The 115343-nt window shown below is 37.0% G+C and carries 99 protein-coding genes, 1 pseudogene and 1 other annotated feature (1 of these 101 cut by a window edge); of the genes and pseudogenes, 16 read left to right on the top strand and 84 right to left on the bottom strand.

The window, feature by feature from the left end; genetic code table 11:
- The 3 genes from bsdcttw_RS12905 to bsdcttw_RS12895 all read right to left on the bottom strand — a co-directional run.
- Window positions 1-55, bottom strand: the beginning of a protein-coding gene (locus bsdcttw_RS12905) for an ABC transporter ATP-binding protein (RefSeq protein ID WP_330602182.1). 1838 nt of this gene lie to the left of the window's left edge; the window shows 55 of its 1893 coding nt (coding positions 1-55); it begins with the start codon at window positions 53-55; the stop codon falls past the left edge of the window.
- Window positions 56-111: 56 nt separating this feature from the next.
- Entirely contained in the window at window positions 112-1869 is a 1758-nt protein-coding gene (locus bsdcttw_RS12900; protein ID WP_225903648.1) for an ABC transporter ATP-binding protein, read from the bottom strand.
- A gap of 109 nt (window positions 1870-1978) precedes the next feature.
- The gene (locus tag bsdcttw_RS12895) at window positions 1979-2557 is read right to left on the bottom strand and encodes a xanthine phosphoribosyltransferase (protein WP_185255278.1); all 579 of its coding nucleotides are present in this window, start codon (window positions 2555-2557) and stop codon (window positions 1979-1981) included.
- 193 nt (window positions 2558-2750) lie between these two features.
- On the opposite strand from bsdcttw_RS12895, the gene bsdcttw_RS12890 reads away from it, so the two are divergent.
- Entirely contained in the window at window positions 2751-4430 is a 1680-nt protein-coding gene (locus tag bsdcttw_RS12890) for an FAD-dependent oxidoreductase (RefSeq protein WP_185255277.1), read from the top strand.
- Window positions 4431-4473: 43 nt separating this feature from the next.
- Here the strand turns inward: bsdcttw_RS12890 and bsdcttw_RS12885 are convergent, their stop codons facing one another.
- Window positions 4474-4794 (bottom strand): rhodanese-like domain-containing protein, encoded by a 321-nt coding sequence (locus bsdcttw_RS12885; protein ID WP_185255276.1) that lies wholly within the window; start codon window positions 4792-4794, stop codon window positions 4474-4476.
- A gap of 280 nt (window positions 4795-5074) precedes the next feature.
- On the opposite strand from bsdcttw_RS12885, the gene bsdcttw_RS12880 reads away from it, so the two are divergent.
- The gene (locus bsdcttw_RS12880; RefSeq protein ID WP_185255275.1) at window positions 5075-5494 is read left to right on the top strand and encodes a YjdF family protein; all 420 of its coding nucleotides are present in this window, start codon (window positions 5075-5077) and stop codon (window positions 5492-5494) included.
- Window positions 5495-5650: 156 nt separating this feature from the next.
- Here bsdcttw_RS12880 and trpA read toward each other — a convergent pair whose 3' ends face one another.
- The 17 genes from trpA to bsdcttw_RS12795 all read right to left on the bottom strand — a co-directional run bounded on the left by trpA (window position 5651) and on the right by bsdcttw_RS12795 (window position 23962).
- Window positions 5651-6427: a tryptophan synthase subunit alpha gene (trpA, locus tag bsdcttw_RS12875; protein WP_185255274.1), complete on the bottom strand. Its 777-nt coding sequence runs from the start codon at window positions 6425-6427 to the stop codon at window positions 5651-5653.
- On the bottom strand, window positions 6420-7604 hold the full coding sequence (gene trpB / locus bsdcttw_RS12870; RefSeq protein WP_185255273.1) for a tryptophan synthase subunit beta: 1185 nt from the start codon (window positions 7602-7604) through the stop codon (window positions 6420-6422). Before trpB ends, trpA begins: the two co-directional genes overlap by 8 nt.
- Before the next feature lie 197 nt (window positions 7605-7801).
- Window positions 7802-8428 (bottom strand): phosphoribosylanthranilate isomerase, encoded by a 627-nt coding sequence (locus bsdcttw_RS12865; RefSeq protein WP_185255272.1) that lies wholly within the window; start codon window positions 8426-8428, stop codon window positions 7802-7804.
- The gene (gene trpC, locus bsdcttw_RS12860; protein ID WP_185255271.1) at window positions 8415-9212 is read right to left on the bottom strand and encodes an indole-3-glycerol phosphate synthase TrpC; all 798 of its coding nucleotides are present in this window, start codon (window positions 9210-9212) and stop codon (window positions 8415-8417) included. Before trpC ends, bsdcttw_RS12865 begins: the two co-directional genes overlap by 14 nt.
- A gap of 16 nt (window positions 9213-9228) precedes the next feature.
- Window positions 9229-10236, bottom strand: coding sequence for an anthranilate phosphoribosyltransferase (gene trpD / locus bsdcttw_RS12855; protein ID WP_185255270.1), 1008 nt, complete (start codon window positions 10234-10236; stop codon window positions 9229-9231).
- A 146-nt stretch (window positions 10237-10382) separates the two neighbouring features.
- On the bottom strand, window positions 10383-10982 hold the full coding sequence (locus bsdcttw_RS12850) for an anthranilate synthase component II (protein ID WP_185255269.1): 600 nt from the start codon (window positions 10980-10982) through the stop codon (window positions 10383-10385).
- On the bottom strand, window positions 10966-12435 hold the full coding sequence (trpE, locus tag bsdcttw_RS12845) for an anthranilate synthase component I (protein ID WP_185255268.1): 1470 nt from the start codon (window positions 12433-12435) through the stop codon (window positions 10966-10968). The genes bsdcttw_RS12850 and trpE overlap by 17 nt, the downstream gene beginning before the upstream one ends.
- A 104-nt stretch (window positions 12436-12539) precedes the next feature.
- Window positions 12540-12788, bottom strand: a binding site (T-box leader).
- A gap of 53 nt (window positions 12789-12841) precedes the next feature.
- Complete coding sequence (locus bsdcttw_RS12840; protein WP_185255267.1) at window positions 12842-13210, bottom strand: MmcQ/YjbR family DNA-binding protein; 369 nt, start codon at window positions 13208-13210, stop codon at window positions 12842-12844.
- The gene (locus bsdcttw_RS12835; protein ID WP_185255266.1) at window positions 13210-13548 is read right to left on the bottom strand and encodes a hypothetical protein; all 339 of its coding nucleotides are present in this window, start codon (window positions 13546-13548) and stop codon (window positions 13210-13212) included. The genes bsdcttw_RS12840 and bsdcttw_RS12835 overlap by 1 nt, the downstream gene beginning before the upstream one ends.
- A 143-nt stretch (window positions 13549-13691) precedes the next feature.
- On the bottom strand, window positions 13692-14888 hold the full coding sequence (locus bsdcttw_RS12830; RefSeq protein WP_225903647.1) for a sugar ABC transporter permease: 1197 nt from the start codon (window positions 14886-14888) through the stop codon (window positions 13692-13694).
- Between the two features lie 77 nt (window positions 14889-14965).
- Window positions 14966-16495, bottom strand: a complete 1530-nt coding sequence (locus bsdcttw_RS12825; protein ID WP_185259800.1) for an ATP-binding cassette domain-containing protein — start codon at window positions 16493-16495, stop codon at window positions 14966-14968.
- A 144-nt stretch (window positions 16496-16639) separates the two neighbouring features.
- Entirely contained in the window at window positions 16640-17749 is a 1110-nt protein-coding gene (locus bsdcttw_RS12820; protein WP_185255265.1) for a substrate-binding domain-containing protein, read from the bottom strand.
- Window positions 17750-18155: 406 nt separating this feature from the next.
- Window positions 18156-19205, bottom strand: a complete 1050-nt coding sequence (locus tag bsdcttw_RS12815; RefSeq protein WP_185255264.1) for a sugar ABC transporter substrate-binding protein — start codon at window positions 19203-19205, stop codon at window positions 18156-18158.
- Window positions 19206-19304: 99 nt separating this feature from the next.
- The gene (locus tag bsdcttw_RS12810; protein ID WP_207726400.1) at window positions 19305-20912 is read right to left on the bottom strand and encodes a response regulator; all 1608 of its coding nucleotides are present in this window, start codon (window positions 20910-20912) and stop codon (window positions 19305-19307) included.
- Window positions 20896-22431, bottom strand: a complete 1536-nt coding sequence (locus tag bsdcttw_RS12805; protein ID WP_185255262.1) for a sensor histidine kinase — start codon at window positions 22429-22431, stop codon at window positions 20896-20898. The genes bsdcttw_RS12810 and bsdcttw_RS12805 overlap by 17 nt, the downstream gene beginning before the upstream one ends.
- Complete coding sequence (locus bsdcttw_RS12800) at window positions 22428-23438, bottom strand: sugar ABC transporter substrate-binding protein (RefSeq protein WP_185255261.1); 1011 nt, start codon at window positions 23436-23438, stop codon at window positions 22428-22430. Before bsdcttw_RS12800 ends, bsdcttw_RS12805 begins: the two co-directional genes overlap by 4 nt.
- A 14-nt stretch (window positions 23439-23452) precedes the next feature.
- On the bottom strand, window positions 23453-23962 hold the full coding sequence (locus bsdcttw_RS12795) for a hypothetical protein (protein ID WP_185255260.1): 510 nt from the start codon (window positions 23960-23962) through the stop codon (window positions 23453-23455).
- A 707-nt stretch (window positions 23963-24669) separates the two neighbouring features.
- Between bsdcttw_RS12795 and bsdcttw_RS12790 the strand changes: the two genes are divergently transcribed.
- Window positions 24670-25767, top strand: a complete 1098-nt coding sequence (locus bsdcttw_RS12790; protein WP_185255259.1) for an aldo/keto reductase — start codon at window positions 24670-24672, stop codon at window positions 25765-25767.
- 142 nt (window positions 25768-25909) lie between these two features.
- Here bsdcttw_RS12790 and bsdcttw_RS12785 read toward each other — a convergent pair whose 3' ends face one another.
- Window positions 25910-26752 carry a patatin-like phospholipase family protein gene (locus tag bsdcttw_RS12785; RefSeq protein ID WP_185255258.1) on the bottom strand — a complete coding sequence of 281 codons (843 nt, stop codon included), beginning with the start codon at window positions 26750-26752 and terminating at the stop codon, window positions 25910-25912.
- 301 nt (window positions 26753-27053) lie between these two features.
- Here bsdcttw_RS12785 and bsdcttw_RS12780 point away from each other — a divergent pair, with 301 nt between their 5' ends.
- Entirely contained in the window at window positions 27054-27533 is a 480-nt protein-coding gene (locus bsdcttw_RS12780; protein WP_185255257.1) for a MarR family winged helix-turn-helix transcriptional regulator, read from the top strand.
- On the top strand, window positions 27530-28375 hold the full coding sequence (locus bsdcttw_RS12775; RefSeq protein ID WP_185255256.1) for a DegV family protein: 846 nt from the start codon (window positions 27530-27532) through the stop codon (window positions 28373-28375). Before bsdcttw_RS12780 ends, bsdcttw_RS12775 begins: the two co-directional genes overlap by 4 nt.
- Before the next feature lie 217 nt (window positions 28376-28592).
- On the opposite strand, the gene bsdcttw_RS12770 is transcribed toward bsdcttw_RS12775, so the two are convergent.
- Window positions 28593-29768 (bottom strand): ISL3 family transposase, encoded by a 1176-nt coding sequence (locus bsdcttw_RS12770; RefSeq protein WP_185255255.1) that lies wholly within the window; start codon window positions 29766-29768, stop codon window positions 28593-28595.
- Between the two features lie 625 nt (window positions 29769-30393).
- Here bsdcttw_RS12770 and glmS point away from each other — a divergent pair.
- Complete coding sequence (gene glmS / locus bsdcttw_RS12765; RefSeq protein WP_185255254.1) at window positions 30394-32226, top strand: glutamine--fructose-6-phosphate transaminase (isomerizing); 1833 nt, start codon at window positions 30394-30396, stop codon at window positions 32224-32226.
- Window positions 32227-32327: 101 nt separating this feature from the next.
- On the opposite strand, the gene bsdcttw_RS12760 is transcribed toward glmS, so the two are convergent.
- A complete protein-coding gene (locus bsdcttw_RS12760; protein ID WP_185255253.1) occupies window positions 32328-35105 on the bottom strand; it encodes a coiled-coil domain-containing protein in 2778 nt (925 codons plus the stop codon).
- Window positions 35106-35445: 340 nt separating this feature from the next.
- On the opposite strand from bsdcttw_RS12760, the gene bsdcttw_RS12755 reads away from it, so the two are divergent.
- Window positions 35446-35862, top strand: a complete 417-nt coding sequence (locus bsdcttw_RS12755; RefSeq protein ID WP_185255252.1) for a GNAT family N-acetyltransferase — start codon at window positions 35446-35448, stop codon at window positions 35860-35862.
- A 102-nt stretch (window positions 35863-35964) separates the two neighbouring features.
- On the opposite strand, the gene yicI is transcribed toward bsdcttw_RS12755, so the two are convergent.
- The 17 genes and pseudogenes from yicI to bsdcttw_RS12670 all read right to left on the bottom strand — a co-directional run bounded on the left by yicI (window position 35965) and on the right by bsdcttw_RS12670 (window position 60493).
- Complete coding sequence (gene yicI / locus bsdcttw_RS12750; RefSeq protein WP_185255251.1) at window positions 35965-38301, bottom strand: alpha-xylosidase; 2337 nt, start codon at window positions 38299-38301, stop codon at window positions 35965-35967.
- Between the two features lie 504 nt (window positions 38302-38805).
- Window positions 38806-39552: a tRNA pseudouridine(38-40) synthase TruA gene (gene truA, locus bsdcttw_RS12745; protein WP_185255250.1), complete on the bottom strand. Its 747-nt coding sequence runs from the start codon at window positions 39550-39552 to the stop codon at window positions 38806-38808.
- 271 nt (window positions 39553-39823) lie between these two features.
- On the bottom strand, window positions 39824-41929 hold the full coding sequence (locus bsdcttw_RS12740; RefSeq protein WP_185255249.1) for a glutamine synthetase III family protein: 2106 nt from the start codon (window positions 41927-41929) through the stop codon (window positions 39824-39826).
- A 297-nt stretch (window positions 41930-42226) separates the two neighbouring features.
- Window positions 42227-43072 carry a mechanosensitive ion channel family protein gene (locus bsdcttw_RS12735; protein ID WP_185255248.1) on the bottom strand — a complete coding sequence of 282 codons (846 nt, stop codon included), beginning with the start codon at window positions 43070-43072 and terminating at the stop codon, window positions 42227-42229.
- A gap of 53 nt (window positions 43073-43125) precedes the next feature.
- Window positions 43126-45351 (bottom strand): annotated as a pseudogene (gene glgB / locus bsdcttw_RS12730) (1,4-alpha-glucan branching protein GlgB); the annotation flags it as partial.
- 27 nt (window positions 45352-45378) lie between these two features.
- The gene (locus tag bsdcttw_RS12725; protein ID WP_185255246.1) at window positions 45379-46029 is read right to left on the bottom strand and encodes a YesL family protein; all 651 of its coding nucleotides are present in this window, start codon (window positions 46027-46029) and stop codon (window positions 45379-45381) included.
- 77 nt (window positions 46030-46106) lie between these two features.
- Window positions 46107-47039 carry a mannose-6-phosphate isomerase, class I gene (gene manA, locus bsdcttw_RS12720; protein WP_185255245.1) on the bottom strand — a complete coding sequence of 311 codons (933 nt, stop codon included), beginning with the start codon at window positions 47037-47039 and terminating at the stop codon, window positions 46107-46109.
- A gap of 345 nt (window positions 47040-47384) precedes the next feature.
- Window positions 47385-49565, bottom strand: a complete 2181-nt coding sequence (locus bsdcttw_RS12715) for a YcdB/YcdC domain-containing protein (protein ID WP_185255244.1) — start codon at window positions 49563-49565, stop codon at window positions 47385-47387.
- A gap of 159 nt (window positions 49566-49724) precedes the next feature.
- On the bottom strand, window positions 49725-50978 hold the full coding sequence (locus tag bsdcttw_RS12710) for a DUF1015 domain-containing protein (RefSeq protein WP_185255243.1): 1254 nt from the start codon (window positions 50976-50978) through the stop codon (window positions 49725-49727).
- 79 nt (window positions 50979-51057) lie between these two features.
- The gene (locus bsdcttw_RS12705) at window positions 51058-52230 is read right to left on the bottom strand and encodes a phosphoglycerate dehydrogenase (RefSeq protein ID WP_185255242.1); all 1173 of its coding nucleotides are present in this window, start codon (window positions 52228-52230) and stop codon (window positions 51058-51060) included.
- Between the two features lie 15 nt (window positions 52231-52245).
- Window positions 52246-53331, bottom strand: a complete 1086-nt coding sequence (gene serC, locus bsdcttw_RS12700) for a 3-phosphoserine/phosphohydroxythreonine transaminase (protein ID WP_185255241.1) — start codon at window positions 53329-53331, stop codon at window positions 52246-52248.
- A gap of 142 nt (window positions 53332-53473) precedes the next feature.
- A complete protein-coding gene (gene ilvB / locus bsdcttw_RS12695) occupies window positions 53474-55159 on the bottom strand; it encodes a biosynthetic-type acetolactate synthase large subunit (RefSeq protein ID WP_185255240.1) in 1686 nt (561 codons plus the stop codon).
- A gap of 99 nt (window positions 55160-55258) precedes the next feature.
- On the bottom strand, window positions 55259-56929 hold the full coding sequence (gene ilvD, locus bsdcttw_RS12690; protein WP_185255239.1) for a dihydroxy-acid dehydratase: 1671 nt from the start codon (window positions 56927-56929) through the stop codon (window positions 55259-55261).
- 286 nt (window positions 56930-57215) lie between these two features.
- A complete protein-coding gene (gene pepT / locus bsdcttw_RS12685; protein ID WP_185255238.1) occupies window positions 57216-58454 on the bottom strand; it encodes a peptidase T in 1239 nt (412 codons plus the stop codon).
- 102 nt (window positions 58455-58556) lie between these two features.
- Entirely contained in the window at window positions 58557-58970 is a 414-nt protein-coding gene (locus tag bsdcttw_RS12680) for an EamA family transporter (RefSeq protein ID WP_185255237.1), read from the bottom strand.
- A 98-nt stretch (window positions 58971-59068) separates the two neighbouring features.
- Window positions 59069-60049 carry a GNAT family N-acetyltransferase gene (locus bsdcttw_RS12675; RefSeq protein ID WP_185255236.1) on the bottom strand — a complete coding sequence of 327 codons (981 nt, stop codon included), beginning with the start codon at window positions 60047-60049 and terminating at the stop codon, window positions 59069-59071.
- A 9-nt stretch (window positions 60050-60058) separates the two neighbouring features.
- Window positions 60059-60493, bottom strand: coding sequence for a hypothetical protein (locus tag bsdcttw_RS12670; protein WP_185255235.1), 435 nt, complete (start codon window positions 60491-60493; stop codon window positions 60059-60061).
- Between the two features lie 292 nt (window positions 60494-60785).
- On the opposite strand from bsdcttw_RS12670, the gene bsdcttw_RS12665 reads away from it, so the two are divergent.
- Both bsdcttw_RS12665 and bsdcttw_RS12660 read left to right on the top strand, forming a co-directional pair.
- Window positions 60786-62057, top strand: a complete 1272-nt coding sequence (locus bsdcttw_RS12665) for an IS110 family RNA-guided transposase (protein ID WP_185255234.1) — start codon at window positions 60786-60788, stop codon at window positions 62055-62057.
- A gap of 304 nt (window positions 62058-62361) precedes the next feature.
- The gene (locus bsdcttw_RS12660) at window positions 62362-63402 is read left to right on the top strand and encodes a helix-turn-helix domain-containing protein (protein ID WP_185255233.1); all 1041 of its coding nucleotides are present in this window, start codon (window positions 62362-62364) and stop codon (window positions 63400-63402) included.
- 227 nt (window positions 63403-63629) lie between these two features.
- Here bsdcttw_RS12660 and bsdcttw_RS12655 read toward each other — a convergent pair whose 3' ends face one another.
- The 10 genes from bsdcttw_RS12655 to bsdcttw_RS12610 all read right to left on the bottom strand — a co-directional run bounded on the left by bsdcttw_RS12655 (window position 63630) and on the right by bsdcttw_RS12610 (window position 71651).
- Complete coding sequence (locus bsdcttw_RS12655) at window positions 63630-64097, bottom strand: HIT family protein (protein WP_185255232.1); 468 nt, start codon at window positions 64095-64097, stop codon at window positions 63630-63632.
- Between the two features lie 33 nt (window positions 64098-64130).
- Entirely contained in the window at window positions 64131-65069 is a 939-nt protein-coding gene (locus tag bsdcttw_RS12650) for a helix-turn-helix domain-containing protein (RefSeq protein WP_185255231.1), read from the bottom strand.
- A gap of 303 nt (window positions 65070-65372) precedes the next feature.
- Complete coding sequence (locus tag bsdcttw_RS12645) at window positions 65373-65756, bottom strand: VOC family protein (RefSeq protein WP_185255230.1); 384 nt, start codon at window positions 65754-65756, stop codon at window positions 65373-65375.
- Window positions 65757-66070: 314 nt separating this feature from the next.
- The gene (locus bsdcttw_RS12640) at window positions 66071-66412 is read right to left on the bottom strand and encodes a hypothetical protein (protein ID WP_207726398.1); all 342 of its coding nucleotides are present in this window, start codon (window positions 66410-66412) and stop codon (window positions 66071-66073) included.
- Window positions 66413-66735: 323 nt separating this feature from the next.
- Complete coding sequence (locus bsdcttw_RS12635; protein WP_185255228.1) at window positions 66736-67569, bottom strand: AraC family transcriptional regulator; 834 nt, start codon at window positions 67567-67569, stop codon at window positions 66736-66738.
- Window positions 67570-68075: 506 nt separating this feature from the next.
- Entirely contained in the window at window positions 68076-68921 is an 846-nt protein-coding gene (locus bsdcttw_RS12630; protein ID WP_185255227.1) for an AraC family transcriptional regulator, read from the bottom strand.
- A gap of 542 nt (window positions 68922-69463) precedes the next feature.
- Window positions 69464-70021, bottom strand: coding sequence for an elongation factor P (gene efp / locus bsdcttw_RS12625; RefSeq protein ID WP_185255226.1), 558 nt, complete (start codon window positions 70019-70021; stop codon window positions 69464-69466).
- Window positions 70022-70150: 129 nt separating this feature from the next.
- The gene (aroQ, locus tag bsdcttw_RS12620; protein ID WP_185255225.1) at window positions 70151-70585 is read right to left on the bottom strand and encodes a type II 3-dehydroquinate dehydratase; all 435 of its coding nucleotides are present in this window, start codon (window positions 70583-70585) and stop codon (window positions 70151-70153) included.
- A gap of 35 nt (window positions 70586-70620) precedes the next feature.
- A complete protein-coding gene (locus tag bsdcttw_RS12615) occupies window positions 70621-71130 on the bottom strand; it encodes a shikimate kinase (protein WP_185255224.1) in 510 nt (169 codons plus the stop codon).
- An 11-nt stretch (window positions 71131-71141) separates the two neighbouring features.
- Window positions 71142-71651: a YqeG family HAD IIIA-type phosphatase gene (locus bsdcttw_RS12610; RefSeq protein ID WP_185255223.1), complete on the bottom strand. Its 510-nt coding sequence runs from the start codon at window positions 71649-71651 to the stop codon at window positions 71142-71144.
- 210 nt (window positions 71652-71861) lie between these two features.
- Here bsdcttw_RS12610 and bsdcttw_RS12605 point away from each other — a divergent pair, with 210 nt between their 5' ends.
- The gene (locus bsdcttw_RS12605) at window positions 71862-72752 is read left to right on the top strand and encodes an aldose 1-epimerase family protein (protein ID WP_185255222.1); all 891 of its coding nucleotides are present in this window, start codon (window positions 71862-71864) and stop codon (window positions 72750-72752) included.
- 115 nt (window positions 72753-72867) lie between these two features.
- Entirely contained in the window at window positions 72868-73587 is a 720-nt protein-coding gene (locus bsdcttw_RS12600; RefSeq protein ID WP_225903646.1) for a gamma-glutamyl-gamma-aminobutyrate hydrolase family protein, read from the top strand.
- Window positions 73588-73723: 136 nt separating this feature from the next.
- On the opposite strand, the gene bsdcttw_RS12595 is transcribed toward bsdcttw_RS12600, so the two are convergent.
- The 6 genes from bsdcttw_RS12595 to bsdcttw_RS12570 form a co-directional block, all read right to left on the bottom strand.
- Window positions 73724-74692: an ROK family protein gene (locus tag bsdcttw_RS12595; RefSeq protein WP_185255221.1), complete on the bottom strand. Its 969-nt coding sequence runs from the start codon at window positions 74690-74692 to the stop codon at window positions 73724-73726.
- A 91-nt stretch (window positions 74693-74783) separates the two neighbouring features.
- Window positions 74784-76802 (bottom strand): YgiQ family radical SAM protein, encoded by a 2019-nt coding sequence (locus bsdcttw_RS12590; protein WP_185255220.1) that lies wholly within the window; start codon window positions 76800-76802, stop codon window positions 74784-74786.
- Between the two features lie 106 nt (window positions 76803-76908).
- The gene (locus bsdcttw_RS12585; RefSeq protein ID WP_185255219.1) at window positions 76909-77604 is read right to left on the bottom strand and encodes a P-II family nitrogen regulator; all 696 of its coding nucleotides are present in this window, start codon (window positions 77602-77604) and stop codon (window positions 76909-76911) included.
- Window positions 77605-77639: 35 nt separating this feature from the next.
- Window positions 77640-79325, bottom strand: a complete 1686-nt coding sequence (locus bsdcttw_RS12580; protein ID WP_225903645.1) for a DUF1538 domain-containing protein — start codon at window positions 79323-79325, stop codon at window positions 77640-77642.
- Window positions 79326-80349: 1024 nt separating this feature from the next.
- Window positions 80350-80580: a hypothetical protein gene (locus bsdcttw_RS12575; RefSeq protein WP_185255217.1), complete on the bottom strand. Its 231-nt coding sequence runs from the start codon at window positions 80578-80580 to the stop codon at window positions 80350-80352.
- Between the two features lie 564 nt (window positions 80581-81144).
- Entirely contained in the window at window positions 81145-83235 is a 2091-nt protein-coding gene (locus bsdcttw_RS12570; protein ID WP_185255216.1) for an elongation factor G, read from the bottom strand.
- 372 nt (window positions 83236-83607) lie between these two features.
- Here bsdcttw_RS12570 and aroF point away from each other — a divergent pair, with 372 nt between their 5' ends.
- The 3 genes from aroF to aroA all read left to right on the top strand — a co-directional run bounded on the left by aroF (window position 83608) and on the right by aroA (window position 87192).
- Complete coding sequence (gene aroF, locus bsdcttw_RS12565) at window positions 83608-84621, top strand: 3-deoxy-7-phosphoheptulonate synthase (RefSeq protein ID WP_185255215.1); 1014 nt, start codon at window positions 83608-83610, stop codon at window positions 84619-84621.
- Between the two features lie 14 nt (window positions 84622-84635).
- Window positions 84636-85739, top strand: a complete 1104-nt coding sequence (locus bsdcttw_RS12560) for a prephenate dehydrogenase (protein ID WP_185255214.1) — start codon at window positions 84636-84638, stop codon at window positions 85737-85739.
- Between the two features lie 151 nt (window positions 85740-85890).
- Window positions 85891-87192, top strand: coding sequence for a 3-phosphoshikimate 1-carboxyvinyltransferase (gene aroA / locus bsdcttw_RS12555; protein WP_185255213.1), 1302 nt, complete (start codon window positions 85891-85893; stop codon window positions 87190-87192).
- Between the two features lie 90 nt (window positions 87193-87282).
- On the opposite strand, the gene queA is transcribed toward aroA, so the two are convergent.
- The 3 genes from queA to bsdcttw_RS12540 form a co-directional block, all read right to left on the bottom strand.
- Window positions 87283-88341, bottom strand: a complete 1059-nt coding sequence (queA, locus tag bsdcttw_RS12550; RefSeq protein ID WP_185255212.1) for a tRNA preQ1(34) S-adenosylmethionine ribosyltransferase-isomerase QueA — start codon at window positions 88339-88341, stop codon at window positions 87283-87285.
- 101 nt (window positions 88342-88442) lie between these two features.
- Complete coding sequence (locus bsdcttw_RS12545; RefSeq protein WP_185255211.1) at window positions 88443-89315, bottom strand: tRNA 2-thiocytidine biosynthesis TtcA family protein; 873 nt, start codon at window positions 89313-89315, stop codon at window positions 88443-88445.
- A 135-nt stretch (window positions 89316-89450) separates the two neighbouring features.
- A complete protein-coding gene (locus bsdcttw_RS12540) occupies window positions 89451-90569 on the bottom strand; it encodes a cysteine desulfurase family protein (RefSeq protein ID WP_185255210.1) in 1119 nt (372 codons plus the stop codon).
- 193 nt (window positions 90570-90762) lie between these two features.
- Between bsdcttw_RS12540 and bsdcttw_RS12535 the strand changes: the two genes are divergently transcribed.
- Entirely contained in the window at window positions 90763-91107 is a 345-nt protein-coding gene (locus bsdcttw_RS12535; protein WP_185255209.1) for a hypothetical protein, read from the top strand.
- A 46-nt stretch (window positions 91108-91153) separates the two neighbouring features.
- Here the strand turns inward: bsdcttw_RS12535 and bsdcttw_RS12530 are convergent, their stop codons facing one another.
- The 15 genes from bsdcttw_RS12530 to bsdcttw_RS12460 all read right to left on the bottom strand — a co-directional run bounded on the left by bsdcttw_RS12530 (window position 91154) and on the right by bsdcttw_RS12460 (window position 104930).
- A complete protein-coding gene (locus tag bsdcttw_RS12530) occupies window positions 91154-91906 on the bottom strand; it encodes a hypothetical protein (protein WP_185255208.1) in 753 nt (250 codons plus the stop codon).
- Window positions 91907-91933: 27 nt separating this feature from the next.
- The gene (locus bsdcttw_RS12525) at window positions 91934-92623 is read right to left on the bottom strand and encodes an ABC transporter ATP-binding protein (protein WP_185255207.1); all 690 of its coding nucleotides are present in this window, start codon (window positions 92621-92623) and stop codon (window positions 91934-91936) included.
- A 19-nt stretch (window positions 92624-92642) separates the two neighbouring features.
- On the bottom strand, window positions 92643-93017 hold the full coding sequence (locus tag bsdcttw_RS12520; RefSeq protein WP_185255206.1) for a GntR family transcriptional regulator: 375 nt from the start codon (window positions 93015-93017) through the stop codon (window positions 92643-92645).
- A 199-nt stretch (window positions 93018-93216) separates the two neighbouring features.
- Window positions 93217-93762: a Fur family transcriptional regulator gene (locus bsdcttw_RS12515; protein WP_225903644.1), complete on the bottom strand. Its 546-nt coding sequence runs from the start codon at window positions 93760-93762 to the stop codon at window positions 93217-93219.
- A gap of 102 nt (window positions 93763-93864) precedes the next feature.
- Complete coding sequence (locus tag bsdcttw_RS12510; RefSeq protein ID WP_185255205.1) at window positions 93865-94011, bottom strand: FeoB-associated Cys-rich membrane protein; 147 nt, start codon at window positions 94009-94011, stop codon at window positions 93865-93867.
- A 73-nt stretch (window positions 94012-94084) separates the two neighbouring features.
- Window positions 94085-96235 (bottom strand): ferrous iron transport protein B, encoded by a 2151-nt coding sequence (gene feoB / locus bsdcttw_RS12505; RefSeq protein WP_185255204.1) that lies wholly within the window; start codon window positions 96233-96235, stop codon window positions 94085-94087.
- Between the two features lie 27 nt (window positions 96236-96262).
- Window positions 96263-96487, bottom strand: coding sequence for a FeoA family protein (locus tag bsdcttw_RS12500; RefSeq protein WP_185255203.1), 225 nt, complete (start codon window positions 96485-96487; stop codon window positions 96263-96265).
- 47 nt (window positions 96488-96534) lie between these two features.
- The gene (locus tag bsdcttw_RS12495; protein WP_185255202.1) at window positions 96535-96747 is read right to left on the bottom strand and encodes a FeoA family protein; all 213 of its coding nucleotides are present in this window, start codon (window positions 96745-96747) and stop codon (window positions 96535-96537) included.
- Window positions 96748-96874: 127 nt separating this feature from the next.
- Window positions 96875-98200 (bottom strand): ATP-binding protein, encoded by a 1326-nt coding sequence (locus tag bsdcttw_RS12490; protein ID WP_185255201.1) that lies wholly within the window; start codon window positions 98198-98200, stop codon window positions 96875-96877.
- A gap of 111 nt (window positions 98201-98311) precedes the next feature.
- Window positions 98312-100501, bottom strand: coding sequence for a methyl-accepting chemotaxis protein (locus bsdcttw_RS12485; protein ID WP_185255200.1), 2190 nt, complete (start codon window positions 100499-100501; stop codon window positions 98312-98314).
- 134 nt (window positions 100502-100635) lie between these two features.
- Window positions 100636-102396, bottom strand: a complete 1761-nt coding sequence (argS, locus tag bsdcttw_RS12480) for an arginine--tRNA ligase (protein WP_185255199.1) — start codon at window positions 102394-102396, stop codon at window positions 100636-100638.
- Window positions 102397-102483: 87 nt separating this feature from the next.
- Window positions 102484-102675 carry a PspC domain-containing protein gene (locus bsdcttw_RS12475; protein WP_185255198.1) on the bottom strand — a complete coding sequence of 64 codons (192 nt, stop codon included), beginning with the start codon at window positions 102673-102675 and terminating at the stop codon, window positions 102484-102486.
- 106 nt (window positions 102676-102781) lie between these two features.
- On the bottom strand, window positions 102782-103837 hold the full coding sequence (locus tag bsdcttw_RS12470) for a DUF4097 family beta strand repeat-containing protein (protein ID WP_185255197.1): 1056 nt from the start codon (window positions 103835-103837) through the stop codon (window positions 102782-102784).
- Complete coding sequence (locus bsdcttw_RS12465; RefSeq protein ID WP_185255196.1) at window positions 103834-104610, bottom strand: HAAS signaling domain-containing protein; 777 nt, start codon at window positions 104608-104610, stop codon at window positions 103834-103836. The genes bsdcttw_RS12470 and bsdcttw_RS12465 overlap by 4 nt, the downstream gene beginning before the upstream one ends.
- A complete protein-coding gene (locus tag bsdcttw_RS12460) occupies window positions 104607-104930 on the bottom strand; it encodes a PadR family transcriptional regulator (protein ID WP_185255195.1) in 324 nt (107 codons plus the stop codon). Before bsdcttw_RS12460 ends, bsdcttw_RS12465 begins: the two co-directional genes overlap by 4 nt.
- A gap of 299 nt (window positions 104931-105229) precedes the next feature.
- On the opposite strand from bsdcttw_RS12460, the gene bsdcttw_RS12455 reads away from it, so the two are divergent.
- The gene (locus bsdcttw_RS12455) at window positions 105230-105676 is read left to right on the top strand and encodes a hypothetical protein (protein ID WP_185255194.1); all 447 of its coding nucleotides are present in this window, start codon (window positions 105230-105232) and stop codon (window positions 105674-105676) included.
- Between the two features lie 195 nt (window positions 105677-105871).
- Here bsdcttw_RS12455 and sdaAA read toward each other — a convergent pair whose 3' ends face one another.
- The 9 genes from sdaAA to bsdcttw_RS12410 all read right to left on the bottom strand — a co-directional run bounded on the left by sdaAA (window position 105872) and on the right by bsdcttw_RS12410 (window position 115187).
- Window positions 105872-106744 carry an L-serine ammonia-lyase, iron-sulfur-dependent, subunit alpha gene (gene sdaAA, locus bsdcttw_RS12450; protein WP_185255193.1) on the bottom strand — a complete coding sequence of 291 codons (873 nt, stop codon included), beginning with the start codon at window positions 106742-106744 and terminating at the stop codon, window positions 105872-105874.
- A 131-nt stretch (window positions 106745-106875) separates the two neighbouring features.
- Window positions 106876-107556, bottom strand: a complete 681-nt coding sequence (gene sdaAB / locus bsdcttw_RS12445) for an L-serine ammonia-lyase, iron-sulfur-dependent subunit beta (protein WP_185255192.1) — start codon at window positions 107554-107556, stop codon at window positions 106876-106878.
- Window positions 107557-107713: 157 nt separating this feature from the next.
- A complete protein-coding gene (locus bsdcttw_RS12440) occupies window positions 107714-109738 on the bottom strand; it encodes an FtsX-like permease family protein (protein WP_185255191.1) in 2025 nt (674 codons plus the stop codon).
- Complete coding sequence (locus tag bsdcttw_RS12435) at window positions 109731-110498, bottom strand: ABC transporter ATP-binding protein (protein ID WP_185255190.1); 768 nt, start codon at window positions 110496-110498, stop codon at window positions 109731-109733. Before bsdcttw_RS12435 ends, bsdcttw_RS12440 begins: the two co-directional genes overlap by 8 nt.
- Window positions 110499-110710: 212 nt before the next feature.
- Window positions 110711-111694, bottom strand: coding sequence for a sensor histidine kinase (locus bsdcttw_RS12430; RefSeq protein ID WP_185255189.1), 984 nt, complete (start codon window positions 111692-111694; stop codon window positions 110711-110713).
- The gene (locus bsdcttw_RS12425; protein ID WP_185255188.1) at window positions 111675-112361 is read right to left on the bottom strand and encodes a response regulator transcription factor; all 687 of its coding nucleotides are present in this window, start codon (window positions 112359-112361) and stop codon (window positions 111675-111677) included. Before bsdcttw_RS12425 ends, bsdcttw_RS12430 begins: the two co-directional genes overlap by 20 nt.
- Window positions 112354-113352 (bottom strand): Gfo/Idh/MocA family protein, encoded by a 999-nt coding sequence (locus bsdcttw_RS12420; RefSeq protein ID WP_185255187.1) that lies wholly within the window; start codon window positions 113350-113352, stop codon window positions 112354-112356. Before bsdcttw_RS12420 ends, bsdcttw_RS12425 begins: the two co-directional genes overlap by 8 nt.
- Before the next feature lie 370 nt (window positions 113353-113722).
- Window positions 113723-113959, bottom strand: a complete 237-nt coding sequence (locus bsdcttw_RS12415) for a response regulator transcription factor (protein WP_185255186.1) — start codon at window positions 113957-113959, stop codon at window positions 113723-113725.
- A gap of 136 nt (window positions 113960-114095) precedes the next feature.
- On the bottom strand, window positions 114096-115187 hold the full coding sequence (locus bsdcttw_RS12410) for a radical SAM protein (protein WP_185255185.1): 1092 nt from the start codon (window positions 115185-115187) through the stop codon (window positions 114096-114098).
- Window positions 115188-115343 lie beyond the last annotated feature (156 nt).

Genomic DNA, 115343 nt, shown 5'->3' with positions numbered 1-115343 from the left:
CTTGAAAAAGATCCTTTTCTGTTATATTCCGATCTGGTTTTATCCGATTTTTCAACGTTACACTCCCTTTTTCTCATAGACTATTACCATACGCCAGGTACATTTTTTCTATTATTCTCCCATCTGGGATTGATATATCTCATTATAAACGGAGCAGCTATGTAAAAGCACATCATGGTTTCCATAACCAATCATCTTGCCGTCTTCCATAACCAGAATATGATCCATATTCATAATTGAACTGATTCTCTGAGCTATCATGATAGTAGTTGTATTCTGATAATGCTCTCGTAAGGCTGTTCTTAGATTAGCATCTGTTTTATAGTCTAAGGCACTAGAGGAATCATCTAATACTAATATTTCCGGATGGGAGGCTAAGGCTCTTGCGATGAGTAATCTTTGCTTCTGGCCTCCGCTTAAATTGGCTCCTTTTATTGCAGCGGCATATTCATAGCCGTCATTATCAGAAGTTTGAAGCTGCTCAATGAATTCGACAGCTTGAGCGTCTTTGGCAGCTTCACGGATTCTTTCCTTTGTAAGTTCTCGGTGAAATCCAATATTACCGGATATTGTATCAGCAAAAATAACATCGTTTTGGAAGACTACACCGAATTTTCTTCTTAATTCCTTAAGGGTATAGCTTTTTACATTCTTACCGTTGATATAGATTCCTCCTGCTTCAATATCGTAAAATCGCAGCAGAAGATTTATTAATGTTGTTTTTCCTGAACCAGTTGCGCCGATAATTCCTAAGGATTCACCAGCTTTTATCTTAAAATCTATATTTTCTACATTTGTAGACTCTTCGTCATTGCCTTCTTCTTCCTTCCTTTGAGGGTAAGAAAAGCTTACATTTTGAAAAACTATATGAGAGTTGCTTTCTTCTTCCGGTAATTCTTCTTGAACTTTTAAGTCTTCTTCCATGTGAAGCACTTCAAAGATACGATTGGCTGAAGCATTGGCTTTTGATGTAGTAACAAAGATTCTGGTTATCATAAGCATAGCATTTAAGATCATGGTAAAATATGAAAGAAAAGCGACAATCTTACCGACTTCTGAGGCACCACTGTTAACACGGTATGCCCCGATTATAACAACTAAGGTCAAACCGCCGTTTAACAAAAGGTTCATGACAGGGTTAATGATTGCCATTGTGGAGCCGGCTTTTAATTCATTTGCTACAACTTCTTCATTTGATTTCTCAAAACGTATTTTTTCATGTTCTGACTTAGATAAGGCTTTAATTACACGAATACCATTTACATTTTCACGGACAATTCGAACCATTTTATCAGCGGACGCCTGACTCTTTGCATATAAGGGAATTCCTTTTTTAGAAACAATATATACTGTGATGGCAAGAAGGGGAAGAATGCCCACTAATACCAGAGTAAGCACCGGTTCCAAAGTGAAGGTTAAGATCATTCCGCCTGTTAGTATGATAGGCGCTCTAACACCAAGCCGCTGCATCATTCCAACCATTTGATGAATATTGTAGGTGTCGGAAGTCATTCTGGATATGAGGGAAGGAATAGAGATAAAATCTACCTGTGCCCCGGATAATTGTTCTATCTTTAGGAATAAATCATGACGAAGACGCTTAACTGTATCGCCTGCTACTCTGGAAGCCATACGATTGGCTGTGATATTAAATTGCCTGGCTCCTATGGATAACAACAGCATTAAGATACCCCATAGCAGTATGTACTTGATTTCTTTTAAAGGTATAACCTCATCAATAATATACGCCAATACCCATGGTAATCCTAAATCCATAAAAGTACCAAGTACCTTTATCAGAAAGCCCATCAGCATGCGAAAACCATAGGGTTTTATATAGGTAAAAATATGTTTCATCTTTCTAACCATGCCTTTCTAAAACCTGCAACTTCAGGCGCAGGCACATATTTGTTTGAATTATGACAGATGCAGTACATAAAAAATCCGCTCTTTTTCAAAAGCGGATTCCTGATTATTATTATTCGCGAAATTCAATAGAACCGTCTTCTGCATTCATACTTTCGACAATTGCAAGGGATTCTAGTTTTACACCCATATTACGAATTAACTCCCCGCCGCTTTGGAATCCTTTTTCTATTACTATTCCGATACCTTCAATGGAAGCACCGGCACTGCGTACGATTTCAATAAGTCCGGCCAGTGCACAGCCATTTGCCAGGAAATCGTCAATAATAAGGATTCTGTCTTCCGAACTAATAAATTTTTTGGATACTATAACATCATAGGTTTTCTTATGGGTGAAGGATTCAATTTTTGCAGAATATACAGCACCGTCTATATTTATACTCTGTGCTTTTTTAGCGAAGACTACAGGAACTTTGAAATACTGGGCGGTTATACAAGCAATTCCTATGCCGGAAGCTTCTATGGTAAGTATCTTGTTAATGGAACATTCTTCGAAAATCCTCTTAAATTCCTTACCAATTTCATTAAGTAATTCTATATCCATCTGATGGTTTAAGAAGCTGTCCACCTTTAATACATTTCCGCTCTTGATGACGCCGTCTCTTCTGATTCTATCCTGTAGTAGTTTCATATTTTACAGCCTTCCTTTATATGTATAATTATTTAATTAATTTTAAATAAATTATACAATAGAAATTTTCTGATTACAATTCCTTTTCTTATATTTTGCATTCAATTAATATGGAATAGAACCCTGTAATTATAAGAATATTTCTGATTCTTCTAAAATACATTACACTAAGATAAACAGCAGGAATATTATAATGGCAAATACACAGACAGGTCCCGTCATTAATCCGACGGATACACAAAGATATCAGATGTTAGCGAATGCTTTAAGCAACGCAGGCAGATCAGAGGATTTTGAAAATATTATTGAATTATTGAATCCGCCTCCGGATATAACTGCATATGCAGATTACGGAGATTTTAAAGGGGTAAAGATCGGAATTATCGGTGCAGGTTTAGCGGGCTTGTCAGCGGCTTTTGAACTTCGTAAAACCGGTGCTGATATTACAATTCTGGAAGCCAGTGATAATCGTGTAGGGGGCCGGGTTTATACCCATTACTTTGACAGAAACAGGAAGTATTACGGAGAATTAGGCGCTATGAGAATACCGGTATCTCATGGGACTACCTGGCATTATATCAATATGTTTAATCTAATTACTGTTCCGTCTTCTGCGCGTAACCCAAATAATTTTATCTACTCCCATAATACAAGGATACGCAGAGATCCGGATGGGTCAAATATTGAACAATATCTTTATCCACTGTATAATTTAACAGAAGCAGAAAAAAATACTTCTTGGAATGCACTGAACGATTATGCTTTTGTTTCTCCTCTAAAAGCGTTATCGCCGGATATCCGAAGAGAACTGCTACAGATTCTTCCTGATTATAACCCTGAGCTTCATCCATATATTAATCATAGTATACGTCAGATATTAGAAGGATTAGGACTAAGTCAAGGAGCTATTACCCTTTTAGCCAGTGTAAATTCATTAACAGGCGATTCTCTGGCAAGTAATTATTTTGAGAATCTGAATGAAGAATATTCATTGGATTATATGAATATATACCGGATTTCCGGCGGTATGGAATATCTGCCATATGCTTTCTATGATTCTCTTACAAGCACAGCTCCGAAAGAATATACCCAGGCTTCTGATACTATCGGAAATTGTACAATTAAATTTGGTCATTATGTAACCGGTATTTACCAGGTTTCCAATGATTCCATTACTCTTAGATATGATACCAGATCAGTAAAGGATCAAATGGAAGAATTTGATTATGTGATTTGTGCAATTCCATTTTCTATGTTGCGAACGATAGATATTAATCCATTTTTTTGCAATCAGAAAATGCAGGCTATCAGAGAATTAAATTATTACAATGCATTAAAATCAGCCTTTTTCTGCAAAGATAGATTTTGGGAAGAAAATACGGATTACGGAAGAATGAACGGTGGTTATTCAACAACGGATCTGCCAATACGTTCTATTTTCTATCCTACGGACCATTTATTTTGTCCGGATGATGCGGATTGCTCTCCTGGCACTCCCGGTGTGATGACAGCTGCCTATAATATCGGACTTGACGCTGTCAGGGTTGGTGGATTTGGAGACAGACAGCGATTTAATTTTATTAAAAGAAATGTAGAGGAAGTTCATGGTCTTCCGATGGGATATCTGGATAAATTAGTGGATGGCCACAAGACAATAAATTGGAATGAAGAACCTTACGCAAAAGGTGCATTTTCTTCGAATCTTCCAGGACAGTTACTGAATTTTGGCTATGATAGTTTAACACCGGAATATAATAATCGTATGTTTTTTGCAGGAGAACATACCTCATCAAAGCATGGCTGGATGCAGGGAGCTTTATATAGTGGTATGCTGGCTGCTAATTTTCTTAGCTACAATACAAAACATCATTAATCTACCCTATACTGTTATTTTCATTACGACCCTTTCTATCATATTAGTGTCTCTTTGTTCCGACATAAGATCCAACACCTCCTGCTACATTGATAACCTTATATCCGGCCTTTGTAAGTGCTTTGGAAGTAGCCATACTTCTGCCGCCGGATTGACAAATGATATAGTACTCCTTCTCCTTGTCCATAAATTTCTCAGGAGTATTCAGTAACTTGTCCATAGGAATATTTTTAGAAGATTTAAGGCTGCCGGTTTTGTACTCATACGGTTCTCTGATATCAAATAATTCAATTTTTCCTAAAAGATTCTCAATATCGTTTACATGAATGGATGTTACCTCTGTTTTTCTTAAAAAATCAAGCATATATATAATATCCTCCTTTTTACTTATAAGTGATGATATTAGTATATCCGAGTTTATAAATATAACTGTAACTTTATCACATCTGAGATAAAATTCTAAGATTATTTTTGCTATAATTAGTATAATATGTCTGGCATTAAAAGTCGTTTTAATATATAATCCTTTTGTACAAAGATAAAAACACAGTCCCGGTTGGTAGTCCGGGCGCAGCGTATGCTGTCAGTAACCTGCCTCCTTGGTTGTCCGCTCTTTGTGATACAAAACAAAAGGAGGAGTTATTATGGATACAGTTGTATCAAAGCTTACTGTCTTATTTGAAGACCCGTTCTGGTTAGGAATTTATGAAAGAGAAAATGAAGGTAAATATGAAGCTTGCAGGATGATTTTTGGTTCAGAGCCAAAAGATTATGAGATTTTTGCCTTTCTTCTAAATCATTATAGTGGTTTTCGATTTAGCCCATCCATGAAAACTGAAAGAAAGTCTGATAGCCGCGTAAATCCAAAACGTTTGAAGCGAATAATTAATAAAGAACTTCGTGATAGAGGATTTCCATCAAAAGCTAAGCAGGTTTTAAAGCTTCAACAAGAAGAGAACAAAACAGTTCGAAAAAGTCATTCCCGCCAGCAAAAGGAAGAGGAAGAAAACCGGCAGTTCTTGTTACATCAGCAAAAAAGGAAAAATAAGCATAAGGGACATTAGTTAGGCTAAATATAAAGGAAGGTAAGGCTTGATGTTGATAAGCTTACCTTCCTTTATATTTAAAGCATATTTATCTTTAAACAGAAGCTATTATGAACCGGTATCCACCTTAAATAAGTAATAGCCTTTTCGAGATAGACAGATTAACAGGTGGTCTTATGCTTTACTAACAGCTGCTTTCATATCTCTTACATATGTTTTTACCGGCTCAATACTTTCTTTTCCGTATTGTGCAACCAGCTTTACAATGGCACTGCCAACAATAGCACCGTCAGAAAGGGCTGCGAATTTCTTAGCCTGGTCCGGGGTTGATATACCAAAGCCTATGGCGCAGGGGGTATCTGTAACTTCACGAACCATTGAAATCATTGAGGTAATATCCGTTTGAATGTCTGTACGAACCCCTGTTACTCCAAGAGATGAAACACAATAGATAAAACCTTCGGCTTGTGAGGCAATCATCCTTATTCTTTCATTTGAGGTAGGAGCTATCAGTGAGACTAAATTAACTTCATATCTGCTGCTCTCTTGTGAAAGCTCCTCCTTTTCTTCAAAGGGAAGGTCGGGTACAATGATTCCGTCTATGCCGCATTCTACACATCTTTTAAAGAAACGTTCTTTACCATAGGTATAAATGGGGTTAATATAAGTAAGAAATACCAAGGGAACGCTTACTTTTTCTTTGATTTCATGGATTGCATCAAAAAGTTTGTCCGTAGTACAGCCGGACGACAAAGCTCTTTCATTTGCCTCCTGAATAACAGCTCCTTCTGCAATCGGATCGGAAAAGGGGATACCGATTTCGATTAAGTCGGCACCTGCCTCTTCCATGGCAAGAATAAGTTCTTTCGTTGTTTCTAAGTCCGGGTCTCCGCCGGTAATAAAACTTATAAACGCTTTGCCATTAGAAAATGCCTTTTTTATTCTATTCATAGATATTAACCCCCCTGTATCTTGCAATAGCAGCTACATCTTTATCACCGCGTCCGGATATATTAATTACAATAATTTTATCTTTTTCCATCTGAGGAGCCAGAATTCTCGCATATGCGACTGCATGGGCACTTTCAATGGCCGGAATAATTCCTTCTGTTCTGGATAGATATTCAAAAGCTCTAACTGCTTCCTCGTCGGTGATAGGCACATAAGAAGCTCTCCCTGTCTTATATAGCATAGCATGCTCCGGGCCGATTCCGGGATAATCCAAACCCGCAGAGATAGAATACACCGGTGCAATCTGACCATACTCGTCCTGACAGAACAAGGATTTCATACCATGAAAAATTCCTTCCGTACCATTTGCTATGGTAGCTGCATTCTTTTTAGTATCAACACCAAGACCGGCAGCTTCACAACCGATAAGCTGGACGGAGGAGTCTTCTATAAACTCATAAAATGCGCCCATTGCATTACTTCCTCCACCTACACAGGCAATAACTGCATCAGGTAGTCTGCCTTCCTGAAGTTTTAATTGTTCTTTTATTTCTTTGCCAATTATTTTCTGAAAATCCCGTACTATCGTGGGAAAGGGATGGGGACCCATAACCGACCCAAGTACATAATGGGTATCTTCCACTCTCTTCGTCCATTCCCGCATAGTCTCATTTACCGCATCCTTTAGGGTTTGGGTGCCACTTTCCACCGGATGTACCTTAGCACCTAAGAGTTCCATACGATATACATTTAAAACCTGTCTGTCCGTATCTTCCTTTCCCATAAAGATTTCACATTCCAAGCCCATAAGAGCTGCTGCTGTGGCGGTGGCTACTCCGTGCTGTCCGGCACCGGTTTCTGCGATAACCCTTTTCTTTCCCATCTTTTTCGCTAAAAGTACCTGCCCAAGTACATTATTAATTTTATGAGAACCGGTATGGTTCAAATCTTCTCTTTTTAAGTAAATTCTGGCTCCGCCTAAATCTTTACTCATCTTCTCTGCATAATACAAAAGGGAAGGTCTTCCTGCATAATTTCGGTATAACTCCTCAAGTTCGTTTACAAATTCAGGGTCATTTTTATAATGCTCATAGGCCTCCTCCAATTCATTCACTGCATTCATCAGTGTTTCCGGTACGTATTGGCCTCCATATTCTAAAAATCTGCCTTTTTTCATCTTATCATCATCTGGTACCGAATATACGGTACCGCCATATAAGAAGCTGAAAGAACTTCGATGGCTTCCTTTCTTGATTTTTTTCTCTCAGTCTTTTTGTTGTGATATGTTACTTAAAATTTCGGGATAATCCATAATAATTTCATATAGAACTTAAAATATATCCCATAGAAATAGTCTAATGCTATTCTTCCGTTTTAATTAATATTTTGGGTTACATTTCTTACAATGTCTATAAATGCTTTGACTTTAAGGGCATCCTTTAATCCATCTGTTTCTACTCCACTGCTCACATCCAAGCAGTATGGACGGCAGGTTAATATAGCATCTTCGGCATTACCAGCGTTTAAGCCTCCTGCCAGAAAGATTTTTTCTGCCTTCCCAGGAAGGATACTCCAGTCAAAAGTCCTTCCACTGCCTCCGAACTGTCCTTCTATATAAGTATCAACAAGGAGATAATCCGAGGGTAAAGTGAGGCTTTTTTCAATGTTCTCTTTTGAGTCAGGTCTGAGCGCTTTTATTATTGGATGCGGCAGCTTATTTTTTAGTTCAAGTATATAATCTTCCTTTTCATTACCATGGAGTTGTATCATATCAATAATATTTTCATTGCAAAGGTCCAAAATATCCTGAATAGGCGTATTAACAAACACTCCCACTGCTTGAATATTTGTATCCAGCTGCCTCTTTAATCTGGCAGCTTTTTCTTTGGTAACCTTTCTCTTACTCTCTGCGAAGACAAAACCAATATAATCCGGCTGATAGTAGTTAACTATATTTATGTCTTCTTCTCTGGTAAGTCCGCATATTTTAACCTTTGCCATTAATTGCTTCACCTCTTAATTCCGCTAACTTCTGTTTTTTATCCGAAGTTCTCATAAAAGTCTCTCCGATAAGGGCTGCATTTACTTTGTTTTCCTTTAAGATACGGATATCTTCTGCAGTTTTAATTCCGCTTTCTGCAACAAAAAGAATATTGTCTGGTGCGTATTTTCTTAAAGTAGTGCTTAAAGTTACATCTACATCAAAGGTTTTTAAGTTTCGATTATTTACTCCTACAATGGATGCACCGGCATGTACAGCTCTTTTTACTTCTACCTCATCATGTGCTTCCACCAGAGCAGATAGACCCAAGTATTTACAAAGGTTAAGATACTCTGTTAGTTCTTTGTCATTCAATATAGAACATATCAGGAGTATGGCATCCGCACCTATGACTTTTGCCTGGTATATCTGATAAGGTTCAAGAATAAAGTCTTTTCGAAGTAATGGAAGGGTGACAGTTTTTCGAATTTCTGTCAAATAAATATCCTTTCCGAGAAAAAAATAAGGTTCTGTTAAAATTGATATACAGCTTGCACCGGCCTCTTCATATTCTCTCGCTATAGCGAGGTATGGAAAATCCTCAGCAATAACTCCTTTGGAAGGAGAAGCTTTCTTTACTTCGCAGATAAAATGAAAGAGATCTTTTCTCAAAGCAGCTTCAAAGGGATAGTTTTCGAGCCGGGGCATTTTTTGTGCCAAATCTTCTATGGTATTCAGAGGGATTTCCTGTTTTTCCTTTTCAATTCTGATTTTTGTTGCTGAGACAATGGTATCAAGAATCATCTTTATCCTTTCTGTATTATTGATTAGAGAGCCTAATAAAAGCTTCCAATTGTTCTAAGGCTTTTTTGCTGTCTATGGTTTCTTCAGCAATTTTTACAGCCTCATTGAAGGTGATATTGTCTTTTACAAGATAGATACATGCAGCTGCATTCAATAGTACAGCATCTCTTTTTGGGCCTTTTTCCCCGGAGAGGATTTGCCTGGTTATCCGTGCATTTTCTTCCGGTCCCCCGCCTACTAAGTCCTCTTTTAGACACTTTTTCAGACCAAATTGTTCCGGGGTCAGTATATAAGTAGAAAGTTGACCATCTCTTATCTCACAGCAGAAGGTTTCCCCACTTAAGGAAATCTCATCAATCCCGTCTCTGCCGTGTACTACCATCGCGCGTTTTACACCTAGATTGTTTAAAACTTGAGCAAGGGGTTCTACAAGGTTTTCATCAAATACTCCTAATAGCTGCATATTAGCGCCGGCCGGATTGGACAGCGGGCCAAGGATATTAAAGATTGTTCGGATGCCCAGTTCTTTCCTTACGGGAGAGGCATACTTCATAGCAGTATGATAGGTCTGGGCAAACATGAAACATATTCCGGTCTCAGAGAGTATTTCTGCACTTTTTGCAGGACTTATCATAATATTTACACCCAATGCCTCAAGCACGTCCGCAGCACCACATTTACTGGAAACACTACGGTTTCCATGTTTGGCAACTGGAATACCTGCTGCCGATACTACAAGGGCAGAGGTGGTGGAGATGTTAAAAGTATAGGCTTCATCACCGCCGGTGCCCACAATCTCCAGAACATCCATATTGTGAAGAAGCCTGACACAGTGTTTTCTCATGCCTGCCGCACTGCCGGTTATCTCTTCAATGGTTTCACCTTTCATGCGCAGAGCTGTTAGATATGCACCTATATGAATATCCGAGGCTTCTCCGCTCATGATTTCATCCATAACACCTTCTGACATTTCAAAGGTAAGATTCTCTTTATTCGTTAGTTTATAAATGGCTTCTTTAATCATCCTGACTCCTTTCTTGTAACCATATATAATTTATATAATTTGATTTTCTAAAGTTAATTTTAGATCTTAATCTAACTACTTCCAGCATAATTGATTGAGTATATCGAACGTATTGTTAAAACTATATTATGAACTATAAAAGAGGTTCATATATCAAGGAAATTCTCCATTATCCTTCGACCATTAGGTGTTAGTACGGATTCCGGATGGAACTGCACACCATATATATCATAATCTCTATGTTTTACAGCCATAATATCTCCGTCGTAGGCCATTGCGATAATGGTAAGTTCATCAGGCAGATTATTCTGATAAACTGCCAGAGAGTGGTATCTTCCAACCATAATTTCTTCATTAAGCCCTTGAAACAATGGGCTTATAGTATCAAGCTTCACCAGGCTCTGTTTGCCATGCATCAATGTATTGGCGTAAGTAATAACTCCGCCAAAGGCTTCACAGATACCTTGATGTCCAAGGCATACTCCAAGAATTGGGATTTGGCCTTTTAATACTTTTACGGCATCCTCACAAATTCCTGCATCAGCTGGTCTGCCAGGACCCGGAGAAATAATTATATGAGAAGGATTAAGTTTCTTAATATCCTCCGCCGTCATTTCATCATTTCGGATAACCAGGATTTCTTCCGGCGCCTTATTCTCTATAATGGATTTTTCCTTTATAATACTTCCGATTAACTGCACCAGATTGTAGGAAAAGCTGTCATAATTATCAATGAGTAAAATCATAATCCATTACCTCCCCAGCTCTCTTTACCGCATCCATGACTGCCATTGCTTTGTTAGCACATTCCTCGTATTCTTTCTCCGGGATACTGTCGGCTACAATACCGGCGCCTGCCTGTACATATACAGTATCCCCTTTTTTTACTGCTGTACGAATAGCAATACATAAGTCTAAATTGCCGGAGAAATCAAGGTATCCGATAGCTCCTCCGTAGATGCCTCTTGCATCCTTCTCCAATTCATCAATAATTTCGCAGGCCCGAAACTTTGGCGCTCCGGATAATGTACCTGCTGGCAGTAAGGCACTGATGGTATCACAAATGTCTTTGTCCTCACGTAATGTTCCACTGACAACGGAAGCAATATGCATTACCTTTGAGAAACGATGTATCTTCATATATTCTTCTACTATTACGGTCCCATACTCTGCAATACGTCCCACATCGTTTCTTGCCAGGTCAACAAGCATGTTGTGCTCAGATAACTCTTTCTCGTCATGTAAAAGCTCTTCTTCCAGAGAATTATCTTCTTCTTTTGTCTTGCCTCTGGGTCTGGTACCTGCAACCGGAAAGGTTGTAAGCTTTTTATTCTCCAACTTTATCATAGTTTCCGGTGACGTACCGGCAATCTGTAAATCCTCGCATTGTATAAAATACATATATGGGGATGGATTGGTAGTACGAAGAATTCGGTATGCATTAAGAAGACTGCCCTTATATGCGGCTTCAAATCTTCTGGAAATAACTCCTTGAAAAATATCTCCCTCCCGGATATACTGCTTGGTTCTTTCCACCATTTCATAGTATTTATCCTTAGAGGTATTACAGATAAATTCGCCGATCGTTTCCGGTGAAAGATCCGGAAGAGGAGTATTGTTAAATATACGGGTAATCATAGTATCAATGTTTTTTACTGCTTGTTCATATCCCTTTATCCCATCTCTTGCCCTGTAATTGGCAATGACCATTATTTTTTGCTTCAGATGGTCAAATACGATGAGTTTATCAAAAAGGGAAAGATCATAATCGTAAAAATTACTCGGTTTCAATCTTAGTTTCGGCTCCGCATAGCCGATCATTTCATAAGAAAAGTAACCTACCATTCCACCGGTAAAGGTGGGCATTCCAGATATCTTTGGAGATTTATATTCTTCTAAAAGATTTCGAAGTGCTTCAACAGGTGTGACAGTCAGTGTTTGTTCGACTAAATCAGTTATTCTAACTGCTTTGCCTTCTTTGGCGAATAACCTTAGGGATGGATGTACTCCTAAAAAGGAGTATCTTCCAAAGTGTTCTCCCCCTTCTACACTCTCTAAAAGAAAGAAGTTATCACTTGAATCTGCGAATCTTTTCAGCAGTAGAATAGGCGTTAGCATATCCGATAATATTTCTTTGCATATGGGAATAAAGCTGTATTCTGTCTCATATTTTGAGACCTCTTCATAACTTGTAACCATAGATACCTCCTTTAATAGAGAACGATTATAAAGAATTCCAATAGGGGTAAAACGGGCGGCTAAATTCAAAAAAGAGCAATAAAAAAAGCCTCCATCCCTAAAACTTAAGGGACAAAGACTACTCTCTGCGGTACCACCCATATTGATGCTATTGCATCCACTCAGTTTGTATACTATCATATACACCTCGCTGATAACGGTTGAGGTTCCCGTTGACGTCTACTTACAGTGCTCACTGCGTTCGAGTCACCCTCACAAGTCCATTCAGTAATTATCTCCCTGCCGCTCTTCCACCAGTAAGCCGCTCTCTGTAAGGCACTTCATTACCTACTTCTCTTGTTCATCGGTTTAACGCTTTAATTTACCTAAGTATATTGCTTTTGGATATGATTGTCAAGTATAATTTTTATCTATTTTCTGTTACACGTTTACTTTTTTGTTTACCCTTAGGTTTTACTAAATCATAACTTTCTGCAATCATTCGTTTTATATCTTGTTCCGGAATTACTCCATTTAAGATAAGAGAATTCCAATGATTCTTATTCATATGGTAAGCTGGAATGACCGATGACCAGGCATTTCTCCAAAAGTCAATCCATTCCGGAGAAGCTTTAATGTTCACCCATATATCATCTCCACGCAAAAAGATACAGGCAAAGATTTTTTTGTTATCTTTACAGCGCATAATCGTCCAGTTCTCATCATGAAAAGGATAATCTTCATAAACATCTTTAAAAGTCATACAATAATCTATGACTTCTTTCCTGTTTTTCATCAGTGCTCTCCATCCTTTTTAATATACTTATCTGCAACAATCGCTTCGTATAAAATGATCATAAGAATCGCTCCAAAGAAGGTGGAGAATATAATAAGGAACTCTATTTCTTTCTTAGTTGCATTCAGGAGCAGTATTCCAGTCAAGGCTTGAAGCAGGGCATATCCAGCCAATAATTTTCCAACCGCTTTGTTATAAGCCTTTAAATCAGTGATTCTTTCTATATCCGGTGCCTTTATATTGGAATAAATACTGACAGGCTTTTTACTTCGGTAAGTGAAAAAAGCTAATACAAAAAAGATTACAGCAATGATCCACCATGCAATCGATATAACCATATATAACACCTCCGTCTTTCAGTATAATTTGTAATTTTATTATACCATATTCCTCCAGTAAATTAAATGAAAAAAGAAGACTGCAGGATTATTTATTAATCTTACAGTCTTCTTAAAAAAAGTCTTATTCAAAGTTACTAAAATTATTTTCTTCTGCCTCTTGTTCTTACATCAAAAGCAACAGCTAAGATAAAGATAGCACCCTTTACAATATACTGGTATGAAATATCCACACCCATAAGGTTCATACCATTTGTAAGGGACATGATAACCAAAGCACCGATTATCGTATTGGTTACACGACCAATACCACCATTAACAGATACACCGCCGATGTAAGAAGAAGCAATGGCGTCAAGTTCGAAACCAAGACCGGCCTGGGGAGTTGCGGAGGAAAGTCTTGAGGTATAAAGCATTCCTGCTAAAGCAGCTAACATACTCATGGATGCAAAAGCAAAGAATGTAATTTTCTTAACATTAACACCGGATAACTCTGCAGCTTCAGCATTTCCGCCGATACCATAGATATATCTGCCAAGTTTCGTTTTGTTTAACATAAAATTATAAATGAATAATACGGTTCCAACGATAACTGCTGTCCAAGGCACACCTTTATATCCTGCAAGGATGGAAAAGATTACAATAATAATCAAGGTTATAAAGGCAATCTTAAAGAAAAATATCGGAGTGGAACTAACTTGGAAATTGTATTTTTGCATGTTCTTTCTGGATTTAAACTGGCTGTATGTCATAAGAATTACAGCTACAATACCAATAAGAAGAGTCAGGCCGTGAATATTTCCAATGTTAAAGATGGAAGGTATAAATCCGTTGGAAAGGGCTTTAAAAGTCTTATCGGATACAATAATCGTTCCGGTTCCTTGTGTAACCAGGGAAAGAAGACCTCTAAAGATAAACATACCGGCAAGTGTGGTTACAAAGGCAGGAACGCCTATTTTAGATACTAAGAATCCCTGATAGATACCAACCACAATACCAAGACACATGATAATGGGAATTACCAACCATACATTCAGTCCTGTTTTTAATAAGATCGCTGATACAGCACCAAGGAAACCTGCTACATATCCAACGGATAAGTCAATGTGTTTAATAATAAGTATAATGGTCATACCAATAGCAAGTACTGCTACATAACCTGTTTGATTAATTAAATCGGATAAATTTCTAGATGATAAAAATAATCCGCTAGTTTTGATTCCAAAGAAAATAAAAATAACTACTAAAGCGATATACATGGCGTAATCCCTGATATTGCTTTTTAACATAGTAGCAATCTCTGTACCAAGGGACATTTTAGCCTTGCTGTTTTCGTTCATACTAATCCTCCGTCCTGCTGACAATCTGTGAATATAATGTCTGCATTAATTTGTGTAGAAAAATGCTTTTTATTTTCCTACTTTACTCTTGTAGCCATTGCCATGATTTTCTGTTCTGTTGCCTCTTCTGCCAATACTTCTCCGGTTATAGTACCTTCTGACATTACGTAGATTCTATCACTCATACCAAGTACCTCAAGAAGTTCAGAAGAAATCATAATGATGCTCATACCCTCTTCCACCAAACGATTCATTAAGGAATAGATTTCGAATTTCGCACCTACATCAATACCTCTTGTAGGCTCGTCAAGGATTAATACCTTGGGTCCAACAAAGAGCCATTTAGCAAGGGAAACCTTCTGCTGATTACCACCGCTTAAATTTCCGACATATTGCTTAATGGAAGGAGCCTTTATACCAATGGACTTCTTGAGATCATTTGCAACTGTAATCTCTTCGTTTTCGTTAATGACAAGGCCTTCTGTTAATTTATCAAGATTGGCAATCGTTGTGTTATATTTAATGTCCTGGATAAGAACAAGACCATTTCCTTTTCTGTCTTCAGTTACATAAGCAATACCGGCATCCATGGCTTCCCTTGGGTGTTTTAACTGCTTTTCTTTACCATCTACAAATACCTGTCCGCTTGAAATCTTGTAGCCGGGAGTATTACCGAAGATACTTAAGGCAAATTCTGTTCTGCCCGCACCCATAAGTCCTGCAATTCCTACGATTTCACCTTTACGAACTTTTATATTAACATCATGAAGGATTTCTCTGCCGGCTTCCTGGTCAGTTACTGTCCAGTTCTTAACCTCAAGACATACTTCTCCTCCCTGGTATTTCTCTCTCTTAGGATAGATATTTTCTATTTCTCTTCCTACCATGTATTTGATAATATCCTGCTCCGTAATCGTCTGTTCCTTTGCATCGATGGAACAGATTGTGGAACCGTCTCTTAATACAGTTACTGTATCTGCGATGGATACAATTTCTTTTAATTTATGGGATATCATAATACTGGTAACACCCTGCTCTTTTAATTCTCTTAACAGGTCAAGAAGATTGGCACTGTCATCTTCATTTAATGCTGCTGTTGGTTCATCCAGAATTAACAACTTTACATTCTTGCTTAAAGCCTTTGCTATTTCTACGAGCTGTCTGTTACCAACACCTAAATCCTTTATTTTAGTAGAAGGATTAATATTTAACCTTACCTTTTTCAGCATTTTACTGGCTTCTACGATTGTCTGGTTCCAGTTAATTAATCTTCCTTCCATGATTTCATGTCCGAAGTATATATTCTCATAAACACTAAGTTCAGGAATTAATGCAAGCTCCTGATAAATAATTGCTATACCTGCAGTCTCACTGTCTGCAATAGATTTAAACTGTACAATATCTCCGTTATAAACGATATCACCGCCATAGGTGCCGAAGGGGTATACCCCTGATAATACCTTCATGAGGGTGGACTTGCCGGCTCCGTTTTCCCCGACAAGGCAATGAATTTCTCCGCGTTTAACTTTGAAATTAACATTGCTCAAAGCTTTTACACCGGGAAATTCTTTGACAATATTCCGCATTTCTAAAATATAGTCACTCATTCTTTCACCCATCTTTCTCTTCTATTTTTCATTGACTTTTAGTTCCGATAAGTATAGTATTTCATGAAATTAACCGGTAAAAGGGCAGGTCACTCGTTCAGGCGTTCCCTTACTAACTTGCCCTTTTAGCCGGTTCTTAATGAATTATTGTAATCCTGTAAAATCAGATGCCTGATAGTATCCGGAATCAATTAATGCTGCTTTTACATTATCCTTTGTTACAACAACGATAGGTGTCTGTTTAGCAGGAACATCTTTATTTCCGTTGTTATAAGTAGTATCTGTAGCAGGTGTTTTTCCGTCGATTACGGAAATAGCCATATTCATAGCATCTGTTGCAAGTGTACGTGTATCTTTAAATACTGTCATGGACTGTTTTCCGTCGATTACATACTGAACGGAAGCTTTTTCAGAATCCTGTCCGGTAATGAAGTACTGAGAAACATCTGCATCTGCTGCAAATACATCAGCGATAGAACGTGCTGTACCATCGTTAGGAGCTAATACATAGCATTTGCCTTTATCAGCTGCAGTAACTGCTGTTAAGTGAGCTTCTGCTTTGGATTTTGCTTCATTGAAATCCCAGTTGGTAGTTACCTGTCCGATAATGGATGCTAACTGCTCATGGGAGAGATCTTTCGTTGCCTGTAAGCCAACAGCTTCTGAGGAATTCTTGATTACGAATGTTCCGTCAGCAATCTTAGGCTGTAAAATATTCCATGCACCCTGGAAGAAAAGGAAAGCGTTGTTATCGGTTGCAGCACCTGCATACAGATAAAGAGGATTTCCAGTACCGGTTGCATTGTCAGCAAGATACTGACCCATAGCAGCACCAACAGCTAAGCTGTCGAAAGTTACATAATAATCAACTGCATCGGTTCCGGTGATTAATCTGTCATATGCGATAACTGTTATTCCGGCATCTTTTGCTTCTTTCACAGTTTCTGCTGCGGCAGCAGCATCCTGAGCACAGATAATTAATACTTTGATACCTTTATTGATTAAAGTTTCAACGTTTGTTTTCTCATTAGCTGAGGAACCCTGGCTGAATAAAACTTCTACAGATTTGTTGGATTTCTTGATTACTTCTTCGAATTTTGCCTTGTCCTGTAACCATCTGGGTTCATCCTTTGTAGGAAGTACGATACCTACATCTACTTTTCCGCCCTTGCTGCCTGAGCTGTCTTTGGTGCCGCACCCTGCCAATGACACTACCATCATAAGGCATAACAGCACTGCTATCATTTTTTTCATAAATTCATTCCGCCCTTCTTTTTCATAGTTTTTGCTTTTGCTTACCAAAAAGTAATCATTGCTTCTCCAGTATGTGCAGGAAATATGTGTTTCTATACTACCTTACACTTTCAATGTTGATGGTAAGTTCTGCTCTATTTGTTACATCCATATGTTACTATATACAAAAAAAATTAACAATGAACTGAATTGTTGTGTAGTATTACTTTATTGCGCAGATAAAGCTTCCAATATATGTAAAGGGTAAAATATTGCGCTCAATAATTTACAGAGCAAAATAATGCAGTTCCGTAATTCCTTATCAGGAATACATAACAAAATCTTTGTCTAAGCGGAAACAGAAAAGAAAAAAGGCTGAATTTTCAGCCTTTTTCGATAACTTCATTATAATGCATAGTTGTGCATTTTATTCAGTTTGATAGACATCCTCATACAAGTGAAAGCCGTCTTTAATTACTGTATCATTAATATTATCCTTAGTGACTGCCTGTACACCGATAAAGATATAGGGAACATCATAGGTGCCGTCATTGAGAAAATTATCCGTCTTAACCTTTTCACCTTTGTATAGCTGCATACATACTTCAACAGTCTTTTCTACTAAATTTTTGATTGGTTTGTAAACTGTAAGTGCCTGCTTTCCGGTTACGATTCTCTGACAGGCTACCAGGTCAGCATCTTGTCCGGCTACTTGAACTTTCTCTGCAATCTGAGCCTCGGATAATGCATCAATTGCACCCCAGGCCAATGAATCATTGCCGCAGATAACAGCTTTGACGTCATTTTTATAGTTTTTTAGGTCCTTACGCATGAAGTCATATGCACTTTCTCTTATCCAGCCGTCTATCCAAGTCTTGTCAAGAATTCTGATGTTTCCTTTTTCAATAAAGGGGTCAAGGACTTTCATGGCCCCGTCATAAAGCATCTTACTGTTGCTGTCATTTTCTGAACCGCCAATAATAATATATCCGCCTTTCGGTACATTTTTAGTCAGGTATTCGGCCATAATCTGTCCTACCTGGTAATTGTCAAAGGATATATAGACATCCACATTGCTATTGGATACCAGCCTGTCATAAGAGATAACGGGAATCTTTTTTTCCTTTGCTGCTTTCACACACCTGGCTTCTGTATTACAATCGTTCGGCGCAATAACAAGGACATCAATACCTTGGTTTAACATTGTTTTCACCTGCTGATATTGCAGATCAGAATCTTTGTTAGCATTATTGACGATAACTTCAATATTTTCCTGCTCAGCTTTGGAAATAAAGATGTCCCGGTCCCTGATCCAGCGGTCCTCCATTAATGTTCCAAGGGAGAATCCCACTACCATTTTTTTGTCTTCCTTTGGTATTACTCTTCTATCCTCTTTTTTTTCGCACCCCACGCTTAAAAACAGAATAACAAATGTCAACCCCAATGCTGCAACCCTTGTAAGTAAGCTCCTTTGCATATTTCCTCCTCCTTTAATACCTGCCTACTTTTATACAACTTAAGTTTACACTGAGGATTTTCAGACGTAAACTTCTACAGAAAAACATTTCATTTCCTGCTAATCGCCAAATAATCTTTTGTACTCCGTAGGAGTAGCTCCTGTAACTTTCTTAAATATCTTAGAAAAGTAATTTGGCTCGGTATAACCTGTCATATAGCATACATCTTTAATGGTATACTCATCTTTCTTTAAAAGCTCTTTTGCTGTTTCCATACGGATTTCTGTAAGACGGTCGCTGAAATTAACTCCGGTTTCTTCTTTATAAAACCGGCTGAAATAATAAGGGCTAAGATTCACCTCTCTTGCAACCTCTTCCAGAGATATCTCCCTGGCAAAGTTTTGCTGCATGTATTTGTTGGCTTTATCGATTATGGAATTTACCTTTATCTTTCGGCCTTCTTGAATTCTGCCTGCGGTTCTTTCAAGAAAGTTTCTGACAATTGTATAAAGTCTGTCTTTGCTTTCAGTACCAATTATATCTTTTAAAACGTCATAATAATTTCCGACAGCACTTTTCCATCTTGAGGCAAAGCTTGTTACCAATCCTATCATGCTGTTTTTCACCACTTCTAAGGTCATAGAACTATCCCTAGACATTTTGCCGTATACTTCATGAAATAATGCGGTTAATTCATTTTCCTCCTGTTCAGCGGCATGAAGGCAGATTTCTTCCAGCTGGTCTTCATAATCACTGTCTGTATATTCAATTCTTTCAAGGATATCATCTACATGAAGAATCTGAGCTTCTTCCCCTTCTTTATCACTTGTGAGAACCCCCAGTGCAAATAAAGCTTCCTGATAGGACTTTTTTGCTTCTTCAATATTTTCATAGTAGCGCCCGATACCAATAAAGATATCCGGGTATATTCTTATTGCTCTTTCCAGAATTCTGCCTGCTTCCTCGACGGAATGGCTTTTCTGTTCGTAATCCTGTGTTTTATTTTCATCAAATACATAGACAATAATACGGTTTAACATAATGGGACCAACGATAGCCTTTAGCCTTGATTGGATAATCTTCTTATATTCACCGTACATCTTTTCGCCGTAGACACCGGCACCTATCTTATTCTCGATTTTATGACTTTTTTTCTGTCCGAATTCCAGAGCCATCACATAACCGCCGCCATTCATAAATCCAAATAACTGACAGTAGCTCTTCAGTTCTTCGGTGCTGCCGGAATAAAGGCAGAGGGAATTCATAAAACCGGTCTCCAGCACAGGAATAATCATCTCCATACGTTCCTGCTGTTCAAGAGTCTTTTGGATATTAGTCTCTCTAACCCGGATTTGCTCCAGTGCCTTTGTCATCGTCTCTGTAAGGGTAACTTCTTTTACCGGTTTCAAAAGATACTCTACTACGCCGAGATTTAGTGCTTCTACCGCATAATCAAAATAATCGAAAGCAGACATAATGATAAAAAGTACATTCGGATTAACCCCGCGAATCTGCTTCATGGCTTCCAATCCATTAATACCCGGCATATTTATATCCATGATTATGATATCCGGATGGAGATTATAAGCCTTTTCAATAGCATCTTTACCGGATCTGGCACTTCCGCATATTTCAATTTCTCCAAAATTTTTGTTTAGCATGTATATGACAGATTCTACCGCAATCGGCTCATCATCCACTACTAACACCTTATATCGCATTCTCATATTGATTGTTATCCACTTCTCTCTTGTTGTTAATAGGCAACAGCAATATAACTTTTGTAACGCCGTCTTTGCTGACGATATTCATTACATCTTTTTTATCATAGAATAATCGCAGCCGTTTCAATACATTATCCATGCCGATACCCGTGGTATGACCTTTTTGTCCATGGCTTTTCTCAACCTTTTTACTCCTGCCAAGAATTCGCTCAATTGCTTCTTTTGGAAAATGATCACCGGAGTTTGAAACTTCAATAACTACACGGCCTTTTTCTTTTATGACTTTAAGCTCAATCCGCCCGCCTTCTTCCAATTTACTGATTCCATGGATGTAAGCATTTTCCGTCAGAGGCTGCAGGGTCATTCTTGGCATCTTAAATTCCAAGATATCAGGGTCCTCCGGTATGTCCATATGAAAGGTGACAAAATCCCCGAAGCGGGTTGTTAAAAGGCTCATATAGGAGGAAACATTATTAACTTCTTCCGATAAAGTAGCATTATAATCAAGGCCTTTTAGATTATAACGGAAGATATCAGCAAAATTCTCCAGGTATTCACAAGTTACACTATCTCCCTGAAGCATGGCAACCTTTGCTCCAATATTGATAGAATTAAAGATGAAATGAGGGTTGACCTGAGATTGAAGGGCAAGAAGTTCGGCTTCATGTAAAGCATTCTTCATCTTCAGATTATCATACTTCTCCTGAATCAGAACACGTTCCAAGCGCTCCTTTTCCTTTAACTCATTAATATATTCTCTGATACTTTTCGTCATCTTACTAAAAGCACGGTAAAGAACTCTTATCTCACTGCTGGTACCTTCTTCCGTTATATCTACTTCAAAGTTACCCTCTGAAACTTCCTTGGCATAAGAAGAAAGCTTTGTAATCGGTCTTGTAATTTCGTAACTGAATAGAACTATGATAACAAGAATCAAAGCAAAGCTAATACCGAACATGGTGTAACTTAAAACAGTACTATTATTTGCTTCTGTCTGTATTTCCTGATATCTCTGAGCGCTGTCGCTTAAATCCGAGCTCATAATTTCCTTGATGTAGCTTCCGATAAAATTATATTCTTTTACAGCTTGCTGGTACCCCTTGGTGTAATCACTGATTTTACGGTTTCGCTTGTCTACTATTGTTTCATCTAAGGTCTTTAGGTAATGCTCAATCATTCCGGTCAGATTCATAATCCGGACACCTCTGTCAGAATATTCAGCATCCTGCTTTAGAATATCATTATCGGAGCTAATGGAATTACTGTGATTATAGAAAGACTGTAAACTTTCGGAACTTCTGGTGGACAAGTATACCTCCAGATCGTTTTGTATCTCATCTACCTCTTTATAAAGAGCGGTAAGTTCCTGACTCTTGTTCAGAAGGTCCGTCATATCCTCCATTAACATACGTGAAGAAATATAATTATAAAGACCAACAATTATGGTAATAGCAGTTGCAAGAAGAAAGAAGCTGGTAAGCTTTGTGCGATAGGATAAATCCCGTCTTTTTCTATTCTTCATTCTCCACCATCCTTTTTCACTGCTCCACTATAAAAACTTGCCACATTAGATTCATCTATTGAATATAGAGGGGTACTCTTGTAATTACTTATTTGTACCCCATTTAACTCCTGGGCTAATTGTTTTACCGTATAATAGCCAATCTTATAAGCATCAGGGCTTACGGTTCCGTATATAACACCTCTCTCAACATAATCCAGTGTCAGCGGCATACTTCCATAACCTACCAGCTTGATATCACCTACAAGGTTATTATCTACTAAAACCTGAGCTACACCCGGAGTACTCTTTTCATCCAGGCATATAATCAGATTCACATCCTTATGTTTGGTGATGATAGAGTATGCTACCTTCTCTACATCAAACATATTTTGCTTTAAGGTATAAATCTCTTCAATCTCAATATTTCCCTTTAAGGAAAAAGATTCTGCAATACCCTGTATACTAAGGTTTCGATAGGAAATATCGCCTTCTTCTCCAGCTTCGTTCATAATAATGACAGCCTTCGTTCCATTTCCGATAGCTTTAGCTCCCATGGTTCCAGCCATAGTTCCAATGGTATAACTGTTTGAGCCTACAATGGGCAGATCCGAAATATTATAACTATCATTCTCATATATCAACAGAGGAATGTTCTTATCCTTCGCCTCTTTTGCGATTTCCTTGGTGCCAAATGCATCGGCAGGTTTCAGAGCGATACCATTAACTCCGCTGAAAATACCTTTTTCCACAGCGTCTTTAATCGCTTCACTGTCTTTACCGGCGATAGGAACAAATTCTGCATATACACCCATTTCTTCCGCAGCCGTTTTTGCGCCATCTTTAAAATATTGCCAGAAATATTCGTCTGTATTTTGTACAAGGATTTGCAGATGATAATTTGCTGTAGTTGCTTTACTTACGGTTTCGCGATTCTTATCTTCTCTTACGATTAAAGTTATAAACATAATACCAAGGATAAGAAGCATTCCAAGTAACATGCCGAATATTCCTCGTATCATCCTCATGTGTTTACCTGCCTTTACCTTCTGCCTAGAATACTGGGTTTAAAGTCTGCTGTATCTGCATAGAATCCGCCAGGAAAATGTTCCAGAATGGCATTAAACATTTCCCTTGTTTGTTTGCTGTCATTGCTTAAGGTAACAGAAAATACGGTTTTGTAGCCATTTTCCTCTAAAAACAATCTGTCTTTCTTATCCGGAAAACCATCTTTTAGACCTTCAAAGTCTATACTGGTCTTATCCTCCAATTGAAGCGAAAGGATATCCATCTCTTCCCATAGATCAATCTCACCTAAGTTCAAGGAGGATATAAAGGTGGAGAATTCTTTCGCGGTAATCTCAGATGGTGACATAAAAAACCAATCTGTTATTGGGTCGGAAGCTGGTACGGTATTTTGGATTTTTTTCTTATTATTAATGTTTTGGCTGTTTTTATGAATACTTTGTGTGGTTTTTCCGATTGCTTTAGTAGTTGTATTCTTTTTGTAAGAATTATTCATGTTTTTGTTATCTGTACCGATGTTTTTCACGTAAACCCCTTTCATGATTTTGAAATCAATTTTAAAGTCTAATATTTATTATACTACTTTTATTTTAAAAGGAAAAGTATTATAAAATACATTCGATGTAAATAGATGGAAACGTACGATGACCCAGGGAATTTCTTTCTGTTTGATTATTCGAGAACCCTTATTCCACTAAAGGGACAGAAAACGTAACTTGACAGGTAAAACAGTACCAAACTCGCCGAACATAACTGGAAACGGTATTTTACAAAGCTCAAACATGGCACTGTTTTACCTAGTTACGTTTCCTGTACCTTAAGTGTCATTAAGGGTCCTCTCAAGATCAAACAGAAAGAAATCCCCTGCGTCATCTGTGTACTGAAATATCTATAGCTATAATTGCTTCAATTGTAAATAAGCTTGAAAATCTTGTCCAAAATGGTTATAGGAAATTTACCCAAGGCAGAAAGAACGAATGCGCCTTGGAACCAGCGCATAAGTCTTTCTGCCTTGGGTAAATTTCCGTCCCTTTGTGAAAGACTCATCATTATTGTTTTTATTCGAGTATACATTACTATAAAAAGGGTTTGGAAGTAAGTATAATAAATTTTAGTTGAGGAATGTTCTTTTCTTATGTTATACTTGTCTGGATGATAAAGAAACAGAATAATCTGACGAGGAGGCTCTATTACATAATGCCTGTCAGAATTTTTTATGGAGGTATGAAATCTATGTATTATAAACAGTATGGTAATACGGATATGAAAGTATCCGCTATTGGTATGGGCTGCATGCGTTATGATGATGAGGATGTTAAGGCGGAGAGATTTGAGAAATGTGCAGAGGTTGCTTTGTATGCACACGAGAAAGGTATTAATTACTTTGATACTGCCCCTTTTTATTGCAATGATAAAAGTGAAATCATAACCGGTATTGCACTCTCACAATTACCCAGGGATAGCTATTATGTTTCTTCTAAGATGAATCTGGGCACTATTGGCGGAAAAGCTACAAGGGATGCTTTTCGCAGCAGGCTTGAGACTACCTTAAGTCGTCTTAAGGTGGATTATTTGGACTTTTATCATTTATGGTGCTTATTAAATCTGGAGTCCTTCGAGAGCCAGTGTGAGTCTCTTTATGGATTTTTTGAGGAAGCCAAAAAAGACGGACTGATAAGAAATATCGTTTTTTCTTCCCATATGCAGGGAAATGACTTAGAAGGTGCTGTAGCTACTGACCGCTTTAAGGGTATGTTAATTGGCTATAATGCTCTGAATTATAGATTCCGTCAGACCGGTATTACTGCTGCTTATGAAAAAGGAATGGGCGTTGTTGTCATGAATCCGTTAGGCGGAGGTCTGATTCCAAGCAACCCTAAGACCTTTGAATACCTTACAGAAGGAACAGATCTAACCGTTGCACAGGCAGCTTTAAATTTTGTAGCTTCACATAAGGAAATTACTATCACCCTTGCAGGATGTACTACAAAAGAACATGTTGATGATGCTTGTAAGGCTGTTGAGAATCTGAAAGAAAGACCGGCAAAGGAAATCTTTGAGGAATATGAAAGCAGAGGTGTTGCTCTGAATAATCTCTGTACCGGATGTGGTTACTGTAAACACTGTCCAAAGAATATTGATATCCCCAAATATATGGATGCTTACAATGAAAAACTTCTTGGTAACAATATGTTTGATAGATTGAAATATCATTGGGGAATTCCTGCTGAAATAGCAGCTGAATGTATTAAGTGCGGTAAATGTGAAAAATTGTGTACACAGCATCTTCCCATTATTGACCGATTAGAGGAAATCTCAAAAGGTGCATAATTAAAACTTATAAGAGTCGGTATGTCAGGAAGTTTTCATATTTTTGTTCCTGGCATACCCTTTTATTTTTCAATACATGAATATAAACGATATTTAACATGAACAACAAGTACGTAATATCAGCTACTGCTCATCAATGTTTCTAGTCTTCAACTAAGAGCTTCTTAATTTCATTCATCTGACGTTTTGCCATATCATAACCATGCTTGTAATTTCGCTCTAGTGCGGCAAGGTCCTTTTCCATACTTTCAACATTATATTCCGGCCTTAAGATTATCGCCTTACCTTCTCTTTCAAGCTTTTCACAATACTCCACGGTTTTATTATACATGTCAGGTCTTTTTCGGATTACTTCAACCATTTCAGGATATTTATTTCGTAATAATCTCATGGCTAATTTACTGTCTCTGCCAAGGGTTCGGTAATATCCTTTGGGTCGGGTCAGGATTATCAGATTCTTTTGATTGCCGTCTTCTATGGATTTTTTAATGGGTATAGAATCTGCAAGGCCTCCGTCATAGTAGAGATTTTCCTTCCAATTGATTGCAGGAAAAAAAAGCGGCATGGCACATGTAGCCTGGAGAATGGTGCATTTTCGATCTGTCTCAAGAGCGTTTAGATATTCAGCTTTACCGGTTTTGGCATTGGTCACGCCTACTAATACCTTGCCCTCATATTTCAGAAAAGTGTCCCAGTCAAAGGGAAAGAGTTTATTAGGCACTTCATCATAGACAAAGTCCAAGCCGAACAGACTTCGGCACTTTATAAGGTTTCTTGTGCTGATATAGCGCTTATCCTTTCTGCATTTTAAAAGAACCTCAAGATTCCTGCCCTTTTGTTTGGAAATATAGGAAACTCCAAAGCTGATACCAGCTGATACACCGATACAGTAAGGAAACATAACATCTTCTTCCAGCAGGGCGTCCATAACTCCTGCACTAAAAATCGGGCGGAAGGTTCCACCCTCTAAAATAATTCCGGACATAATTACCTCTCATTCTTACGCTAGCTGTGGCGTTATTAAAAGTTTATACTTATATTCTAAACTTGATCTATGAGTACACAAAAAGACTATACTATTTATGTATAACAGCAAACCACTCCCCTTCTGAACCTACCTTTATTATAATGAAAGATTTTCCAAAGAGCAAATTAATTTCAATAAAGTTATTCAGAATAAATACTTTGAATATCAAATTAATATTGACAAAATAAATTCCGTTTGATAGACTGTTAATACTTTGAAGTTCAAAGTATATACGCTCGTTTTTCATGAAAGGAGCCAAATGGAACAATATAAAGATAATATTAACAGCTTTCTGGTGGATGCATTTCATGATTTACTCCGTCTTGAAGAGGCTGCCTTGGCAAAGGACGAATTCCAGAATCTATCTGTTCATGAAATGCATGTTATAGAAGCGGTTTATGATGGTAACAGTGCTGGCTTGTATGCCATGAATGAAATAGCCGCTAAGTTATCTGTTACAGCAAGTACACTAACTACTTCCGTAAAAACCCTTGAGAGAAAAGGGTACCTTATTCGCCAGAAACTACCTGAAGATAAAAGGTATGTAAAAGTATGTCTCACTCCTTTAGGTGAAAAGGCTTATGACAGCCATCATACATTTCATAAAGAACTGGTAGAGGAGATTTCTCTCAAATTAAATGAAGAGGAGTTGAAATCACTCTCTACTGCTCTCTCCACGCTTCATATTTTTTTCAATAATTTCTTTCATAAAATTATCAGTCCAAAGGAGGACAAATGAGCATAAAAATAATTACAGATTCTACTTCGGATATTAATCTTGATTTGGCAAAAGAATTGGATATCACTATTGTACCCTTAAGGGTTATCTTTGATGAACAAGAATATTTTGATGGCGTAGACATTACAAATGAACAATTTTATGAAAAACTGGTGATTTCTAAAAATCTACCTACCACCAGTCAACCGGCACCGGAGCAATATATTCCTTATTTTGAAGAAGCAAAGGCAAAAGGTGACTCAGTTATAGTGATTACGATTTCTTCCAAGTTAAGCGGTACCTATCAAAGTGCTGTTATTGCCAAAGATATGGTGGAATATGAAGATATTCATATTGTTGATAGTTTGACAGTAACTCTTGGTCTTCAGTTGCTCGTGAGGAAAGCAATAACCCTTAAAAATCAAGGGATGTCGGCTGAAGCTATTGCAGTTCAGCTAGAAAATACCAAAACAAAAGTAAAATTATATGCCCTTCTTGAAAGCTTGGAATATCTTAAGAAAGGCGGACGCTTATCCGGTATGAGTGCTTTTGCAGGGGGGTTACTAAATATTAAACCGATTATAGAAGTAAGGGATGGAGAAGTATCCCTGGCAGCCAGAGCAAGAGGCCTTTCCGGCGGCTACTCAAAGCTTTTTGAACTCATTACACAGGATAAGGGAATCAACAGAAATGAGGAAGTCTGTATTGGTTACTCCGCTAAAAAAGATAATATGAAAGCTTTTATTAATAATTACAAAGAGACCCTTAATCTGCACGACTTCATTGAAAGCCCTATAGGGTCGGTTGTAGGTACTCATACAGGACCTGGGGTCTGCGGCTTTGCTTTCTTTCAAAACGAATAAAAAATAATTAGAAACCTGGTAACAGCAGTTAGGTTTTACTTTGAGCTAGTGAATCAAGGTGAAGCCCGGCTGCTGTATTTTTGGCTCTTTGTCAATGATGGGGGTGGGATTCATTTGAATCCCACTCCATCACTGAGTTTAGAGCTATTTTAATGTACTGGTCTATAATCCATGTTTTAGGGCATGAGAAATAAACCTCCTGCCGTCTTCTTTTTATTTAGATAGAACTATGTATAATCCTTGTACGGAACCTCTCGAAATTCTTCATGCCAAAAGATACCCTTTTTAATACTTTTATCTTGTTATTATACCCTTCTGTAGGTCCGTTGGTATATTTGTACTTAAAGGCATTCAAAATACCTTGTGACCAATTCCGATAAGTCTTCGCACAGGCTTCAAATTCGGGAATACCTGATTTTTCAGCTGTCTTCACCCATTCCCAGAATCCTTCCCGTTGATACTTATACTTCTCGCTCTGGCAGATTTCATAAAACCATTCCTTAAGTCGGTGGGCAGTCCTCAGATCATCATTATAAAGTAGCATCAGATCGCAAGCCTTCTTGTTCTCCTCTTTTAGTTTATTATATCTTGTAAGTATCAGCTTCCGGCTTCTCTTGTAGTACCTGCGCAAATTCGAAGGCATCTTCTTTTGAAGGCGTTTTCTTACATTTTCAATCGCCCAAGTAACATATCGAATGAAGTGATATTTGTCAATTATAATAGTTGCATTAGGAAAATAGGCTTTCGCCAAGTCTACATACGGTTCCCACATATCACAGATAAAGAACTTCACTCGATACCTTTGGGTGCGGTTCCATGTACGGAAATAGGCGGATAAATGCTTCTGAGTTCTGTCAGGTAGAATATCAAGAATACGATGTTTCTTTGCATCTACCAGAATACACTGGAACTTTCCAGCATCCGTATTACCTTTAAACTCATCAATTGAGATGCACTCAGGAACAGAAGGGGAGGAGTAGTTGATGGTATCCAATAACCGGGAAACGGTACTAACGGAAACATTCGTATCAACAGCAACGGACTTCATGCTGCGTAGATTCCTGAGTAGGTCGATGATTTTATAAGACAATCTAAGGGTACGCCTTTTGTAAGGAGCGAGAAAAGTATATTTCTCGAGGAACCTTTTCCCGCAACTACAGGAATAACGTCTCTTTCTCAACACCAAATAAGTGTGCTTAAGCTGAAATGGGAGGTCCTTAATTGTCTGAGAGCGGTAATCATGAATGCGTTTTGTCTGTTTGCCACAATGAGGACAGATCTGTGTCGATGGCTTTGTTTCGATATAAATACGGACAAAAGAGTCAGCTTGAATTACATTTTTAATTAAAATATCTTCTAATCCTAAAAGTTTTCTGGTACAATTAGAATGCATTGAGAGATCCTCCTTTGAAAGTGGTTGTTTGGTAGACGGCATTTTCGAGGGAGGTTTCTTTTATTATAAAACATAAAAATAAAAGTTGGAATGTGTTTTATTTACACACCCCAACATTTATTATAGAACCGTATTTTTCTGGATTAAACTACTCTTTTATTTTTTCTTTCACATTCAAAAGCAAAAAGTTGACTTACCCAATTATAAATGTTAATATGTTAAAGTAACTTTTGGGATTAGTACATATCCTTGACATCTATGCACAGAAAGGAGTCGTAAGCATATAATAATTTTGTACTGAAACTATTAACGGACCGCCCAAGGTTCTCCAAACAGAAATGTTTAAATTAGCGCCATGTACCTCTTTGGGAGAAATACAGAGGTTAACGAGGTAGAGAGTTAGCGAAATGTTCGGCGGATGCTCTCTCATAGGCTTGGCTGTGTGAATTGTCGAAAAATCTTTGGGTAACTAAAGGACAACAGCGGCAATACCAAGATAATTGAATTAGGAAGCCAAAAAACTGTCTATATTCAGGCTATATTTATGCCTTGAACTTAGATTTAAGTTTGCGCCTTCTATGAATTCATAATTAGAACTTTGAAAATAGAATAAAGGAGAAACATTATGTGTGGAATTATTGGCTTTACAGGTTATACTGAGGCAAAGAAGGTTCTGATTGACGGTCTTACAACCCTGGAATACAGAGGTTATGACAGCGCGGGCATTGCATTTTATCAACAGGGAACCATTAATACTATCAAAACTACCGGGAAGGTGTCTAATCTTGCTGAGAAGGTGAAAGCACTAGATACCCTAGAATTACAAGCAGAAAGCAGCTGCGGTATCGGTCATACCAGATGGGCAACCCATGGAGGGGTTACTGATACCAACGCACATCCTCATACCGCTGGAAAGGTCACATTAATTCATAATGGAATAATAGAAAATTATAGAGAACTGGAACTCCTATTGAAAAAAGAAGGCAGAAATCCCATCTCCCAAACGGATACGGAAATTGCTGCTCTTCTTCTTGACAGTCTTTATGAAGGAGATGCTATAAAGGCTATTAAGCAAACCGTTGAATTAATTGAAGGCGCTTATGCTTTTTGCATCCTCTTTGCCGATCAGCCGGAAGTTATCTATTCCTTAAGAAACAGCAGTCCCCTTGTGGCCTGCCACACAAAAGAAGGGTCAATTATTGCATCAGATATGGTTGCGCTGATTGATTATTCCAAGGATTATTTTGTTGTGCCAGAGATGCATATCGTAACTCTCATGAAGGATAAAGTTAAATTGACAGATCTTGATGGTAATTTGGTATGCCCTAGAATGCTCCATGTTACCTGGGATATGACGGCAGCAAAAAAAGGCGGATATCCTCATTTTATGTTAAAGGAAATCCATGAGCAGCCGGAATCCTTAAGAAATACAATCCTGCCCAGAGTTCAAAACAAATTACCGGATTTTACTGCTGATAATATCCCGGACTCCCTCTTCCATGGTATATCCAGAATAATTATTACAGCCTGCGGAACCGCTATGCATGCCGGACTTATCGGTAAGATGATGTTAGAGAAACTCCTTCGAATTCCTGTCAGTGTTGAGGTTGCGTCAGAATTCCGTTATCAGGATCCTATTATTGATAAAGGGACATTAGTTATTACAATATCTCAATCAGGAGAAACTGCAGATACGCTGGCTGCACTGAAGTTATCAAAAGAAAGAGGTGCCGCAACGCTCTCCATTGTCAATGTCAAAGGCTCCTCCATAGCACGAGAAAGTGATTATGTTCTCTACACCCATGCCGGTCCTGAAATTGCAGTTGCCAGTACAAAAGCGTATACAGCGCAGTTATCCTGCCTCTATCTCCTTGCCTTTCGATTTGCTTATGCAACCGGTAAAATGGAAAAGGATGCTTGCATAGATGAACTGCAGCAGCTCCTGCATGCGGTTTCAGTATTGGAAGAAGTGCTGTCCCAGGATAAAATAATAGAAGAAATCAGCATACAAGTGAAAGATAAGGAAGACCTTTTCTTCATCGGCAGAGGTTTAGATTATGCACTTTCCTGCGAAGGGTCTATTAAATTAAAGGAAATCAGCTACATTCATTCAGAAGCTTATGCCGCCGGGGAATTAAAGCACGGTACTCTCTCACTGGTAACAGAAGGAGTTCCTGTTGTAGCACTTGCGACTCAGCAAAAAGTTTATTCCAAGATGATTTCTAATATCCGAGAGGTCAAAGCAAGGAATGCTTTTGTAATATTAGTTACCGTTGAGGATCAGGAAGCGGAAGCATCTATATATGATTATCATATAGTTCTACCAAAGATCAAGGATGAATATGCTCCATTTCCGGCAGCTGTCGTGTTACAACTCTTAGCATACTATACTTCACTGCATAGAGGATTAAACGTAGACCAGCCAAGAAATCTGGCAAAATCCGTAACGGTTGAATAAATATATAAAAGTATGTCAGCAGAGTCATTTGGAGCTGCCGGCATACTTTTTTATTTGGTGCAAATTGTGGTTTAGTGAACTCTTTTAAAGGGAAGAATATCTTATACTACCCTATCTTCCTTCCTCTCTAGTTCGATCATCATTTCAAGTACTTGTGTTTCAAGATTATCAATGAGTTTGTCCTTTTCTATTAACGCTTCATTTAAATCCGTGTCTTCAATTGATTTATTTGCAGTTAATTGTAACTTATTAAAGTCAGTAAGTAAGGAAGCATATTTGATTTCTAAATCCTTATTTTTATCATATAATTGCTGTATTACTTCTGTTTGCTCTTCTATTTTTTCATTCTGCTTTGCTAAAGCTTTATATTGCTCAAATGAATTATCTTTCTGTTCCTCTAAATTATGGGTGAAAAGATTTATCTTCTCTTCTTTCTCCCTGATTTGGTTCCATAAGCTCTCTCTCTCAGATTCCAGATCTTTAAGCTGATGCTGTAATAACTCATAAGAGTCCTCAGACTGCTTGGCTTCTTCGGATAATATCTCATTTTCTTTCATTAATTGCATTATCTGTTCTAGTTTTACATTGAATTCTTCATCCTTCTTTTCCTCCTCCAGATGAAGCTCATGCAGCTTTTGTTCTAATCGATAAACATGCTGTTTTCTTTGTTCGAGCTGTTCATTTTTTTCTTTTATTAATAATTCATATTCCTGAAGTCTCAGTACCTCTTCTGAAAGTTCTTTTCCGGAAGTTTGAAGAGTATCTATTTGATTTTGTTGCTGTTCTATTACGGAAAGTGTCTCCTCGTATTCCTTCTTAAGTTCCATTAATTCTATTTCATGTTGTTCTATATGATGATTGAGTTGCTTCGTGTATTGAGTCTGCAAAGAAGTTTTTTCTGTTTCGAATTCTTTGCGCAGAACATTTATTTCAGTTTCGAATTCTTTACGCAGAACATTTATTTCAGTTTCATTAAGTTCTTTTAACTCTTCCTTATCCATTTGTAAAGAATGATTCACATCCTCCAGCAGGTTAAGTTTTTGATTGAGTTCGCTGATGAAATCTTCTGCAGCATTGAGTAGTTTTTGCAATTTGTCTTTTTCATTATTAGAATCGGATAACTGTTTTTCTAGAGATGATTTTTCTTTTTCAAACTCGTCAAATATTCTTTCCTGTTCAATAATTGTCTGTTTCTTTAGTTCCGTTAATTTATTCTCAGCCTGTTCCTTTATAAGATTTTTATCCAACTCAGCCTGGTTTTTATATTCTTTTAACTCTAAGGTTGCAAGCTCTTTTAATTCAATCTTTTCTTGTTCCAGCTTTTTCTTAAATTCTTCAAACTTCAGTTCTGTAAGGGTCGCAAAATCAGTTTTTTCTTGTTCAACATATTTTTGATAGTCTTCCAGCTTTTGTGCTGCAAGCAATTCAATATTAGCTTTTTCCTGCTCAGCCTGTTTTATATATTCTCCAAGTTCTTGCTCTGATTGGGTCTTTATTTTTTTCTTTTCTTCTTCGAACTGATTCCTGAAATCTTCTAATTTCTGTTGGGTAAGGGATTCATATATGATTCTTTCTTGTTCAGCATATTCCTTATACTCTTCCAATTCCTGTATAGCGGCAGCTTTTGCTGAATCCAATTCTCCTTCAAGTTCTTTTATAGTATTAGAAGCCTTGGATATTTCTTGCTCATATTTCGACTGCTGCTCGGATTTTTCAAGCTGGAACTGTTCTGTTAATAAGTTAATTTGTTGTTCAGATTCCTCTGAAATTATTCTTTTTTCCTCCAGAAGATTCTGAACTTCTTTCTTTGCAGTATCCAATTGACTAGATACTGTAAGATTCTCTTCCCCAGACAATTCCAGTAGATCATTTAACTCCTTAATTTTGGCCCTTAACTCCTCGGCTTCTGTAAATTTACCCTCTAACTGGCCCAGCAAATCAGATTTTTCTTTATCCGTGATACTTAATATAGAGGTCAATTCTGCTATTTTCTGAGAACTTGTATGTATAGTTTCTGTTAGACTGTTAATCTCTTCTTTTTGATTGTTTAGAATCTTTTCAGTAGTCTGAGTATGAGTGTTTAAAGTATCATATTCTTCTGCCTTGCGATTATACTCTTCTCTGGAAATAGCTAATTGTTCTCTGGATACTTCTAGTTCAGCTTCTTTATCCTGTAGCTGTAAAGTTATTGATGCATGGTTTTGCTTAACTTCTTGCATCTCCTGCTGAATTTCTTCCAATTGGGTCTGTAACTTTATGAATGAGCTCTTGTTTACTTCTGCATTTGTTTCTAATTCCTGAATAAGTAAGAGTTTACTTTCTAGTATAGATGTTTTTTCTTCGAGCTTTGTTTCATTCTCTTTTGAACTTATTAAAAGCCTTTCAATCTCATTTTCTTTTTCAGAAAAAATAAGCTTAGCCTCTTCCAATAGTTTTATGTATTCATTAATTTGCTTGTCTTTTTCATCCAATTCTTCTCTGTCGGCTTTTAAGGCAGTCTCATGCTGGTCTTGCTTTTCCTCCAGAGAATGAATATCCATTTGGAGCTCTTGGATAATAGCTGATAGACTTTCTTTTTCAATTAGCATGGATGATATTTTTGCTTTATAATCCATTACATCCTGACTTAAATTGGTAAGCTGTTTTTCTCTTTCTTTAACATACTCCTCAATTTCAGTAGTAATCTCATTATATTTTGATATCTCCCCTTGTAAATAAGCTGCTTTTTGCTGAAGTTGTTTGTTTTCCTGCTCCCGCTTTACTAACTGTGCTTTACTTTTATCAAAATTGTTACTTAATTCCTCTATCAAATACAAACTGTTTTCATAGTCTTGTTCTACTTTTAATAAACGCTGTAATTCCTGCTTTGAAACAATCATTTATGTCTTTCCCTTCTGTATGCTGTCGATAATAATCTTAATATAATAATATAATTCACCCGAATATGTTAGGTCATAAGGACTATATTATACTTGTTTTTCCTGCAAAAATCCATGATTTTATAAAAGATAATTTCAGCTTTCAAATTTTAGATGCTGTTAAGGTTATAAAGATGGCAGGAGTTATTTTAATTCTTTTTCTACCAATCTATTTATTTTCAAAAAATCATGGTAAAATAATGAAGTCTGTAAAAAGTATCATTGATAAAGAAATTCAATTAATACGTATTAACAAATTTGGGAGAATCACATCATAATTATTAATCAGAGGAGTTTTTGGATGAACTACAATTTAAAAGAAAATATAATACCAGCTTTACCTGATCTACTTACGCTTTATAACGATGCAGGATGGAGTAATTATACCAAAGATGAAGAGCTGCTCTTAAAAGCGTATCATCACTCCATGTATGTTTTAACCGCATGGTCTGATGATAAACTTGTAGGTATACTGCGTATTGTAGGTGATGGATATACGATTGTTTATATACAGGATTTACTTGTATTAAAAGATTATCAGCACATGGGTATAGGCTCTGCGCTTATGAAGAAGGCGTTAAATAAATACAAGGAGGTATATCAAGTTATATTAATGACAGATGATAATCCAACCTTAAGAGCATTCTATGAAAAAATGGGACTGATGCTGGGTGGGGCTTATGGCTGTATTCCATTTATGAAGTTCAATTTTACATAAAGAATTGTTATATAATCTTGATAAAAAACAAGGACTAAGCTGATTTAAGCTTAGCCCTTGTCTTATATTCTTGGTAATTAAAATTATGCGATGAAGCGGGTATTATAAAATAATAAAACTTACTTCTGTATTATTCTTTTGAGGGATAAGTTTTACTCCCAGTTTGTTTTCTTCCAGTATAGCACCGTTTAATTCACCAATTTTTTCAATATTTCTCATAATTACAGAGTAATTTTCTAGACCGTTCACAGAAAGGGTAACCTTATTTCCTTCTTTTACAGCTTTTACTGTTCCTTTCGCTTCTCCCTCCATATCGTAAACAATAGTGGTTGCAGCTTCGAAATCCGATAACTCAAATACATGTAACACAGTACCATCAAGATAATTATAATCCGGCACATTCTCATTATTGCCGACCGATATAATGGAATTTGGTCTTACCATAAGGGGAAGGCTCATAAAATCATGAGTTTCATATTGCCAAGTCCCGCCTTCTACACGCTTATTGGTTAAGAAATTAGTCCAAAGACTGCTTCCCTTACTTGGGTCTTTGGGAAGGTAATAATCAACGGTTCCATCAGGTCTGAAAACAGGTGCTACAAGTAAGGAATCTCCTAACATATACTGGGTATCCAGATAATCACAGGCTCTGTCCTTTGTAAATTCAAGTATCATAGAACGCATTGCCGGAACGCCGGTATTAGCAGTTTCAGTGGCAACACCATAGAGGTATGGCATTAAGCTGCATTTTAATTTACTGAAATAGCGTACTACATCCACAGATTCTTCATCAAATAACCAGGGCACACGATAAGAACTGCTTCCGTGAAGTCTGCTGTGGGTGGATAAAAGACCAAAAGCAGACCATCTCTTATAGAGGTCAGGTGAAGCGGTATTTTCAAAGCCGCTGATATCATGGCTCCAGAAACCAAAGCCTGACATACAAAGAGACAATCCTCCTCTAAGGCTTTCACCCATGGATTCATATTTGGAAACACAGTCTCCGCCCCAGTGCACCGGGAACTTCTGGGAACCTACTGTAGCACTTCTGGCAAAAAGGATTGCTTCTTTTTTACCAAATCTCTCTTCCAGTACCTCATAAACCACCTTATTGTAAAGATAGGTATAATAGTTATGCATTTTAACAGGGTCCGCACCATTGCTATAAACAGCATTTATTACAGGAATTCTTTCACCAAAATCCGTTTTAAAGCAATCTACACCCATATCAATAAGGGCATGCAGCTTGCTGGCGAACCATTTACAGGCCTCTGTATTTGTAAAATCTACAATCCCCATACCAGGCTGCCACAAATCCCATTGCCAGGCTTCCCCGTTAGTTTGTTTGATAAGATATCCTTTTTCAGCAGCCTCATCAAACAATTTGGATTTTTGGGAGATATAAGAGTTGATCCAAACACATATTTTAAGACCTTTTTGCTTCAATCGCTTTATCATATTTACAGGGTCAGGAAATACTTCATTGTCCCATTCAAAATTACACCATTCGTACTCCTTCATCCAGAAACAATCAAAATGGAATACTCTTAGAGGAATATCTCTCTCAGCCATACCGTCTACAAAGGAAGATACGGTAGCTTCGTCATAATTGGTGGTAAAAGAAGTTGTCAACCACAGACCAAAGGACCAGGCCGGTGGCAATGAAGGTCTTCCGGTTAAAGCAGTATAATTACTAATTACTTCTTTTAAGCCATTTCCGCCAACTACAAAGTACTCTAATTTTTCACCGGGAACACTAAACTGTACTCTTGATACCGCTTCGGAGGCAACTTCAAAGGATACTTTCTCAGGATGGTTTACATAGATACCGTATCCTTTGTTAGTTACATAAAAGGGAATATTTTTATAAGACTGTTCTGAAGAGGTTCCGCCGTCTTCATTCCAGATATCAACGCTCTGTCCATTTTTTACAAAAGCAGAAAAACGTTCACCAAGTCCATATACACACTCTCCTACAGCAAGATCCAGCTGTTCACGGAAGTGAGGACCATCATCAGTCGTAATATAGCCCATTTGTCCATTTCCACTCTTGGTAAGAAGCTTGTCTCCATAATAAAAACTTAATGAGAAGTCTTTTTTTACAATGGTTACGGATGTATTACCGCTTTTTAAAACGATTTCATCTTCGCTTTCTACGATTTCTGGAACAAATGCATCATCTGAGTTTAACTCAAAAGTCGGATACACCGGAAGTTTTGCTATATAGTGCTGGGATTTTACCTTTATGATGTCACAGCTAGGAGAACTAATCTCAAGAGTAAGCAAAGGGCCTTGCAAAGTTTGCCCTCTGTGATTGATTTTTACTACTGGAGCATATAAGATAACTGATTTTTCATTGATAACATAGTCTCTTACTTCGGCAGGGGAAAAAACAGTAACTCCCTTTCGTTTCAACCAAAATCCGTCTGTAAATTTCATGACAACCTCCGTTAATTCGTATTTGTTTATCAAATAAACAATAGTTATATTTTATAGCATAATAACAATAAAGTAAACAGTTGATTCACGAAAACAAATAGAAAATGTTTAGTACTGTATGATGTATAAGGCTCTGTGTAACTTTTTTTCTATGTAAGGCTGTGTACCTGACATAGTATTATTTAATTGTATTATTGCAGAATTCTTCAATGTTAATTCTAAAGAATGAACGGTAAAAAAGGGCAGCGTAAAAACTGAAATTGAAATAAAAATTGAAATTGAAATAAAAATTGAAATTGAAATAAAAAATAACCCTTCCCTTTCAGATATATATATCCCTTCACTGGTATTGTCCAGTAAAGGGATATATATATCTGAAAGGGAAGGGATGGGGTTAGCTTATTAAAAATATCATCCTCACTCTGGTCATTGATAATCCATTCTTCCTGTAATAAGAACATTAGATAATAATTTTTAACATTAGCTAAATTTATTTTATTATGATTATTCGTATTTTACATCCAACAGGAAAAGTCCTCTTGCCTCAGCAGTTTCTCCGGCTTTGCTTCTATCACCACTTAAAAGTACCTCTTCCATATATTCAGGTGCGATATTACCTTCTCCGATTTCTATTAGCGTTCCTACAATGATTCGTGCCATATTGGGCCAGAAATCATCGGCAGTCAGGGTAATATCAATGCTGTTGATACCTGTCTTGAATTCAATACTGCTCATCTTACGAATTGTAGATTTCTTCATTCGTTTATTATCGGAAAAAGCTTTAAAGTCATGTTCACCTATTAGTGTTTGTGCTGCTTTTTTCATGAGAGAAACATCTAATTTATGAAAACAATAATAATTAAATTTGCGATCAAAAACAGAAGGGACTTCCCCGGTGGTTATCTTATAGACATACTGAAAGGATTTGGCACTGAAACTGCTGTGAAAGCGTTCGGGTACCTCAAATACTTCAAGAACTGCAATATCTCTTGGAAGATAACGGTTTAGGTAATGTTTAATCTCATACAGCTTCATATCCGTATTTGTTTTGAAGTTTGCAATCTGACCATAAGCATGTACACCTGCTTCCGTTCTGGCTGCACCTATCAGCTCAACAGTTTCATTTTCCATCTTACTTAATACAGATTCTATTTTATCTTGTATTGTAATACTTTTATTGTTTCCCGGTTGTTTTTGCCATCCGTCGTATCGGGAACCGTCGTATTCAAGGACTAATTTAATGTTTCTCATCTAATGTAGAATCCCTTTCTAAACATTTGTTTATGGGAAGCGCACCAGATCAGCATACAACCCATTCCTTTTCCATTATTATATACTACAAGTAAATTGTAAATAGTAAATTGCATTAATTTATAGAAATATAGAAATACTTCGAAAACCGAACTTAATAATACAAAGTGATGGGAATCAAAGAAAGGCTGCCGTATTAACAGCAGCCTTTCTTTATTACAAGAAGAGAATTATTCATTTAATATAATGGCAAGTAACAGAAACAATCTGATTATATTTCGAATAATAAGTCGCCATAAGTAGGTACAGGCCAAATGTCCTTATCTACGATTAATTCTAATTCATCAATAGGTTTTCTCAAAACTTCCATGGCAGGGAATACAACTTTCTTAAAGAAAACAGCCTGCTCTTGGCCTTCTTTTTCGGCAGCTTCTGTTACTACTGTCTGAAGGCTGGCTAGTGCAGCATTTGCCTCAGCTAATAAAGCTGAAGTTTCCTTTAATAAACCTGCCTGAACAGAAACATCTGCTTCTGGAACAGCAGCTTTTATTGAATTAATTGAGCTTGCAAGACCTGAAGCATATTTGATAACAGCAGGAATAAATAACTTATTAGCCATTTCAATCATAGTCTTAGCTTCGATATTAATTGTCTTGGAATAAGCTTCAAATTCGATTTCAGCACGGGAATGAAGCTCAACTTCGGATAATACATTATACTTGCCAAATATCTTTATTGATTTTTCAGAAGTCATTGCAGGAATTGCTTCAACAAGAGATTTTAAATTAGGAAGACCTCTTCTTTCAGCCTCTTCAACCCAAGCATCGGAGTATCCGTTGCCGTTAAAGATAATTCTCTGATGCTCTGTTAAAGTCTTCTTTATTAAATCGTGAACTGCTACATCAAAGTCTTTTGCCTCAGCTAATTCATCAGCAAACTGGCTTAATACATCAGCTACAATTGTATTTAAGGTAGTGTTAGGACCTGCGATAGACATGGAAGAACCAACCATACGGAATTCAAATTTATTACCGGTGAAGGCAAAAGGTGAAGTACGGTTTCTATCAGTTGCATCTTTCTTTAATTCAGGAAGAGTATGAACACCAATATTTAATTTTCCGCCCTGCTTACTGCTCTTAGCATCACCAGTTTCAACAAGCTGCTTAACTACATCTTCTAACTGTTCGCCAAGGAAGATGGAAATAATAGCCGGAGGAGCTTCGTTAGCACCTAATCTGTGGTCATTACCAGCATTGGATGCAGAAAGACGTAATAAGTCTGCATTATCATCTACTGCTTTAATGACAGCAGATAGGAATAATAAGAACTGTATATTCTCATGAGGGGTCTTTCCGGGATCTAAAAGGTTCTTTCCGGTATCAGTTACAATTGACCAGTTGTCATGTTTACCGGAACCATTAACGCCTGCAAAAGGTTTCTCATGAAGGAGACAAACAAGACCATGACGGTTAGCAACTTTCTTCATAGTCTCCATTACTAACTGATTGTGATCTGTTGCAATATTTGCAGTAGAATAAATTGGAGCTAATTCATGCTGAGCGGGAGCAACTTCATTGTGCTGTGTCTTGGCAAGAATTCCAAGCTTCCAGCATTCTTCATTTACTTCTTTCATGAAAGCCGCAACTCTTTCTTTTAAGCTTCCGAAATAGTGATCTTCCATTTCCTGACCTTTAGGAGGCTGTGCACCAAATAAAGTACGTCCGGTAAAGATTAAATCTTCTCTCTTTAAATATTTTGATTTATCTATTAAGAAATATTCCTGTTCAGGACCAACGGAACAGGATACTGATTTCACTTCATCATGTCCGAATAATTTAAGAACACGTACTGCCTGATCGCTGATGGCTTCCATTGAACGAAGAAGAGGAGTCTTCTTATCAAGGGCTTCACCGGTATATGAACAGAATGCAGTAGGAATGCAAAGGGTAACACCGGCTGCATCTTCTCTTAAGAAAGCAGGTGAAGTACAATCCCAAGCTGTATATCCTCTAGCTTCAAAGGTTGCTCTTAAACCGCCGGAAGGGAAGGAAGAAGCATCTGGCTCGCCTTTAATTAATTCCTTACCGGAGAACTCAAGTATAATCTTTCCATCAGATGTAGGGCTTATAAAGGAATCATGCTTTTCAGCAGTAATACCTGTCATTGGCTGAAACCAATGGGTATAATGAGTTGCTCCTCTTTCGATTGCCCAGTCCTTCATAGCATTTGCAACAATATCTGCTACCTCCGGATCCAGTTCCTCTCCGTTTTTAATTGTTTTCTTTAAAGCGGCAAAAACTTTTTTGGGTAAACGTTCTGCCATGGTGGCTTCATTAAATACATCAACGCCAAAGATATCAGTCAATTTCTCTGCCATAAAAAAGCTCCTTCCATACATTTATATTTTGTCTTTAAATATATTTATTTCAAATACAAGCATCATAGACCAGACATAAACATTATACGTTAATGCAGGGTAAACGGCACTCGCACTGTAAAAAGCACTTGTACTATTAAGGATACCTGTATAAAAAAAACGTCCCCTAATAAAACATGGGAACGTCCTCGCTCCGGCTTAAATTTTGCCTACAGATAAAATACCACTTTTTCAGTAAAAAGGAAAGCTTTTTTTGAAAAATCTTTCGATACTTTATTTTATTAACAAAAAAGCCGTTTATACTTTATTTTTTAAGTTCATCTCTGCAAAACTGATAGGAACTCTAACGTTATGAGCTTCAAATTCTTTTTTGATACTTTCCAGAATCTCAGATTTACCGGATGCATAGTCTTCTATCTTAACCCATGCACGGATTCCCATGCTGATAGCCCCCGGTTCAAAGCTATTTACCAGAATTGAATTTGCTGCTTCCTTTACAATCTTTTCATTCTCTGTAATGATTCTATTCAGAATTTCCTTTACTTTATCTATATCCTCACTGAAGGAAATTGATATATTGATATCAAGTCTTCTCTGAGTTTCATTAGTGGTATTTATTATATTAGAATTCGAGAGTGCTCCGTTTGGCATAACTACCAGACGGTTGTCAGCTGTAAGCATCTTGGTATAAAAGATATCAATTGAAATTACAGTACCCTCATTACCGGCATAGATGATGTAATCACCTACTTTAAAAGGGCGAAGAAGCAGAATAATAACGCCTCCTGCAAAGTTTGACAGTCCGCCTTGCAAAGCCAGACCGATACTTAAACCAGCTGAGCCTAAAACAGCAACCAAACTTGCATCCTTTACACTAAATACCTGTACTAAGATAATCCAGATTAATATAATGTAGAGTACGGCATTTAAAAGTGCAAGCAGAAAGCTCTTAACCCCTGCTTCCATTTTACCGCGGTTAAAGGCTCTCTCAGCCATGGCAAGAAATATCTTAATAATCTTTTTTCCGATAAAGAATACCAATAGGGTTATGAGGATTTTAAGAATCAAATCAAAACCATTGTCTACAAAGCTTTTCCAGATGCTTCTTAAGGATGTAAGCACATCACCTTTTATTAATGTCATTATATCCACCGGTGTGTTTACCTCCTTTTCTCTCTGACGATATCCTTTACTGTTTTCTTCGTTTTAACTGCGTCAGTGGGTACGCAGGAATACACACTGATTCCAAGAGGCGGAACTATGACAGAAAGAGAATGTTCTCTTCCATCCGCTTCTTTGTGCTTTGATTGTTTCAAGCGCTTATTGCAATATCCTTTACCGCCAAAACGTTCATAATCACTGCTGAAAATCTCTTTATATTTTCCCGCAAATGGAACACCTATCAGAAAATTTTCATATGGTACCGGTGTAAAATTACAGACCACAAGCAGTGTGTCATTTATATTTTCAGTTTTTCGGGTGAACACTACAATACTGTGGTCGGCATCTAAGCTGCTGATCCATTCAAAGCCCTTTTCCTCAAAATCCAATGCATAAAGAGCGGCATTTTTTTTGTAAAGGTTGTTCAGCTCTTTTACGTATAAATTTAAGGCAGCATTAGGTTCTTCCTTTAATAATTCCCAATCAATTTCTTTCTTCTCATCCCATTCCTTAAATTGGGCGAAGTCCTGTCCCATAAACAACAATTTTTTACCCGGATGGCACATCATGAATCCATAGGCGGCTCTAAGATTGGAGAATTTATCTTCCGGATTTCCTGGCATTTTCTGTATCATGGAACCTTTTCCATGAACGACTTCGTCGTGAGATAATACAAGGATGAACTTCTCGCTATATGCATATACCATACTGAAAGTAAGTTCACCGTGGCGGCCCTTACGGAATAAAGGGTCAGTCTTCATATAACCAGTAAAATCGTTCATCCAACCCATATTCCATTTTAAGTCAAAACCTAAACCGCCTTCCTCCAAAGCTCCTGTAATCTTTGGCCATGCGGTTGATTCTTCTGCGATGAGTACAACTCCATCTTTTCTTTTCTTTACAATGGAATTTAAATGTTTTAGCATCTCCATGGCTTCCAGATTCTCATTTCCGCCATGCTTATTGGCAACCCATTCACCTGAATTTTTGCCGTAATCTAAATATAGCATGGAAGCAACGGCATCCATACGGATTCCGTCAATGTGGTATTTCTCAATCCAGAATAGGGCATTTGCTATCAGAAACAAAGAAACCTGCGGCCTTCCATAATTGTATATTAAGGTTCCCCAATGAGGGTGAGTGCCCTGTCTTGGATCTAAATGTTCATAGAGACAGGTGCCGTCAAAGGAGGCAAGACCAAAGCTGTCCTTGGGAAAATGGGCTGGTACCCAGTCTAAAATTACACCAATCCCTTTTTCGTGCAGGAAATCAATAAAATACATAAAATCATCGGGAGAACCATATCTGGCTGTAGGGGCATAATATCCGGTAACCTGATAACCCCAGGAACCATCAAAAGGATGTTCCATCACAGGCATTAACTCTACATGAGTATAACCCATCTCTAATACATAATCAGAAACCATGGGAGCTAATTCTTTGTAGTTATAAAATTCTCTATCACTGCTAATTGGTTTTCGAAAGGATCCAAGGTGCAATTCCAGTATGTTCATTGGCTCATTTTTATAGTTCTTAATTTTTCTGGTATGCAGCCAATCCGAATCCTTCCATTGATAAGTAGTTAAATCATATACTATTGAGGCGTTATTGGGCCTTAACTCGGCTCTGTTGGCATAAGGGTCGGCTTTTAAAACAACCATACCGCCTTTTACTTTGATTTCGTATTTATAGATTTCCCCTTCCGTAAGGCCAGGGATGAAGAGTTCAAAGATACCGGAATCCTTTAATCTGTTCATAGGATGTCTTCTGCCGTCCCAAAGATTAAAATCTCCTACGACACTTACCCTAACGGAATTAGGAGCCCAAACGGCAAAGTGTACGCCTTTAACCCCATTTATCTCCATGGGATGAGCACCGAGTTTATCGTATATAGTATAATGAATACCTTTTGAGAACCGATTCAAATCAATATCTGTCAATATCTGCTGATAAAAATAAGGGTCAATTATTTCTTTTGTTTCACCATTATCATAAGTAACAATCAGCGTATAGGCAGATATCCGTTTTAGTTTTGGAATAAGAACGGCATAAAAGCTCTCTTCTTCCATTACCATTGAATATTCTTTTTCAGTCTTTTGTAATTTGACCTTTACCTCTATCGCTGTGGGTATATAAGCTTGAATTAACAGACCTTCGTCTATAAGATGAGGACCTAAAATGTCACGGGGGTGATCCTCTTCCGAAAAAATGATTGCCTCAATTCCGGCCCAATCCATTAAACTATATAGAATATCCTCCATCATACAGCCTCCGCTCTAAGTTTATTCTTATTCCATATACCACTCATCTACGCCATTTGATTCTTCCTCTTCTGACTTCTCCGGCATATATTTCTTAAAGATACGTTCCATCAGGAATGAAACCAGCAGAGTACATAAAGCCGGCGCAAATACAATAGGGATACGAAACAGGTAAACTAATAAACCAAAGAAAATAACTATAATAGCCATTAGTATCGTACTGGGCAGATGTCTCATTGACATAAAGAATGCTGTTTTAAACAGGTGCAGGGTCTTTGTCTTAAATCTGGATAATACCGGAAATATATAGATTGTAATAAAAAACAGGACAATAAATAAAGCAGTAAAGATGCTAAAAAGAATAACTCCTGTAGTATTATGGAGATTTTTTGCATATCTCCAGTCGATAGCAAGTATAGAGGAAGCTGCAATTAATATAAGTCCGCTGACAAGACCTTGTAAAAAGTTTAACTTAAAAGCTTTAAAATACTCTTTTGAGATATAACCTCTGTCTCTGCGCAGAGATTTGGCAGTCGCATAATAAAGAGCTGTTAAAGCAGGACCAATGGTAATAATAGGAATACAGGTAATTAAAAATATAATACTTAAAAAGAATGCATCTACAATCTTATTCAGTCCTGAAAAAAATGGGTTGTCCAAGTTAAAAATACTGCTCATGAGTTATCTCCTTACATGTGGTAACATACTTTATTTGGTATATATAAAATAATTTATATTTATTTAACTGGTGGTACTTAGATGTGAGATGCGATACACTCCAAATTACCTTCCAGCACATAGCTTCCAAATCCGGATGGAAGAATAAAATGGTCACCTTTGGTGATTCGTTCACCATCTAAATATCCTTCACCATTAATAACACTCATAATGGTAAAAGGCTCAACCTGCTCTAAGGCTGTGCTTCCATTTATTGTTATCTTTTCTACGGTATAAAATTCACAGTTTACCAGCTCTTCTATCTGTCCGCCTTTTATGTCCCATATTTTTCTTACTGGCTCAGTAAGCTTTTGAGGGCAGGTAATAACATCGATACTTTTATCAATATGCAGTTCACGGGGTTTGCCGTTTTGTAATCGGCCATAGTCGTAAAGCCGATATGTTATATCACTGTTCTGTTGGGTTTCTAAGATTACGGTACCGGCTTTGATTGCATGTACGGTTCCGGGTATAATCTGAAAGAAATCACCTTTTTTAATGGGGATTACACGAATAAGTTCTTCCCACTGGTTATTATGGATCATGGAAGACAATTCTTCTTTGTTGTTAGCATTATGTCCGATAACAATTTTACCATCATCTTTGCAATTTAAGATATACCAGCATTCTGTTTTACCAAGTGAGCCATTCTCGTGGGTTTTTGCATAATTATCATCCGGATGAACCTGAATACTTAAATCTTGTTTGGCATCTATAATTTTAATTAAAAGCGGAAATACGTCACCTTCTGCATTACCAAAAAGCTCTCTGTGATTTGCCCACAGACTGCTTAAGGTCTCTCCTTTATATTCACCTGCTTTTATCTTGCAATCTCCATTAGTATGAGCACTGACAGCCCAACATTCCCCGGTATTATCACTTGGGATATCATAGCCGAAATCTGTGTTCAGCCTGTTACCGCCCCAGATCATTTCTTTAAATACTGGTTCTAAAAATAATATATCTTGCATCTTTTCCTCTCATTCCGCCGCTGATAGCGGCATATATCAATAGCTTATATACTTATACTTATATTACCACAAAAGCTTGGCTTAAAAAAGTGAAAATTATCTAAATAAAACATGTAATTTTTAAATTCTTAAAAAAGGGCTGTTGCTAAGGAAGCACTGCAGAGGATAAATGCTTGATTAAACAATTGATCGGCAAACGATATGATTGGCATACTAAAATCTTACATAAAATGTTAGATCTAGTATGCCAATTCGTATCAACTGTCGGTCAAACAGTCCATTCTGGCAAGTTATGCTCTACAGGGTTCATCTTGCAACAACCCTTTAGATATACATATTATAAAATTATTCCTGACTATTTAACATTGCTACGATTAAATCAGCAGCATCCTGACGTGTAAGGTTATCACTTGCATGTAATTGGTTACTATTATTAGGCACTAAAAGCTTAAGTCCAAATGCGATGGCTGCATAACCTAAATCAGACTGGTTAATTAATGACTGGTCTGCTACATTAAGTGTATAGATTCCGCTGATTTTAGCTGCTTTTTCAAGACCTAATACTTGAACTGCATATTTTGCAGCATCCATACGGCTTACTGAAGTTCCTGTGAGTTTATATTTAGAGGAATCGGCATAGAAGCCTGCTTTTGAAATAAAATCATTTAATTCTGTAGTTGTAATTGCCTGAGTAGGTTTAAATAACCCACCTTCAAAACCAATTCCCATATTAGCAAGAAGAATTATATTTCTGGCTGAGGAATTCCCCTGAATATCCGTATAGTTATAAAGACTAGTAGGCTTTACATATTCTTTGCCATCATAATCAAGCTGCTTTCCGGTAAATGGAGAGATATAATCCGGAGAGATATCGGTACGGTATACAAGTCGAACCAAAGGAGTCTGAGTATAAGAAGAACTGGAAACTGCATTCTTATAATATACTTCATAAACCAAGTGGTATCCTTCGTTAGCAATATAGTTCGTGAAAGCTTTATCTGCGGAAATGATATTAGTAGGTGCTTCAAAAGTTAACTGGGTATCCCAATTATAATTGAAGTTATAAATCTTTCCGGTTACACCGTCAACGGCACCACTAATATTGTTACCAGCATACGGAATATTTTCATTCATTCGCTGATAATTATAGGTGTAACCGCCATATACCGGCTTGCTGTCTTTGTAGGCAATAATGTAATCATTGGAAGTACCGGTATAGGATGAATTCTTAAAATAATCCGGTATTTCTGTCTTTAAAAAGCCTTCAAAGATGCTCTTTCCCTGCTTAGCAGTATATTTGATTTTAGTATCGTTCCACTTATCTTTCGTGGTATTATAATAATTGTTTGTGCTGGAATAATAAGACATTATCTTACCAGTCTTAGCATCTACCGATGCATAAGCATATGCACGGTAAGAATTTGTGGAACCCTCTTTTACCTCTCTTGGATCAGAAAAGCTAACATTCCAAACATAAGCTGTAGTACCATTTATATTCGTATTTTTATAGAGATTGGCTGTTATTGATGTCATGTTTTTATCAAAAAGCAGCTTTGTATTACCTTTAATAGCATTTATAGCATCGTTTTTAGAAATCAGACCCTTTATACTGTCAACTTCAGCAGATTCCTGTGGTGTCAGATTACCTGCTTTGGCACTGCCCATATCAAGGCTTGCTTCTTCTTTTGAAGAATAGGCTGTATTCCAAAGGTTCTGAGTGTCATATACTTTTCCTGTTAAAGCATCAACAGCGATATAGGACTTTTCAGGGCTGTATACCAGAAATGCCTTGGCAGTACTTTTGCCATTGTTATCAGTTGTATATGCGCTTTGATAAGATAAGGTCATTTTGCTATTCTTTCCAATTAAGGCAGCTGCCGCATCCTTCGTTATCTTGGCATTGGAAGAAGGTATTGTGACATCATAAAGCCAATTGCTGGAATAGGTGGTTACAACACCTGTCTGATAATTAACACTTACACTGACAGTATTATCCGGCATGGGTATTCCGTTCTCAACTCTTTGATACTGATAGGTATAAGAACCGTTATAGGATGCTGTAGAAGAAGTCTGGATATATTGAAGCTTACTGAAGATATCCGGTGTAATCCCCTTTATAAATGCATCAGCCTTATCTTTTAATTCGCTTTGAAGATAAACCGGTTTATAACTCTGGTTCGTATAATAACTATAATAGGTTATATGACCTTTTGAATCAGAATTTACATTGATACTTTTACTGCCGTCTTTCGTAGACCAGATCAGGTTCCAAGTATTGTTGGAATAAGGATCGCCAGTATAATAATTGTAGGAAAACTCTGATAATTCGGAAGGTATGGTAATTTTAGATTTCACAGTATTTATCATACTTTCTAAATCCTCTGACGACACAGCCGCACCTGATTGTACACCTGCTGCTATTTTAGTTGTTTGAATAAGATCTGCCGCTGCTAAAGATTGAATCGGCAGGGCACTTACTATAAGGGCACTGCTTAGGATTACAGCCCCAATTTTTTTTGATATCATAAAAATTCCTCCTTTACTAGATTTTTATATTATTTCCTAGTTCAACCATTAGACGATGCAAAATATGGTATCGTTCCATAAATTTTAAATAATTTTTTATTTTTAGTAAAAGAATTTATGATTTCTCTTAAATTAGTAATTTCCTATTCCTAGAAATACTTAAATCTTGTGAATGAAAAGACCGCTCCTAAGTTTTGGCTCAAACCAGGTGGATTTTGGCGGCATTAATTTATCTTTGTCGGATACTGCTATTAATTCTTGGATGTCTGTTGGATACATCGAAAAGGCAACTGCCATATCCTCTTGTACTCTCCGCTCTAATTCTCTCAGTCCTCTGATACCGCCAACAAAATCAATTCTCTTATCACTGCGGGGGTCTTTGATTCCAAGCACCGGCTCGAGGAGATAATCCTGTAATAAAGAAACATCCAGCCCTGCCACCGGATCCTTCTTTTCGTATTCTTTTTTTATTTTAAGTTTATACCATCCATTTTTGAGATACATACCAAACTCTCCTTTTCCTGTTGGTTGGTAAGGTTCAGCACCTAAAAACGTAATTGTAAAATATTCAGACACTTTAGCATGAAATTCTTCGAGGGTATTACCATTTAAATCTTTTACAACTCGGTTATAAGGCATAATCATAAGTTCTTCAGAGGGGAAGATTACAGACAAGAAGTAATTAAATTCTTCTTTTCCGGTATAGTTTGTATGCTCTTCTCTGCGTTTCATACCCACTTTTATCGCAGAAGCAGCTCTATGATGACCATCAGCTATATAAATAGAAGTAATATGTTCGAATTCCTCTTTTATTGTTGTAATCTCTTCTATATCATCAATCTTCCATACATTGTGAGTAATGCCATCGGGTGAAGTAAAACAGTAGAGTTTTTCCTTTGTTTTATTGAGATTAAGAATATTCTTAATCCTATCGGATCCTCGAAAGGTTAAAAAAATAGGACCGGTCTGGGCATTACAGCTGTCAATGTGTCTTATCCTGTCCAGCTCTTTATCGGTTCTTGTATTCTCATGGCGTTTAATAACTCCATTTTGATAGTCGTCAATTGATGCACAGGCAACAAGTCCGGTTTGACTTTTTCCATTCATGATGAGTTCGTAGATATAAAAGCATTCTTTTTCTTCCTGAATAAACTGTTCTTTGTTAATCATTTCTTCCAGTAGTTCCTTTGCCCTATCATATACCAAATCATCGTAGGTAGATATGTTATCTGGAAGTGTGGTCTCAGCTCTGTCTATTCTCAGAAAGGACAGAGGCTCTCTTATTATCTCTGCTTTTGCTTCTTCTCTATTGTAAACGTCGTAGGGTAATGCTGCTATTTTCTCCGCCAGAGCAGTTGTAGTATTATTTGTATTTCCTGGTCTTATTGCACGAAAAGGTTTGATAGTTGCCATTTTGCCTCCTTTTATTAAAAAAGGTCAATACCAAAAGCCTGTTTTCTCTTGGTATTAACCTGTCTTTCTCGTAATATTTTTATTCGGATATAGTTCTGACCTTTAATACTCCGTCTATTGTTTCTAATTTAGCCGAAGTACCGGAAGCGATACTTCCTTCTATATCAATTACGGTGTAAGCATAATCGCCTTTACTTTTATTGATAAGGTTTGATATATTGATATTCTCTGAAGAAAATACACCGGTGAACTGCGTTAACATATTAGGAATGTTTTTATGGTTAATGGTTACTCTGGTTCCGCCAGTGAAGGTTCCTGCATCACAATCCGGATAATTAACAGAATTCTTAATGATACCATGTTCTAAATAATCCTTGATTTGCTTTACAGCCATGACAGCACAATTATCTTCCGACTCTTCTGTGGAGGCTCCAAGATGTGGAATTGCTATAACCCCTTCCATAGCAGCGGTCTTATCATTTGGAAAGTCTGTTACATAGGCTCCTACTTTTCCGGATTTTAATGCTTCTTCCATATCTTCATCATTTACCAGCAGATCTCTTGCGAAATTAAGGATAACAACTCCGTCTTTACATTTTGACAGGGTTTCTTTATTGATCATCTTCTTGGTATCGTCTAATAAGGGAACATGAAGGCTTATATAATCACATTCTCTATAAATATCATCTTTGGATTTTACAGATATTATATCGCGGGATAAGTTCCAAGCATGCTCTACTGAAATATAAGGATCGCAGCCGTAGACTTCCATACCAAGGCGGTTAGCAGCGTTAGCAACCAGTACCCCTATGGCTCCAAGTCCGATGACACCAAGCTTTTTACCTTGGATTTCCTTGCCGGCGAATTTGGCTTTTCCTTTTTCCACCAGCTTAGCAATATCTTTTTCTTCTTTTATAGTCTGGACCCAGTTAATACCGCCTACTATATTTCTGGAAGCAAGCATAAGACCTGCAATCACAAGCTCTTTCACACCGTTGGCATTTGCTCCCGGGGTATTAAATACTACAATTCCATCTCCGGCACATCTATCCAAAGGGATATTATTTACACCGGCACCAGCACGTGCAATAGCTGCAATGTTATCAGTGAGTTCCATCTCCAGCATAGAGGCACTTCTTACCAGAACTGCATCTGATTCCTTTATATCTTCAGTTGTCTCATAATTTTCTGAAAAAAGCTTAAGTCCCACTCCGGCAATTGGATTCAGGCAATGATATTTAAACTTCGGCATAAGTACTCCTCTCTGCTATTTTAGATTTTTAGCTTCAAATTCCTTCATGAATTCAACTAATTTTTCAACACCTTCTATGGGCATTGCATTATAGATACTGGCACGCATACCACCTACGGTTCTGTGACCCTTTAAGTTTTCAAAGCCTGCGGCCTTTGCCTCTTTAACAAATTTAGCATCCAATTCATCATCTCCTGTTATAAAAGGAACATTCATCAATGAACGGTCTTCTTTTACAACAGTGCCCTTAAAGAGTTTACTCTCATCTAAGAAATTATAGAGAATAGCTGCTTTTCTCTCATTGATTTCTTTCATTGCTTCCAAACCGCCCAGTTTCTTAAGCCATTTAAAGACTTTTCCGCAGATATAGATACCATAAGCGGGAGGCGTATTATACATAGAACCATTATCCAGATGAATTTTATATTTGAACATAGTTGGAGTACCGGGTAAAGTATCCTCTGTTATCAAATCCTCTCGGATAATAACGATAACAACACCGGCAGGTCCCACATTCTTTTGTACTCCGCCGTAGATTATACCATACTTTGTTACATCTACCGGCTCTGAAAGAAAGCAGGAAGAGACATCTGCAACAAGGGGTTTTCCTTTCGTATTAGGAAGGGTCTTAAATTTTGTACCATATATGGTATTATTTTCACAAATATAAACGTAATCAGCATTCTCGCTTATAGGAAGATCGGAACAATCGGGTATGTAAGTAAAAGTTTTATCTTCGGAAGAAGCAATTTTATTCGCTGTGCCATATATTTTAGCTTCCTGAAATGCTTTTTTTGCCCATAACCCTGTGACAATATAGTCTGCCACCTTATTCTTCATCAGGTTCATCGGAATCATGGCAAATTGTGAAGAAGCGCCACCTTGCAAAAAGAGTACTTTATAGTTATCAGGAATATTCATCAGTTCTCTTAAGTCAGCTTCTGCTTCGTTAATGATTGTCTCATAAGCCTTTGATCTGTGACTCATCTCCATAACTGACATTCCGGTTCCCCTATAATCCAGCATCTCTTCTGCTGCTTCTTTAAGTACTTCTTCCGGCAATACGGCCGGGCCTGCTGAAAAATTATAAATTCTCGCCACTTACATATCCTCCTTATTATTATTCAGTCAGAGCAAAGAAGATAGGCCTCTTTGCCCCGCTGGTTTTTTGACGCGTGAACGCTTTAATCCATTACATTATAAAACTAAGTTAAAATTTAGTCAATATAATCTTATATCTTTCCTATTTATTACCGGCTTCCAAATCTTCTTCCGTAAAAACTTCCTCGATAGCAGCACCGGGAGCAACCATAGGCCAGACCTTATCATCACTCTCCAATTGACAGTCAATTACTACCGGGATGTTCAGACTGATGGCTTCTTTTAAAACAGTTTCTGCTTCTTCTCTTTTGGTTATACGATATGCCTTTGCTCCCATAGCTTCAGCCAATTTAACAAAATCCACGGAATCATTTAAGGTGGTATAGGAGTAGCGTTCGCCATAGAATAAGGATTGCCACTGACGTACCATACCAAGTACATGATTATTAAAAATCACCTGAATGATAGGGATGTTATATCTGGTAGCGGTGGCAATCTCGTTCATATTCATTCGAAAGCAACCGTCTCCGGCAATATTTATAACCGTTTTGTCTGTATTTCCTACTTTTGCTCCTATACAAGCACCTAACCCGTAGCCCATGGTACCAAGGCCGCCAGAGGTTATAAAGGTCCTCGGGTATTTGTAGTTAAAATACTGGGCAGACCACATCTGATGCTGGCCGACCTCTGTCGTTATTATAGCTTCTCCATTCGTAAGCTCATAAAGTTTATTTAAGATAAATGGTCCGGTAAGACCTCGCTCGTGGTATTTTAAAGGATATTTCTTCTTCATATCCATCACGTGATCAAGCCAGTCCTTATGTTTTTGTTCTGGTAATCTGTTATTGATTGCTTTTAAAACCTCTTTGATATCACCGATAACTGCATGGTCAACTAAGACATTCTTGTTGATTTCCGCGGGGTCTACATCTATTTGCAGAATTTTGGCATTTCTTGCGAAACGCGCTGTATTGCCTGTTACTCTGTCACTGAATCTGGAACCTACCGTGATTAAGAGATCACATTCGGTAACACTATAGTTCGCTGTTTTCGTACCATGCATGCCTAACATTCCGGTGTAATAGGTATCCTCACCACTAAAAGCACCCTTTCCCATAAGGGTATCCGTTACCGGTGCATCTGTTCTTTTTACAAATTCTCTTAATTCTATCCAGGCATCAGATATTACTGCTCCGCCGCCGACAAAGATTACGGGCTTTTTTGATTCCACAATCATTGAAATTGCAGTAGAAATATCTTCTGCTGTAAAAGTATCTGTAATTCGATTTATTATTGGAGGCGTGACTCTTTGGTATTCTGTTTTATTTGCAGTAACATCCTTCGCAATATCAATCAAAACCGGACCCGGTCTTCCTGTCTGGGCAATGAGAAAGGCTTTCCGGATGGTATCGGCTAATTGTGTTACATCTTTCACAATATAATTATGTTTGGTAACAGGCATTGTAATACCTGCGATATCAACTTCCTGAAAACTATCCTTTCCTAAGAGATTAACGGCAACATTCCCTGTTATTGCAACCATTGGGACGGAATCCATATAAGCTGTTGCGATACCTGTTACTAAATTAGTAGCTCCGGGTCCGCTGGTTGCCAGGCATACACCTACTTTACCGGTGGATCTGGCATAACCGTCTGCAGCATGGGAGGCTCCCTGCTCATGGGAGGTTAATATATGCCGTATCTCGTCCTGATGTCTGTATAATTCATCATAGATATTTAGGACAGCTCCGCCCGGATACCCGAAGATGGTATCTACGCCCTGTTCTTTTAAACATTCTACTAAAATCTGTGATCCTGTTAACTGCATCTTTGCACCTCTCTTTTAGCCTTTTCATTTGAAACCGTTGCCGGTATGTTATATCTATATCTGTTTTATGTTAAGATATGGTAATATTCGTTGTTATTATTATCTTGTTGGCACCTCTAAGATAGCACCTCTGCTGGCAGATGTAACCATAGCTGAATATCTTGCCAGATAGCCGGTTGTTATCTTAGGCTGTTTAGGCTGCCATTTCTCCCTGCGTTTATTAAGCTCATCTTCTGAGAGAGCTACATTTAAGGAATTCGATGTAATATCTATTTGAATGAGGTCTCCTTCTTCTAGAAGAGCGATATTACCGCCTACGGCAGCTTCGGGGCACACATGTCCGATACAGGCACCTCTGGAAGCACCAGAGAATCTTCCATCTGTAATTAAGGCTACACTGGATCCAAGTCCCATTCCCATGATAGCTGAGGTTGGATTGAGCATCTCCCTCATTCCGGGGCCGCCTTTGGGTCCTTCATAACGGATAACTACGACATCTCCTGGATTAATTTTGCCCTCTTTTATAGTCTTAATAGCATCATCTTCAGAGTCGAATACTCTCGCAGGACCTTCGTGTTTTAACATTTCAGGAGCTACAGCAGACCTTTTAACTATAGCGGAGTCAGTAGCCAGATTCCCTTTTAAAATTGCTATGCCACCTGTTTCACTATATGGATTATCAATGCTTCTTATGACATCCGTGTCCAAATTCCTGCAGTGAGCAATATTCTCCCCTACGGTTTTACCGCTTACTGTTATTAAATCTTTCTCGATGAGACCCTTTTTGTCAAGCTCATTCATAACGGCATAAACTCCGCCTGCTTCATTCAAATCTTCTATATAGGCATGACCTGCCGGTGCCAGATGGCAGAGATTCGGGGTCTTTGCACTGATTTCATTTGCTATCTCGAGATTTAGTTCTACTCCTGCTTCATGTGCAATTGCCGGAAGATGGAGCATACTATTGGTGGAGCATCCCAATGCCATATCTACAGTTAAAGCATTCATAAAGGCTTCTCTTACCATAATATCTCTAGGGCGAATGTTTCTTTCAAGGAGTTCCATAATCTTCATTCCCGCATGTTTGGCTAAACGGATTCTTTCAGAAAATACTGCGGGAATGGTTCCGTTACCCTGTAGTCCCATACCAAGGACTTCTGTGAGGCAATTCATGCTATTTGCTGTATACATACCGGAACAGGAACCAGCGGTAGGGCATACCTTACAGGCATATTCCTCTACCTCCTCTTCTGACAATTTACCAGCAGTATAAGCACCTACAGCTTCAAACATACTGGAAAGGCTTGTTTTCTCACCTTTCACCCTACCTGCAAGCATAGGCCCCCCACTTACAAAGATAGTCGGGACATTTACTCTTGCTGCTGCCATTAATAACCCGGGAACGTTCTTATCGCAATTAGGTACCATTACCAATGCGTCAAAAGCATGTGCCATTGCCATAGCTTCTGTGGAATCAGCGATTAGATCTCTGGTAACAAGAGAATATTTCATTCCCGTATGTCCCATAGAGATTCCGTCGCAGACTGCAATTGCCGGAAATACGATTGGGGTTCCGCCTGCCATGGCAACTCCCATCTTGACGGCATCTACAATTTTGTCGAGATTCATATGGCCTGGAACGATTTCGTTATAAGAACTGACGATACCAATTAATGGTCTGTCCAATTCTTCCTTGGTAATACCAAGCGCATTAAAGAGAGATCTATGGGGAGCTTGTTGAATTCCTGTTTTCACTGAATCACTATTCATAGCAATACCACCTTCACTTTTAATTTGACTGTTTAACGCTGGAATGTATAAAATTACGATGTTTCCGTATATAATAACTTAATTTATATAAAAAATCAATATGAAATTCTTTATTATCAAAACTTTTCAGTGCTTAAAAGTTAACTATGTAATTATATCTGTACTTTTATCTCTGATTCAGAACATTTAAAATCCAATAAAAAAGAAGTATTCTCCATAAGACATCAATTTTGTGCCCGGAAAATACTTCTTTGTATTTTACACCATTGTATGATACATCTTTGTTCTATTTTGCATTTTCTTCTGTTGAATATATTTCCACTATCTTTAATAATATTTCAACGATTTTCTCCATGGATTGTACCGGTATGAATTCATATCTTCCGTGAAAATTATTTCCTCCGGCACAAAGATTAGGGCAGGGAAGCCCCATGTAAGAAAGTCTTGCACCATCTGTACCGCCGCGAATGGGAACAACAATCGGCGTTACCCCAACTTCTTCCATAGCACGTTTAGCATTATCAATCAGATGTATATGCGGTTCTACTTTTTCTTTCATATTGTAATAAGAATCTTTTACTTCTACTTTAAAAGTACCCTCACCGTATTTTTCGTTCAGGTATTCTCCGATTTTAATGAATCTGGCTTTTTTTGCTTCAAACTGGGCTTTATCATGATCACGAATGATGTATACAGCTCTTGCAGAATCTACGGTTCCTTCCAAAGCATTCAACATATAGAAACCTTCATAATTCTCGGTATACATAGGGTCTTCGTTGGCCGGAAGCATATTCTGGAACTCCATTGCAAGTAACAAAGCATTTACCATCTTATTCTTTGCACTGCCGGGATGGATACTTACACCTTGAATCTGAATTTTTCCTGCGGCTGCATTAAAATTCTCGTATTCTATTTCTCCAAGTTCACCGCCGTCAATGGTGTAGGCAAAATCAGCACCGAAACCTTCTACATCAAAGAAGTCAACTCCTCTTCCTACCTCTTCATCAGGTGTGAAACCAATCTGAATCGTACCATGTTCTATTTCAGGATGAGTCAAGAGGGTTTCTGCCATAGTAAGAATTTCAGCAACACCTGCCTTGTCATCTGCACCGAGAAGGGTTGTACCATCCGTTACAATCAGGTCTTTTCCTTTTGAAAGACTAAGTACTGGGTAAGCATTAGCATCCATACGGATATTTAATTCTTCATTCAGAACGATTTCTCCGCCATCATAGTTCTTTACTATTCTGGGTTTTACATCTTTGCCGCTTAGTGCATTGGAGGTATCCATATGAGATACAAAGCCGATAGAAGGCAGTTTCTTCTTGGAATTGGAAGGAATCGTTGCATAAACATAGCAATGATCAGAGAGTCTTACATTTTCAGCTCCCATCTCCTTTAATTCCTTTACAAGTATTTCAGCCAGGTTTCTTTGTTTTTCAGTACTTGGTACATTCTCCATATCATCCTGGGATTGTGTATCTACTTTTACATATTCTAAAAATCTCTCTACAACGTTCTTCATAAGTCTCCTTTTATGCCATAAAAATGTAATCCGATAAAAGACTTGAAATATGGCAGTTTTCATTATTGATAATTTTATAGCTTATTAACAGAAGGAACCTTTCTATAATACAAGTACCAGCATACCGATAGTAATTATTACACCGCCTGCTATTGTTTTCGTGTTTAAAGGTTCTCCAAGTAATAAAAATGCCAGTACCATCGTGATAACAACACTAAATTTATCCACTGGTACTACTTTTGCAGCGTCACCTATTTGTAATGCTTTAAAATAGCATAACCAGGAAAGTCCTGTCGCTATACCGGATAATACAAGAAAAATCCAGCCTCGCTGTGTTATTGCAGGAATTTCTTTCTGCTTTCCTGTCAAAAATACAATCAGCCATGCCATTGCCAGTACGACCACGGTTCTGATGGCAGTACCGACATTGGAGTTCACATTCTTCATCCCCATCTTTGCTAAAATAGAGGTTAAGGCTGCAAAAAAAGCTGATAAAAGTGCGTAAAAAAACCACATTTTATTCTCTCCCTTCTTGCCTTCTATTGTATACAATGACACAAGATTTCACAAGTATTTTTTGCCAGATATGTAATTCTTATGTACTAGACTAATTTTTAACTATACAAGTCCATTTCAAATTCCAATTCATGCAGAATAGGAATTCCATCATAGCCTATTAAGGGGATTTGAGGTTTAAGCTTCCGGGATTCCAGGATCTCATTTCTGTAAAAGGCAGCGAAGTCAAAGCCACGTTTTTGATAAAAGCGTATTGCCCTTGTATTATCATTTGTAGTAATAAGAAATAATCGTTTACAGCCGGCTTCCCTGGCAATTGTGAGTACCCTCTGTATTAAAGCAGTTCCTACTCCTTTATTTTCCTCAAAGCTAATAAGAGATACTATTTCACATTCTGTCTCATGGATATAATAAGTAATCAACCCTATTATATTTTCGTTACTTATGGCTAGAAGTCCAGGGAGTTCTTCTGCATTGTACACCTTACCTTTTGTCACAATAAGGTTGCTGCCCCAGTTTTCGCTAATTATATTGATGACATTACCTTTATATTTTTCATTGATTTCTATGATATGAAATAGTTTATCTTTGTTGTGCCCTTCATAACTGCTTTTTTCCAACTTATAGTAGGTCAGGATTTCATCATCGTTGATATGTTCAAAACCAATTTTCTCCAACACATGCCTGCTTCTGGTGTTACGGTGAACGGCATCCGCATAAATAGTTTCTATATCTAATTGGTTAAAGGCATATTCAATAAGAAGCTTTTCAGCTTCTGTACCAAAACCCTTGTTCTTTACAGAATCATTGCTTAAGATAATGCTTAGAGTAGCACATTTATTATGGAAATCGATGCGTTTTAATTGAATTTCCCCAATAATGCTATCTTCATGAGAAATCGCAAAGAATATACGGGTAGGATCCATTACTTTATTATGGTAATAGGTGTCTGTCTTCTCCTTATTATAAACAAATATATTTTCTGTCATCATTGGATCTGCTATATAAGTTCTATAAAAACTGTGACAATTATCACTTGTATATGGAGTTAATGTAATTGATTTACCTTTTAATACCATTAAGTTCACCTACTCACTTTTCGCATTATCAGTAAAATCTAAACTACCTGTTTTACCATCTACTAAAAATTCATATTTATTAGAACCCTCTTCGGTTATGATATGTCCTGACCAGCTACCCGTCTTTTTTAAAATACCATCTAGAAATACCATCTCTACTTTATATTCTTTTCCACTGTCTGAGTTTGTTTTCTTATATTCATTAAAACCAATTTCAGCAGCCTTCTCAACCGAAATTTCACCATTTTCAGGTCTTGCACTGCCTTTGAGAAGAATATTATAATCGTCTTGCTTCAATGTTTCAATTCCATTTGAATCTTTTGAGTTCTGTGCCTTCTTTGTATTTTCGACATCTGTTAAATTGTTATGATAAACACGAAGGGTCAGCAATAATAAAATAGTAAAAATCATCCCAAATAATATAAGAATTTTTGCTTTTTTCATAGTTTTCTCCATTCCGCCGCCAAGCGGCGGCACAAACAAGATATTAAAAGTTGCAAACCACCACTCTATGATTTAAAATTCTTTATGAAACAGCAATACACTACAGAGCACGGTTGGAGGTGTGGTGAATTTATTTCAACCCCGTATAGTTATATGTGCCGTCATCCTTTCAAGCACAAACAAGTGGGACATTGAGCCCGGACTCTTATCATTGGTAATAAACCATGTTTATTTAGCCGCAGGATGGCAGTCAATGTTGCTGTTTCTTTAATTCTTATAGGTGGTGATACTTATGATGAGGCTTGTTTACCCCATCTGTTGTGGGCTTGATGTCCACAAAAATGTTATCGTTGCAACCATCGTTACTACTGATAAAAATGGAATATCTGAGTACAATCAGAAATCCTTCTCAACCATCAATTCTGATATTCAGAAATTTCATGATTGGTTAATTAAAAATGACTGTTTTTATGTCTGTATGGAATCCACGGGGAAGTACTGGATTCCTATTTTTAATTACCTTGAAAATGACATCAATGTATGCCTTACTCATCCCAAATATGTCAAAGCTATCAAAGGTAAAAAAACAGACAAAAAAGATTCCAGATGGATTGCAGATCTTTATAAATTCGATCTGGTCAGATGTTCTTTTATCCCTCCGAAGAATTTCCGGCAGCTTCGAGAGCTTGCACGCTACCGTTTCAAGCTGGTTTGTATGAAGTCCTCAGAGAAAAACCGTATACAGAACTGTATGACCGTTTCCAACATCGGCATTGCCAGTATTCTGTCTGATCCATTTGGTAAAACGGCAACTGAAATCATGACCTATCTGCTTTCTAATACTACGGATACCATTAATGACAAAGCTGTTCGCAAACTCATCAAAAAAAATGCTAAGGTTAAGTCTGATGATATTATTGAAGCAATCAAAGGTTATAACATCGAAACCGACCAGGCAAAAAAACTGGAGCTTGCCAGAGGGCATCTTGATTATCTGGATGATATGATTACGCAAACTGAGGTTGAGCTTTATATAAGAATCAAACCTTATTATGAATTTGTGGAATACATATCCTCACTTCCTGGTATAACGGAAATCAGTGCAACCATTATCCTTGCCGAGATTGGTATCGATATGAGCATCTTTGATGACGCCAAACATCTTTGCTCCTGGTGCGGACTTTCTCCATCCAACAATGAATCCGCAGGAAAAAAGAAATCTGTTCGTATTGCGAAAGCTGGCGCTTATCTAAAACCAATGATGGTTCAGTGTGCACTTGCTGCGATCAAGAGTAAAAAACAACCTTATTTTGCAATTAAATATGGTCGAATCAAGAAACGACGTGGTCATAAAAAAGCAATTATTGCAATAGCCAGAATGATGATGGTTTGTATCTATCACATGATATCTGAAAAACAGCCTTTCAACCCGACTGATTATGAGGAATTGATGGATCCTCATTACTCAACTTCTATGGTTACTCTAAATGATGAAAATGTATTTGCTTACCTTGAAGCGAAGGGTTATGATCTTTCCTTATTAGTAAAATGCAACGATAACTAATAATAATCTTTAATACTTAAAACGCTGGGGTTTCTGAGAACCCTTAGTTAAGGTCACCTTAAAATACACATTATTTTTCACTCTTAACTCCTTGATTTTTTCTTTATTTTACCATTTTAATACCAATTTTACAAGTAAGCCCCACATTTTGTATGGAAAAAGATTACACTTTCGTATATAATAAAAATAGTTGTGTAAGCTTCTAATACCGTTAGAAGCCTTGATTTTACTGACTGGCTTAACAGTCGATTGACCTTTTTAAGGCAATGAGTTATCCTAACACTAACAAAACTTGGAGGTAGTTATGGAAGATAAAAAAACATTCGGAGAATATGTCACAAAACGAAGAAAAGAAATGGGTTTTACTCAAAGAGAGTTTGCTGAAAAATTATTTGTAACAGAATCTGCTGTTTCAAAATGGGAAAGGGGGATTTCTTATCCGGATATTACTCTGATAAGGGAAATTTGTGAAATACTTGGAATAAGCGAGCACGAACTACTGACTGCCAGTGATGATATCAAGGGAAGAAATTCCGAAAAAATGGCTAAAAAATATGAAAGAATCGTTCAAGCTTATCGTAATATACTTATGGTCTTATATGGAATTCCCTTGGCCGTTTGTTTTATCGTTAACATCGCTGTTTCACATAAATTAACTTGGTTTTTTATTGTGCTGGCTTCTGAGATGATTGCGGTTTCCCTAACATTGGTGCCGGTTATGGTTCCTGTAAAAAAAGCCCTGATAACTTTAGGGTCCTTTACATTTTCACTCAGCTTGCTTTTACTTATATGTAATCTTTATACCGGTGGTAATTGGTTCATTATTTCCTTCATATCAGTAATATTTGGATTATCTCTTCTATTTTTACCCTTAATATTGCGAGGGACTTATCTTATTCCTATACTTTCAGATAAGAAGACTCTGATTTATTTTACTACTGAGACACTGCTATTGTTCCTGTTGCTTTTTGTGTGCAATCAATTTACCGGTGGTAACTGGTTCCTAAACCGTGGGATGCCAATTGCCGGGTTTTCTTGTATATTACCTTGGGGAATAATGTTAATTATGAGATATGCTCCAATTAATATTTATTTTAAATTTTCGAGCTGCTTTGCCCTTGCTTCTCTTTTTGAGTATACCATTCAGGGATTTCTTCATTTTATACTGAATGATGGTGACAGCAGTATGGGGTTTCAATATGACCTTTTAAATTGGAATAGTCTCACTACTAGTGGTAATATAAACATGATTATCTTTTTAAGTTTACTTTTCTTTTCTATAATTTTTCTTATAACCGGTATTATAAGTTCTTTACGTGGGCAAAATCTTCACAATTTAAGTTAGAATCGTGTAAGGGTTATTATTTCATCTATCGACCTCCCACACCACCGAGCATAAAGTTCGGTAATCGGCTGTTCTCTTTGTTGTGCGCCGCCAGACGCACAACAAACAGTGCCCAAAAGAAATTTTCCTTTGGGCATTGTTTTAGTTAGCTGGTTATATGAAATTACATAAGTAAATCCGGATTATGTTCAGAAAATAAAGCTATAAGTTTAATTAACTAGAGTTGTTTACAATCTATTATTATGCACTCTCAGCAAATTATTAATCTCTTCTTTTAGCTTGAACCTCATATCATTTAAATCTTTTGTATCAGGCTGATAAATTTCCTGAAATAATTCTTCGTCCGGCAATCTCCAAATAGGTGCGTTGGCAGGAGTGTCCCCCTTAACTCTTGGAATCAGGTGCCAATGAACATGGCTGTCGAGGTTTCCAAGCATGGCATGATTCATTTTATTTGCTTGAAAGGCTTGAAAGACTGCTTCAGCAACAAGACTCATTTCCGCTAAGTGTTTTATCCGGAAGTCGTAGGGTAAATAATGAAGTTCCGTTTCATGTGATTTACATAAAAAAATAGTATAGCCTTTATATCTTTGATAATCTGCCAGTACAACATACCCAGTTTCCAGCTCTGTAACAAAATAAGGATTTGTTCCTTGTTTTATCATTTCAATTCTTTCACAGATTAGACAGCTCATATTTCAATCCCTTCTTTTCTATTTATAGATAGACTACCATATTATTTCAGGTTTGTCACCTTCACCTAAAAGATGTCGTTCTATTTCCTCATAAAGATATTCATTATAATTCTGAGCTGGCAGTAGATTTAATAGTTTTTTTCTGCAATCTTCTGCTTCCTTTTCTTTTCCTGCACTTTTATGGGATTTCCATAGCAGCCACCAGGCATTGAATATTTGGTCTTTATTTTCTGTATCCTTTATTATAACATCAAAGCATTTTCGAACATAATCAAAGTCTTCCAAAGAATAGGCTATTTCCATAAGGTTAGGATATATCTTTAATTGCTCTTGAAAAGTAAAGGAATCGATATAATCCTTCCCTTTCTTAAGGGCCTTTTTATATTGTTCATCGGTACTAAGTGTTATTGCAAGCAAGAAATAATTAAAATTGTCTGCTGTTTTATTTTCTTCAAATTTTTGAATATACTCATTTAAAAAATCATAATTGCCAATCAATGAATTTTCACGCATTAATTGTATAGAAGCCATGTTTTCCCAATAGGTATCTTTATCCTTTGCTGTATGTTTTAGTTTTTCACATGCTTTAATACTTTTGTGGAGATATTCAAGCGATCTCTGATGTTCCAACCGACAGAGAAGGCTAAGTGCTTTTAGGTCCTCTGGATTCATATCCAGCAAAGCATCGATAGCTTCCTTTGCTTCTTTATAGTTTTTATCATTACGTACAGCTGAATACTTAGAAACTAACAACTCGGTAGTATCAAAATTGGAAGTTCCAAATAATGTGTCAATTGATATGTTAAAGAAATATGCTATTTTCGGAATTAAATAAATATCCGGGATGGATATTTCCTGCTCCCACTTGGACACGGCTTGGGGAGATACACCAAGGTATTCAGCAAGTTCAGCCTGAGTTATTTCATTTTCTTTACGGTATTTAGCAATGTTATTACAGATTTTAATCTCCATTGATTCGTCCTCTCAATTATTTGAACGGCCGGTTGTTCATATGGATATTATAATAAAATTTAAGGATTTCGTCTAACGAAGAATAGTTGTTATTTTAACAACCGAAATTTATCTAAATTTTGTATACTATATTATGGATATCATTTGTAAAATATATTTGATAAATCATTTCGAGAACAAAATGCATATTAGTCTCTGTTCTTCGATATTATCTGCTATAACTTTTTATAATTATCTCCAAACATATATGTCTTATTTCCAAACACAGAAAGCTAATACCCAATGCATAAATCTTTTATGTTGTTACGATGGGTCGATGCAAAAAGGATGCCCTTCGGGGTCAATCATTACTGTCCAATCTTTCGAATATTGAAAATCTGCTTTTTTTGCGCCGCAATAAATAGCATACTCAACCCATTCTTGATGCTCAGAAGCAGCGACACAGAAATCTAAATGTAGCATCATCTGTTGTTCACCTTCAACATCTGGCCATTTTGGTGCAATAAAGTCAGTATTTTTTTGAAAACCTATGTCTATATTGCCCGTTTCTGATCCAATGATAATGAAATCATTATTATCATATCCTTTTTCCCATCCAAGTAGTTTGATATAAAAATCAGAAAGTTCTACCGGATCTTTACATTCTAGTACAATTTTATCAATTTTAATTATTCCAGGTTTTCTCATCGTTACTCCTTTCAGAATCAATCTATCAGTAAGCTAAGAAGGTCTATACTGCTAATAAATAATACTCTATTGATACAGAACAAATTTGCTATATTTGGGTTAATTATTTGTCTCTATATCTACATAGATTTTACTAGGTTTATATTGTTCAACTTACTTGGACTTGTGTCAATAATGTAGACACAAGTCCAGATTTATGATAGTATATCTTCCCTATGTAATGAATTCAACTTAATAAATAATTATAATCAAATTATACATAGTTTAAAATCATCTTTTACATGATTCAATGATTGTGAAAAACTCCTCGATATTTATATCTTATCAGATTTTAACCCTGCCCAAATAATTAATATAGGTACTTCATTACCATCTAATGAAATTAAATTATAGTCTATGGCAATTTCATTATTGTTCAGATACCGTTTTTTAACTTTCATCTCATGTCCATAATAGGTATAAAACTTGCCACTTGCATAACGGGTTTCATCGACTACATAAGAGAAAAGATTGCTATTATAATATAGTCTTGCTGTAGTTGCTGGGCCGTCAACGCCAAACTTTGTAATGGATATCTTGTCCGGTATCCCTCTGCCGTAATTATCCATGAAAAGTAAAAGTCTACCTATATTAAAATTCATTATTGAATCAGTCATGACATCCCAATTTCTTGTTGCTATTATTCTTGTATAATCACGTGGTAATGCTTCTAACTCCTTTCTCAACTGTAAACTTATATTGGTATAACTTTCCATTTCTTTTATTTATGCCTTTTTTAATAAAGTATGTTTAAACTATTAAGATGTTACTGACCTTAACGCGTATATTCATTACCTTGTATCTTATATCAAACTTAGTATAAGAATTATTTTATGCAATCAAATACTATCTCACATTGTTTATCAGACAATATAAAAATAGCGCAATCCACATAAAACATTGGATTGCGCTATATAAAATTCCTGATAATTGGAATAAACTACTTTAATGCAACAGGAAGCCAAATCTCAACAATACACATATCATCAGCATCATCCCATTTGACATATTTTTCTATAGTAGGAAGTCCAGATAACTTGTACTTGCTTTGTGGTAGAAACTCCTCATGAATTCGTTTCCATACACCTCCAAGAGTTTGACCCGTAATAGAGCCATTCGCTTCAAACTTGAGCCAAGTAACACTCGGATATTGATAGGTATCCAAACCTTCAATATCTTCTTTATCCCATTCAATACCGCACATATAGTCATTGCTTCCGTCATCACCAAATCCAAAGCATAGACCTAAATCATAAAATATGCCACTAATTTCCTTGATTTTCTCATTGCTTCCATCACTTTTTACAATGGCCCACGTACCACCGCCATATGGTGTTGTACGTCTTATTCCAATTACTTTGAATGATGATCTTTCAATCGTGGTATAGTCCATTTTATCAACTCCTTCTATTTTAAGTGAGAAGCGAATACGACAATAGAATGTGAGAGTTACACCTGAAAATCTTGCTTCGGTTGGAGTAACACCATGCAATCGCTTAAAAGCAACTGTAAACGCATCAGCAGAATTATAGCCATATTTTAACGAAATATCAATTACTTTTTCATCTGTATTCTGCAACTCATATGCGGCACAGGTCAGCTTACGACGACGTAAATACTCCGAAAGAGAAACCCCTGTAATTTGTGTGAAAGAGCCTTGAAACATTGAGAATGAACACGCTGTAATGTTGTTTATTTCTTTTTCACTAATTTCTTCGGTCAGGTGTTCTTCTATATAATCAATCGCTTTATTCATTCTATCTACCCAATCCATTTTCGCATCTCCTTGATAACAATTATAAAAGAACAGTTTTCGCATTGCCCGTTATTCTATTAAGAGAAATTGACGGGTAAGTAACTGAAAATATTAATTTTCTACTTCGTATTTGATAACGATTGTGAATGGAATTCTAAAATTACATTTGTAGCTATCATACATTATTTAATGATAAGTTACTACTACTTTTCTATCATCTATTTAATAGCTATTTGTTCGCTACCCACATTATTATAAACTTTTCCAAGCTACCTCTTATTACATTAACAAATCATATAAAAAAGCGCAACCCACGGAAAACCTTGATTTCCCTTAGATTGCGCTCATATTAATCATTGATACTTGACTATACTCTCTTTATATTGGAACCCTTGAAACACTGTAGGTTCAGACATTTTTGTTAGCTACCTGTAAGCTACCTACATCACTCTATGTTATCTGGCATTGTCTCAATTGTAAAAGATAGCTAACCAACTTAATTTTATCTTATGCTTATTATTGGACTACTCCTTTACAACAGGATACCAAAGTTCATAAGTATAATTATCTTTCGGGAAGTCATAATCAAAATACACTTCAACATCAGGGATAGAATTATCCGCCCTTCTGTATCCGGAAGATGGAAACCATTCCCGCCATATACGATTAACCAACTCCATTAATGTTCCTTCTGCTTCGAAAATAGCCCAAGTAGCTTCTGGAATATCAATCAGGTCTAAACCCTGTACCTCAGAATTTTTAGTTGATGTGGCAATGTAATAATCAAATGTATGTTCATTATCAAAGTCAGCGCATAAACCTAACAAACCTTTTGGTTCACCATTAGATTGTTTTATGATTTTTTCATAGGTTTCTTGTGGTAAATCACGCCAGAAAAATGGTACTAAATTTTCCACCATATCATTTCGGAATGTTTTCTTGACTCCAACTATTCTAAAAGCCTCTTTTTTCTCAATTCTACACTTCATTTTGATCTCTCCATTCAATATTATTTGGAAAGTGATGCGAGGATAGGAATTGATAAAGATTTTTCGGCTTCTTACATATTGAGGTGATGCCTTATGTTGATTTTGAAAAGCTCTATTAAATGCTGTAGGCGATGAATAACCATATTTCATTGCTATATCTATGATTTTTTCATTACTGTTTTGTAGTTCAAGTGCTGCAAGCGAAAGACGTCGGCGCCTGATGTATTCGCTTAACTGTACTCCTGTAACAATGAAAAACATATTTGATAAATCATTGCGAGAACAAAATGCCAGCTTAGCAGCATAGTCAAATTCAATTTCATTACTCAAATTTTCTTCAATGTAATCAAGTGCCCTATTCAGCCGTATATTCCAATCCAAATATCACATCTCCTTTCATTCACAAGTATATCAGGAGAAAAAACAAGAATCCTCTCTTTTGTCATTTATTTATGAGAGTTCATCTTCATCATATAACGAAAAAAATAATTACTCCTGTTTAATAAATAAATATTATAATTCACATTATCTTTTTTCGATAGATGAATGTAAACTAATATTTGTATTCTATCTGTTATCTACTAGTTCGCTACCTATATTGTTCAAGCGTTCTAAAGTTATCTCTCATATTTTATACCAAATCATTAAAAAAGCGCAACCCCCAGAAAACCTTGATTTTCCTAGCGAAACTAAATTTATTATTTTGGCTAAAAACCATTCATAATATTTAATCTTATAATTTATACTCATATACTAATATCTAGAAATTTGTATGCTATTTGTTAGCTATCTGTACGCTACCCACATTGTTTCAAGCGTTCTTAGGTTATCTCTCATTACTTATTGCAAAACACAAAAAAAGCGCAATCCCTAGAAAACTTTGATTTTCTTGGATTGCGCTCATATTAATCTTTGATACTCGCTTATACTCTCTTTAAATACTCACCTGTTCTGGTGTCAATGCTGATTTTATCGCCCTGATCAACGAATAAAGGAACATAAACGGTTGCACCAGTTTCAACGATAGCAGGTTTTGTAGCACCCTGTGCTGTATCACCTTTGAAGCCAGGTTCAGTACTTGTAATAACAAGTTCAACGAATAACGGGGGTTCGATAGCGAATACCTGTCCATTGTGAGAAAGCATCTTAACCATATCATTTTCTTTTACGAACTTTAAAGAATCTCCTACGGATTCTTCATTTAAAGCGAACTGATCGTAAGTATTAACATCCATGAAGTTAAAAAGATCTCCGTCTTTATATAAGTACTGCATGTCTGCACGTTCAATGTGAGCTTGAGGACACTTTTCTGTAGGTCTGAAAGTTCTTTCTACAACACCGCCGTTCTTGATATTTCTAAGCTTAGTACGAACAAAAGCTGCACCTTTTCCCGGTTTTACATGCTGAAATTCAATTACCTGATAAACATTATTATCTAATTCGATAGTTAAGCCATTTCTAAAATCGCCTGCTGATACCATAAATGATATTTTCCTCCTTAAATTAACTACACTATAGTTTATCGTATTTGATACTTTTTTTCAACTATTTTTTTAGTAAGCGAAAAAAAACATACAATTAAAACGATTCTTGTGTTAATAACTTTAAATCTAATTTATCATGGACTTTAATGCATCCATGGCAAGCAAATATCCTTTTAAGCCAAGCCCTACAATTTGACCGGTGCAAACAGGTGCTGTAACTGAAGTATGCCGGAATTCTTCACGCTTATGAACATTGGATATATGTATTTCAATAATCGGTATAGACAAAGAGGCAAGAGCATCCCGAATAGCATAGCTATAATGGGTAAAAGCACCTGGGTTAATTATAATACCCTGTGTCCCGTCATAATATGCTTCCTGAAGCCTGTCAATAATATTTCCTTCCGTATTGCTCTGGAAAATATCTACGGTAATATTTTCATTAACCGCTTTTTCTTGAATGATTGATTTTAGATAGCCGTAATCTTCGTTTCCGTATACGGATTTTTCACGGATACCTAGAAAGTTAAGATTGGGTCCGTTAATAACCAATAGCTTCATATAAATAATTCCTCCACTATAATTGTATCTTATCCTTACAATTTCACTCTTTCACAAATACAATTAACAACCTCTGTCAGATTTTTACCCTCAGTTATAATCTTAATATCACATGCAGCTTCATAAAAAGGAAGCCTTTTATCATATAAAAGCTCCATTTTTCTAAGTCCGTCATTTCCGGCTAATAAAGGTCTCACTTTATCGTTTTTTAATCTCATGGCTAAAGTATCTTTGGTAGCTTCCAGATAGATAACAGTGCCAAATGACTTAAGAATTTCTGAGTTTCCAGCTTTAATCGGAAGGCCGCCTCCAACAGATACTATCGTTTGACTTAACTTTCCAATAAGCTCCTTTATTGTTTCGGTTTCAAGGTCTCGGAAATACTCTTCACCCTCATCTTCAAATATACTGCTCACTGTACGTCCATTTTTTTGTTCAATGTACTTGTCCGTATCCAAAAAGCTAAAATTAAGCTTTCGTGCAAGCTGCTGTCCCACGGTTGTCTTACCGCAGCCCATAAATCCAATTAAAATTATATTATTCATATGCATCTTCTCTATTTTCTCTTTTTCGTATGAGAGTGATTGTAAAAGAATAGTACTAACTTTTCCAGATAGCGTTTTAAAATAATTTGAATTTCTATATCTTTACCTATCGGGTTCACAAAGATACTTTTAAGTCCTGCCCTTCTTGCTCCGTAAATATCTGTAAATAGCTGATCCCCTATGAATACAGTATTTGAAAGGGTTGTACCAAGTGTTTTTACACCTTTTAAATAACCGGATCTTCCGGGTTTTCCGGCTTTATAAATATAACTTTGATGGAGATCTTTGTTAAATCGTTTTACACGTTCTTCACTGTTATTGGAAATAAAACAGACCTTAAAGCCAAGTTTGTTTAAGTCAAGAATTAATTTAACAGCCTTATCGTCGGCATCCTTACCATGTTCTACAAGGGTGTTATCAATATCAAATAGAATACCTCTGTAACCTCTATTATAAAGAGATTTATAATCAATCTTATATGCAGAATCTGCTGATTCATCAGGAAAAAAATTATGAATCATGTTGCCCTCTCTTTCCGATAACATCCAAATATTACCTAGATGCTTTTCTCACTATTATATCAGATAGAAATACCAATTGGCAAGACAAAGACTAAATCTTACTTATTGGAAGATAGAATACACTGTACTTTATACAGTGTATGGTAATTATAAGATATCCGTGTTAAAATAATTAAATACGCATTATATCATAAATTTTAGGAGGCCATTATGTCATCCCATATTTTAAAAAATGAAGAGTTAACTCTTACTTTCTCTGATGCTGGAGCTGAGTTGCAGGCTATAACGGATACAAAAACAGGAAAAGAATATCTCTGGAATGCCGATCCTGCTTATTGGAAACGGATTTCACCCGTATTATTTCCCATTGTAGGTAATCTAAAGAATAAAACTTATTCCTATCAAGGACAAAACTATTCCTTACCTCAGCATGGTTTTGCCAGAGATATGGAATTTGCTTTATTAGAATCAACGGAAAATTCCTTGAGTTTCTTATTAGAATCTTCCAATGAAACCTTAGAAGTATATCCATTTCCTTTTCAGCTTATTATTCGATACACTTTGATTAAAAGGACTGTTACGGTTACATGGGAAGTGAAAAACCCTGGTGAAGAATCCATGTATTTTTCCATTGGAGGACATCCTGCGTTTTTATGTCCCATTAATCCTGAGGACAAACAAACCGATTACTATTTTAGTTTTGATTCTAATGCTCCTATTACGGTGAGTAAAGTCAGTGAGAATGGTCTAATTGTTACAGATTCCTCGTTGTCACCGGTTATTATACCATTACAAGATGGATTACTTCCAATTGATTCACACCTCTTTGATGATGACGCTTTGGTTATTGAAAATAATCAATATCATTCTGTCTCATTACTGACACCGGATAAAAAGCCCTATGTAACGGTTGCTTTTGATGCTCCTTTATTTGGTCTTTGGTCACCTACTAAAAAGAATGCACCTTTTGTATGTATTGAACCCTGGTACGGCCGTTGTGATAGTGAAGATTATAATGGAACTCTAGAAAACAGAGAATGGGGAAATGTATTAGAGGCGGGCAAAATATTTCAAAAATCATATACTATAACAATTGGATAGTAAAAAGCTGGCTATAACAGCAATAAAACTATGTTTTGTACCGAGACAGAGCCAACCGGCTTCCTCCTGGTATAAAACCAGCAGGCTAATGCCTGTGCTATAGCTGGCAGGAAGGATGATATTATTAATGAAAATTCCTGTAATCGGCATTACCCCTCATTATGAAACTGACAATAATAAAGTCTGTGTTGCCTCTATGTATATGGAAGCCATTCTCCATGCAGGAGGCGTACCACTCTTACTTCCTTTAAAAGCCGGAAAGGAAGCTCTTGCCGCTGCGGTAAAGGTCTGTGACGGATTTCTTTTTACAGGAGGGCCTGATATCGACCCTTTCCGTTTTGGAGAGGAAACCATTCCGGAGTGTGATGTGGTTAATCCTGAAAGGGATGAAATGGAGGAAATTCTATTTCATCTGATTATGGAAGTAAATAAACCGGTGTTTGGAATATGCAGAGGAATACAGGTGCTTAATGTATTTCTTGGTGGTACATTGTATCAGGATATTCCGGCACAGTTTCAGGGAAAGTTAAGTCTTTGCCATTCCCAAAAATCCGGACGAACGGTTTTATCCCATAGTGTGTCAATCCAAAAGAAAAGCCTGCTTCATGATATCCTTAAGACGGATTCCCTTATGGTTAACAGCTTTCACCATCAAGGCATCAAGGAACTTGCTCCTTCTCTGAAAGTTGCGGCAGAATCAAAGGATGGTTTAATAGAAGCCGTATATCTGGAGAATCATCCCTTTTTCCTGGCTGTTCAATGGCATCCGGAGCACCTTTTCCGGGTGAATGAAGGGGCAGAAAAACTTTTTAAAGCATTTGTTAAAGCCTGTTAATAATAAGAGACTGCCAACAAATATAATAGATTTTTATTAGAAAAAGATAAAGGACTGAAACCCTTGATTGTAAGGTTTCAGTCCTTTATAAGTTTAAGTACAAAGTCTATTTTCAACACAGGTATAGGATTTGATCTTAAGACGGTTGATTGACATCTCTTAGTAATGCCGCACCGATAATTCCGGCATCATTATAGAGCTTTGCAGTTACTATTCTTGTCTGTTTAGCAGACGTTCTGGAATAGCTTTCTTTGGCAATGAGTTCTTTTATCGGCTCAATTAACAGGTCTCCGGCTTTACTGATGCCTCCGCCGATGCAGATTATTTCAGGCTGGAATACATTAATGATATTAATTATTCCTGCGGCCAGGTATTTAATATATTGTTTTAAAACTCTGACAGCTGTTTCATCGCCTCTTCTAACGGCATCAAATAGCGTTTTTCCTTCTACTTTGCTGATATCATCAGAGCATAATTCCCATAGAAGGGAGAATACATCCCCTTTCATGGCTGCTTTTGTCTGCTGTATGAGAGCGGTAGCGGAAGCATAAGCCTCAAAGCAACCAGCCCTTCCGCAGTTACAGGGGATGCCGTCAGCTACAATAACCATATGGCCAATTTCACCGGCTGCAAAATTCACTCCTTCAAAGATTTCACCATCTATAATAATCCCACCGCCGACACCAGTTCCCAATGTAACCGCAACAAAGGATTTTGCATTGGAAGCGGCACCTGCCAGATACTCTCCCCAGGCTGCGGCATTGGCATCGTTATTAAAATATACGGTTTGGCCTTTAAAGACTTCTTTTGCCATCGGCAGAAAAGGCTCATTGCTGACATTTAGATTATTAGCAAATTCAATCATTCCGGTCACACGATTAGCAGCTCCGGGAACACCTATACCAATCGATTCAATTTGATATAGTTCAAGGTTATTTCTTTTCAGAAGCTTATCGGTCACAGCTTTCATATCAGCAAGCAGCTCGGCTGCTCCTGCCCTAACATTCGTTAAGACAGACTCTTTATCTATTAGCGAAGCAGATTCACTTACAAGTCCGACAACAAGATTTGTACCTCCAAGATCAATTCCAATATAATATTTCATAAGCTTAAACCACTCCTCTTTTACTTCGTAGATTACTCCTTAATATAAAAAGGTAAAAGAAAAATTTCTGTTTTTTATCTAACTCTGATTTTTATCGTCCTTTTCTCTTTCCGGTGGAGGAAGGTGCAGATACTCTGCTGTTTCTGCCGCTTTCCTTCTGATTGGTCTTTGTCTTAACCGCCTGTTTACTGTTTGAGGCTTGTCTGGAGGAAGTTTTAGTGTTATTTCTTGAAGTGTTTGCCTCTTTCTTATGATTTTGCTGCTGAACACCATTCTTCTCACGATTTTTATCATTACTATGAGAATATGCTCCTCCTCTTGGCCTTATGAGGCATTTTTTATCAAATCCGATAAGATCTCTGCGCCCGGCAAGTGTTAAGGCTTCTTCCACCAGCTCATAGTTCTTAGGATTTCTGTATTGAATTAATGCCCGCTGCATTGCCTTTTCATGAGGGGTTTTAGGAGTGTACACCGGTTTTAAGTTCCTGGGATCCAAGCCAGTATAATACATACAGGTAGAGATAGTGGAAGGAGTCGGGTAAAAATCCTGCACTTGTTCCGGCATATAACCCAAATCTCTTAAATATTCTGCCAGCGCAATTGCTTCCTTTAAGGTAGAGCCAGGATGAGAGGACATTAGGTATGGTACTACAAATTGCTTCTTACCAACCTCTTCATTGGTTTTCTTATATTTCCTAATAAAATCTTCGTATACCGCATTCTTAGGTTTACCCATTAATTCCAATACGCTGTCACTGATATGTTCCGGTGCAACCTTAAGCTGCCCGCTGACATGATGTTCGCAAAGTTCTCTCATAAATTCAGGGTCTTTATCCTGAACCAGATAATCAAAACGGATTCCGGAACGAACAAAGACCTTTTTTACACCCGGGAGACTTCGAAGCTTTCGAAGAAGGGTAAGATAATCCTTGTGATCCACCTTTAAATTCTTGCAAGGTGTCGGGAAAAGGCATTGTTTATTCGTACAGGCGCCTTTGGTCTTCTGCTTTTCACAAGCCATGTGCCGAAAATTTGCAGTAGGTCCGCCTACATCGTTAATATAGCCTTTAAAATCCTTATCCCAAATCAGATGATTTGCTTCGGCTAATATAGATTCATGACTTCTAGTCTGAATTATTCTTCCCTGGTGAAAAGTAAGAGCACAAAAACTGCAGCCTCCAAAGCATCCTCGGTTACTGATAAGACTGAATTTCAGTTCTTCAATAGCAGGTATGCCACCTAAAGGAATATAGGATGGATGGTATTCTCTCATATAAGGAAGAGAATAAACTCTATCCATCTCTGCCTGGGTAAGAGGTTTTGCCGGAGGGTTCTGAATAATATACTCATTCTCTTTATATTTCTCCACCAGTCTTTGACCGGAAAACGGGTCTGTGTTGTTGTATTGTATATTAAAACTCTTTGCAAAATCAACTTTACTCTTTGTGATTTCTTCAAAGGACGGAAGCATTACAGCGTCATAAACGGACTCCAGATTTTTAGTCTTATAGGCAGTACCATCAATAAAAGTAATATCTGAAATCTTAAGACCGCTTTCCAAGGCATCTGCTATCTCAACGATGGAATGCTCACCCATTCCGTATGAAAGAATATCAGCCTGGGAATCAAGGAGAATAGAACGCTTTACGGTATCACTCCAGTAATCGTAATGGGCAAGCCTTCTAAGGCTTGCTTCAATTCCGCCTATAATTATAGGTGCATGCTTATAGACTTTACGTATCAGATTACAATAACATATGGTTGCTCTATCCGGTCTCTTACCCATAACTCCGCCGGGGGAATAATAATCCATACTTCTCTTTTTCTTGGCAACAGTATAGTGGTTTACCATGGTATCCATATTGCCGCCACTAACTAAAAACCCAAGTCTTGGAGTACCAAGAATTTGTATGCTGCTTGGATCCTTCCAGTCCGGTTGAGCTATAATACCCACCTTGTAGCCATGGCTCTCCAGTACTCTGCTGATTATTGCAGGGCCAAAGGAGTGGTGATCCACATAGGCATCACCTATTACGAATACGAAGTCACACTGCTCCCAGCCTCTTTTTTCCATATCTTCTTTACTTATCGGTAAAAAATCTTTAATCATCTATATCCTCGCTTATTTCGGGTTAATCAAGTAAAATCCAGTTTATTTGTTTGATGCTTACTAAGTATACCCTACTTTGAAGCGTTCGTCGACACTTTTTAAGAAGTTACTCACAAAATCCCGGAATATCTGTACCAAGGCCAACGGTTTCATCGATAGGCAGCGAAAACATTATTCCTTTCGAATCATTATGATTGCCAAGGGCTTCATTTACAGCTGTCATAATCTTTACTTTGTTTTGAATAGCTGTAACAAGCATAATTAATTCTTTTTCCGGCTGAATGGTTATTTCATAGAACTTAGCAAGTTCTGAACTTCCGGCACCTCTTGCATGAATTACAGTACCACCGTTGGCTCCGGCTTTTTTGGCAGCGTCCATTGCTATCTCACTATGCCCTTGAGCAACGACTATGATGATCAATTCGTGTGATCTTTCTTTTTTCATGACAATTTCCTCGCAATCCTTTCGGGATAAGTCCATTTGGTTTTTATCAAGCTTAGTAAGAATACTGCTGATACAGGATAAGGGGATGGTAAAAGCGACTCCCATACCGGGCTTATCAAAGTCCATCTCCTTTTTTAATAATCCTATGATATGATTGATTTGTCCCTCTGCTACTATGCTGAAAACAACACCTTTTCTAGTCTCACCTATTCCTAAGTAGTCGAGAATATCCGAACTTGCAGTTCCCTGCCCATGGGTCAGAATATTATATGGCACATGATTCTTCACATACATATCTGTTAGTTTGTTTTCAGAATCGGAATCAACAATCGAAAGTAACAGTTTCATTTTTTCCATTCTATATAATCCTCCGTTATTTCTGATAATACAGGTCAGCTTAGACCTTCCAGATATTTCGAGTCCCCTTGCTCTGTACCCTCAGAACTGAGTTCGTCGCTGTTGATAAATTCAGGAAGTGGATTTTCCTCATAAGCCATGGATGCTGAAAGCCCATTTTCCGGATAGTCCTCATCTTCCAATTCAAAGAATACAAACTCATCCTCCATGGAAATCTCACCACTTGGTTCTGACGGTATATCTATTATTAATTCTTCGGGGATTTCTGGCTGCTTCCTTGCAGCCTTTCTATTATATAATAGTCCAAGGCATTCGATGGTAATAAGAGGTGTCATTGCTACAAGAGCTATAATACCAAAAGCATCTTCTAAAACATTTCCCCCAACAGATTCACAAGCACCTATAGCTAGCGGAAGTAAAAAAGTGGCAGTCATGGTACCAGCAGCCACACCACCGGAATCAAAGGCGATGGAGGTAAAGATAGGAGGTACTATAAATGTCATTATAACGGCTATCAGATACCCTGGCAATATGAAATACCATATAGAAAGGCCATGGAGTACGCGTATCATAGATAATCCTGCTGACAGGGCAACTCCTATTGATAGGCTGATACGCATAGTTTTGCCTGAGATGTTACCTTCTGACACCTCCTCTACCTGATTAACAAGAACGTGAACTGCCGGTTCAGCTGCAACTGTCAGGTAACCAAAAATCATAGATAAAGGGATGATAAGTGATGAGTATGCTGACGCTGCCACGTGTTCACCGATATAATAACCTGCTGGCATAAATCCCACATTTACACCGGTAAGGAATATGACAAGCCCTACAAAGGTATATATAAGTCCGATACCAATTTTAATCAGTTGTCTAACAGGAATCTTTATTGCGAAAATTTGAAAAACAAGAAAGAATGCCAGAATTGGTACGATAGCTACAAATACCTGATGCATATAGCCGGGTGCGTGTCTTAAAAAGGCTTGGAGGACTATAAGGAAGGAACTATCCTCAGGGAGAATGATTCTTTCATAACTGCCGGAAGGTTTATAGAATATTCCTAAGACAAGCACCGCCATTACGGGGCCCACAGAGCATAGAGATATCAGGCCGAAGCTGTCTTCCTGAGAAGTTTTATCGCCTCTTACGGCAGCCATACCAATACCCAAAGCCATTATAAAAGGTACGGTAATCGGTCCTGTGGTAACACCACCGGAGTCAAAAGCAACAGAAACAAAATTATTTGGTGTAAAAATTGCAATGATAAACACGATTCCATAGAGAACAGCAAGAATATGTTTCATCTTAAGCTGCAGTATCGTACGAAGGAAAGCAATTACTAAAAAACTTCCCACTCCAAGAGCCACTGCCCATATCAAAACCTTATCCGGAACTCCGGGGGTTTGTCTGGCAAGTACTTGCAAGTCTGGTTCTGCGACGGTGACAATAACTCCAAATAGAAAAGATACTATTACCAACAGCCAGATTTTTCGTGATTTTGTTAAGAATGAACCCATCTTCTCGCCCATAATCATCATGGACATATCAGCTCCCTGTGTGAATAACCCCATACCAAGTATTAATAACAAAGAGCCAATTAAAAATGAACTTAAAGTCGCTTTCGGCAGCTTTACTATGGTCAAATGGAGCAGTAAAACCAATATGGTTATGGGAAGGACTGAATAAATGGATTCCTTGATTTTTGATGCAATATTGTTCATTAAAAACCTCATTTCTAGGCAATCCTATGACTTAATCATATGGTTAACAGTTACATAATATTTAATTTTACTTATCCAAGCTATTTCACATAACATCATATTTTGTTTGAAATATAAGTTTTGGATAAGTGGCAGATCAATGAAAGCTATTTGCCGACCTCTTGAATATGTAACAATTCAGTCCTACATGGAAGGTAAGAAATATATCTATCATATTGCGAAGAGCTAAATACATGGCTGAAATGTTACTGAATAGAAATTAAGGATACAAGAATCATCTGAGATTAAAGGACATAGCAGAACATAACTGTTTAAAACAGCAGACCTGACTTGGCAGTAATCTGTATGATACCTGTCGTCATCCTGCTTTACGCACCCAGGGCATAAAGGGAGTTTATATGACAAATCTCTCTTTAGTCCTCCTTTCATTATAATTCTATAATAAATATGCCAGAAAGGCAATAAAAAACAGTTAATTTATATGATTATTTTAATTGTACGAGATACATATTAAATATCAGATATTGCTTGTATAGTAGATTAGATACTCAAATATAATATTGTAATTTAATATATTTACTATTTTTAGTAATCATATTACTTAAAAAATCTGTAAAGAACGTAATTGATTATTATATCTTCTATCATTTGAATAATAAGAATGTTACTGGTACATTTTTTCTTTTTTTATATTTATAAAATTATGAAGTATAAGTATATCCATATATGTAAATAAATGAATACCCAATCATTCCAGTAATTTTGCGCGCTTCTCATATTAAAGGTTTTGTATTATTAAGGTATCGGTATATAATTATTTATAAAAAACTGTTTTGGTTACTTACTTCGTTAATATACCCCTCATAATCATAATACAAAAGATTCTTAGCCACACTTTCTTCTTTTATAAAATCACCTATTGGAATTAATATGGGAACAATAATTTCTTCTCCCGATTTTATTTGTTTTTTATTTACTAACGCTTCAACTTTATATTTATTTTCTGTATAGCCATTTCCATCTTTTAACGGATAGTTAAAAAAAGCTTATTACTATAAATTTTGAATTTACTATTGTTTTTTATTTTTACAGTAATAAGGTCTCCTTTATCTGAGGATTTAACTTCTTGTATGCTAAAATTTATATTATCAATTACATTTTTATAATCTTTGGTTTTTAGTTCATGGTTATTATTAAAAATTATCAAAATAATGATTATTAAAACAGATATAACCCCAATAATTATTTTTTTCATTTAGCTCCTCCTAATAACTCTTCTTATCTAGATATTCTTTGGTTCAAAATAACAAGTAAATCATTATTTAAATCTGAATGACATTGTTTTTATTAAGTCCATATAGTAGGAGTCCCATTATAATGAGTTTCTAGTACATCTACACCGGTTCCCTCATTGTTAGCGACAAATATACCGGATCTGCCAGAACTATAAACCAAACTCTGATAATAATAGCCTGCTGAACTGAATTGTATCCATGAGAAAAAGTCTTCAAACGAAATCCATTTTGTCCATAAATATCAATGATACCTGTTTTTTCTGTTGTATAAGTCTCCCCTTGTATGTTCGAATGAAGTAAAGTGATTTATTTTAGCATATAATTTCCAATTTGTATACTAGCAGTAGTCATATTTATAATATCAGTTAAAACTATTTACTGCCAGAAATACCTGTTCCTGAACTAATTTAAAACCATGCATAAATTGGGAAAGTCCCTCTATATGCATGGTTTTAATTTGTCAGGATTTATATATACACATTCTCAAAACCTTAAGTAACCACTAATTAATTTTTGACTAGGGATTATTCTCCAGCGGCAATTAGTTCCTTTTCATTTTCATCAATAACCTTTTGCTGAACATCACTGGGAGCTTGCTCATAACGATTGAATTCATAGGAGAATTCTCCAGAGCCTCCTGTCATGGAACGCAGGTCCGTTGAATAGCCATAAAGTTCTGATAATGGAATATCTGCTGTTATTTCCTGCTTTCCTCCCTGTAAGGGGTTCATACCAAGAACCCTGCCTCTTCGTTTATTTAAATCACCCATAATATCACCGGTATACTTATCAGGTACCAAAACTTTAAGAGTTGCAATTGGCTCTAACAGTACCGGAGATATGGCCATAAAGCCCTGTTTAAAGGCTTGAATGGTAGCCATCTTAAATGCCATTTCCGAAGAGTCTACCGGATGGTAAGAACCATCTACAAGAGTAGCCTTTAACCCTACTACCGGATAGCCTGCTAAAGGTCCTTTTAACACGGATTCTGCAATTCCTTTTTCTACCGCAGGGAAATAGTTTTTAGGAACAGAGCCACCGAATACCTTTTCCTCAAATACATAGGCTTCTTCCATATTGCCGGAGGGCTCAAATTCAATGTGTACATCCCCATACTGACCGTGTCCGCCTGATTGCTTCTTGTATTTACCCTGAACCTTTATCTTCTTTCTTATGGTTTCCCTGTAAGGAACTTTGGGTTTCATTATTTCAATTTCAACTTTATATTTATTTAAGAGTTTGGATACAACAATTTCAAGCTGTTGGTCACCGATACCATAAAGAAGGGATTGATGGTTTTCCTTATCATTGACAACTTTTAGGGTAAGATCCTCATCCATTAATTTCGCAAGTGCTTGGGATACCTTATCATCATCCCCTTTGTTCTTGGTCTTAAATCTCTGTGAGGTATAGGGAATCGGCATAACAGGTCTGTCGTAAGAAACCGGGAAAGCTTTGGTAGAGAGGGTATCACCGGTAAAGGTATCACTTAATTTTCCGATGGCGCCGATATCTCCGGCATGAAGTTCATTAACTTCAATCTGCTCTTTGCCTCTTAAGATGTAAAGACGGGATATTTTTTCTTCTGTATCCCTGTCTATATTGGCAATTACCGAATCTGATTTTAAAATGCCGGAGCATACTTTAATCAAAGAAAACTTACCGATAAAGGGATCTGCGATAGTCTTAAATACTCTGGCAGACATCGGTAAATCTTCTCTGTAATCCGCTTGAAATACTTCACCTTTCTTTAAAGCGGTACCTCTGCATTCACGCTTCGTAGGTGCCGGAAAATATTTTTCAATAGCTTGTAACAGCATAGCCGGCCCCTGTGCATATAAACCGGAACCCATTAATACAGGCACCACATTTCCACTTATAACATTTTCTCTTAAAGCAGCAGAAATCTCATCCTGTGTAAATTCTTCCCCTGCAAAGTACTTTTCCATATATTCTTCACTGGTTTCTGCCACTGAATCAAGTAATGTCTCTCTAAATTTATTTAAATTCTCCATAGAATAATCCGGAATTTCACATTCTTCATATTGGCCCATGGAGGTGAATCTTCTTCCTGCCATTTTAACAACATTGACAAAGCCTACAAATTTTTCGTTCTCTCTGATCGGTATATGAAAAGGAGCTATTCTTTTACCGTAATGCTCTGTTAAATCCTCTACGACTTGCCGATAACTGGCATTATCATCATCCATATCTGTTACAAAAAACATTCTGGGAAGATTATATTTTTCACAATAATCCCATGCCTTCATTGTTCCTACTTCTACACCTGACTTTGCAGCTATTACAATTACGGCTGCATCTGCAGCGTTAAGTGCTTCTTCTACTTCTCCTACAAAATCAAAATAACCGGGGGTATCCAAGATATTTATCTTAGTGTCCTCATAAACAATGGGGATAAGAGAAGTGCTGATAGAGAATAGGCGTTTCGCTTCTTCCTTATCATAATCACTAATGGTATTACCTTCTTCTACTTTTCCCTGCCGCTTTGTAATTCCTGCTGAAAACGCCATAGCCTCTGCGAGAGTTGTTTTCCCGCAGCCACCATGGCCTAACAAAACCACGTTACGAATCTTTTCCGAAGTGTAAATATTCATTCTTTTTTCCTCCATTGCTTTATTTTGTGTAACTGTAATTATAGTTATATTTTACTAAAACTAGTCTGAATTTACAACTACTTTATATGTATTTGACACATTATTTTGTCCATTACATTTTTATATCAGCACATTATATACTATTTCTTGTTTATACTGCCATTTATACTTTAATTCTACAAATAGTTAGAAATATATAATTCAAGCTTTAAAGCGTTGCGCTTTAAAGTGTAACGCTTTAAAGATATACAGTATTGACATAAAATCATATCAGGGGTACAATATATCTAATGCAACGAAATAGAATCTTACGAAGTAATTACTGGTAAGTTAATTCCAAAAATATTGAAATGAATGTGGAGGCACTATTTTATGATAATCGTTATGAAACCCAATGCAAAACAGGAGTCTATAGACAGAATCATCCGTATCATTGAAGAGAAGGGTCTAACACCCCATCTGTCAGCCGGCAATGAAGTTACCATTATTGGTGTTGTAGGTGATAAGTCAAGACTACAGGATCAAAATCTTGAAATAGCAGAAGATGTTGATAAAATTGTCCCTGTGACTGAAAGTTATAAGCTAGCTAATAAAAAATTTCATCCGGAACCTACAGTGGTTAAAGTAGGAAATGCTAATATAGGAGGGGATGAGTTAGTCATAATGTCCGGACCCTGTGCGGTAGAGAGCAGGGAACAGCTTTTTGAAACTGCTCGTGCAATCAAAAAAGCAGGTGCACAAATACTTCGCGGCGGTGCTTACAAGCCCCGTACTTCCCCCTATGCTTTCCAGGGGCTGGAAGAAGAAGGCCTTCAGTTCATGAAGGAAGCCAGAGAAGAAACCGGTCTGGCAGTCGTTTGCGAAGTTACAAGTCTTGCTGCTATTGAAGCAGCTGTAAAATATGTTGATATGCTCCAGATTGGTGCCAGGAATATGCAGAATTTCTACTTACTAAAAGAAGCAGGTAAAACAGGACTACCTGTACTGCTAAAGAGAGGCCTTTCCGCTACCATTGATGAATGGCTCAATGCGGCAGAATATATTATTGCAGAAGGAAATCCAAATGTGGTATTATGTGAAAGAGGTATCAGAACCTTTGAAACAGCCACAAGAAATACCTTGGATATCAGTGCAGTACCTGTGATTAAATCTAAGAGCCATCTTCCTATTATTGTTGATCCCAGTCATGCCAGCGGTGTCAGAAGTTATGTTAAACCGCTTTCCATGAGTGCGGTTGCTGTCGGAGCTGACGGACTTATGGTTGAGACTCACCCCAACCCTTCAATTGCATTATCTGATGGTCCCCAGTCTCTTACTTTCCCTCAATTTGAAGAACTGTGTGGGGAATTACGTCCCCTTGCAGCGTTGATGGGCAAAAAATTCTAATAAGGGAGATTCTTATGAACGACTTGGTTGTTGGCTTTATCGGCTTTGGATTGATAGGCGGTTCTCTCGCACATGCTTTACGGGAGCAGAATCCAAAGCATACTTTAATCGCCTACTACTACAATAAAAATAAAGCGAATACTGAACTTTCAAGAGCTGTTCAGGACGGTGTGCTAAATGATATTGTTTATGACTTACAAGAGCTTCAGGAATGTAATATGTTGTTTCTTTGTGCGCCTGTCCTGTCCAATATCTCCTATTTGTCAAAATTAAAAGATGTTGTAAAAGCAGACTGTATCATAACCGATGTAGGAAGTGTAAAAGGTAATATTTGCAGGGAAGCTGTATCTTTAGGCCTTGGAAACCAATTTATCGGAGGTCATCCAATGGCCGGTTCAGAAAAGACAGGTTACAGTAATTCCTACAGCAGGCTTTTGGAAAATGCTTATTACATACTTACACCAACAAAAGAAACAGATAGTAACATTACGGAGTATCTCTACAAGCTTATTAAAGGTTTGGGTTCCATACCGGTTATCTTAGAGCCTTCCGAACATGATGATATCACAGCTGCAATAAGCCATGTCCCGCATATCATAGCTTCTTCTCTTGTTGGTATGGTAAAAAACACAGATCACGAAGATAAGATGAAGATGCTGGCAGCCGGTGGATTTAAGGATATAACAAGAATTGCTTCTTCCTCACCTGTCATGTGGCAGAATATCTGTTTAACAAATACAGATAGTATTCTGCATTTTCTTGAGTATTACATTGATTCACTAAAAGAGATAACAGACTCCTTAAGGGATAGTAAAGAAGAAACTATTCTTGAGTTTTTTCAGAGTGCCGGAGAATACAGGGATTCAATTCCCAATACCTCAGCAGGACTATTAAACAAAGTATTTGAGCTCTATCTTGATATCAATGATGAGGCAGGTGCTATTGCGACTGTTGCAACGCTTTTGGCAGGCCATCAATTAAGCATAAAAAACATCGGTATCATTCATAACAGAGAATTTGAGGAAGGCGTTTTGCGTATAGAATTCTATCAGCAGGACTCCTGTAATGCGGCGGCCTTACTCTTAAGACAAAATCATTATACAGTCTATGAAAGATAAGTGATTTACAATATTATGATTTACAATTTAGGAAAAGCAGTTACTGCTTTTCCTTTCAATATGTTATAAAGCCGCAATTTGTGTTGTGCTAAGATTACCTGCACTGATGCAGAAAGCTGTTTTTCAACAAGAGATTCGAAAGGAGTTTGTAATGATTTTAAAACGTGCTCATAATTTAAAAGGAACTTTTCAGGTTCCAGGGGATAAATCCATCTCTCACCGCAGCGTCATGTTCGGTGCTCTTGCCATGGGTACCACTCAGATTACGAATTTTCTAGAAGGAGCGGATTGTCTTTCCACTATTAGCTGTTTTCGCAGTATGGGTATCCAGATCGAACATACTCCCGGACTTACAAATGTTTTGATACACGGAAAAGGACTTCATGGTCTGAAAAAACCGGAAGGAATCCTAGATGTTGGCAATAGCGGAACTACAATGAGGCTGATGTCAGGAATCTTAAGCGGGCAGTCCTTTGAAAGTACTATGAACGGTGATAGTTCTATTCAGAAACGCCCTATGGGAAGAGTAATAGACCCCCTTAGCCAGATGGGAGCTGTAATTCATAGTATTCCGGGCGGAGGGCTTGCTCCTCTTACCATATCTCCTGCCAAAGGTGGACTCCATGGCATTAATTATTTATCAAGGGTTGCTTCTGCCCAGGTGAAATCCGCAATATTATTAGCAGGATTATATGCTGATTCAAAGACCAGTGTAACTGAACCTTATGTATCAAGAAATCATACAGAAATCATGTTAAAGCGTATGGGGGCTGATATCAGATCAGAAAGTACCACGGTTACCATCTTGCCGGGTGCCAAACTTACAGGGGATACTATTGAAGTTCCCGGAGATATCTCTTCTGCCGCCTATTTTATCGCTGCCGGACTTTTGGTACCGGGTTCTGAAATACTCATAGAGAATGTTGGTATTAATTCAACCAGGGATGGAATTCTTCGTGTTATTAAAGCAATGGGAGCAGATTTTGAAATATTAAATATCAGAAATACCGACTCTGAGACCGCCGGTGATATTCTTATCCGCTATAGCGAGTTAAAGGCTGTTGAGATTGGAGGAGATTTGATTCCTACTCTAATTGATGAAATTCCTGTCATTGCGGTTATGGCTTGCTTTGCAAAAGGCACTACTGTCATTAAAGACGCTTCCGAATTAAAGGTCAAGGAATCCAACCGCATAGATGTAATGGTGAAAAACCTCTCCATAATGGGGGCAGATATTACTGCTACTGAAGATGGTATGATAATAACCGGTGGAAAGCCTTTAACGGGAGCAACCATCGATAGTATGGAGGACCACCGTATTGCGATGTCCTTTGCAATAGCCGGACTTCTCTCTGATGGGGAAACTACTATAAAAAACGCCATTTGTGTAAATATTTCATACCCTAACTTCTATAAAGATCTTGAAAGGCTTGGAGCTTTCAAGAATAATTAAACATCTATTTTTATTATTTCAGGATATATATAGGGCTGTTGCATTGTGCGATAAAATGCAACAGCCCTAATTTTATATATTATATCCAAATTACATAATTAACATGGCATCTCCAAAGCTAAAGAAACGATAGCGCTCCTGAACTGCCTCTTTATATGCTGCCATAATATTATCTCTTCCGGCAAGTGCTGAAACTAACATCATAAGAGTGGATTCCGGCAGATGGAAATTTGTTATTAAAGCATCCAGGACTTTGAATTTGTACCCCGGATATATGAAGATTGATGTATCACCGCTTCCGGGATGTACAACTCCCTCCTCATCTGCGGCAGATTCCACCGTACGGCAGCTAGTAGTACCAACACATATAACTCTTCCGCCATTTCTCCTGGTATTATTAATGAGTTCCGCAGCTTCTGATGAAACCTGGTAGAACTCTGTATGCATATGATGCTCCAGTACGTTTTCTACTTTTACAGGACGGAAAGTGCCAAGCCCTACATGAAGAGTGACATTGACTATGGGAATTCCCATTGCTTCAATCTGTGCAAGAAGTTCCTTTGTAAAATGCAGTCCGGCTGTAGGCGCGGCTGCAGAACCTTCTTCTTTCGCATAGACTGTTTGATATCTGTTTTTATCTGCAAGCTCATGGGTAATATACGGCGGCAGAGGCATCTCTCCAAGCTGGTCTAAAATCTCTTCAAAAATCCCTTTATAATGGAACTGTACCAAACGGTTACCGTCTTCTAGTTGATCAACAATTTCTGCCGTCAGAAGACCATTCCCGAAGTTGATCTTAGTTCCTGTTCTTGCTTTTTTACCTGGTTTTACAAGAGTTTCCCAGATATCATTATCTCGGCGTTTTAATAAAAGAAGTTCAATTTTAGCGCCATGAGTATCCTTATCTCCTCCCAGTATATCTTTATCATGGATTTTCTCTCCAAGAAGTCTTGCTGGGATTACTTTTGTATTATTAATAACCAGGCAATCACCGGGTTTAAGATATTCCGTAATCTCTTTAAATATTCTATGTGTAACTTCACCGTTCTCTTTGTTAAGAACCATCAGTCTTGAACTGGAACGGTCTTCCAAAGGGTCCTGTGCAATTAATTCTTCCGGTAAATCATAATTAAAATCTTCTGTCTTCAAAGCAAACCTCCTAAATAATCCTTACCAGAAAGTTTCCCTTTCCGGTAACATCTGTATTATAATAACTAAGATAGTACCTTCCTACCATTTAGTCCTGAACCTTAGTCCTCTTCTGTTATGGTGTTCATTGTGACTCTGTCATCATAATCATCTAAAAAGCTGTGCTCTACCTGACCTTTTTGATAACCGATCATTGTATCAAGGTTTACGTTATGGATACTTCTAAAAATATTCATATCGATTACGCTGCTTGTCTGACGAAATTTCTTAACTAGTTCTTTCATCTCCTGACGCTTGGAACCCATACCATTATCCCCAAGCATACAATTCTCTGTAAGACGGCAGGCACATTGTATAAAGGTGAGGTTATTATACTTCTTCCATGCCAGTATATCGGCTTCCTTAACCATATACAGTGGACGAATGAGTTCCATGCCCTCATGATTGGTACTGTGAAGCTTTGGCATCATTCCTTTCATCTGACCGCTGTATAACATACTCATAAGCACTGTTTCGATTACATCGTCAAAATGATGACCAAGAGCAATTTTGTTACAGCCTAATTCCTTCGCATGCTTATAGAGATAGCCTCTTCTCATCTTGGCACAGAGATAACAGGGAGAATCGGGAACAGAAGCTACAACTTCGAATATATTACTGTTAAATACTTCAATAGGAATATTGAGATATTCTGCATTATCCAGAATTATTTGCTTGTTATAAGGATTGTAACCCGGATCCATTACCATAAAAACAAGGTCAAAGTGAACCTTGCCATGTTTTTTCAACTCCTGCATGCATTTTGCCAGGAGCATGGAATCTTTTCCGCCGGAAATACATACTGCTATTTTATCACCCTCTTTGATTAACTCATAATCATTCACTGCAGTTATGAACTTCCGCCATATCTCCTTACGAAATCTTTTAATAATACTTCTTTCTATTTCTACATGTTTTTCTATTTGCTTTTCCATATAAACCTCTTTTCTAAATATTTAATCTTCGCGAATTAAACAATCAGACCGCGTTGTGTTCTTTCTGAACTTCCTGTCTTTATGCCCGTAAAAATTAAATACCTTATCTCAGTTACTAATAAAGTTCTGAAAATGTTAGGAATTCTTTAATATAGCATCTTCAAAAACCTCAAGAAAGCTCTCTATCTCTTCTATCGTTGTTAAATGACTCAAACTGATACGCAAAGTTGCAAGTGAAAGCTTTTTATCCTTTGTCATGGCATAGACCGGTTTTGAGACAGTGTTCACCGCACAACAAGCTGATTTTGTTGCAACGCAAATCCCTTTCTCATCGAGTACAGCCTGTAAGGCATTGGTATTTACTCCTTTTAAACTCAGATTCAAAATATAAGGAGAACCTTCCAGTGGAGTATGAATAATTATGTTTTTATTCTTCGCTAATGCTCTTCGAATCATTAAATTCTTATTCTTAACCAGCTCGTAGAATTCACTCAGATGCTCCGTTGTATACTTAACTGCACTTTCTAAGGAAATACACAGAGCCAGGGCAGGTGTACCGCTTCGAAAGCTTGTAGTACTGATGCCGCCATGTATTAAGGGTTCCAGCATAATGTTTTCTTTTTTTAATAAAGCACCGCAGCCGGTTAAACCATATATTTTATGTCCTGATATAGTCATAAGGTCCATATTATCAAAGGCAACAGGTATTTTACCTACCGCCTGGGTTGCGTCTACATGAAAAAAGCAGTGTGGCATTGTCTTTACCAGCTCATAGATCCTATCAATAGGCTGAATTATTCCAATTTCACTATCTACGAGTGCTGTAGATACTAATATAGTATCTTCCCGCAGCAGCTCTTTTAAATGTTCTAAATCAATTATACCATCTTTTGTAACATTTACAAAATCTACTTCGTAACCTTCATTTTTAAGAGCAGCCACCGTACCTGTCACAGAAGCATGTTCTAAAAAGGATGTAATAATGTGTTTTCCATATCTTTGATAATTTTTTGCAATACCCTTTATTGCTAAATTATTTGATTCACTGGCACCGGAGGTATAAATAATTTCATTTGTCTTAGCATGAAGGATATGTCCTATATTCTCAGAGGCCTTCTCCAGTCTTTTTTTCGCCAGGACACCGGGAGTATGGGGGGAGTTCGGATTACCGATAAACTCTTTTGCCGCTATTTGAAACGCTTCTAATACCTCTTCACATACCGGTGTGTGTGCAGCATAATCTAAATATATCATTAAAAAGTACCATACCCTTTCCAATATCTAAAACTTCATTCATAACGTACGAAGTTTATCATACTGATACCTGTTGATTTTGTCAATACTATTGTCATTATAATCAATAGCTCCCCCAATTTCATACTTTCTTTATAATAATTTACAAAAAATTAATTAACCTATTGCATTATTTTAAAAAGCATAGTATATTATGAAGAAAAAAGGCGAAAGGGCAGTTATTATGAATTTAATAAACAACCATAATGAATTTGATAGTTCTAAGACGGAATCTGATTTAATGAAAGAAGTCATCTTTAAACTATGTATTGGTGAAATTCCCTTCACTTCCGCTGCAAAACCAGTAACCCTGGATTATAAAGACAGAGAAATCCTTCTTTTGTCGAAAGGTGCGAAAGTTGGTAGTATTCCCTTTGAGATTATATACTTTGATATAAAGAGAAAGCAACTGGAAGTTAAAGATTACCATAAGGCTATTTTAAGTCTTATCGAAGAAGAAATAAATAAGATATCTTCTGAAAATGCAATTATTGTTTAAGCAAAAAAAAATTCCCTTTAAGGGAATTTTTTTTTGCTTTATTTACTTAAACACTAACCTTTTTATCAAGCATCCAAGCTGTAACAAGATAGGTAACTGCTGTTATTACCGCATATAATACGATGTTTAAAATTAAGGTACCGGAGGCACTTAAGGTTAAGCTTGGAATGTTCATTATCAGATTAACACCTTTGCTGAAGATGTACTCCAATAAGATAAAGATAAGAAAGCTTATTATTGCCTTTCCCTTCTTTTCAGCAAGGAACGTGGTACTTAAGGTAATAGAAAGATAGGCAAGGGTTATTACACTGATCCAGGATATTAATAAAGCCAGTACGACAAGGATTAAAAGTTTACCGTCGATTTCAACATGGAATTGCATATTTACAAAACTTGTAATCAATTCTTTGATCTGTTTAATGGAAGCATATCTTGCCAGCATGGCAGCCCCGTCAATACCAAAGATTAAGGCAAATACGACACCTGATAAGATTATTTGAACACCAGAGCTTAATACTTTAGCTCCTACAATGGTATAAGGTGTATTCGGTGTTAAAAAGAGCATATAGCTTTGTTTTTGCTTTAAGTCATTGTAATAAGTGATAATTGATTCGAAAGCTATAAAAAACATAGCTCCAAAGGTAAACATGGTGAGAAGTCCCATGGCAAGACCAATGGTATTGTGTCTGTTAAGAACTAAGCCTGTAAAAAACATTAACTCCCCAAGAAGTGTTATGACAAGTATTATAAGCTTCGAAAAAGCTTGCTTTCTCAATTCATATTTCATTAATTTTAACATGTAAATCTCCTCCTTAACCTCTCTATACTACGCATAAATCTCTTTATACAATTCAACCATAGACTTTCCATGAGTTTCTCTGAGCTCCTCTGAATGCCCTTCTAAAACAACACTGCCATTTTTCATAAAAACTGCGAAATCTACTACTTTTTCAAGTTCATCCACTAAATGGCTGGAGATTAGAATAGTATTTTCCTCTCCTGCTGTTTCTAAGATTGTGGTCATAACTCTTTCTCTTGAAATAATATCTATTCCGTTCAGTGGTTCATCTAACATATAAAGCTCTGATTTACGGGCAAGAGTAGCTGCTATTTTAAGTTTCGCAGCAAGTCCGGAGGATAAAGCCTTAGCATGGTCTTTCTTGTTAAGCTCCATTCTCACAAGAAGCTCTTCGTATCTTTTACGATCAAAATCTTCGAAGAAGTCTTCGTAATATTTACCTACATCATCAATTGTCATGTAATTATAGAAAAAGGGTTCTGTAGACATATAGGCAACCTTCTTCTTTGATTCCACTCCGATAGGATTTCCGCAGAAAGTTATACTTCCGCTATTCGGTTTAACAAGACCTGCAGCAATCTTCATAAATGTAGTTTTACCGCTGCCATTCGGCCCTAAAAGTGCGTATATCTTTCCCCGTTCTATGTTCAATGACAGATTATCTACTGCTGTCTTTGACATATATTTTTTAACAACTCCATTACATTCCAATAACATTTTGTTCCCTCCTATTATTTTAATTATTTGTTTCTTTGAATTCCAGATACTTCTCTTCAAGCATTGCTAATATTTCAGCTTTTTGTATTCCTAACTTATCCATGCCTGATATAAACTGTTCCAGTAAATCATTTGCCATGTCTTTTCGAATCTGATCTACTCTCGCACCATCTTCTGTAACAAAGGTGCCCAACCCTCTCTTTGTAAAGCATATAGCCTGTGCTTCCAATTCTTTGTATATCCGACTGGCAGTATTAGGGTTGATTTTATATTTTAGTGCTAAATCTCTGCCCGAAGGCATCTTTTCGCCCAAGCCCAATTTTCCGGTTATGATATCTTTCTCAATATCTTGTATAACCTGAATATAGATTGGAATATTATTATCGAATTCCATAGATACCTCTTTTCTATTTATCCGGCTTATATTATATTTGCTCGAAAATATCCAGAGTTATATGTTATCTCTGACCAAGAAGCAAATATGTTACTAGTGAACTAAGTTAATAGTACACTATAAAAATATAAATGTCAATAGGTTTTTAAAATAAAAAAAGCTGTTTATCACAGCTTTTTTTCCCAAAAGGATATTTCAATCAGGCTAATTTATCACGTTTTTTACAATGATATTTACAGGAGGTGTTTTGGCAGCCGCAGCTTGCAAAAAGCTCCTCATCGCAATACTCATCCTCATCCTCATTTTTATGATTCTTAATCAATACAGTAATATTATCAATATCCGTTATCCCTTGCGCTGCAAGAGTTTTTTGCAGTTCATTAAACCACAGGCCTTTTTTTACTTTTACAGTTTTATCTGTTTCCTCATCTATAAAAAGAACTTGTTCTTCTTTTAAATTCAAGTTTTTATAATCTATTTGATAGAGATTCTTTCGGTTAATGACCCCCAGATCCTCCAAAGTTTTAACCATTCGATAGACTGTTGCAATCCCTACTGTCGGGTCTTTTTTTACTGCTTTGTAATATATTTCTTTACAACTGGAACATTCATCTTCTAATATAACTTCAATTAACAATCGCCTTTGTTCTGTAATACGGAACTTTTTCTTTCGAAGTTGGTTAATTATAAGTTCCTTTTTATGAAATTTAGCCAATACTGCCTCTTTTTCCATTGCCACATTCATAATCATTCCTCCATTTCTGTGCACATTGGGGGATTACCTTATGTTTTTGGTTATCAGATTAGCCGGCAAAAGGCTATAAGAGCTTCTTGCCGGCTAATTTATTTACTTTTTACAGGAGGCTTCTGCATTACTGCAGCCAGCGCAGCCACAGCCGCAGCCAGCACCTTCCTTTTTTGCTCTAATCGTTTTGTAGGCGGAAAATCCAATACCACCGAAAACGATGGCTCCTACTATAATTGTTGCTAACATAAAACCTCTTTTCTGAGCAGTTTTTCGATGCTCTAAAACTTAACGATAAGGTCCTTAATACTACTACACTTGTTTATGCTGTTTTTCTGGTATCTATACGACTATCTTTCTTGTTGGAATTTACTTCGCTTGGTTTACGAACCAGAAGGTATAATAATAACAATACAAACAGGAACGCAACGGCTGTTCCAACATGAAAACCATTACCGGAGATCAAGCTTCCGATTTGGTATACTGAAGTTGCAATAATATATGCAAACACTGTCTGATATCCAACGGAGAAGAGAGTCCACTTTGCATTACCCATTTCACTTCGAACAGCACCAATTGCTGCAAAACAAGGAGCACAAAGTAAATTAAATATCAGGAAGCTGTATGCGGAAAGCTGTGTGAATTCACCTTGAAGATTTCTCCAGAATTCACCGCCATTATCTGCAACGTTAGCATAGCCATAGAGGATACCAAAAGTACCAACTACATTTTCCTTTGCAATTAACCCTGTTACTGTTGCTACAGCGGCTTTCCAGTTTCCCCATCCTAAAGGAATAAAGATAGGTGCAATTACCTTACCGATGGAAGCAAGAATGGAGTATTCTGTTTCTACCATTTGTAATTTCCAATTGAATGTACTTAAGAACCATACCAATACAGTTGCAAGAAGGATAACTGTGGTAGCTTTTCTGATAAATGCTTTGGAACGATCCCATACATGAATTAATATGCTCTTAATGCCGGGAAGGTGATAAGCAGGAAGTTCCATAATAAAGGGAGTAGCATCACCGGAGAACATTCTGGTTTTCTTTAATATAATACCGGATACTATAATTGCTGCCATACCAACAAAATAAGCAGAAGGTGCAACAAGTGTGGATCCTGGGAATAAAGCACCGGCTATCAAAGCAATAATGGGAAGCTTTGCGCTGCAGGGTATAAAGGTTGTTGTAATAATTGTCATTCTGCGGTCGTGCTCATTTTCAATGGTACGAGTTGCCATAATTCCGGGAACTCCGCAGCCTGTTCCGATAAGGATGGGAATAAAAGATTTGCCGGATAAACCAAACTTACGGAAAATACGGTCCATAATAAAGGCGATTCTTGCCATGTAACCGCAGTCTTCCAAAAATGCAAGGCAAAGGAAAAGTACCATCATCTGGGGCAGGAAGCCAAGAACTGCACCAACACCGGCTACAATACCGTCTAAGATTAGTGAATTCAGCCAGGCAGCAGTTCCGATATAGTCAAGAAAATTTCCTACTGCAGGGGGAATGATTTCACCGAATAGAACATCATTCACCCAATCCGTTGCCATACTGCCTACTGTTGAGATTGATATGTAATAAACAAGGAACATAACAACTGCAAAAATAGGCAGCGCAAGCCATCTGTTCGTAACAATGCTGTCAATTTTATCTGTTGCATTCCTCTTAGGACCGCTCTTTTTATGAACCGCTTTCTTTACTACTTTACTTATATATCCGTAACGTTCGTTTGTAATAATACTTTCACCGTCATCTTCAAGCTTGTCTTCACACTCTTTCACTATATCTGTGATAACTTTTAAAGCACCCTCATCAAGTGTAAGATCATTTAGAACTTTTTCATCCTGTTCAAAAAGCTTAATAGCCAGCCAACGTTCATTTATACTTGGAACTTTACCCTTAATAACTCCTTCAATCTTTGCAAGAGCTTCTTCAACATCCGCGGAGAATGTATGTTTTGGAGTAATGACGGTTTTAGCCTTTGCAAGTTCTACCGCTTTTTGAGCAACTTCTTTGGAACCGATTCCCTTTAAAGCAGAAGCCTCAATAATTTCGCAGCCTAAATCCTCTTTTAATTTCTGAATATCAATCGTATCTCCGTTTTTACGGACAACATCAATCATATTAAGAGCCATTACCAGCGGTATTCCAAGTTCAAGAAGCTGCGTACTTAAGTAGAGATTTCTTTCAATGTTAGATGCATCTATAATATTAATAATGGCATCTGGCCTTTCATTAATCAGATATCCTCTGGCAACCACTTCTTCCAATGTATAAGGAGATAATGAGTAGATTCCTGGTAAATCCTGAATAATTACATCCTTCTGCCCTCTGAGATTTCCTTCTTTCTTTTCAACAGTAACGCCAGGCCAATTGCCAACATATTGGGAACTTCCAGTCAAATCATTGAACATGGTAGTTTTACCACTATTAGGATTACCTGCTAAAGCAATTTTAACTTTCATTTTCAATATCCTCCCATGATGAGGCCTTTACCCCACACTTACTTCTATTTGCGCTGCCTCATCTTTTCTAAGGCTGAGTTCATATCCTCTTATATTGATTTCTATCGGATCCCCTAATGGTGCTACTTTTACTACCTTCAAGTCAACACCACGTGTTATTCCCATATCCATAATTCTGCGTTTCAACGGCCCTTTTTCGCCAATGCTAACTACTGTTGCGGCCTGACCCGGCTTTAAATCTCTTAAAGTCATATTTACCTCCATGTGATGCGCCTTAGCACATACTCATTTCATTAATACTATGCTACCATTATTTTAGATGCCAGGTTTTTATTGATGGCTATTCGAACACCTTTCACCATAATGATAAAACCGCTGTCATTCTCTGACAACAATTTAACACTCTCACCCTTAACAAAGCCTAAATCCTGCAAATGACGCTTCATATCATCTTTGCCTGTGAAATCTACAATTACTCTTGTCTCGCCTATCCCTGCAAATGCTAGTGACATATTCAACACTCCTTTTTCATTATGGGAACCATTATCATTTGATAATTATTATATGCCCATTCATTTTGCTTGTCAATGACTTATTGTACTCAATTGAAAATAAATATCATTATAGATTACGAAACGATTATTCTCTTTTACCAAGGAGGTAATTAATAAATTGCTGTGCTGTTCGGCCTGATCGTCCGCCGTGGCTCATCTCCCATATATTGGCCTGTTTTAAGAGTTCCTCTTCTGACAGATTAATGCCTTCTTGTTTTGCCGCAAGACCTTTTACAATCTCATAGAATTCTTTTTGTATAGGAGCAGAATAATTAATGGTGATACCAAAACGAGCAACCAGTGACAGCTTCTCTTGCATGGTATCACTCTTATGAAGCTCATCCTTTGATATATCAGAACGGTCACTCCAGGTCTCCCGAATAAGGTGTCTCCTATTAGAAGTAGCGTAGATAAGTACATTATCCGGCTTTGTTTCAAGTCCGCCTTCAATCACTGCTTTTAGATATTTATATTCAATTTCAAATTCTTCAAAGGAAAGATCATCCATATATATTATAAACTTATAATTTCGATTCTTAATTTCAGCAATAATACTTGATAAATATTGGAACTGATGTTTATAGATTTCAATGATTCGAAGTCCTGACTGATAATATTCATTAAGAATTGCCTTTATACTTGAAGATTTTCCAGTTCCGCTGTCTCCATAAAGAAGACAGTTATTTGCTTTTCTGCCATTTACAAAAGCCTCGGTGTTATCAATAAGCTTTTTCTTTTGCAGTTCATATCCGATAAGATCTGAGAGCAGTATTTCTTCCGTGTTCAGGATAGGAAGAACAAGGCACTCTCCCTCTTTTTCCTGAAGCCGAAAGGCTTTATTAAGCCCGAACTTGCCAACCCCAAAATCCTTATAGAAAGAGGTAACAATCCCAAGAAGTTTATCCTCTGTATCTGTCTCTGCAAGATGGCCGGAAAGGAGTCTTATCTTATCGCTAACATTTTTATTATATCTTTTTTCATTTTTCGTTACGGCTTTGTAGTTGGTGATAATTGAAAAACAATTTATTCCAAGCTTTTCTTCTATTTCAGTAAAGTCATACTCTGAAATTGCTTTAAGAAGTTTCATATCGGAAATCGCAAAATTATTAACTGACCCATCAAGCATTCCTTTTTTTTCACAACTGATGCTGAAAGGATTCTCGCTTACAGCAATAAGGTAAGCAATATAGTTCTTCCAGAGATTATTATCAAAACCATATTCAGTTGCCAAGACCATTAGTTTGTTAATCTGTTCATAAATTTCTGTTATATATATTTCTTTTGAAGAACTTTCAGGTATAAGAACAGGAAATTCCTCATATAAAGTTCTGATAATTTCCGATAAAGAATAGAGAATCTCACTATCCTTTGTCTTTCTGTAAATAATAAGCTTTGATACATATTGATACATCTCTTATCCTCCTTGTGTTATGATATCATTTGCATAGGGCAAATAAAGGCTGTCGCACATTGCAATGCAACAGCCTTATAATACTTCATTATACTAAATTATATATTATTTTCAAATACGGAATTGATTTATTGCTTGGTTTAATTCTGATGAATTCTCAGCTAGTGTTTTAGCTGCTTCCTCCAGTGCCGAAACAGAATTATTCTGAGCATGTACGATATCTTCTACCATTTCAGAGGCTGCCAGGGTCTGCTGGGATATGGCAGAAATACTTTCCACTGCACTAAGCGTTCCTGCTCTTGCGCTGTCCATGTTACCTATATTTTCACTGATGACGGACAGACTTACAGTCAGTTTTTTCATTCCATCACCCATATTTTTAAAGGTGGAAATTGTATTATTTACTATACTGTTCTGCTTATACACAATTTGCTCGGCATCTTTCGCAATTGTTACGGTATCTGAGGTTTGTTTTATTATCTTATCAATTACCTGATTGATTTCATCAGCAGCATGAAGGGATTGCTCTGCTAACTTTTTTATTTCTTCTGCTACTACTGAAAATCCTCGGCCGGCATCACCTGCTCTTGCTGCCTCAATAGAAGCATTTAAAGCTAATAGGTTGGTCTGGTCTGCTATTTCATTGATAACCTGAATAATTTGTCCGATGGAATGGGATTTAACTTCCAGCGCAGCAATATTCTCAACGACATATTTTGTGATATCATTGGTTGCTTCCGACTGTTTTGATAACTCTTCCATCGTTCCGATTCCTTCTTTAATCAGGTGGTCGGTATCTTTGGCTATTAGGTCAATGTCAAGAATATTTGTATTAACAGATTTTATTTTTTCTGACAATTCATCCATTTGAAGCAAACAACTCTGGGAATCCTGTGCCTGACCGGATATTCCATGACCTATTTCACTAATGGAGGTAGAGATTTCATTGCTTGCCATTGAGATATCTTCTGAAGCTCTTAATACGTTCCCTGCGGATTGTGAGACCAGCCCGCTGACAGTGGCTGTCTTTTGTATCAACTTTCTCATATTTTCAATCATATTTTTCGTGTTACCAGCCAGAGTAATAAATTCATCTTTATGTCTATGTTCCATCAAAACAGTGAAGTCACCTTCTGCCAGATTCTTTAGACTGGTATTAATATGTTTTAGACTTCTTGCAATGCCTTCTGATAAATATAGTCCGATAAGTACAGCAATTAAACTTGCAACTATCACCATAACAGTTGTAAATAACTTAATACTTTCTGCTTGTTCCATAAAGCTTGCTTTAGGAATCAAGGTACAGAGAGTAATGCCGGTATCGGATATCTTATCAAATTGAAAAAGATATTTCTTCCCATCATAGGTTACATATTTCTGACCTTTTGCAGCTGAAGCATCAATGGCATTTTTGTAGTAATCTTCTGTGGTAAAATGGAATTCTTCTTTCCGGTTTCCTATGGTTACAGTTTTTCCTGCTGAATTTTTTCCGGAGGATTCCTTGGCTAGTATTTCACTGCCATCTGATGTGATTACGCCTACTATGCTGTTCTTACCAAAGTCCAGGTCTGCGAGAAATTTATTAATTGCATTTCTATCAACATCGATTACTACAACCGCAGTATCCGTCTGGAACTTCTCAACCAACGAGAAAGAGTAATCAGTTGCTGTGGTTTTCAATTTATCATCGATCAACTTATGACTTCCAATCCAAAAATCCTTGCTCTTTGGATCACTTAACTTTTCGAAACCAGTATCATTTTTTAATTCATTATAAAAACCATCTACTGATTTATTTGCACTTGTAACGACAGGAATACCCGACTGAGGAATTATATGTATGTCTACAATCAAACTTTCGGCTTCTGCTTTCTTTGTGAATTCCATGCTAAGAGATTGAATGAATTGGTTTCGTACAATGGAGTCTGTATACTTTTGTTTTTGCACATAATAATAAATATCCGTATCTTTTGTATATAAGGAGGCTATGGATTTTACTCCGCTGAATCCGTAATCAAGATATTTAGCAGCCATTTTCATGGTATTTTCAGTGGATTTTTCATAGTTTGATACTAACCCGTAAGAAGCCTTGTTATAAGATAAGAATCCCAAAGCAATAATGAACAATATTGGGATAACATAACCGAATATTAATTTGAAACGTATACCAAACTTTCTTTTCCTAGCCATATCCAATTCTGCGGTCTTCTGTCCGCATTTTTTAAGCTTAGGCTTTTTAAATGTAAACCGCCTTTTCCTTTTGGTAATATCATTTTTATTACGTCTCATCCGGTTTTCCATAGGCACTTCTCCTTTGTAGTGATTAAATTACATTATACTTTTAATAAAAAAAGTGTCGAAGACAAACCCATATTGGGGTTGCGCCTTCGACACAAAAAATCGTACATCATTTAATACTAAAATGCAAGCATTATTTACATTCTTTCTGGAGCTTCAAAACCTAACAGGTCAATTCCTGTTTCGAGAATACCTTTAATCAAAGTAATCAGAGAAATCCAGGATTTCTGCTTCTCTTTATCTTCTTCTGCTAATATCTTGTTTTCGTGATAGAAACTGTTAAAAGCATTTGCTAATCCATAAAGGTACTGACATATTTTATGAGGTGCATACTCATTTCCGGCAGCTTCAATTACTTCATTGAATTTAGCTGCTTCAAGCATCAAGTCAACTTCAGACTGGGTCTTACCTGGCTGTAAAGCATCTGCTGCAGCAAGCTCCTTACCATACTTTTGAATAATAGACTTAATTCGAACAATGGTATAGAGAAGATAAGGACCGGTATTTCCTTCAAAGGAAATAAATCGTTCCAAATCAAAGATGTAGTCCTTGGAAGCTTGATTTGACAAATCTCCGTATTTCAAAGCGGCAAGACCTACTTTTTTAGCGATTGCTTCTGCATCTTTTCTGTCCATATCGCGATTTTCAAGAATCTTATCAAGAACTGCATTACTGATATTCTGAATGAGATTCTCAAGACGCATTACACCGCCATCTCTTGTCTTAAAGGGTTTACCGTCTTTACCATTCATAGTGCCAAATCCAAGGAAGGTAAGCTTCGTTTCTTCCGGTACCAGGACTGTCTTTTTCGCACAACGGAATACGGTCTCAAAATAGAGCTCTTGTCTTTTATCAACTACATAAAGTATTTCATCCGGATTAAATAGTTCCATTCTTTCCACCATAGTAGCAAGATCGGTGGTGTTATAGAGCGTTCCGCCATCTGATTTTAATATCATACAGGGTGGCATTTCTTTCGTATCCGTCTCTTCTTTTACATCTACTACCAGTGCGCCTTCGCTGATTCTGGCATAATTGTTCTGCTTTAGATACTCAACCATGCCGGGGATATAGCCCTGGGCATCGCTTTCTTTCTTCCAGAGATCAAAATCTACTAATAAATTATCATAGTTCTTCTTTAAATCTTCAATGGAAACATTTAATATGTGCTGCCACAAAGCACGATATCCAGGATTTCCATTTTGCAGTTCAACAGTTGCAGCCTTGGCAGCTTCCCTGAATTCTTCATTTTCTTTGGAATAAGCACTGGCGGCAGGGTAGATCTGCTCTAACTCACTAATTGTAAAAGGAGCTTCACTTGGATATTCACCCTGATAATCTGCCTGAAAATATACCAAATCCGGCTGCTCCAGCTTAATCTTCATCATGATTAAACCAATCTGCAGTCCCCAATCTCCTAAATGAACATCACCAATAACATTATGTCCTAAGAAACGGTCAATCCTTTTGATGCTCTCACCGATAATTGCCGGTCTTAAATGACCTACATGAAGGGGTTTTGCCACATTAGCACCGCCATAATCTATTACAATTGTTTTCGGTGCCTGTGTTTTTTCACAGCCAAATTGATTCTCCGGGGAAAGTTGTTTTACATAACCGGATAGAAATTCATTCTTTAATATAATATTTATAAATCCTGGGGCGGCGGCCTCAATCTTTTCAAAGCTTTCACTCATTTTTAAAATCTGCGCAACCTCTTCTGCGATGGCAAGTGGTGCTTTTTTATATGCCTTGGCTGCCGCTAAGGCTCCATTACATTGATATTGGCATAAATCAGGTCTGTTAGAGAGCGTAACAACACCATATTTAGTATCATAGCCCTTTGCTTCAAAAGCCTCTCTTACTTCCTTCCCGATGATATCAATTATTTTCTGCATGTTTTGTCCTCCGTTAAAGTATCCTAAATAGATACTTTATCATAATTGCCCCTTTCTGTAAATAACCAATGGCAAAAATGATTGTTCTTACTCCTCATTCGGAACTATGATAGCTGCTATCAGGTAAATCCAGAATCCTGCTGATACACCGAATATAGCAAGGAGTACAATTACGAGTCTGACTATCGTAGGGTCAATATTTAGATACTCTGCAAATCCTCCGCAAACACCTGCTATCATTCTGTTTTTTCTTGAACGGTACAATCTCTTATTTTCCATATTTCCACCTTTCTGCCGCCTTCTATCGAATGGCTGCTTTCACAATAATTATATAATAAAATTAATAAAACTCTACTTAATGGTGATTCTAGCATTTCTAAAACCTTTAATCAATATTCATTGTAATACTTCCAATATCACAGTTTAGTGACATATTGTTAGGAGCCGCGTTTTGCTGTGTGATATGCTTGTTAACTCCGTTATATTTCGTACCATTAATTGTAAGTGAGCCCACATTACAGTCTATGGTGTAATTATAGTCTTTCTCTTTTCCTTCAAGGTTAAGATCAATCTTGCCGACGGAAGTACTTACTGTACTATCTCCGGTAATACTGCCAGTAATATCAATACCTCCAGCAGTACAGTTTATGTCACCATTATTAATAATACCGTCTCGAAATTTAATTTTTCCGGCAGCGCATGTCATACCTGCATTATTAATTGTACCTTTGTCTATTTGAAGCATACCGGCATCTACCTGAAAGGAGGAGTTTTCTTTTATTTTAAGTTCATCAATACTGCAGCTTCCGGCACCAACTTGTATTTTACCGGTGTTTGCAGATAAAGTATCTGCTTTTATTGCACCAGCACCAACAGATAGAGAAATATCATCGGCAGAAAAATCCTTTGGGATAGTAACATATACTTCCGTATAATTATTACTGCCGCTGTCATTCAAATCAATGTTGATTCCAAAGATAGAAAAATTATTATCATTGTCATAGTTCTCGGCTTTGGAGGAATTCTCTTGTAAAGTCCATACGCCATTATTAACTTCACTGGTTATTCTTTTAGAGCCTTTCTCATTTACATCAAGAGAAAATTCCTTTCCTTCTTTGATGAAGAGTTTCCCGGCAATTATATGAAAGTCCAAACTTTTCACATTTTGATAAGTGACAGGATAATTTTTATTGGTATTGATCTCTTCGGAAGCATTTGCTGAAGCAACTACTTTACCGCCTGCCTGATTATTATCAGTTTGACCTCCATTGCTAACATCTTCATTGTTCCATAAGGTATAACCATCTCCAAGATTCAAATCCATCCTATGCCATTTTGTGTAAACTTTGTTATCCATACCGATTGCAACAAGTACTAAAATGATACCGATTGCAATAGCACCGCCTGCTATGCGAAATAGATTTTTAATGAATGCTCTCATGCGTAGGCCCTCCTTCTGCGAAAGATACTTCTAAATACTTCTTTTATCCAGCCTATGACGGCAGGTAATGCCTTTCCTGCTGTCCATACTGCTGCTATGGTAAAGAGCAGGCCAATTCCAAGAACTATTAAACCACCGCCAGCCATGCTAATACCAAGGGCAGGAATTGAAGTAAACTGGATTAAGCCCACAACTATGATAGCCGTACCTGCAAAGAATAATGCCACTGCTACCGCTGCAAAGGCCAGCCATATTGATGCCACTGCAATTATAACCGTTAAAAATATACATAATATTGTCATCGCAATGGGCAGACCTATCGGTAAAGCAAATAAGATAAGGATTATCAATAAAGGGATGTTCACCGGTTTTTTCTTCTGTTGATATTCCTCCTTCTCATAACGCACATTTCTATTCTTCTCTTCCTGATATCTTCTGTAATCTTGCGCGAACCCGGAATCGGTGTTTTGTCTCTGGTCATTGTATTCATTCTTACGTTTTTCAAAGGTGGGAAGGTTTTTCTTTACGCTTTCGGTCTCATGATATCCGTCTTCTGAAAAATAGCCGGAATCATTATTGCCATAATCCAATGATTTTTTAATAATTTCAGCAATATCAGCTGGTGAACCTAATTCTGTTATTACTTTTTCTTCTTCCTCATTTCCTGCCTCTTCAAAATAATTCTCATAGAATTCAATGGCTTCTCTTCTTTCCTCTGCCGGTATATTAAACAAGAGACGTTCAAGTTCCCGTATAAATTCAATTCTTGTCATAAAACTTCCACCCCCACAAAAATATGATTGATTTTAGCCGAGTAAATCTTCCATTCTTTCAGATATAGTTTTAACTGAGCTTTTCCTTTATCTGTAATCCGGTAATATCTTCGGTTTCTGCCGTCAAAAGCCAAATCATAGACTTCCAGGCAATCTTCTTTTTGAAGGCGTCTTAGAACCGGATATAGGGTTGATTCCGATATTTCAATAACCTGTCGTATATCCTGGGTGATTTTATAACCATAAGTGCCTTCTTTATCCTTGGATACAATACCAAGCACAATTGCATCAAGCAGTGCAGCTCCTGTATTAAATACCATGTCAGTCTCTTCCTTTCCGCTTATACTGGTACATGATTTAAATACTATTTATACCAACTTCCACATGTTTTTGTCATATTTACCTGCTGAAACAATAATCATCCAGGTAATTATTCAGCAGAATATATTGCTGTTTTATTTCAACAATATTATATGGCGTATAATATTGTTTATTAATATAATATTATCATTTTCTCTTTATAAGTCAAGTGACATTTGTAATATTATTTTATGAAAATATGACAGACATGCATTTTTAAGAAATATAAGTATAGAGTATTGAAAAAAGAGTTCGTGTTATGGATTGTAGCGACCCCAGGAAATTTCTTTTATCTGTTCCTTATAATTACACAGAAGAGATGGCTTATATCAATAATGATATATTACTGACTCATAAGCAAAAATCAATTAATACAGGCAGACTTAATTATTTTTTACAAAACGTTGAAAAAGGAGTACCAGACTGTGTTTTTCTTACAACCTTTGGCTTGGATGGTCCTGCTTCAACAAGTATTCTAAAATATAACGGGGATATAACTTATACAGATGATAGTTCCAGATTTGGTATTCCTGACCGTTCCAGAGATGAAAGCATAAGAACCTATAATGTAATTTCATTCTATCTAGACCAGAAAAATTATAAAGATAAAGTAATTTCAATAGATTACCATGCAATTACTTCAGATAATAAAGATATAATTGTATTCAGTGATATTACTTTTTTAGATGTAAAAAGGATGTATTAAATAACCTCAATTATATAAATCATGAAAAGAGATATAAGTTTAACAAACAATATTAGTTTATATCTGCTAACTAATATTGTTTGTTCCTGTTCACTAATATTCCGGAATGATACCTCATCCAGCTTTTATCTCTTTTTCTCAGCTTGTGATATTTATTTACTATAAATTTATTCCTTATACCCAGCTATGAGCCGGTTAATTACATAATCCACATAATGAACAAGCACTTGGTGCTGCTGCCATTCCTCCAAGAGCTGTCTCCCTTAATTCCCCCGGCAGACTTTTGCCTACCCGGTACATAACATCCACAGCTTCATCAAAAGGAACGATATTGCGAATGCCGCTTAATGCAATCTCAGCAGAAATCATCGCATTTGATACACCAATTGCATTTCTTTGCTGACAGGGAGCTTCAACAAGTCCTCCGATAGGATCACATACCAGCCCTAAGAGATTGGAGATAGCCCCGGTAGCGGCATGAAAACACTGTGCCGGAGTTCCCCCCAATAGCTCTGTTATTGCTGCGGCAGCCATTGCGGAAGCACTTCCCACTTCAGCCTGACAACCGCCTTCCGCACCCGCTATGGTTGCATTGTATGTTATCAGATAGCCAATGGCACCTGCTGTAAACAACGCCATAACCATCTGCTCATCACTAAAGTTGTATTCTTCCTTTATCGCTAAAAAGGTTCCAGGAATTACCCCTGAAGAACCCGCTGTCGGCGCCGCTACAATTAACCCCATTGAACCATTAACTTCGAGAACTCCCATGGCATAGGATACCGCCTTAGAGACAAGGCTTCCACAGGCACTCTTTTCAGCAGATAAACGTCTGTTTGACAGCTTTAACGCCTCTCCTCCAATTAAACCACCCATTGATTTTAGATTCCCTGTAAGGGCTCCTGTTGCAGCATTCTTCATAATATCCCAGGAATGACTCATTTTATTATAGATATATTCTCTTGACTGCTGGCTGATCTCCATTTCTCGAAGAAGCATAGCCTCTGAAATGGGAAGACCTTTTTCCTTACATATCTGTAGCAGTACTTTACCTGATTTAAACTCCATGTTTACACCTATTGCATATCCCAAGCTTGTCAGCAAAATGCAATACTGCCGTATATAAAACGAGTGAAAGAATCTGTTATCGGCATCCTTTCAAAATGATATTTTCCTTCACTCTTATCTTCGTAAAGAATTTAGATTTTTTCAACTAAAAATGCCTGATAAACACTGGCTAATTCCTCAATTTTCTCAATTACTGCCCCTTCTATTGCATCATCTGCTTCTATAATCGAATAAGCAACCGCTCCTCGATTCTCGCGATACAACTTCATGAATGCTATATTTATTGAAAATTCGCTTAAAATATGAGTGATAGCCGCTACAACACCGGTTAAATCCCTATGTTTAATAACAACTGTATGATAATCGCCGGATAAATCAATCTCTACACCGTCAATTTTCTTTATCTCGGCTCTTCCACCACCTACAGAGATACCCGTAACCGTGGTTTCTTTACCTTCTTCATCGGTTATATGAATATCAACGGTATTGGGATGAACATCTTTTTCTTCTTTATTCGTACGAAACTCATAAGAAAGTCCTTCTGCCTTCGCATATTCAAAGGATTCCTTGATTCTTTTATCCTCGGTATCATAGCCCATTATTCCCGCCAACAGCGCTCTGTCTGTACCGTGTCCCTTATAAGTCATAGCAAAAGAACCATATAAAACAAAAGTTACATGTTTTATGGGCTTCTTGACCATATTGGCTGCCAGCCTTGCAATGCGTAATGCTCCTGCCGTATGGGAGCTGGAAGGACCAATCATATTTGGTCCGATAATATCAAAAACACTAATTTCCTTTGATGAATACATGGTAAACCTTTCCCGTCCTTTGTAATCTTCAATGCAGACATATCATGATTTTTCTAACTCTATTACAGCATAGAGTATAACACATTATGGCAAAAAATAATACTGCTTCTTATTTCTGGCTGGAAGCAGTATTATTATCCTTTATCTGTATTCGATTTTAAAACTTAATTATTTTATAATAGACTTTTGCAGTGAGATTATAGATTATTACATAAAGAATCGCAAATACAATACTGGATATTATTATACACCAGGTAGTTAGGGTTATATTCTCCAATGAGAATGCTTCTAACATCTTTAAAATCATATGCCTTGCGGCAGCTACATGAAGCATGGCTGCTGCCAGAGGAAGGAAAAATACCAGAAGTATCTGTCGGTTGATTGTTTTCTTCACTTCCAGATCATCCATTCCGACTTTCTGAAGAATAACAAACCGTTCTCTATCATCATACCCTTCCGAAATCTGTTTGAAATAAATAATAAGTCCTGTAGCTGCTAAAAACATAATCGTAAAAAAGATACCTAAGAATAACAAGCCTCCATATATACTGTATCCGTCAATGCGGTTTTGGTAAATGGAATAAACCGTTGTCTTTTTTACCTCTCCCTTGACATTTTCTGATACAATCTTAGTAATTAGGGGATTTAGCTTTTCTGAAAAGCTTAGCAGATTACTGTCATTTCCCTTTAAGTTAAGGATATACTTGTTGCTAAAGCCATTATCGGTGGACTCCTTAAACCATGAGCTGATGAGTTTTAAACCACTGTTTTCATCTGCAGCAACAATATAGATCTCTTTATCCTCCGCATTTTTCCCCTGTATTAATTTAGAGTCTGTTATAATTTCCTTAATGGGAAATTCATCGCCGAAAGAGCTTACCTTTATCTTATTTTTAGTCTTATTGTCAGTCAACAAGAAAAACTCATTCTCCGAAAGTGACCTATTATCGCCTGTTATCGCTGTATAATCCGCTAAAGTAATAATATCAATATCCCTAATATAGTTAAATATGTTTTCATTCCCGATTAAAGACTTTAGCTCTTGGCTTCCATATGGATAAAGTTTACCTTGAAATAAACATAGCATTGAGGAATACCCATGGTAATGATACATCTGTTCTATTTTAATATTTTCGTTTTTGGCCTGTTCTTTTATTGCATCAGATATTCTATTTTCTTGATCTTCGCTTGTCTCCTGTCTAACTACAATGTTCATGTCGTTAGGGTTCATTGTATGAAGAATGTCTTCCTGTCCAAGATAAAGTGCTCCGCAGGTTGAAATTGTTACTAATACCATTGTAGATAGAATACATATTGTTGCAAGTCCTGCCGCGTTTTGCTTCATGCGTACTAACAAGCCGGATATCGCTATAAAATTATTAGCTTTGTAATAAAATTTCTTTCTCTTTTCCAATAATTTTAATACAAACTGGCTGCCCGCCTGAAACAACAGAAAGGTTGCAACAATTACCAGCAATACAGCTAAAAAGAACTTGGATATTGCAGCGACACCATTAGTTACTGTGTTAGCCATATAATAAGCAACAAGCAGTAATAAAAAGCCTGCAATGCTCTTAACCAAAACAAATCGTACCTTTTTCTCTCCTATATGGGCACCTTTTAATAAGTCTATAGGATTCGCAATACTAATCTGCACAAAGTTAATAATGGTAGTAATTATAAAAACAACTATAAAAAGGGCTCCTGTAAAGGCAAATGCCTGCCATGGCAGTGAAAATCTGCTATCCGGTGATACCTTCAACAGATGTAACAATAATAGAAATATCAGATTTCCGAAGACACAGCCAACTACAATTCCCAGAGTCAGGGAAAGTAAGCTTAAGATGAGATTCTCATCAAAAATAATCCTGCCTACATGGCGTTTTTCAAGTCCTAATATGCCATACAGACCAAATTCTTTCTTCCTTCTTTTCATTAAAAAGCTATTAATATAGATCAGAAAGATGGCGGCCATAAGGCTCATGATAACCATTCCAAAAGCAAATAATGCTTGTAATGTTCCACCGGAAGGTACATTCTTAAGTCCATCTGTAGTCATGAGGGTAATAACCATAAAGTAAATTGAAGAAAATATTACATAAGATATGGCGTATGGGACATACATTTTTTTGTCTCTTTGCAAATTGGTGGCTGCCATTCGCAAGTAAAAGCTCTTAGCCAATGTCAGCACCTCCCTCTGAAAGAATGGAAAGTGTTGAGACAATCTTATCAAAAAATACCTTTTTCGAGTCGTCTCCTCGATATACCTGGCTAAATAGATCACCATCTTTGATAAAGATAACACGCTTGGCATAACTGGCAGCTAAGGTGCTGTGCGTAACCATAAGTATAGTCTGTCCGTTTTTATTAAGCTCCTCAAATAACGAAAGTACTAAGGAGGAGGCTTTGGAATCCAGTGCTCCGGTAGGCTCATCTGCCAGGATTAGTTTCGGCCCGGTAATAAATGCTCTGGCCATAGCTGTTCTTTGTTTTTCTCCGCCGGATATTTCATAGGGGTATTTGCTGAGAAGTTTTTCAATCCCAAGTCGTTTTACCAATGGTATCAATTTTTCTTCCATTACTTTAATAGCTTCTCCTGATAGTACCAGTGGCAGTAGTATATTATCTTTTACCGTAAGATTATCCAGAAGATTAAAATCCTGAAAAACAAAGCCTAAATTCGTTCTACGAAAGGCTGACAGCTCCCGGTCTTTGATTGCGGATAATCCCATTCCCTCTAAAAACACTTCTCCGGAGGAGGCTTTATCTAAGGAAGCAATTATATTTAACAGGGTTGTTTTACCCGAACCGGATGCTCCCATTATAGCAACAAATTCACCTCTGCCTACATCGAAAGAGACATTGTGAAGTGCTTGGACTTGCTGTCCGCCCAGCCTTGTATTATAAACTTTCTTTAAATTTTGAACTTGTAATAATTCCATCTTAACTTTATCCTGCCTTTCTAATTTCTGCTTTTTATTAAAACAATACAGAAATTATAAATCAGCATGCCAAATCCAACCATCGATTCACATGACAAATGGAATCCGCAATCTTACATTTTTGTCACTAAGCATAGAACAATCTTATATAAACATAAACTCTTTCTTGATAAAATTTCTTTCTATAAGCATCTGCAGATTTGTGCAGCCTCTTACTCAAATAAAAACTCTCTCTTATCAGGAAAAGTCAATATAACTTTGGTGCCCTGCCCGACCTTTGAATCTATTTGTATCTTTACTGCAAGGCTGTCTGCTACCTTCTTTACAAGATAAAGTCCGATTCCGCTTGCTTTTTTATCAATTCTTCCATTGTACCCGGTATATCCTTTCTCAAATATCCTTGCTTTATCCTCTTCCCGAATACCGATACCGGTGTCTTCAATTACAAGTGCATTTGGAGCAAAACTGATGTGTATTCCTCCTTCATTGGTGTATTTGATGGAATTTGAGAGAATTTGCTCAATAAGAAAGGAAAGCCATTTGCTGTCTGTATGCACATACATAACCCCTGGAACAATGGTCACAGAAAGTTTTTTATTAATAAATAAAGAAGCATATTTCTTAATACTTACTTTAACGATATCTGAAACCTCGTATTCTCTGATTACTAGATCTGAGGAAAGGTCTTTCATTTTTACATAGTGGAGTGCCATTTCCACGTATTGTTCAATTTTAAATAGTTCACCCTCAATTCCTCGCCGTTCCTTAGAATCAATGTTCTTAAGGGAAAGCTCCATGGCAGATATTGGAGTCTTAATCTGGTGCATCCACATGGTATAATACTCCATCTGCTCCTGGTGTTCCTTTTCCATTTCTGTCTTGTTTTTTTTCATTATCTCATAAAGCGCGGAAATCATTTCTTGGTAGTTCTTCTCCAGTGAATTATCCGCAATCGGCAGCTCTTTAGACTCTGTTGTAAGGTCCTTTAGGAGCAGGTCCATTCTATTTTTCTTTTTTGAGAATGCCATATAATCCAGAAATAAAAATATGGAGCTTAGAAATGTCATAATGATACAGGAATAAAGAATAGAAGCCATGGGTTGTCCGTAAAGAAAATGTATCAAAGGGAAAAACAGCCATACTAATAGAAGAATTAAAAATACCCCTCTCCGGTAGTTAATGTAGCACTTCCTCATGAATCAGATACCCCATGCCTTTCTTAGTCTGTATAAAATCTTTCAGTCCCATATCCTCCAGTTTCTTACGAAGTCGATTCACATTAACTGTCAATGTATTATCATCTACAAAATAATCACTGTCCCAAAGGGCTTCCATGATTTCTTCCCTTAGCACCACTCTATTCTTATTCTCCATTAAAATTTTCATAATCTTATATTCATTCTTTGTCAGTTCTGTTTCTTTTCCCATTACATTCAGGCTGGTATCCGCTAGATTTAAGGATACTCCCTGTACTTCAAGAGTTTTACTTTCTACATAATAATCATAAGCCCTCCTTAACAGCGCCTGTATTTTAACAATCAATACATCCATTGAGAATGGCTTTGTAATATAGTCGTCTCCCCCCATATTCATAGCCATCACCAAATCCATATTTTCTGTATGGGAGGTCAGAAATATAATAGGAACCTTTGATTTCTTTCTAATTTCACTGCACCAATAAAAGCCGTTATAAAAAGGCAGTGAAATATCCAAAAGTATCAGGTGAGGCTTACTTTCTAACACCTCACTTAAAACTTTATTTAAGTCTTTAATGGTCTTGGCCTGAAATCCCCATTTCATCAGATTTTCCTTAACCAGGGAAGCTATGGTGATATCGTCTTCTACAATTAGTATATTATACATAATTATGTTCCTTGTCTGCCGGGAATATAATTCCTGCTTTTTTTCTGGCAATTGTCAGAACTTCGCATACCATCAGACTATGTTCTAATAACTGATAGCATCTATCTAACTGATTTCCGGTTATCATTGCCTCGAATTCTATAAATTCATTGACCATACGATGAGGATAACAGTTCTCATTCACCGGTTTTGCCTCCTGATTGTTTAAAAGTAATTCAAATCCCTCGCAGGTATTGGCAGGAGAATCTTGATATATGCAGCCTTTGTCTCCTTGTATATTATTTGCAATTGGTGCCTTACAGTCCTTTGCACCAATACAGGTACATTTAAAAGTATCATATTCCAGTATTAATATACCCGAGGTATCTATTCCTTTTTCGATATTGGGGTAATATTCTACATTCTTAGGCTTGCCAAATAGACCTGTAACATAGTGTATATTATAGATATTTAAGTCCATCAGTGCTCCCCCTGAAAGATTTACATCAAAAGCAGGCAATATAATACCTTCCTTAAAGCTGTCATATCTTTTGGAGTATTGAGAATAATTACACTGAACAATTCGAATATCTCCAATCTGAGGAATTAGTTCCCGTATTTTTTGGTAATTCGGAAAATAAAGGGTTGTTATGGCTTCAAAAAGAAAAAGCTTCTTCTCTCTCGCTAGATTGTTTAACAACATAGCTTCTTCATAAGTTGAGGTAATGGGCTTTTCCAGTATAACATTTTTTCCGGCTTCCAGTGCTTTTTTGGTATATTCATAATGAAGGCTATTAGGTACAGCTACATAGACTGTATCAATAGTACTTTTTAAGAATAAATTATAATCAATATAAACTTCTTTTAGATTGTAGCTTTGGGCAAGTTCTCTTAATTTCTCTTCACTGGAAGGTCTGCCACAGATAGCTGTTGTGTCAATGTTTCTTAAATATGGTAATATCGTCAGGAATTCCTTTACAATCATTCCAGAACCTGCTATACCTAATTTCATATTTGGCTCCCATCTGCATGCTTTAGCACGCGTACAAAATCAGGGGGAGTGAAATGATTTATCTTTCACTCTTTCCTCTCTCCCTACCACTATTGGTACTAGAATATCATCTATAATATTATTAACTTGGTTGGACTAATGGATCTGTAATCAAAAATTCGAATAATCGCACTGGTATATTGTAACATAAAGTTATGCCTTGGGAAACCGTAAATAAAAAATTATATCCATAAGATGGAATTATTAATAACAGTTCCTCTTATGGATGTATATGAGGCTAATACTCTTAGATCTTACCTTTCTCCAGATACATCACTGTTTCTTTCTGTTCTGGCAAAGAAAAAAGTACCGATAATCAGACAGACTACCGTTAACGCGATGATAGCTGTAAACCATAAAATTGGCGCAGTTTATGACAAAGTTCATAACCGTCCACATGAGGCATTATCAGATCTACAATGGCAAGATCAGGATTTACTGCTGTGATCTGTTGCAAGGCATCACGGCCATCTTTTGATTCGCAGGTTTCAAAACCTCCATTTCTTAATAGCGTACAAACCAGCTCTCTGATATTGGGATCATCATCTACTATCATAATTTTACTCATAAAAACTCCCCTTTGCCTGTATTCCAACAATATTATAGATTTCTATGTACACTATCAATACATAGTTTTCATCAATCATACCAAAGTAATGTAAACGGAAGTTAAACATTTGGCGATTTTCTACCAGAATATAGGATCAAGAATTAAGGAGTTTCTCCACCAGTTGCCTTTTTTCAAATAGTATGCAACCTCCTGTATGGTCTTCCATAAGCACATTTTCCTCCCGAAGCCTTACAAATAATCTAGATTCCAGAACTTTCTTCAGTGCCACATCCCTTACATTAATATCCGAATAAGGGGAAAAGGGGCATGGTTCCGCACCGCCTTTCGAGTTAATATGAAAGAATCCACGTCCCGCTGCCAGACAGCCGCCGGAGGTCTTTTCATCACCAGGAAATGATATATACACCATATCCTCATAATACTCTCTGATATCTATAAGTGTCTTGTTTAAGTATTCTCTTTCGTATTCACCCGGGGCAAGCTCTTTCGCTTCTTCGGTAACAGGCACAAATTCAACATAAATAACTACTTTGCAACCTTTGTGATAAAGTTGATTTAAGAATTCATAAGAAGTAACTTCTTTGATATTTTCAGTTGTAACGGTGATAGAAGCCCCATATAGTATTCCCTCCTGGTGAAACAGCTCCATAGAGACAAGAAGTTTTTCATATACACCACTTCCCCTCCTTGTATCCGTCCCTTCCTCTCTGCCTTCAATACTTAATATAGGAACAAGGTTTCTATGCCTATCAAATAGTCTTATGTATTGCTCCCCAATCAAAGTACCATTTGTAAAAACGGGGAATAAAATATCCGGTATTTTTGCAGCTGTTTCTAATACATCTTTTCGAAGTAAAGGTTCGCCTCCGGCAAGCAGTATAAAACCAATACCAATTTCTTTCGCTTCCTGAAACACCGCGTTCCATTCTTTTTGGGTTAGTTGCTTCAATTCTTCTTCGTCATGGCAGGCATGATTGGCTCTTGCATAGCATCCTGCACAATGCAGATTGCATTTGCTCGTAATACTGGCAATAAGGAATGCCGGTATATGTTCACCTGCATTTTCCGCATTTCTCCTTAATGCCGCTGCTTTTTTACTGGACCGGGCATATTTCGCCATAAATAAGCTTTCTTTTGGATTGGAAAGGGAAGCTTTTAATGCCCCTTTTACGATGTTCTCTACGCCGTTTGTCATATATTTTTCTAAGTCAAATTCCTGCTTCATTTGATTTAAGCCCTGCCTTTACATTTTCATATTTTATACTATTTAATCGTTTCCTATATTATAAGTAAGAAATGTGGACTACATATGACCAAACCTATGATTATTTATTTGCTTTCGCAAAATATTTACTATATAATTTAATATAGAAACAGTAAT

Source organism: Anaerocolumna chitinilytica, from assembly GCF_014218355.1.
Taxonomy (GTDB): Bacteria; Bacillota; Clostridia; order Lachnospirales; family Lachnospiraceae; genus Anaerocolumna; species Anaerocolumna chitinilytica.
This window is presented reverse-complemented; position numbering and strand designations above follow the sequence as displayed.

Coding starts and splice junctions, on each gene's coding strand:
- bsdcttw_RS12900 (WP_225903648.1), bottom strand. CDS start 1,869: ATGGTTAGAAAGATGAAACATATTTTTACCTATATAAAACCCTATGGT.
- bsdcttw_RS12895 (WP_185255278.1), bottom strand. CDS start 2,557: ATGAAACTACTACAGGATAGAATCAGAAGAGACGGCGTCATCAAGAGC.
- bsdcttw_RS12890 (WP_185255277.1), top strand. CDS start 2,751: ATGGCAAATACACAGACAGGTCCCGTCATTAATCCGACGGATACACAA.
- bsdcttw_RS12885 (WP_185255276.1), bottom strand. CDS start 4,794: ATGCTTGATTTTTTAAGAAAAACAGAGGTAACATCCATTCATGTAAAC.
- bsdcttw_RS12880 (WP_185255275.1), top strand. CDS start 5,075: ATGGATACAGTTGTATCAAAGCTTACTGTCTTATTTGAAGACCCGTTC.
- trpA (WP_185255274.1), bottom strand. CDS start 6,427: ATGAATAGAATAAAAAAGGCATTTTCTAATGGCAAAGCGTTTATAAGT.
- trpB (WP_185255273.1), bottom strand. CDS start 7,604: ATGAAAAAAGGCAGATTTTTAGAATATGGAGGCCAATACGTACCGGAA.
- bsdcttw_RS12865 (WP_185255272.1), bottom strand. CDS start 8,428: ATGGCAAAGGTTAAAATATGCGGACTTACCAGAGAAGAAGACATAAAT.
- trpC (WP_185255271.1), bottom strand. CDS start 9,212: ATGATTCTTGATACCATTGTCTCAGCAACAAAAATCAGAATTGAAAAG.
- trpD (WP_185255270.1), bottom strand. CDS start 10,236: ATGATTAAAGAAGCCATTTATAAACTAACGAATAAAGAGAATCTTACC.
- bsdcttw_RS12850 (WP_185255269.1), bottom strand. CDS start 10,982: ATGATTTTACTCATTGATAATTATGACAGCTTTTCCTACAATCTGGTG.
- trpE (WP_185255268.1), bottom strand. CDS start 12,435: ATGGTTACAAGTTATGAAGAGGTCTCAAAATATGAGACAGAATACAGC.
- bsdcttw_RS12840 (WP_185255267.1), bottom strand. CDS start 13,210: ATGAAAAACAGGAAAGAAGTCATAGATTATTGTATGACTTTTAAAGAT.
- bsdcttw_RS12835 (WP_185255266.1), bottom strand. CDS start 13,548: ATGGTTATATCGATTGCATGGTGGATCATTGCTGTAATCTTTTTTGTA.
- bsdcttw_RS12830 (WP_225903647.1), bottom strand. CDS start 14,888: ATGAACGAAAACAGCAAGGCTAAAATGTCCCTTGGTACAGAGATTGCT.
- bsdcttw_RS12825 (WP_185259800.1), bottom strand. CDS start 16,495: ATGAGTGACTATATTTTAGAAATGCGGAATATTGTCAAAGAATTTCCC.
- bsdcttw_RS12820 (WP_185255265.1), bottom strand. CDS start 17,749: ATGAAAAAAATGATAGCAGTGCTGTTATGCCTTATGATGGTAGTGTCA.
- bsdcttw_RS12815 (WP_185255264.1), bottom strand. CDS start 19,205: ATGCAAAGGAGCTTACTTACAAGGGTTGCAGCATTGGGGTTGACATTT.
- bsdcttw_RS12810 (WP_207726400.1), bottom strand. CDS start 20,912: ATGAGAATGCGATATAAGGTGTTAGTAGTGGATGATGAGCCGATTGCG.
- bsdcttw_RS12805 (WP_185255262.1), bottom strand. CDS start 22,431: ATGAAGAATAGAAAAAGACGGGATTTATCCTATCGCACAAAGCTTACC.
- bsdcttw_RS12800 (WP_185255261.1), bottom strand. CDS start 23,438: ATGAGGATGATACGAGGAATATTCGGCATGTTACTTGGAATGCTTCTT.
- bsdcttw_RS12790 (WP_185255259.1), top strand. CDS start 24,670: ATGTATTATAAACAGTATGGTAATACGGATATGAAAGTATCCGCTATT.
- bsdcttw_RS12785 (WP_185255258.1), bottom strand. CDS start 26,752: ATGTCCGGAATTATTTTAGAGGGTGGAACCTTCCGCCCGATTTTTAGT.
- bsdcttw_RS12780 (WP_185255257.1), top strand. CDS start 27,054: ATGGAACAATATAAAGATAATATTAACAGCTTTCTGGTGGATGCATTT.
- bsdcttw_RS12775 (WP_185255256.1), top strand. CDS start 27,530: ATGAGCATAAAAATAATTACAGATTCTACTTCGGATATTAATCTTGAT.
- bsdcttw_RS12770 (WP_185255255.1), bottom strand. CDS start 29,768: ATGCATTCTAATTGTACCAGAAAACTTTTAGGATTAGAAGATATTTTA.
- glmS (WP_185255254.1), top strand. CDS start 30,394: ATGTGTGGAATTATTGGCTTTACAGGTTATACTGAGGCAAAGAAGGTT.
- bsdcttw_RS12760 (WP_185255253.1), bottom strand. CDS start 35,105: ATGATTGTTTCAAAGCAGGAATTACAGCGTTTATTAAAAGTAGAACAA.
- bsdcttw_RS12755 (WP_185255252.1), top strand. CDS start 35,446: ATGAACTACAATTTAAAAGAAAATATAATACCAGCTTTACCTGATCTA.
- yicI (WP_185255251.1), bottom strand. CDS start 38,301: ATGAAATTTACAGACGGATTTTGGTTGAAACGAAAGGGAGTTACTGTT.
- truA (WP_185255250.1), bottom strand. CDS start 39,552: ATGAGAAACATTAAATTAGTCCTTGAATACGACGGTTCCCGATACGAC.
- bsdcttw_RS12740 (WP_185255249.1), bottom strand. CDS start 41,929: ATGGCAGAGAAATTGACTGATATCTTTGGCGTTGATGTATTTAATGAA.
- bsdcttw_RS12735 (WP_185255248.1), bottom strand. CDS start 43,072: ATGACATTAATAAAAGGTGATGTGCTTACATCCTTAAGAAGCATCTGG.
- bsdcttw_RS12725 (WP_185255246.1), bottom strand. CDS start 46,029: ATGAGCAGTATTTTTAACTTGGACAACCCATTTTTTTCAGGACTGAAT.
- manA (WP_185255245.1), bottom strand. CDS start 47,039: ATGCAAGATATATTATTTTTAGAACCAGTATTTAAAGAAATGATCTGG.
- bsdcttw_RS12715 (WP_185255244.1), bottom strand. CDS start 49,565: ATGATATCAAAAAAAATTGGGGCTGTAATCCTAAGCAGTGCCCTTATA.
- bsdcttw_RS12710 (WP_185255243.1), bottom strand. CDS start 50,978: ATGGCAACTATCAAACCTTTTCGTGCAATAAGACCAGGAAATACAAAT.
- bsdcttw_RS12705 (WP_185255242.1), bottom strand. CDS start 52,230: ATGCCGAAGTTTAAATATCATTGCCTGAATCCAATTGCCGGAGTGGGA.
- ilvB (WP_185255240.1), bottom strand. CDS start 55,159: ATGCAGTTAACAGGATCACAGATTTTAGTAGAATGTTTAAAAGAACAG.
- ilvD (WP_185255239.1), bottom strand. CDS start 56,929: ATGAATAGTGATTCAGTGAAAACAGGAATTCAACAAGCTCCCCATAGA.
- pepT (WP_185255238.1), bottom strand. CDS start 58,454: ATGAAGAACGTTGTAGAGAGATTTTTAGAATATGTAAAAGTAGATACA.
- bsdcttw_RS12680 (WP_185255237.1), bottom strand. CDS start 58,970: ATGTGGTTTTTTTACGCACTTTTATCAGCTTTTTTTGCAGCCTTAACC.
- bsdcttw_RS12675 (WP_185255236.1), bottom strand. CDS start 60,049: ATGGTATTAAAAGGTAAATCAATTACATTAACTCCATATACAAGTGAT.
- bsdcttw_RS12670 (WP_185255235.1), bottom strand. CDS start 60,493: ATGAAAAAAGCAAAAATTCTTATATTATTTGGGATGATTTTTACTATT.
- bsdcttw_RS12665 (WP_185255234.1), top strand. CDS start 60,786: ATGATGAGGCTTGTTTACCCCATCTGTTGTGGGCTTGATGTCCACAAA.
- bsdcttw_RS12660 (WP_185255233.1), top strand. CDS start 62,362: ATGGAAGATAAAAAAACATTCGGAGAATATGTCACAAAACGAAGAAAA.
- bsdcttw_RS12655 (WP_185255232.1), bottom strand. CDS start 64,097: ATGAGCTGTCTAATCTGTGAAAGAATTGAAATGATAAAACAAGGAACA.
- bsdcttw_RS12650 (WP_185255231.1), bottom strand. CDS start 65,069: ATGGAGATTAAAATCTGTAATAACATTGCTAAATACCGTAAAGAAAAT.
- bsdcttw_RS12645 (WP_185255230.1), bottom strand. CDS start 65,756: ATGAGAAAACCTGGAATAATTAAAATTGATAAAATTGTACTAGAATGT.
- bsdcttw_RS12640 (WP_207726398.1), bottom strand. CDS start 66,412: ATGACTGATTCAATAATGAATTTTAATATAGGTAGACTTTTACTTTTC.
- bsdcttw_RS12635 (WP_185255228.1), bottom strand. CDS start 67,569: ATGGATTGGGTAGATAGAATGAATAAAGCGATTGATTATATAGAAGAA.
- efp (WP_185255226.1), bottom strand. CDS start 70,021: ATGGTATCAGCAGGCGATTTTAGAAATGGCTTAACTATCGAATTAGAT.
- aroQ (WP_185255225.1), bottom strand. CDS start 70,585: ATGAAGCTATTGGTTATTAACGGACCCAATCTTAACTTTCTAGGTATC.
- bsdcttw_RS12615 (WP_185255224.1), bottom strand. CDS start 71,130: ATGAATAATATAATTTTAATTGGATTTATGGGCTGCGGTAAGACAACC.
- bsdcttw_RS12610 (WP_185255223.1), bottom strand. CDS start 71,651: ATGATTCATAATTTTTTTCCTGATGAATCAGCAGATTCTGCATATAAG.
- bsdcttw_RS12605 (WP_185255222.1), top strand. CDS start 71,862: ATGTCATCCCATATTTTAAAAAATGAAGAGTTAACTCTTACTTTCTCT.
- bsdcttw_RS12600 (WP_225903646.1), top strand. CDS start 72,868: ATGATATTATTAATGAAAATTCCTGTAATCGGCATTACCCCTCATTAT.
- bsdcttw_RS12595 (WP_185255221.1), bottom strand. CDS start 74,692: ATGAAATATTATATTGGAATTGATCTTGGAGGTACAAATCTTGTTGTC.
- bsdcttw_RS12590 (WP_185255220.1), bottom strand. CDS start 76,802: ATGATTAAAGATTTTTTACCGATAAGTAAAGAAGATATGGAAAAAAGA.
- bsdcttw_RS12585 (WP_185255219.1), bottom strand. CDS start 77,604: ATGGAAAAAATGAAACTGTTACTTTCGATTGTTGATTCCGATTCTGAA.
- bsdcttw_RS12580 (WP_225903645.1), bottom strand. CDS start 79,325: ATGAACAATATTGCATCAAAAATCAAGGAATCCATTTATTCAGTCCTT.
- bsdcttw_RS12575 (WP_185255217.1), bottom strand. CDS start 80,580: ATGAAAAAAATAATTATTGGGGTTATATCTGTTTTAATAATCATTATT.
- bsdcttw_RS12570 (WP_185255216.1), bottom strand. CDS start 83,235: ATGAATATTTACACTTCGGAAAAGATTCGTAACGTGGTTTTGTTAGGC.
- aroF (WP_185255215.1), top strand. CDS start 83,608: ATGATAATCGTTATGAAACCCAATGCAAAACAGGAGTCTATAGACAGA.
- bsdcttw_RS12560 (WP_185255214.1), top strand. CDS start 84,636: ATGAACGACTTGGTTGTTGGCTTTATCGGCTTTGGATTGATAGGCGGT.
- aroA (WP_185255213.1), top strand. CDS start 85,891: ATGATTTTAAAACGTGCTCATAATTTAAAAGGAACTTTTCAGGTTCCA.
- bsdcttw_RS12545 (WP_185255211.1), bottom strand. CDS start 89,315: ATGGAAAAGCAAATAGAAAAACATGTAGAAATAGAAAGAAGTATTATT.
- bsdcttw_RS12540 (WP_185255210.1), bottom strand. CDS start 90,569: ATGATATATTTAGATTATGCTGCACACACACCGGTATGTGAAGAGGTA.
- bsdcttw_RS12535 (WP_185255209.1), top strand. CDS start 90,763: ATGAAGAAAAAAGGCGAAAGGGCAGTTATTATGAATTTAATAAACAAC.
- bsdcttw_RS12530 (WP_185255208.1), bottom strand. CDS start 91,906: ATGTTAAAATTAATGAAATATGAATTGAGAAAGCAAGCTTTTTCGAAG.
- bsdcttw_RS12525 (WP_185255207.1), bottom strand. CDS start 92,623: ATGTTATTGGAATGTAATGGAGTTGTTAAAAAATATATGTCAAAGACA.
- bsdcttw_RS12520 (WP_185255206.1), bottom strand. CDS start 93,017: ATGGAATTCGATAATAATATTCCAATCTATATTCAGGTTATACAAGAT.
- bsdcttw_RS12515 (WP_225903644.1), bottom strand. CDS start 93,762: ATGAATGTGGCAATGGAAAAAGAGGCAGTATTGGCTAAATTTCATAAA.
- bsdcttw_RS12510 (WP_185255205.1), bottom strand. CDS start 94,011: ATGTTAGCAACAATTATAGTAGGAGCCATCGTTTTCGGTGGTATTGGA.
- feoB (WP_185255204.1), bottom strand. CDS start 96,235: ATGAAAGTTAAAATTGCTTTAGCAGGTAATCCTAATAGTGGTAAAACT.
- bsdcttw_RS12500 (WP_185255203.1), bottom strand. CDS start 96,487: ATGACTTTAAGAGATTTAAAGCCGGGTCAGGCCGCAACAGTAGTTAGC.
- bsdcttw_RS12495 (WP_185255202.1), bottom strand. CDS start 96,747: ATGTCACTAGCATTTGCAGGGATAGGCGAGACAAGAGTAATTGTAGAT.
- bsdcttw_RS12490 (WP_185255201.1), bottom strand. CDS start 98,200: ATGTATCAATATGTATCAAAGCTTATTATTTACAGAAAGACAAAGGAT.
- bsdcttw_RS12485 (WP_185255200.1), bottom strand. CDS start 100,501: ATGGAAAACCGGATGAGACGTAATAAAAATGATATTACCAAAAGGAAA.
- argS (WP_185255199.1), bottom strand. CDS start 102,396: ATGCAGAAAATAATTGATATCATCGGGAAGGAAGTAAGAGAGGCTTTT.
- bsdcttw_RS12475 (WP_185255198.1), bottom strand. CDS start 102,675: ATGGAAAATAAGAGATTGTACCGTTCAAGAAAAAACAGAATGATAGCA.
- bsdcttw_RS12470 (WP_185255197.1), bottom strand. CDS start 103,837: ATGAGAGCATTCATTAAAAATCTATTTCGCATAGCAGGCGGTGCTATT.
- bsdcttw_RS12465 (WP_185255196.1), bottom strand. CDS start 104,610: ATGACAAGAATTGAATTTATACGGGAACTTGAACGTCTCTTGTTTAAT.
- bsdcttw_RS12460 (WP_185255195.1), bottom strand. CDS start 104,930: ATGGTATTTAATACAGGAGCTGCACTGCTTGATGCAATTGTGCTTGGT.
- bsdcttw_RS12455 (WP_185255194.1), top strand. CDS start 105,230: ATGGATTGTAGCGACCCCAGGAAATTTCTTTTATCTGTTCCTTATAAT.
- sdaAA (WP_185255193.1), bottom strand. CDS start 106,744: ATGGAGTTTAAATCAGGTAAAGTACTGCTACAGATATGTAAGGAAAAA.
- sdaAB (WP_185255192.1), bottom strand. CDS start 107,556: ATGTATTCATCAAAGGAAATTAGTGTTTTTGATATTATCGGACCAAAT.
- bsdcttw_RS12435 (WP_185255190.1), bottom strand. CDS start 110,498: ATGGAATTATTACAAGTTCAAAATTTAAAGAAAGTTTATAATACAAGG.
- bsdcttw_RS12430 (WP_185255189.1), bottom strand. CDS start 111,694: ATGAGGAAGTGCTACATTAACTACCGGAGAGGGGTATTTTTAATTCTT.
- bsdcttw_RS12425 (WP_185255188.1), bottom strand. CDS start 112,361: ATGTATAATATACTAATTGTAGAAGACGATATCACCATAGCTTCCCTG.
- bsdcttw_RS12420 (WP_185255187.1), bottom strand. CDS start 113,352: ATGAAATTAGGTATAGCAGGTTCTGGAATGATTGTAAAGGAATTCCTG.
- bsdcttw_RS12415 (WP_185255186.1), bottom strand. CDS start 113,959: ATGAGTAAAATTATGATAGTAGATGATGATCCCAATATCAGAGAGCTG.
- bsdcttw_RS12410 (WP_185255185.1), bottom strand. CDS start 115,187: ATGAAGCAGGAATTTGACTTAGAAAAATATATGACAAACGGCGTAGAG.